110 protein-coding genes, 2 tRNA genes, 3 rRNA genes, 3 pseudogenes and 1 riboswitch (2 of these 119 running past the window's edge) are annotated in these 115,343 nt (G+C 39.9%); of the genes and pseudogenes, 69 read left to right on the top strand and 49 right to left on the bottom strand.

The genetic code is table 11. From position 1 onward, the window contains the following. The 8 genes from guaA to AOLE_RS18710 form a co-directional block, all read left to right on the top strand. Nucleotides 1–856, top strand: the 3' portion of a protein-coding gene (gene guaA / locus AOLE_RS18745; RefSeq protein ID WP_004795322.1) for a glutamine-hydrolyzing GMP synthase. 713 nt of this gene lie to the left of the window's left edge; 856 of the gene's 1,569 nt are visible here — the last part of the coding sequence; its start codon lies beyond the left edge, outside the window; it ends in the stop codon at nt 854–856. 174 nt (nt 857–1,030) lie between these two features. Next, nucleotides 1,031–1,375 (top strand): SMI1/KNR4 family protein, encoded by a 345-nt coding sequence (locus tag AOLE_RS18740; RefSeq protein ID WP_013199195.1) that lies wholly within the window; start codon nt 1,031–1,033, stop codon nt 1,373–1,375. Nucleotides 1,376–1,601: 226 nt separating this feature from the next. Further along, nucleotides 1,602–2,129 carry a PadR family transcriptional regulator gene (locus AOLE_RS18735; RefSeq protein WP_013199194.1) on the top strand — a complete coding sequence of 176 codons (528 nt, stop codon included), beginning with the start codon at nt 1,602–1,604 and terminating at the stop codon, nt 2,127–2,129. A gap of 13 nt (nt 2,130–2,142) precedes the next feature. Then, complete coding sequence (locus AOLE_RS20580) at nt 2,143–2,532, top strand: Fur family transcriptional regulator (RefSeq protein ID WP_013199193.1); 390 nt, start codon at nt 2,143–2,145, stop codon at nt 2,530–2,532. A 21-nt stretch (nt 2,533–2,553) separates the two neighbouring features. Continuing rightward, complete coding sequence (locus AOLE_RS20575; RefSeq protein WP_013199192.1) at nt 2,554–2,859, top strand: DUF3861 domain-containing protein; 306 nt, start codon at nt 2,554–2,556, stop codon at nt 2,857–2,859. 160 nt (nt 2,860–3,019) lie between these two features. Next, nucleotides 3,020–3,967: a pirin family protein gene (locus AOLE_RS18720; protein WP_013199191.1), complete on the top strand. Its 948-nt coding sequence runs from the start codon at nt 3,020–3,022 to the stop codon at nt 3,965–3,967. Then, on the top strand, nt 3,964–4,371 hold the full coding sequence (locus AOLE_RS18715) for an OsmC family protein (RefSeq protein WP_004795314.1): 408 nt from the start codon (nt 3,964–3,966) through the stop codon (nt 4,369–4,371). Before AOLE_RS18720 ends, AOLE_RS18715 begins: the two co-directional genes overlap by 4 nt. Nucleotides 4,372–4,483: 112 nt before the next feature. Further along, nucleotides 4,484–5,152, top strand: a complete 669-nt coding sequence (locus AOLE_RS18710; protein ID WP_035332057.1) for a glutathione S-transferase family protein — start codon at nt 4,484–4,486, stop codon at nt 5,150–5,152. Nucleotides 5,153–5,192: 40 nt separating this feature from the next. Here AOLE_RS18710 and AOLE_RS18705 read toward each other — a convergent pair whose 3' ends face one another. Then, entirely contained in the window at nt 5,193–5,807 is a 615-nt protein-coding gene (locus AOLE_RS18705; protein WP_013199189.1) for an SPOR domain-containing protein, read from the bottom strand. 153 nt (nt 5,808–5,960) lie between these two features. Continuing rightward, nucleotides 5,961–7,751: an arginine--tRNA ligase gene (gene argS / locus AOLE_RS18700; RefSeq protein WP_013199188.1), complete on the bottom strand. Its 1,791-nt coding sequence runs from the start codon at nt 7,749–7,751 to the stop codon at nt 5,961–5,963. Between the two features lie 496 nt (nt 7,752–8,247). Between argS and AOLE_RS18695 the strand changes: the two genes are divergently transcribed. Then, nucleotides 8,248–9,945, top strand: a complete 1,698-nt coding sequence (locus AOLE_RS18695; protein WP_013199187.1) for an NAD-dependent malic enzyme — start codon at nt 8,248–8,250, stop codon at nt 9,943–9,945. A gap of 45 nt (nt 9,946–9,990) precedes the next feature. On the opposite strand, the gene AOLE_RS18690 is transcribed toward AOLE_RS18695, so the two are convergent. Continuing rightward, nucleotides 9,991–10,911, bottom strand: a complete 921-nt coding sequence (locus tag AOLE_RS18690; RefSeq protein WP_005309143.1) for a Dyp-type peroxidase — start codon at nt 10,909–10,911, stop codon at nt 9,991–9,993. A gap of 159 nt (nt 10,912–11,070) precedes the next feature. Here AOLE_RS18690 and AOLE_RS18685 point away from each other — a divergent pair, with 159 nt between their 5' ends. Next, nucleotides 11,071–11,697 carry a LysE family transporter gene (locus AOLE_RS18685; protein WP_023274342.1) on the top strand — a complete coding sequence of 209 codons (627 nt, stop codon included), beginning with the start codon at nt 11,071–11,073 and terminating at the stop codon, nt 11,695–11,697. 1 nt (nt 11,698) lies between these two features. Here AOLE_RS18685 and znuB read toward each other — a convergent pair whose 3' ends face one another. Genes znuB through AOLE_RS18670 form a run of 3 tightly spaced genes read right to left on the bottom strand, consistent with a single transcriptional unit; the run spans nt 11,699 to nt 13,770 of the window. Continuing rightward, entirely contained in the window at nt 11,699–12,508 is an 810-nt protein-coding gene (gene znuB / locus AOLE_RS18680; RefSeq protein WP_023274341.1) for a zinc ABC transporter permease subunit ZnuB, read from the bottom strand. Between the two features lie 3 nt (nt 12,509–12,511). Then, entirely contained in the window at nt 12,512–13,300 is a 789-nt protein-coding gene (znuC, locus tag AOLE_RS18675) for a zinc ABC transporter ATP-binding protein ZnuC (RefSeq protein WP_035332027.1), read from the bottom strand. Beyond that, nucleotides 13,273–13,770, bottom strand: a complete 498-nt coding sequence (locus tag AOLE_RS18670) for a transcriptional repressor (protein ID WP_005309148.1) — start codon at nt 13,768–13,770, stop codon at nt 13,273–13,275. Before AOLE_RS18670 ends, znuC begins: the two co-directional genes overlap by 28 nt. Nucleotides 13,771–13,897: 127 nt before the next feature. Between AOLE_RS18670 and AOLE_RS18665 the strand changes: the two genes are divergently transcribed. From AOLE_RS18665 to AOLE_RS18620, 10 genes are all read left to right on the top strand, one after another. Next, complete coding sequence (locus AOLE_RS18665; protein WP_004795300.1) at nt 13,898–14,737, top strand: metal ABC transporter solute-binding protein, Zn/Mn family; 840 nt, start codon at nt 13,898–13,900, stop codon at nt 14,735–14,737. Between the two features lie 170 nt (nt 14,738–14,907). Further along, nucleotides 14,908–15,306 (top strand): ATP synthase subunit I, encoded by a 399-nt coding sequence (locus AOLE_RS18660; RefSeq protein WP_013199183.1) that lies wholly within the window; start codon nt 14,908–14,910, stop codon nt 15,304–15,306. 104 nt (nt 15,307–15,410) lie between these two features. After that, the gene (atpB, locus tag AOLE_RS18655; protein WP_004795298.1) at nt 15,411–16,286 is read left to right on the top strand and encodes a F0F1 ATP synthase subunit A; all 876 of its coding nucleotides are present in this window, start codon (nt 15,411–15,413) and stop codon (nt 16,284–16,286) included. Between the two features lie 84 nt (nt 16,287–16,370). Next, entirely contained in the window at nt 16,371–16,616 is a 246-nt protein-coding gene (atpE, locus tag AOLE_RS18650) for a F0F1 ATP synthase subunit C (RefSeq protein ID WP_000424060.1), read from the top strand. Between the two features lie 38 nt (nt 16,617–16,654). Further along, complete coding sequence (locus AOLE_RS18645) at nt 16,655–17,125, top strand: F0F1 ATP synthase subunit B (RefSeq protein WP_004795296.1); 471 nt, start codon at nt 16,655–16,657, stop codon at nt 17,123–17,125. A gap of 12 nt (nt 17,126–17,137) precedes the next feature. Further along, on the top strand, nt 17,138–17,674 hold the full coding sequence (locus tag AOLE_RS18640) for a F0F1 ATP synthase subunit delta (protein WP_013199181.1): 537 nt from the start codon (nt 17,138–17,140) through the stop codon (nt 17,672–17,674). Nucleotides 17,675–17,720: 46 nt separating this feature from the next. Then, on the top strand, nt 17,721–19,265 hold the full coding sequence (atpA, locus tag AOLE_RS18635; RefSeq protein ID WP_004795293.1) for a F0F1 ATP synthase subunit alpha: 1,545 nt from the start codon (nt 17,721–17,723) through the stop codon (nt 19,263–19,265). A gap of 77 nt (nt 19,266–19,342) precedes the next feature. After that, nucleotides 19,343–20,212: a F0F1 ATP synthase subunit gamma gene (gene atpG, locus AOLE_RS18630; protein WP_002114131.1), complete on the top strand. Its 870-nt coding sequence runs from the start codon at nt 19,343–19,345 to the stop codon at nt 20,210–20,212. A 30-nt stretch (nt 20,213–20,242) separates the two neighbouring features. Further along, on the top strand, nt 20,243–21,637 hold the full coding sequence (gene atpD, locus AOLE_RS18625) for a F0F1 ATP synthase subunit beta (protein ID WP_004930535.1): 1,395 nt from the start codon (nt 20,243–20,245) through the stop codon (nt 21,635–21,637). A gap of 17 nt (nt 21,638–21,654) precedes the next feature. Beyond that, nucleotides 21,655–22,074 carry a F0F1 ATP synthase subunit epsilon gene (locus AOLE_RS18620; protein WP_004795288.1) on the top strand — a complete coding sequence of 140 codons (420 nt, stop codon included), beginning with the start codon at nt 21,655–21,657 and terminating at the stop codon, nt 22,072–22,074. A gap of 58 nt (nt 22,075–22,132) precedes the next feature. Here the strand turns inward: AOLE_RS18620 and AOLE_RS18615 are convergent, their stop codons facing one another. The 4 genes from AOLE_RS18615 to AOLE_RS18600 all read right to left on the bottom strand — a co-directional run bounded on the left by AOLE_RS18615 (nt 22,133) and on the right by AOLE_RS18600 (nt 25,539). Then, the gene (locus AOLE_RS18615; protein ID WP_013199180.1) at nt 22,133–22,729 is read right to left on the bottom strand and encodes a hypothetical protein; all 597 of its coding nucleotides are present in this window, start codon (nt 22,727–22,729) and stop codon (nt 22,133–22,135) included. A gap of 143 nt (nt 22,730–22,872) precedes the next feature. Then, a complete protein-coding gene (locus AOLE_RS18610) occupies nt 22,873–23,418 on the bottom strand; it encodes a glutathione peroxidase (protein WP_004795283.1) in 546 nt (181 codons plus the stop codon). Between the two features lie 120 nt (nt 23,419–23,538). Then, nucleotides 23,539–24,303 (bottom strand): AraC family transcriptional regulator, encoded by a 765-nt coding sequence (locus AOLE_RS18605; RefSeq protein ID WP_013199179.1) that lies wholly within the window; start codon nt 24,301–24,303, stop codon nt 23,539–23,541. 21 nt (nt 24,304–24,324) lie between these two features. Next, nucleotides 24,325–25,539, bottom strand: a complete 1,215-nt coding sequence (locus AOLE_RS18600) for an MFS transporter (RefSeq protein ID WP_005309158.1) — start codon at nt 25,537–25,539, stop codon at nt 24,325–24,327. Nucleotides 25,540–25,674: 135 nt separating this feature from the next. On the opposite strand from AOLE_RS18600, the gene AOLE_RS18595 reads away from it, so the two are divergent. After that, complete coding sequence (locus AOLE_RS18595) at nt 25,675–26,328, top strand: TetR/AcrR family transcriptional regulator (protein WP_081399224.1); 654 nt, start codon at nt 25,675–25,677, stop codon at nt 26,326–26,328. A gap of 111 nt (nt 26,329–26,439) precedes the next feature. Continuing rightward, a complete protein-coding gene (locus tag AOLE_RS18590; RefSeq protein WP_081399223.1) occupies nt 26,440–27,360 on the top strand; it encodes a DMT family transporter in 921 nt (306 codons plus the stop codon). 391 nt (nt 27,361–27,751) lie between these two features. On the opposite strand, the gene AOLE_RS18585 is transcribed toward AOLE_RS18590, so the two are convergent. Genes AOLE_RS18585 through AOLE_RS18575 form a run of 3 tightly spaced genes read right to left on the bottom strand, consistent with a single transcriptional unit; the run spans nt 27,752 to nt 30,679 of the window. Then, nucleotides 27,752–28,321 carry an L-threonylcarbamoyladenylate synthase gene (locus AOLE_RS18585; RefSeq protein WP_013199176.1) on the bottom strand — a complete coding sequence of 190 codons (570 nt, stop codon included), beginning with the start codon at nt 28,319–28,321 and terminating at the stop codon, nt 27,752–27,754. Nucleotides 28,322–28,370: 49 nt separating this feature from the next. After that, nucleotides 28,371–29,504, bottom strand: a complete 1,134-nt coding sequence (dprA, locus tag AOLE_RS18580; RefSeq protein ID WP_013199175.1) for a DNA-processing protein DprA — start codon at nt 29,502–29,504, stop codon at nt 28,371–28,373. Nucleotides 29,505–29,524: 20 nt separating this feature from the next. Continuing rightward, nucleotides 29,525–30,679 carry a LysM peptidoglycan-binding domain-containing protein gene (locus tag AOLE_RS18575; RefSeq protein ID WP_013199174.1) on the bottom strand — a complete coding sequence of 385 codons (1,155 nt, stop codon included), beginning with the start codon at nt 30,677–30,679 and terminating at the stop codon, nt 29,525–29,527. Nucleotides 30,680–30,801: 122 nt separating this feature from the next. Here AOLE_RS18575 and def point away from each other — a divergent pair, with 122 nt between their 5' ends. The 4 genes from def (at nt 30,802) to AOLE_RS18555 (ending at nt 34,249) form a co-directional block, all read left to right on the top strand. Continuing rightward, complete coding sequence (def, locus tag AOLE_RS18570; RefSeq protein WP_004795267.1) at nt 30,802–31,332, top strand: peptide deformylase; 531 nt, start codon at nt 30,802–30,804, stop codon at nt 31,330–31,332. Between the two features lie 43 nt (nt 31,333–31,375). After that, nucleotides 31,376–31,801, top strand: coding sequence for a DUF2946 family protein (locus tag AOLE_RS18565; protein ID WP_013199173.1), 426 nt, complete (start codon nt 31,376–31,378; stop codon nt 31,799–31,801). Nucleotides 31,802–31,873: 72 nt separating this feature from the next. Further along, nucleotides 31,874–33,988 (top strand): TonB-dependent copper receptor, encoded by a 2,115-nt coding sequence (locus AOLE_RS18560; RefSeq protein WP_013199172.1) that lies wholly within the window; start codon nt 31,874–31,876, stop codon nt 33,986–33,988. A gap of 54 nt (nt 33,989–34,042) precedes the next feature. Beyond that, nucleotides 34,043–34,249, top strand: coding sequence for a hypothetical protein (locus AOLE_RS18555; RefSeq protein WP_013199171.1), 207 nt, complete (start codon nt 34,043–34,045; stop codon nt 34,247–34,249). A gap of 67 nt (nt 34,250–34,316) precedes the next feature. Here AOLE_RS18555 and AOLE_RS18550 read toward each other — a convergent pair whose 3' ends face one another. Further along, entirely contained in the window at nt 34,317–35,531 is a 1,215-nt protein-coding gene (locus tag AOLE_RS18550) for an oxygenase MpaB family protein (RefSeq protein WP_013199169.1), read from the bottom strand. A gap of 88 nt (nt 35,532–35,619) precedes the next feature. Between AOLE_RS18550 and AOLE_RS18545 the strand changes: the two genes are divergently transcribed. From AOLE_RS18545 to cysK, 8 genes are all read left to right on the top strand, one after another. Next, nucleotides 35,620–36,216: a TetR/AcrR family transcriptional regulator gene (locus AOLE_RS18545; protein ID WP_013199168.1), complete on the top strand. Its 597-nt coding sequence runs from the start codon at nt 35,620–35,622 to the stop codon at nt 36,214–36,216. A gap of 493 nt (nt 36,217–36,709) precedes the next feature. Beyond that, nucleotides 36,710–38,247: ribosomal RNA gene (locus tag AOLE_RS18540) — 16S ribosomal RNA — on the top strand. Nucleotides 38,248–38,306: 59 nt separating this feature from the next. Beyond that, nucleotides 38,307–38,383, top strand: a tRNA-Ile gene (locus AOLE_RS18535). A gap of 55 nt (nt 38,384–38,438) precedes the next feature. After that, nucleotides 38,439–38,514 (top strand) — tRNA-Ala (locus tag AOLE_RS18530). A 352-nt stretch (nt 38,515–38,866) separates the two neighbouring features. Further along, a 23S ribosomal RNA gene (locus AOLE_RS18525) occupies nt 38,867–41,759 on the top strand. Nucleotides 41,760–41,938: 179 nt separating this feature from the next. Beyond that, a 5S ribosomal RNA gene (gene rrf / locus AOLE_RS18520) occupies nt 41,939–42,053 on the top strand. The 16S, 23S and 5S rRNA genes sit together here with 2 tRNA genes alongside, the layout of an rRNA operon. Before the next feature lie 144 nt (nt 42,054–42,197). Then, entirely contained in the window at nt 42,198–42,740 is a 543-nt protein-coding gene (locus tag AOLE_RS18515) for a GNAT family N-acetyltransferase (RefSeq protein ID WP_013199167.1), read from the top strand. A gap of 275 nt (nt 42,741–43,015) precedes the next feature. Continuing rightward, nucleotides 43,016–44,014, top strand: a complete 999-nt coding sequence (gene cysK / locus AOLE_RS18510) for a cysteine synthase A (protein ID WP_013199166.1) — start codon at nt 43,016–43,018, stop codon at nt 44,012–44,014. A 52-nt stretch (nt 44,015–44,066) separates the two neighbouring features. Here the strand turns inward: cysK and AOLE_RS18505 are convergent, their stop codons facing one another. From AOLE_RS18505 to AOLE_RS18490, 4 genes are all read right to left on the bottom strand, one after another. Beyond that, entirely contained in the window at nt 44,067–44,675 is a 609-nt protein-coding gene (locus AOLE_RS18505; RefSeq protein ID WP_081399222.1) for a lytic transglycosylase domain-containing protein, read from the bottom strand. A 291-nt stretch (nt 44,676–44,966) separates the two neighbouring features. Continuing rightward, nucleotides 44,967–45,179 (bottom strand): DUF2798 domain-containing protein, encoded by a 213-nt coding sequence (locus AOLE_RS18500; protein ID WP_013199165.1) that lies wholly within the window; start codon nt 45,177–45,179, stop codon nt 44,967–44,969. 4 nt (nt 45,180–45,183) lie between these two features. Next, nucleotides 45,184–45,750 carry a flavodoxin family protein gene (locus AOLE_RS18495; protein WP_013199164.1) on the bottom strand — a complete coding sequence of 189 codons (567 nt, stop codon included), beginning with the start codon at nt 45,748–45,750 and terminating at the stop codon, nt 45,184–45,186. An 18-nt stretch (nt 45,751–45,768) separates the two neighbouring features. Continuing rightward, nucleotides 45,769–46,254 (bottom strand): DUF2938 domain-containing protein, encoded by a 486-nt coding sequence (locus tag AOLE_RS18490; protein ID WP_013199163.1) that lies wholly within the window; start codon nt 46,252–46,254, stop codon nt 45,769–45,771. An 81-nt stretch (nt 46,255–46,335) separates the two neighbouring features. Between AOLE_RS18490 and AOLE_RS18485 the strand changes: the two genes are divergently transcribed. From AOLE_RS18485 to AOLE_RS18470, 4 genes are all read left to right on the top strand, one after another. After that, nucleotides 46,336–46,740: a helix-turn-helix domain-containing protein gene (locus AOLE_RS18485; RefSeq protein ID WP_013199162.1), complete on the top strand. Its 405-nt coding sequence runs from the start codon at nt 46,336–46,338 to the stop codon at nt 46,738–46,740. A gap of 147 nt (nt 46,741–46,887) precedes the next feature. Continuing rightward, nucleotides 46,888–48,147: an esterase-like activity of phytase family protein gene (locus tag AOLE_RS18480; protein ID WP_013199161.1), complete on the top strand. Its 1,260-nt coding sequence runs from the start codon at nt 46,888–46,890 to the stop codon at nt 48,145–48,147. Between the two features lie 212 nt (nt 48,148–48,359). After that, nucleotides 48,360–50,741: a YgiQ family radical SAM protein gene (locus tag AOLE_RS18475; RefSeq protein WP_013199160.1), complete on the top strand. Its 2,382-nt coding sequence runs from the start codon at nt 48,360–48,362 to the stop codon at nt 50,739–50,741. A 314-nt stretch (nt 50,742–51,055) separates the two neighbouring features. Continuing rightward, nucleotides 51,056–51,556: a DUF2726 domain-containing protein gene (locus AOLE_RS18470; RefSeq protein ID WP_013199159.1), complete on the top strand. Its 501-nt coding sequence runs from the start codon at nt 51,056–51,058 to the stop codon at nt 51,554–51,556. Between the two features lie 147 nt (nt 51,557–51,703). Here the strand turns inward: AOLE_RS18470 and AOLE_RS18465 are convergent, their stop codons facing one another. Beyond that, nucleotides 51,704–52,057 carry a RidA family protein gene (locus tag AOLE_RS18465; protein ID WP_013199158.1) on the bottom strand — a complete coding sequence of 118 codons (354 nt, stop codon included), beginning with the start codon at nt 52,055–52,057 and terminating at the stop codon, nt 51,704–51,706. A 193-nt stretch (nt 52,058–52,250) separates the two neighbouring features. Here AOLE_RS18465 and AOLE_RS20155 point away from each other — a divergent pair. Further along, nucleotides 52,251–52,367 (top strand): annotated as a pseudogene (locus tag AOLE_RS20155) (hypothetical protein). A gap of 4 nt (nt 52,368–52,371) precedes the next feature. Here AOLE_RS20155 and dinB read toward each other — a convergent pair. The 4 genes from dinB to AOLE_RS18445 all read right to left on the bottom strand — a co-directional run bounded on the left by dinB (nt 52,372) and on the right by AOLE_RS18445 (nt 56,451). Further along, nucleotides 52,372–53,427, bottom strand: a complete 1,056-nt coding sequence (gene dinB, locus AOLE_RS18460; RefSeq protein WP_013199157.1) for a DNA polymerase IV — start codon at nt 53,425–53,427, stop codon at nt 52,372–52,374. Nucleotide 53,428: 1 nt separating this feature from the next. After that, nucleotides 53,429–54,187 (bottom strand): glycoside hydrolase family 25 protein, encoded by a 759-nt coding sequence (locus AOLE_RS18455; RefSeq protein ID WP_013199156.1) that lies wholly within the window; start codon nt 54,185–54,187, stop codon nt 53,429–53,431. Between the two features lie 77 nt (nt 54,188–54,264). Continuing rightward, a complete protein-coding gene (gene mdtD / locus AOLE_RS18450; RefSeq protein ID WP_013199155.1) occupies nt 54,265–55,656 on the bottom strand; it encodes a multidrug transporter subunit MdtD in 1,392 nt (463 codons plus the stop codon). A gap of 171 nt (nt 55,657–55,827) precedes the next feature. Then, entirely contained in the window at nt 55,828–56,451 is a 624-nt protein-coding gene (locus AOLE_RS18445; RefSeq protein ID WP_013199154.1) for an LOG family protein, read from the bottom strand. Nucleotides 56,452–56,777: 326 nt separating this feature from the next. On the opposite strand from AOLE_RS18445, the gene AOLE_RS18440 reads away from it, so the two are divergent. The 6 genes from AOLE_RS18440 (at nt 56,778) to AOLE_RS18415 (ending at nt 65,349) form a co-directional block, all read left to right on the top strand. Continuing rightward, nucleotides 56,778–58,370, top strand: coding sequence for a TerC family protein (locus tag AOLE_RS18440; RefSeq protein WP_013199153.1), 1,593 nt, complete (start codon nt 56,778–56,780; stop codon nt 58,368–58,370). 71 nt (nt 58,371–58,441) lie between these two features. Beyond that, the gene (locus AOLE_RS18435) at nt 58,442–58,909 is read left to right on the top strand and encodes a YchJ family protein (RefSeq protein WP_013199152.1); all 468 of its coding nucleotides are present in this window, start codon (nt 58,442–58,444) and stop codon (nt 58,907–58,909) included. 45 nt (nt 58,910–58,954) lie between these two features. Next, nucleotides 58,955–59,599 carry a trimeric intracellular cation channel family protein gene (locus AOLE_RS18430; RefSeq protein WP_002121256.1) on the top strand — a complete coding sequence of 215 codons (645 nt, stop codon included), beginning with the start codon at nt 58,955–58,957 and terminating at the stop codon, nt 59,597–59,599. An 82-nt stretch (nt 59,600–59,681) separates the two neighbouring features. Beyond that, nucleotides 59,682–61,001: a niacin transporter NiaP gene (gene niaP / locus AOLE_RS18425; protein ID WP_005037373.1), complete on the top strand. Its 1,320-nt coding sequence runs from the start codon at nt 59,682–59,684 to the stop codon at nt 60,999–61,001. A 152-nt stretch (nt 61,002–61,153) separates the two neighbouring features. After that, nucleotides 61,154–63,373, top strand: a complete 2,220-nt coding sequence (gene parC, locus AOLE_RS18420) for a DNA topoisomerase IV subunit A (protein ID WP_013199151.1) — start codon at nt 61,154–61,156, stop codon at nt 63,371–63,373. A gap of 296 nt (nt 63,374–63,669) precedes the next feature. After that, complete coding sequence (locus AOLE_RS18415) at nt 63,670–65,349, top strand: long-chain-fatty-acid--CoA ligase (protein ID WP_004795215.1); 1,680 nt, start codon at nt 63,670–63,672, stop codon at nt 65,347–65,349. Between the two features lie 41 nt (nt 65,350–65,390). Here the strand turns inward: AOLE_RS18415 and AOLE_RS18410 are convergent, their stop codons facing one another. Next, nucleotides 65,391–65,780, bottom strand: coding sequence for a hypothetical protein (locus AOLE_RS18410; protein WP_005301519.1), 390 nt, complete (start codon nt 65,778–65,780; stop codon nt 65,391–65,393). Nucleotides 65,781–65,886: 106 nt separating this feature from the next. Here AOLE_RS18410 and AOLE_RS18405 point away from each other — a divergent pair, with 106 nt between their 5' ends. Together AOLE_RS18405 and ppa are read left to right on the top strand one after the other, a co-directional pair. Beyond that, nucleotides 65,887–66,285 carry an MAPEG family protein gene (locus tag AOLE_RS18405; RefSeq protein ID WP_009392286.1) on the top strand — a complete coding sequence of 133 codons (399 nt, stop codon included), beginning with the start codon at nt 65,887–65,889 and terminating at the stop codon, nt 66,283–66,285. A gap of 127 nt (nt 66,286–66,412) precedes the next feature. After that, nucleotides 66,413–66,937, top strand: a complete 525-nt coding sequence (ppa, locus tag AOLE_RS18400) for an inorganic diphosphatase (RefSeq protein WP_004795210.1) — start codon at nt 66,413–66,415, stop codon at nt 66,935–66,937. A gap of 107 nt (nt 66,938–67,044) precedes the next feature. Here ppa and AOLE_RS18395 read toward each other — a convergent pair whose 3' ends face one another. Beyond that, entirely contained in the window at nt 67,045–68,325 is a 1,281-nt protein-coding gene (locus AOLE_RS18395) for an OprD family outer membrane porin (RefSeq protein ID WP_013199150.1), read from the bottom strand. A 958-nt stretch (nt 68,326–69,283) separates the two neighbouring features. On the opposite strand from AOLE_RS18395, the gene AOLE_RS18390 reads away from it, so the two are divergent. Beyond that, complete coding sequence (locus AOLE_RS18390; protein ID WP_013199148.1) at nt 69,284–70,096, top strand: TorF family putative porin; 813 nt, start codon at nt 69,284–69,286, stop codon at nt 70,094–70,096. Nucleotides 70,097–70,138: 42 nt separating this feature from the next. On the opposite strand, the gene AOLE_RS18385 is transcribed toward AOLE_RS18390, so the two are convergent. Beyond that, nucleotides 70,139–71,017 (bottom strand): dihydrodipicolinate synthase family protein, encoded by an 879-nt coding sequence (locus AOLE_RS18385; RefSeq protein ID WP_013199147.1) that lies wholly within the window; start codon nt 71,015–71,017, stop codon nt 70,139–70,141. Between the two features lie 15 nt (nt 71,018–71,032). Next, nucleotides 71,033–71,809: an aldolase gene (locus AOLE_RS18380; RefSeq protein ID WP_013199146.1), complete on the bottom strand. Its 777-nt coding sequence runs from the start codon at nt 71,807–71,809 to the stop codon at nt 71,033–71,035. 111 nt (nt 71,810–71,920) lie between these two features. On the opposite strand from AOLE_RS18380, the gene pdxR reads away from it, so the two are divergent. Further along, nucleotides 71,921–73,354: a MocR-like pyridoxine biosynthesis transcription factor PdxR gene (gene pdxR, locus AOLE_RS18375; protein WP_013199145.1), complete on the top strand. Its 1,434-nt coding sequence runs from the start codon at nt 71,921–71,923 to the stop codon at nt 73,352–73,354. A 25-nt stretch (nt 73,355–73,379) separates the two neighbouring features. On the opposite strand, the pseudogene AOLE_RS20915 reads toward pdxR, so the two are convergent. From AOLE_RS20915 to AOLE_RS18360, 4 genes and pseudogenes are all read right to left on the bottom strand, one after another. Continuing rightward, a pseudogene (locus AOLE_RS20915) lies at nt 73,380–73,481 on the bottom strand (hypothetical protein); the annotation flags it as partial. A gap of 3 nt (nt 73,482–73,484) precedes the next feature. Beyond that, nucleotides 73,485–74,030 (bottom strand): NADPH-dependent FMN reductase, encoded by a 546-nt coding sequence (locus AOLE_RS18370; protein WP_013199144.1) that lies wholly within the window; start codon nt 74,028–74,030, stop codon nt 73,485–73,487. 104 nt (nt 74,031–74,134) lie between these two features. Then, complete coding sequence (locus AOLE_RS18365; RefSeq protein ID WP_013199143.1) at nt 74,135–75,619, bottom strand: YifB family Mg chelatase-like AAA ATPase; 1,485 nt, start codon at nt 75,617–75,619, stop codon at nt 74,135–74,137. A gap of 65 nt (nt 75,620–75,684) precedes the next feature. Next, nucleotides 75,685–75,912, bottom strand: a complete 228-nt coding sequence (locus AOLE_RS18360) for an accessory factor UbiK family protein (RefSeq protein WP_004795193.1) — start codon at nt 75,910–75,912, stop codon at nt 75,685–75,687. 278 nt (nt 75,913–76,190) lie between these two features. Here AOLE_RS18360 and glnK point away from each other — a divergent pair, with 278 nt between their 5' ends. From glnK to AOLE_RS18330, 6 genes are all read left to right on the top strand, one after another. Then, a complete protein-coding gene (gene glnK / locus AOLE_RS18355; protein WP_000780326.1) occupies nt 76,191–76,529 on the top strand; it encodes a P-II family nitrogen regulator in 339 nt (112 codons plus the stop codon). A 56-nt stretch (nt 76,530–76,585) separates the two neighbouring features. Further along, nucleotides 76,586–77,974 carry an ammonium transporter gene (locus tag AOLE_RS18350; protein WP_013199142.1) on the top strand — a complete coding sequence of 463 codons (1,389 nt, stop codon included), beginning with the start codon at nt 76,586–76,588 and terminating at the stop codon, nt 77,972–77,974. Between the two features lie 164 nt (nt 77,975–78,138). Then, a complete protein-coding gene (gene nrdR, locus AOLE_RS18345; protein ID WP_004795187.1) occupies nt 78,139–78,597 on the top strand; it encodes a transcriptional regulator NrdR in 459 nt (152 codons plus the stop codon). Between the two features lie 15 nt (nt 78,598–78,612). Continuing rightward, nucleotides 78,613–79,698, top strand: a complete 1,086-nt coding sequence (ribD, locus tag AOLE_RS18340; protein ID WP_013199140.1) for a bifunctional diaminohydroxyphosphoribosylaminopyrimidine deaminase/5-amino-6-(5-phosphoribosylamino)uracil reductase RibD — start codon at nt 78,613–78,615, stop codon at nt 79,696–79,698. Then, nucleotides 79,695–80,987, top strand: a complete 1,293-nt coding sequence (locus tag AOLE_RS18335; RefSeq protein WP_005301611.1) for a DNA adenine methylase — start codon at nt 79,695–79,697, stop codon at nt 80,985–80,987. Before ribD ends, AOLE_RS18335 begins: the two co-directional genes overlap by 4 nt. Before the next feature lie 43 nt (nt 80,988–81,030). Next, nucleotides 81,031–81,690 (top strand): riboflavin synthase, encoded by a 660-nt coding sequence (locus AOLE_RS18330; protein WP_013199139.1) that lies wholly within the window; start codon nt 81,031–81,033, stop codon nt 81,688–81,690. A gap of 59 nt (nt 81,691–81,749) precedes the next feature. Here AOLE_RS18330 and AOLE_RS18325 read toward each other — a convergent pair whose 3' ends face one another. From AOLE_RS18325 to AOLE_RS18310, 4 genes are all read right to left on the bottom strand, one after another. Beyond that, on the bottom strand, nt 81,750–81,968 hold the full coding sequence (locus tag AOLE_RS18325) for a hypothetical protein (protein WP_005301614.1): 219 nt from the start codon (nt 81,966–81,968) through the stop codon (nt 81,750–81,752). Nucleotides 81,969–82,098: 130 nt separating this feature from the next. Continuing rightward, nucleotides 82,099–82,737: a cell division protein BlhA gene (blhA, locus tag AOLE_RS18320; protein ID WP_004795179.1), complete on the bottom strand. Its 639-nt coding sequence runs from the start codon at nt 82,735–82,737 to the stop codon at nt 82,099–82,101. 37 nt (nt 82,738–82,774) lie between these two features. Further along, a complete protein-coding gene (locus AOLE_RS18315) occupies nt 82,775–83,182 on the bottom strand; it encodes a DNA polymerase III subunit chi (protein ID WP_013199138.1) in 408 nt (135 codons plus the stop codon). Continuing rightward, nucleotides 83,175–84,623, bottom strand: coding sequence for a leucyl aminopeptidase (locus tag AOLE_RS18310; protein WP_013199137.1), 1,449 nt, complete (start codon nt 84,621–84,623; stop codon nt 83,175–83,177). Before AOLE_RS18310 ends, AOLE_RS18315 begins: the two co-directional genes overlap by 8 nt. A gap of 143 nt (nt 84,624–84,766) precedes the next feature. Here AOLE_RS18310 and lptF point away from each other — a divergent pair, with 143 nt between their 5' ends. The 4 genes from lptF to AOLE_RS18290 all read left to right on the top strand — a co-directional run bounded on the left by lptF (nt 84,767) and on the right by AOLE_RS18290 (nt 89,811). Next, nucleotides 84,767–85,867 carry an LPS export ABC transporter permease LptF gene (gene lptF / locus AOLE_RS18305; protein WP_013199136.1) on the top strand — a complete coding sequence of 367 codons (1,101 nt, stop codon included), beginning with the start codon at nt 84,767–84,769 and terminating at the stop codon, nt 85,865–85,867. Continuing rightward, complete coding sequence (gene lptG / locus AOLE_RS18300; RefSeq protein ID WP_013199135.1) at nt 85,867–86,937, top strand: LPS export ABC transporter permease LptG; 1,071 nt, start codon at nt 85,867–85,869, stop codon at nt 86,935–86,937. Before lptF ends, lptG begins: the two co-directional genes overlap by 1 nt. Nucleotides 86,938–87,063: 126 nt before the next feature. Continuing rightward, complete coding sequence (gpmI, locus tag AOLE_RS18295; protein ID WP_013199134.1) at nt 87,064–88,611, top strand: 2,3-bisphosphoglycerate-independent phosphoglycerate mutase; 1,548 nt, start codon at nt 87,064–87,066, stop codon at nt 88,609–88,611. Between the two features lie 15 nt (nt 88,612–88,626). Next, entirely contained in the window at nt 88,627–89,811 is a 1,185-nt protein-coding gene (locus tag AOLE_RS18290; protein WP_013199133.1) for a S41 family peptidase, read from the top strand. Nucleotides 89,812–89,813: 2 nt separating this feature from the next. Here the strand turns inward: AOLE_RS18290 and AOLE_RS18285 are convergent, their stop codons facing one another. From AOLE_RS18285 to gacA, 3 genes are read right to left on the bottom strand one after another with little or no spacing between them, the layout of a single operon-like run. Beyond that, nucleotides 89,814–91,229: a sigma-54-dependent transcriptional regulator gene (locus AOLE_RS18285; RefSeq protein WP_013199132.1), complete on the bottom strand. Its 1,416-nt coding sequence runs from the start codon at nt 91,227–91,229 to the stop codon at nt 89,814–89,816. A gap of 23 nt (nt 91,230–91,252) precedes the next feature. Further along, on the bottom strand, nt 91,253–92,821 hold the full coding sequence (locus AOLE_RS18280; protein WP_013199131.1) for a sensor histidine kinase: 1,569 nt from the start codon (nt 92,819–92,821) through the stop codon (nt 91,253–91,255). A gap of 10 nt (nt 92,822–92,831) precedes the next feature. Beyond that, entirely contained in the window at nt 92,832–93,467 is a 636-nt protein-coding gene (gene gacA, locus AOLE_RS18275; protein ID WP_003654436.1) for a response regulator transcription factor GacA, read from the bottom strand. A gap of 212 nt (nt 93,468–93,679) precedes the next feature. Between gacA and pbpG the strand changes: the two genes are divergently transcribed. Further along, nucleotides 93,680–94,726 carry a D-alanyl-D-alanine endopeptidase PBP7/8 gene (gene pbpG / locus AOLE_RS18270; RefSeq protein WP_128825344.1) on the top strand — a complete coding sequence of 349 codons (1,047 nt, stop codon included), beginning with the start codon at nt 93,680–93,682 and terminating at the stop codon, nt 94,724–94,726. Nucleotides 94,727–94,833: 107 nt separating this feature from the next. Here pbpG and thrC read toward each other — a convergent pair whose 3' ends face one another. From thrC to xerD, 4 genes are all read right to left on the bottom strand, one after another. Then, entirely contained in the window at nt 94,834–95,973 is a 1,140-nt protein-coding gene (gene thrC / locus AOLE_RS18265) for a threonine synthase (protein ID WP_004795157.1), read from the bottom strand. Nucleotides 95,974–96,027: 54 nt separating this feature from the next. Next, nucleotides 96,028–97,329, bottom strand: coding sequence for a homoserine dehydrogenase (locus AOLE_RS18260; RefSeq protein ID WP_005301642.1), 1,302 nt, complete (start codon nt 97,327–97,329; stop codon nt 96,028–96,030). 243 nt (nt 97,330–97,572) lie between these two features. Next, complete coding sequence (locus tag AOLE_RS18255) at nt 97,573–98,388, bottom strand: DsbC family protein (RefSeq protein ID WP_013199128.1); 816 nt, start codon at nt 98,386–98,388, stop codon at nt 97,573–97,575. A gap of 146 nt (nt 98,389–98,534) precedes the next feature. Next, nucleotides 98,535–99,455 (bottom strand): site-specific tyrosine recombinase XerD, encoded by a 921-nt coding sequence (gene xerD / locus AOLE_RS18250; protein WP_013199127.1) that lies wholly within the window; start codon nt 99,453–99,455, stop codon nt 98,535–98,537. A gap of 143 nt (nt 99,456–99,598) precedes the next feature. Between xerD and AOLE_RS18245 the strand changes: the two genes are divergently transcribed. The 5 genes and pseudogenes from AOLE_RS18245 to ftsW all read left to right on the top strand — a co-directional run bounded on the left by AOLE_RS18245 (nt 99,599) and on the right by ftsW (nt 104,711). After that, entirely contained in the window at nt 99,599–99,862 is a 264-nt protein-coding gene (locus tag AOLE_RS18245; RefSeq protein WP_013199126.1) for a FeoA family protein, read from the top strand. Beyond that, on the top strand, nt 99,859–101,712 hold the full coding sequence (feoB, locus tag AOLE_RS18240) for a ferrous iron transporter B (protein ID WP_005301651.1): 1,854 nt from the start codon (nt 99,859–99,861) through the stop codon (nt 101,710–101,712). The genes AOLE_RS18245 and feoB overlap by 4 nt, the downstream gene beginning before the upstream one ends. Before the next feature lie 20 nt (nt 101,713–101,732). Next, the gene (locus AOLE_RS18235) at nt 101,733–101,984 is read left to right on the top strand and encodes a DUF6587 family protein (RefSeq protein ID WP_013199125.1); all 252 of its coding nucleotides are present in this window, start codon (nt 101,733–101,735) and stop codon (nt 101,982–101,984) included. A gap of 160 nt (nt 101,985–102,144) precedes the next feature. Then, nucleotides 102,145–103,490, top strand: a pseudogene (murD, locus tag AOLE_RS18230) (UDP-N-acetylmuramoyl-L-alanine--D-glutamate ligase). Nucleotides 103,491–103,514: 24 nt separating this feature from the next. Further along, nucleotides 103,515–104,711, top strand: coding sequence for a putative lipid II flippase FtsW (gene ftsW, locus AOLE_RS18225; RefSeq protein WP_004795141.1), 1,197 nt, complete (start codon nt 103,515–103,517; stop codon nt 104,709–104,711). 50 nt (nt 104,712–104,761) lie between these two features. Here ftsW and gluQRS read toward each other — a convergent pair whose 3' ends face one another. The 6 genes from gluQRS to AOLE_RS18195 form a co-directional block, all read right to left on the bottom strand. Continuing rightward, entirely contained in the window at nt 104,762–105,658 is an 897-nt protein-coding gene (gluQRS, locus tag AOLE_RS18220) for a tRNA glutamyl-Q(34) synthetase GluQRS (RefSeq protein WP_013199124.1), read from the bottom strand. Nucleotide 105,659: 1 nt separating this feature from the next. Then, on the bottom strand, nt 105,660–106,196 hold the full coding sequence (gene dksA, locus AOLE_RS18215) for an RNA polymerase-binding protein DksA (protein WP_002121205.1): 537 nt from the start codon (nt 106,194–106,196) through the stop codon (nt 105,660–105,662). Between the two features lie 211 nt (nt 106,197–106,407). After that, on the bottom strand, nt 106,408–107,220 hold the full coding sequence (gene cpdA, locus AOLE_RS18210) for a 3',5'-cyclic-AMP phosphodiesterase (RefSeq protein ID WP_013199123.1): 813 nt from the start codon (nt 107,218–107,220) through the stop codon (nt 106,408–106,410). Next, entirely contained in the window at nt 107,217–107,852 is a 636-nt protein-coding gene (locus AOLE_RS18205; protein WP_013199122.1) for an NUDIX domain-containing protein, read from the bottom strand. Before AOLE_RS18205 ends, cpdA begins: the two co-directional genes overlap by 4 nt. Nucleotides 107,853–107,927: 75 nt before the next feature. Beyond that, nucleotides 107,928–109,805 carry a phosphomethylpyrimidine synthase ThiC gene (gene thiC / locus AOLE_RS18200; RefSeq protein WP_004795134.1) on the bottom strand — a complete coding sequence of 626 codons (1,878 nt, stop codon included), beginning with the start codon at nt 109,803–109,805 and terminating at the stop codon, nt 107,928–107,930. An 88-nt stretch (nt 109,806–109,893) separates the two neighbouring features. Next, nucleotides 109,894–110,028: riboswitch (TPP riboswitch) on the bottom strand. A 34-nt stretch (nt 110,029–110,062) separates the two neighbouring features. Continuing rightward, entirely contained in the window at nt 110,063–111,148 is a 1,086-nt protein-coding gene (locus tag AOLE_RS18195) for a hypothetical protein (RefSeq protein ID WP_013199121.1), read from the bottom strand. Nucleotides 111,149–111,255: 107 nt separating this feature from the next. Between AOLE_RS18195 and AOLE_RS18190 the strand changes: the two genes are divergently transcribed. The 4 genes from AOLE_RS18190 to phoU all read left to right on the top strand — a co-directional run bounded on the left by AOLE_RS18190 (nt 111,256) and on the right by phoU (nt 114,991). Then, nucleotides 111,256–111,837, top strand: a complete 582-nt coding sequence (locus AOLE_RS18190) for a TetR/AcrR family transcriptional regulator (protein ID WP_013199120.1) — start codon at nt 111,256–111,258, stop codon at nt 111,835–111,837. Next, the gene (locus AOLE_RS18185; protein ID WP_013199119.1) at nt 111,830–112,735 is read left to right on the top strand and encodes a DMT family transporter; all 906 of its coding nucleotides are present in this window, start codon (nt 111,830–111,832) and stop codon (nt 112,733–112,735) included. The genes AOLE_RS18190 and AOLE_RS18185 overlap by 8 nt, the downstream gene beginning before the upstream one ends. Before the next feature lie 81 nt (nt 112,736–112,816). Beyond that, nucleotides 112,817–114,163 carry a multidrug efflux outer membrane protein AbuO gene (gene abuO, locus AOLE_RS18180; protein ID WP_023274337.1) on the top strand — a complete coding sequence of 449 codons (1,347 nt, stop codon included), beginning with the start codon at nt 112,817–112,819 and terminating at the stop codon, nt 114,161–114,163. A gap of 105 nt (nt 114,164–114,268) precedes the next feature. Further along, entirely contained in the window at nt 114,269–114,991 is a 723-nt protein-coding gene (gene phoU / locus AOLE_RS18175; RefSeq protein WP_013199117.1) for a phosphate signaling complex protein PhoU, read from the top strand. 305 nt (nt 114,992–115,296) lie between these two features. On the opposite strand, the gene AOLE_RS18170 is transcribed toward phoU, so the two are convergent. Then, nucleotides 115,297–115,343 carry the final stretch of an oxidative damage protection protein gene (locus tag AOLE_RS18170; RefSeq protein WP_004795121.1) on the bottom strand. 223 nt of this gene lie beyond the right edge of the window, so the window shows 47 of its 270 coding nt (coding positions 224–270); its start codon lies beyond the right edge, outside the window — the gene reads right to left on this strand; the stop codon is at nt 115,297–115,299.

The raw sequence follows: 115,343 nt of genomic DNA, 5'->3' as shown, positions 1-115,343 counted from the left end.
TGTAGTTGCTGCGCTTTTACACAAAGCAATTGGCGACCAGCTAACATGCGTATTCGTTGATAACGGTTTACTTCGTTTAAACGAAGGTGACCAAGTAATGCAAATGTTTGCTGAAAACATGGGTATCCGTGTTATTCGTGCAGATGCTGAACAACGTTTCTTAACTGCATTGGCTGGTGAAGTTGATCCAGAGAAAAAACGTAAAATCATTGGTCGTGAGTTTATTGAAGTTTTTGCTGAAGAAGCACGTAAACTTGATGGCGTGAAATTCTTAGCACAAGGTACGATTTACCCAGATGTAATCGAATCTGCTGCAAGCAAACAAGGTAAAGCGCACGTTATTAAATCTCACCATAACGTGGGTGGCTTACCAGACGATTTAGAGTTTGAGTTAGTTGAACCTTTACGTGACTTGTTTAAAGATGAAGTTCGTAAATTAGGTACGACACTTGGCTTACCTCATAGCATGATTTACCGTCATCCATTCCCAGGTCCTGGTTTAGGTGTTCGTATTTTGGGTGAAGTGAAAAAAGAATATGCAGATATTCTTCGTCTTGCTGATGATATCTTTATGCAAGAGCTTCGCGACAGCGGCTGGTATGATAAAACAGCTCAAGCATTTGCCGTATTCCAACCAGTTAAGTCAGTTGGTGTAGTCGGTGATGGTCGTCGTTACGCATGGGTAATCGCACTTCGTGCAGTTGAAACAGTTGACTTTATGACAGCTCGTTTTGCACATTTACCATACGAACTAGTTGATAAAATCTCAACACGTATTATGAATGAAATTAAAGATGTATCACGTGTTGTATATGATGTGTCATCTAAACCACCAGCAACGATTGAGTGGGAATAATTTTCCTCTGTTTGTTGGTAAGGAAAAGGACGCGTTAGCGTCCTTTTTTATTGCTTAACGATTTTAATAAGAGTGAATTTATTAGCTCAAGGAACTGTATATAGAGGGTTGAATATAATATTTTATAATTTGATATGCTGGATTGGTTTTACCTAATTTTAAGGTCCAAAGGTTATGCCACTATTAAATGAAATAAGAGCCAAAATTGAAAGAGATTTCCATAGACAACTACCAGATATATATTTTGAATTATTAAAATTTTCAAATGGTTTTTTATTTGAAAGTGGCGTAGTTATTTATTCTTCTGATGAGGTTTTTGAAAGAAATCAAACTTTTGAAGTGCAAAAGTATGCTGGAGATTATTTAGCCATAGGTGATGATAGTGGTGGAATATCAATTCTTATACCATTTCTAGGGACAGGTGTTTTTACCGTAGATCAAGGCAGTATGGATCCTAATGACATGAGTAAAATTAGTGATTCCTTAATGAACTGGTTTAAAGCTGGATGCCAAATTTAGCTTTTGGCAAATGAATTTTAAATAAGATAAATAAACCAAAACTGGTTTGACGAAAATAGTTTTTAAGAGTGCTTGAGCACTCTTTTTTATTACTTAACTTTTAAGCCTAAAATTAATTTTAATAATTATCAAAATGATAAATCTATTCTTATTACTTATTCTTGATAAAAGATATATTAAGATATATCTTAATAATTGTAAATTGATCATTTTTAGGTTTTAAAAGATGAAACAACAATCAGAACATCATCATACTGAACACAGTGAGCACCATCGCGGGCATCACCGTTCGGGGCGCCGTGGAAGGCTTTTTGAAGCTGGACGTATGAAACTTTTAGTACTTCATCTCATTCAGCAAAGCCCAAAGCATGGCTATGAAATTATTAAAGAAATAAGTGATTTGGTGGGTGATGGTTATACGCCAAGTGCAGGAACAATTTATCCAACATTAACCAGCCTTGAAGAAATGAATTTAATTAATTTGCTAGACGTAGAGCGTAAGCAATATCAAATCACAGAAGTCGGAGAGGCTTACTTAACTGAACAACATGATAAGTTGAATGAGCTATTAGAAAAACTACGTTTAAGACGAGAAATCCACAGTAATGATGAATTAATCGAAATTCACCGTGCAATGGAAAACTTAAAGACTGCCTTACGTTTGAAGTTGAACTCGGCAGGTTTACAGCAAGAGCAGATTTATCAAATTGCCGAAAAAATTGATCAAGCTGCGGTTGCAATTGGGCGATTATAGGTTGGAAATTGAAATGTTAGACCTACAGCATAAAATCAAAGAAACGGGCCTAAAAGTCACTCATCCAAGACTTGCTGTTTTGTCTTTAATTCAGCAGCAAGCAGAAGATCTGACTGTTAAACAGATTTACAAAAAGTTATATACCCAAAAACAGAAATTAAGTTTAGCCACAGTTTATCGGGTAGTGAATGACTTAGTCGGAGCGGGTTTAATTTCAAATCGTCAGCCACAATGGGATGAAGCTAAATTTAATTTGCCAACAGTCGAGAATGATCAATTATTGCAAATTCGCTGTACAGATTTAACGGTCGCTAAACAAGACGAATTTTTAGCGTCTTTACAGTTAGTGTTTACAGCGTTTCAAGTCGACCTTAAACAGGTTGAAATTATTCAAAGTCATTAATTTAAAATAGAGAATTTATATATGAAACAACATCAATACCATGTCACTGTACAACATCTAAAAAACGCGAAAGGAGAAGCCTCTACCTATACTGAACGTCTTGAGTTCTATGCGGGAAATCATGATGATATCTTTGAAATTGTTGAACGCTTAAAAAAAGCAGATTTTTTTGATGATGAAACTACAAAATCCTTTGGAGTTGGGCTAAAACTTTTTAGCGAAGTCATGTTGGAAAATCGAGACCATCCGCTATTTCAAGAGTTTTTTCCTCAATTTGGGCAATTTATGAAAAACTTAAAACAGCTCGTTAAAACTCAAACATCTTAAGCTGCTCAATGCAGCTTTATTATTTTCTATAATTAAAAAAATTGATTGTCTCATTCATAACACCCTGTGTATTACTAAAAGACTATATTGAATAATGAGTGTATTGTTAAGATCATTAGAACAACTCATTGCAAAAGCATAGGTAAAAGAGAGTAATATCATGAGCAATAATAATGATTACGATATTTCTGATTCAAAGGATTGCGAGAAATTTGCCAATCAGTTCATTCAGGAATTTCCAATTCGCTCTGCTGAAATTGGACAGGGGACAGTCATTAAGCGGGCTTTACCTAGCCGACAAAAACGAATGATTGGAGCATGGTGTTTCTTAGATCATGCAGGCCCAGTCACCTTTCCTGCGGGTGATGGTTTAGATGTTGGCCCTCATCCTCATATTGGTTTGCAAACCTTCACTTGGATGATTGAAGGGACCATGATGCATACCGATAGCTTGGGTTCAAAACAACTTATTCGACCTAAGCAAGTGAACTTAATGACGGCGGGTCATGGCATTTCACATACAGAAGTTGCACCTGATATAGAAACTCAAATGCACGCTGCGCAGCTTTGGATTGCTTTGCCAGATCAAAAGCGCAATATGGATCCGAAATTTGAACATTACCCAGAGCTACCTGTTGTTGAAAAAGACGGTCTAGAATTTACTGTTCTTGTAGGTGAATATTTGGCAACGACTTCTCCAGTAGTGGTTCATACACCGTTAGTGGGTGTCGACTTAATTGCTACCGAAGATACTAAAACCCGTATTCCATTAAATCCTAATTATGAATATGGCTTTATGGCATTAGAAGGTGTTGCCCATGTAAATGGTCATGAGTTAACTGCTGACAACATGGTTGTTTTGGATACTGGACTGAGTGAAATTGAGATTGAAGTAAAAAAAGGCAATCGTATTCTTTTGATTGGTGGTGAACCGTTTGAAACGCCAATTTTACTCTGGTGGAATTTTGTTGCACGTACAATGGATGATTTAAAAGAAGCGCGTGAGCAATGGATTAACCATGATGTACGTTTTGGTGAAATTCCAGATTATGTTGGTGCACGTTTAGAAGCCCCTGTTCTTCCAGATCAAATGAGAGCATCAAAATGACAGCAGTAATCGCAAGCAGTAAAGCAAAGCCCCTTGCTGAACAATGGAAGGGCGAAATCACCAGTGGTCGTCATCAATATTTTTGTGATGAGCCTGAAAAACTTGAAGGGCAAGACCAAGGCCCAGCACCCTATGATTTGCTCACCGGAAGTTTAGCTGCATGTACGCTTATTACTTTAAGAATGTATGCGAAGCATAAGGGTTATGATTTGGGTGAGTTCTCGGTTGAAATTGATTTTCATACCAATAGAGAGCATGAAGAACATATTGAACGTCGTATTGTTTTTAAAGACTTACCAGATGAAGAACTTCAGCAAAAAATCTTAACGGTATGTAGTAAAACGCCAGTGACTAAAACTTTGTTACGTAGTTTAGACATTCATACTGTGCTTGTTACAGTGTAAAAATGCTATTTTGTGGAGGTGGATGATTTTATATCCATTCCACAAATGGAATAAAACAGCATGTTCACATGCTGTTTTTTATGTAAAAAGAAAAATAAAAGCAGGCAATAACATGATTAGTGTACACCACCTGGAATGTTCGCGATCGTTTCGAATTTTATGGGCTTTAGAAGAGTTAAGCTTAGATTATGATATTCATTATTATCAACGCTTACCTAACTATTCCGCTCCAGAAACATTGAAATGTATTCATCCTTTAGGTAAAGCTCCAATTTTGACTGATGATGAGCAAGTCATCGCAGAATCTGCTGTGATTTTGGAATATCTACAGCAGCGTTATGATCAGAAGCAGCAATTTAAACCTACACAGCCCCAAGATTTACAGCAGTATATTTACTGGATGCACTATGCTGAAGGTTCACTTATGCCACTATTAGTCATGACTTTAGTCATGAATAGTGTAAACAAGCATGTGCCATGGTTAATTCAACCAGTAGCAAAAAGAATCACGGAAGGCGTGAAGGCAAATTTTGTTCGTCCACGTATGAAAGATCATATTAGTTTTTTAGAAAACTATTTGGCAGAGCATGAATATTTCGCAGGCGATTTTTCATTTGCTGATATTCAAATGAGTTTCCCACTGGAAGCTTTGCAATCACGTTTGCAAGGGAAATATCCTAATATTCAGGCTTTTTTACATCGTATTCAGCAAAGACCCGCATTTCAGAAAGCGAAACAAAAGGGAATGGGTACTAATGAAAGGAATTGTGCTGATATTTAAAAGAAAAGGAACAATTATTTGTTCCTTTTTTATTTGCCCTTTACTTGCGTTTGATCACGATAGAATCAATGCCACTGTGTTGTAAGGTTTGTTGAGCGGCCAATGCAGCATCTTGGGAGTCATAAGGACCTGAAATAACGCGGTACCATATTTGCCCATTTTCACTACTTTTGACTACATCTGCAGATAAGCCATTCAAAATAATTTCTGCACGGCGAGCGTCAGCCTGATCGGGATCGTTATAGCTGCGAACTTGTAAAATATAGGTAGGCTGCTGAGGAGCAGTGGCTGATGGATTAGCATCAATTCCTGCACTTTCTGAAGCTGCTGGTTGAGCTGCACTTGGTGCCTCAACAATCATGGCTGTACCTTGATTTTTGCTTTCAGGAATTGCCTGTTCCGGAATAGGGGTTACTTGTTGTTGAGGTAATAGATCGTAGAAACGATAGTCTTTATTGGTATCTTCTTCTTGATAGTGTTCAGAGGTAATCTGATTTTTTGCGGGAACAGGTTGCCAAGGTTTCCAAAGCATAAGCACTACAGCGATACATAAGACCGCCAAAATAGCGACAAGTGTCCCTAACCATTTAGGAATTAGGGGCTTTTTAGGCTTGTTAGGTCTTTCAGATACACCGCGTTGCGTTTTGCCAAACACGTGGATTATTCCTCTGTATTTTGATTGTTTTAATTCGAGTTTGAGTCTCGTATTACGATGCTGAAACAGTGGTTCGTATCAGCTATTTTAACTCTACAAACCACTGCTTACTATATTGCATGACCTTTATTTTAGTGCCATGCAATATAATTTTTACATAGATTCTGGTGCAGATACACCAAGCAATTCTAAACCATTGCGCAACACTTGTTGTACATTGATTGAAAGTAATAAACGTGCTTGTGTAAGCTCGGCATCGTCGCTTAATACTTTATGTTCATTGTACCAACCGTGGAATAAGGCAGCTAACTCTTTCAAATAGTTACCCAACTGATGTGGTTCATACGCATTTGCAGCTCGCAACACTGCATCTGGATAAGCTGCTAATTTAGCAAGAATTTCAGTTTCAGCATCAAGAGACAAGCGTGCCGCATGCGGGCGAGCAGTGTTTACATCGAATGGTAAGTTTGTGCTTGCTGCTTTTTCTAACATGCGGCAAATACGTGCATGCGCATATTGGATGTAATACACAGCATTGTCTTTACTTTGTGACACAGCAAGGTCAAGGTCAAAGTCGATGTGTTGTTCGCTCTTACGCATTACATAGTAAAAACGAGCCGCATCATTGCCCACTTCTTTACGCAAGTCACGTAAAGTCACGAACTGACCTGAACGAGATGACATTTGAACCATCTCGCCACCACGCCATAGACTTACGAACTGAACTAAAAGTACAGTTAATTTTTTAGAGTCGTAACCCATCGCATCAATTGCCGCTTTTACACGAGAAATATAACCGTGGTGGTCAGAACCCCAAATGTCGATTAGGTCTGTATAACCACGTTGTAATTTATTCAAGTGATATGCAATGTCTGATGCAAAGTATGTAGTTTGGCCATTACGACGTTTAACAACACGGTCTTTTTCATCACCAAATTCAGTTGATTTAAACCAGATGTTGCCATCTTTTTCATAAAGGAAGCCACGTTGATCAAGTGTTTCTAACGCTTCATCAATTTTTGCACTAAGAGACGCTTCGCTAAACCATTGATTGAAAGTTACACCGAAGTCAGCAAGGTCATCTTTAATGTCATCTAAAATGGCATGAAGAGCAGCTTGGTGGAATACACGGTAGCCTTCACCTAACAATTGTTGTGAATTGGCAATAAGGCCATCAATATGTTTTTCTTTGTCCCCAGATAAAACGACTTTATTGCCGTCGCTATCTAGTTCTTCTGCATATTGTACGTCTTCTGGCACATCTTTGTAGACATCAGCCACTTCACGAAGGTAGGCATCGCCATCTTTATCAATAATAGTCTGTGCGATTTCTTTAACGTAATCGCCTTGATAAGCATTTTTTGGAAATACAAGGTTTTGACCAAGTAATTCTAAATAGCGTAAATAAGTAGAAGTCGCCAAAATATCCATTTGACGGCCAGCATCATTTACATAGTATTCACGGTCAACTTTAGCACCTGTTGCTTCAAGTAACGTAGCAACAGTCATACCATATGCAGCACCACGACCATGTCCTACATGTAGACTAGACGTTGGATTTGCAGAAACAAATTCAACTTGGATCTTTTTCGCCGCATTCGCTTGGCTGCGACCAAAGATTTCTTTTTGTGCTTGAATTTGATCAAGAATAGCAAAGCGCTGGTCTGCATTTAAAAAGAAGTTAATAAAACCAGGTCCTGCGATTTCAGCTTTGCTGATATCTGTAACTTCTGGTAATGCAGCTAGAACTTTCTCAGCTAAATCACGTGGTTTCATACCAGCAGCTTTCGAGCCGATCATGGCAATATTAGAAGCAAAGTCGCCATGGCTTCGGTCTTTGGTGCGTGTTAAGTTGCTTGTGTTTTTCCAGTCGGAAGGAAGCACCCCTTCTTGTTGAAGAGTTTGCACTGCATGGTCGAGAGCTGCTTGTATTGCCGTATTCATATCAATCGAAAATAGATGTCGCAGAAAAACGTCAAATATAGCAAATTTCCTAGGAGTTAGGGGAGTGGATTTAATATTCGAATAATTCTTTTTGTGCCACTTACTGAGTATTATTTTTTAAATGAATATTGCAGGGTGGACTGTCTCATTATTCTAAAAACAAATAAATACAAGCCTTCTGTGGTTTTTTAATCAGTAAATGACACTAAAAACCCACCATTATTTCTTAGGGAAATATATGGTAGTATTAAAATATATGGTTTAGGCCGCTAAAATTAAAATAATAAAAGATTTTTTAAAAACATAAAATAATTAAGTTGCTGATATTTATTGTTTAATTTTATACATGTTCTAACTAAATAGTCTTCAATTTTAACATCACAGTTTAAAATATCTATTTTGAACGAATTAGGCTTAAGCTTATACGCACAAAGAGTTTTAGAGACCATACAAAAACGTGTTTTTCTCTACTCTAAGCTGGAAAATGAGATAGGCAATGATATCAGGACACCCAAGTAAACATCCCCTTTATATCCCATATGCAGGTTTTACACTTTTAGAGTTACCACTTCTAAACAAAGGTTCTGCTTTCACTGAAGAAGAAAGAAGTAACTTTAACTTACACGGTTTACTCCCCCATATTATTGAAACTATTGAAGAGCAGAGCCAGCGCTCTTATCAACAATATTGCGCTTTTACTGATGATATTAACCGACATATCTATCTGCGTAATATCCAAGATACTAATGAAACCTTGTTCTATCATCTAATCGAAAATCATCTTGAAGAAATGATGCCGATTATTTACACCCCAACAGTAGGTGAGGCATGTCAGCGTTTCTCTGATATCTATCGTCGTCATCGTGGTGTTTTCATTTCATATCCAGATCGTGATGTGATTGATGATATTTTGCAGAACGTAAATAAAAATAATGTAAAAGTCATCGTGATTACTGATGGTGAACGTATCTTAGGTCTTGGTGACCAAGGTATTGGCGGAATGGGGATTCCTATTGGAAAACTTTCGCTTTACACAGCTTGTGGTGGGATTAGTCCAGCTTATACATTACCAATCACAATTGATGTTGGAACGAACAATCCACAACTGTTAAATGATCCGATCTATATGGGTTGGCGTCAGCCGCGTATTAGCGGCGATGAATATTACGCATTTGTAGATATGGTGATTGATGCTGTGAAGCGTCGTTGGCCAAAAGCATTAATTCAGTTTGAAGATTTTGCACAAAAAAATGCGATGCCACTTTTAGAAAAATATCGCGATAAAATTTGCTGTTTTAACGATGATATTCAAGGAACAGCAGCAGTATCGGTTGGCAGTTTAATTGCTGCGAGTCGTGCAGCGGGTAAGCAATTAAAAGATCAAAAAATTGCTTTCTTAGGTGCAGGTTCGGCGGGTTGTGGTATCGCGGAGCAAATTGTTGCTCAAATGGTTGCTGAAGGTCTAACCGATGCAGAAGCGCGTGCTCGCGTTTATATGGTAGACCGTTTTGGTTTGATCACTGAGAATCAGCCAAACTTGCTCGACTTCCAACGTAAGTTAGCACAAAAAGCTGAGGTAGTTGATCAGTGGGGCAATATTGAAGAAGTGATTTCACTACTTGATGTTGTTAAAAATGCTAAGCCTACAGTGTTAATTGGTGTTTCTGGTCAGCCTGGTTTGTTCACCGAAGAAATCATTAAGACCTTAGCGGCAAATTGCGAACGCCCAATTGTCATGCCATTGTCAAACCCAACTTCACGTGTTGAAGCGGTACCTGCTGATATTGTGGAGTGGACTGAAGGCAAAGCATTAATTGCAACAGGTAGTCCGTTTGCTCCAGTGAACCATCATGGCAAACTTTATAATATTTCTCAGTGTAATAACTCATACATTTTCCCAGGCATTGGCTTAGGTGTGGTGGCATCGGGTGCTAAACGTGTTACTGAAAATATGTTAATGGCGTCAAGTAGTGCTTTAGCAAATTGTTCTCCATTGCTTAAAGATCCACAGGCTGATTTGTTGCCACCGTTGGGTGAAATTCAACAAGTGTCTAGAGTTATTGCATTCGAAGTTGCGAAAGCCGCTATGGCTGATGGTGTAGCTGTAACGATTAGTGATGATTTACTTAAGCAGAAAATTGATCAATCATTCTGGAAACCTGAATACCGCAAATATAAGCGTATTCCTTTCTAAGAATGAGAATATAAAAAGAGGAGCTTTATGCTCCTCTTTTTATTTTTAGTCTTCTAGAATTTCTTCTAATAATTCTTCACTTGGTGCAAAGTAATAAGCGCCATCAAGTGGGGTCACGAAGTGCAATAAACGGTCATGAATACCATCTCCGCTTGTACCGAACATACGCTTTAACATGGCATCAATAATACTCAGGTCTTTAGTGTAGGCGATGAAAAATAAGCCCTGATCACCTCGGCCATCGCCATAAGGTAGGCTATGGCGCAAGATTTCCATTTCTTCACCCTCATCATCCTCAACAACAGTGCGGGCAACATGGGCATTTTCTGGCTTAACATCATCATCTAATTCAATAGATTCAAGTTTGGTGCGGCCCATAACATTTTCTTGCGCATCAACTTTCAATTTTTTCCATTTTTCTAAGTCGTGTGCATAGCGCTGCGCGAAAATGAAACTACCATCGGCAAATACTCCAGCCTCTTCGGGTAGAAGAGCTGTTTCTGCACGATCATCTGGGAACTGAGGGTTTTCAGTACCGTCTATAAAACCTGTAATATCTCGACCATCGAAATAACGGAAGCAAACACGCTCATCAAGAACTTCGACTTTATCTTTAATACCTTCAAAAAATGCTTGGCTTAATGCAAAACAAATATCAGAGCGCATGCTGGCAATATGAATGAGTACATCTGCTGGCACAGATGGCATGTTGAATGCACCTTGTTCTGGCTCAAGCTGTTTAAATCCTACAGGAGTTTGCGAATAGAGCTGTTTCCATAGTTCAGGACCAAAAGCGACTGCTGTTTTAATTTGAGCATCAGAATGCTGAGTAATTAGACGGTCTCGTGCTTCAAATAAAGCTCCAATTTGTTTTTTTAATTCATCAATTGATAAGTCTTTTAAACGAAGAACAATGAAGCGAGCATGATCTGATGGCAATGGCAAAATGACAGATTGAGCAGTCATTGGAAGGTATCTCCTCAATTATAATTTAGTATGAGCTTTAATTATTGTGCCTGATGCGAAGAGCCGTTAGTAGTCTATTTGTTGATTTTATTGTTTGAATTCTGACTAAGATAGCTTTATAAAACAGTATAATTCCACTTTTATAGTCTATTTTTTGCTATGTCTCTGCAAGTTTGGTTCGCTTATATGTTGGCCTGTTGGGTTATTAGTATCTCACCGGGTGCGGGAGCAATTGCTTCAATGTCGAGTGGTCTAAACTATGGTTTTAGGCATGGCTATTGGAATGCAATAGGTTTGCAAATCGCTTTGCTACTTCAAATTATGGTGGTTGCAGCAGGTGTGGGGGTTTTATTTGCAACGACACCCTTGGCTTTTCAGTTTGTTAAATGGTTCGGTGTAATTTATTTGTTATATCTTGCTTACTTACAGTGGACAGCACCTATAAAAGATATAGAAATCCAACAAGAAAAAAGAGATAAATCTGTATTTGCGCTATTGCTAAATGGCTTTGTGGTCAATATTAGCAATCCCAAAGCGATTGTATTTCTATTGGCTGTTTTACCCCAGTTTCTAGATTTGGGTAAGCCTCAATGGATACAGTACCTGATTATGGCTGTAACAATGATTACGATTGATTTGATTGTAATGGCTGGATATACAGGGCTAGCATCAAAGGTTCTAAGATTACTTCGCTCTCCTAAACAGCAAAAATATTTGAATCGGGGTTTTGCTGTGATGTTTAGTTGTGCAGCTTTATTATTGAGTACAGTTCATCAGGCGTCCTAATTTAGGCCGCCTGTGTTTGATTTTTTAGCTTTTGAGTTATAAAAATAACAGCGAAAGTTAAGGCCATGCATAAAACAATACTCAAGCCTGTAGATATATTGAGTGCTGCGCTTGACCATAATCCCACACTTACCCCAAGCTGGGCTAATACAAATGCCCAAACGACCATTTGCTTTGGTGAGTTTGCTAGTAGGCGAGCGCTTAAAGCTGGTATTACGAGTAATGCACCCATAAGCAAAGAACCTACCGCACGTAAGGCTAATACAGTAAATAAAGCCAATAGCAGCATAAAAATAAGACGTTGCCAGTTCGCGTTTACCCCTTCACTAATTGCAATGTCTGGATCAATTGCAAACTGTATTTGTGGTTGCCAAAAGCGGTAAAGAATTGCGAGCGATAGTGCAATGATTAAAGTGAAAACAGGTAAGTCGGGCCAATCAATGCTGAGCAAGTCACCAAATAAATAACTTAAAAGCTCAGGTCTTAAACTTGGAACATGTTGAATAAATAATAAACCACTACAAAGTAATGTCGCTGAACATAAGGCTAAGAGCGCATCATTGGGTAAGCGATTGTCATGTAGGGCCCATAAAATTGCGACCAGTAAAACCGCAGTGCCTGCAACACCAAGCCAAAGAGGAAGGCTTAAAGCACCTGCGATAGCAACTCCAAGTAGTGTTCCGTGTGCCATAGTGTCAGCAAAAAAAGACATGCGTCTCCAAAGCATTAGACAACCAAGAGGTGCGGTTAAAAACACCAGCAAAGTTCCCATCATCCATGCGGGCAACAATAATTGTAACCATTCCATCATGGCTTAAGCTTCCGGTTCTGGGTGGATGTGAGGACGGTCATTATGAGGGCAGGGGTGTGCTGCATCACCGTGAGCGCAATGATCATGATGATGTTGATAGAAAACCCGTTGAGTTCCAAAGATAGCCTGATATTCAGGATGTTGTTGAATATTCTCGGGTAACCCACTACAGCAAATATGTTTATTCAAACAAACTACGCGGTGTGTTCCTTCCATCACCCATTGTAAGTCATGAGAAACAATTAAGATTGCACAACCATATCGTTCTGGCAGACTACGGACATAATCATAAAGTTCAGCTTCTGACTGAATGTCTAAACCTTGCATCGGTTCGTCAAGAACTAAAATATCTGGCTGACGAAGTAGGGCTCGCGCTAGTAATACGCGTTGGCGCTCACCCCCAGAAAGTTGTTGTACTTTTGATTGTTGTAACTTTGAGATACCTGTGTCTTGAATAATTTCCTGACGAAGGGCAGGGCTGCACTTTTCTAAATCAAGTAAATCCTGCACACGCAAAGGTAGACTGTGTGAAGGATTAAATTTTTGTGGCACATACGCCATTTTCAGTTTTTTATAATTAACAATACGTCCGCTACTCGGTTGGAGAATACCAAGTAGAACTTTAATCAGTGTTGATTTACCAGCACCATTTGGTCCGATTAAAGACACAATTTCATTTTGATGTAGAGCAAAATCAACTTTTTTTAAAATTTCCCGATCATCACGATGAACAGAAACCTGCTCAAGCTGAATTAATACAGGATTTAACGAGTTGTGCGGCACTGTTGGCATTTCCCCGAAATTTCAATAATGCTGTGTTGAGCCACGAACTCATCTGACGCTGCAAGTTGGTCAAGCTGGTGAGTTAAACCTTGAGAAGAGGCTTCTTTAACCATGTGACATTCGGTACAGATTAGGAATGCTGCTTGATGGCCTTCGCGAGGGTGGCAACAGGGAATATAGGCATTAATAGAAGTTAGGCGATGGATCAAACCTTTTTCTAATAAAAAATCTAAAGTTCTATATACAGTTGGAGGAGCAGCCGGACGATCAGTTTGACTTTTTATACGTGCGAGTAAGTCATAGGCGCCCATTGGACCCGAAGCATTTAAAATGAGTTCCAAAACTTCTTTGCGCAAAGGCGTAAGTCGTGCGCCAGTCGCAGAACATAAATTTTCTGCTTCAGCTAAACGGTTTGCGACATTATGGTGATCATGCACACCATGCAAAGAATCATGATGTTCATGCGAGCAGGAACTCATAGAAATAACCTCGAATTTTTAACGGAATATTAGCATGAAGCGATGCTTCATTCGATTAATCTTAGGTATTTTTGTAACTTTGTTATATTATAACATGCTTCGAGCTAATTTAAATTGATGGTCTGTCATGTTCCGTTTTTTTGTTTTCAGTATGTTCTCTCTTTTGAGTACGTTAGGGTGGAGTCAGGGTTTGGTGGTTTCTACACACCCGATCTATCTGATTGCAAAAGAAGTCACTCAAGGTGTTGAAGAACCACAACTCTTATTAAAGGGACAAACTGGGCATGACGTACAATTAACCCCAGCACACCGTAAAGCAATTAATGATGCATCTTTGGTAATCTGGTTGGGTAAGGCTCATGAAGCACCTCTAAATAAATTGTTAGGTAATAATAAGAAAGCGATTGCCTTATTAGATAGTGGCATAGTTTCTGTTTTACCTCTGCGTAGTACCCGCGGTGCGGCTTTACCTAATACAGTAGATACCCATGTGTGGTTAGAACCAAACAACGCGGTTCGAATCGGTTTCTTTATCGCAGCCTTACGTTCCCAGCAGCATCCTGAAAATAAGGCTAAATATTGGAATAATGCCAATATCTTTGCTCGCAAAATGTTTCAGGCAGCACAAGCTTACGACAGTACAAGTAATGGTAAGCCGTATTGGTCGTATCATGATGCCTATCAATATTTAGAACGCTCTTTAAATTTAAAGTTCGCAGGCGCTTTGACAGATGATCCTCATGTTGCACCAACAGCAGCTCAAATTAAGTATCTTAATGATAATCGACCAAAAGATCAGATGTGTTTGTTAGCGGAAAGTTTTACCACTAAAAGTCAGTATCAAAAATTAGGTAACATTACTTTTCAACCCGTAGACGAGAGCATGAATAACGAGGATGATTTCGTCACTGCATGGAAGAAACTGGCTATAAAAACAGATAAATGTGTATTAAGTACGCAAAAGTAAGATAAAAAATAAACAAAGGCTGACTGTAGCGTCAGCACCACCTGTCATGAAAAACCCCGACTAAAGTCGGGAAAAGATTGCATGTTCAGGGGTGTAACTCTATAATGCCTGCGATTAAAAGCGATCATCAGCTAAACTTGTCAAGCATTTATGCTGTGAGTGGATAAATAATGAGCCAAACTAGTCGCTTGATTGACCGACGATTAGCAAAAGCTTTGGTCTTCTTACAAGCATGTATGATCCCTGTTTCCGCCCTAGTGGCGTGGAGCATAAAAGACATGACAGCAGCATTAAGTGCGGCACTTGGTGCACTGGTTTGCTGGCTTGCTATGAGTTATTTCTCGTGGCAATCCTTCAGGACAGCAGGTGCGAGAGCATCAAAACAAGTGCTGTCTAACATGTATAGGGGCATGTTAGGCAAATTTGCAATCATGATCGTTGGATTTATTTTGATTTTGAGCAATGTTAAACCTTTATCACCGTTAGCATTGCTGTTTGGTTTTATTCTCGTTCAGGCAATGTCGTGGGTCGCTCCGTTTTGGGTGTCACGTCTACAAAAACGGGTGTAGAAACAAGAAGAATTGAAGATTTTTTGGAGGGTAGCGAGATATCGACAGTGCGCCGATGTTCGTTTCCCTTCTTTTTAGTAATTGACATTGACCAGGTGTGATTTATGGCTGCTGAAGAACATGCCCTCACTTCGACAGAGTATATCAAGCATCACTTGACCAATATGACCTATGGCAAAATGCCAGACGGTACATGGAAATTGGCTGAGACTGCTGAAGAAGCTCATTCGATGGGGTTCACTGCAATTCACTTGGATTCAATGGGTTGGTCAATTGGCCTTGGTGTTATTTTCTGTTTGATGTTCTGGATCGTTGCGAAAGCTGCTAATGCAGGTGTTCCAACTAAATTCCAGTCTGCAATTGAAATGATCATCGAGTTTGTTGACTCAAGTGTCCGTGATACTTTTCATGGCAAATCACGTTTAATCGCTCCGCTTGCACTCACTATTTTCGTGTGGATTTTCCTCATGAACTTAATGGACTTGATCCCAGTTGACTGGATTCCTCAAGTTGCAGCGTTTGTAGGTGCAAACGTATTTGGTATGGACCCTCACCACGTTTACTTCAAGATCGTTCCATCTACAGATCCAAACATTACTTTAGGTATGTCTTTATCTGTATTTGTACTTATCTTGTTCTACAGCATCCGCGAAAAGGGTGTTAGTGGTTTCGTTGGTGAATTGGCACTTAACCCATTTAACCCAAGTAATCCAGTTGCAAAAGCGTTGCTTATTCCAGTGAACTTGATTTTGGAATTGGTAACATTCCTTGCTCGTCCGATTTCATTAGCTCTCCGACTATTCGGTAACATGTATGCCGGTGAGTTGATCTTTATCCTAATTGCTTTATTGCCGTTCTGGATTCAATGGGCGTTGTCTGTGCCTTGGGCGATCTTCCACATTCTTGTAATCACGTTGCAGGCATTCATCTTTATGATGCTTACCATCGTTTACTTGAGCATGGCAAGCGAAAAACATTAATGGTATTGCCTAACTATCAAACGATGGTTGGGCTGAATTTTTTTAATTTAATTTGGTAATAACCTAACCTCTGAGGAATTTTTCATGGAACTCACTTTAGGTCTAGTTGCAATTGCATCTGCTATCTTGATCGCTTTCGGTGCTTTAGGTACTGCGATTGGTTTTGGTCTTTTGGGTGGTCGCTTTTTAGAAGCTGTTGCTCGTCAACCAGAATTGGCTCCACAACTTCAAACTCGTATGTTCTTAATCGCGGGTCTTCTTGATGCTGTGCCTATGATCGGTGTTGGTATTGGCTTGTTCTTCATCTTCGCTAATCCATTTGTAGGTTAATCATCTTAATTCCTAAATCCACTATTTGAGGAATTGCAATGAATATCAACCTCACATTGATTGGTCAAGCGATTGCGTTTGCATTCTTTGTTGCATTCTGCATGAAGTTTGTTTGGCCACCACTAATCAATGCGATTAGTGAGCGTCAGCGTAAAATTGCTGATGGCTTAAATGCAGCAGAAAAAGCGAAAGCTGATCTTGCCGATGCACAATCGCAAGTAAAGCAAGAGCTTGATGCAGCTAAAGCACAAGCGGCTCAATTGATCGAACAAGCGAACCGTCGTGCAGCACAATTGATCGAAGAAGCTCGTACTCAAGCTGCGGCTGAAGGTGAGCGTATTCGTCAACAGGCTAAAGAAGCTGTTGATCAAGATATCAATTCTGCTCGCGAAGAATTACGTCAACAAGTAGCTGCTTTGGCAGTAACTGGCGCAGAAAAAATCCTGAACCAGCAAGTTGACGCAGAAGCTCATAATGCCATGCTGTCTCAGCTGGCTGCTAAACTTTAAGAGAGGCGAATCATGGCTGAACTCTTGACGTTGGCACGTCCGTATGCCAAAGCAGCATTTGCTTATGCTTCTGAGCAAGGTGCAACAGACAATTGGTCGAATGTGTTACAAGTGCTCAGTGCTGCGGTGCAAGACGAAGCATTTTCCGCTTATTTAAATCGCCCTGAACTTACTCCTGTGGAGCAAGTGAAGCTTTTTGCTAAAGTTTTAGGTGAAGGTCAATCTCAAGCAGTGTCTAACTTTTTGACACTTCTTGCAGATAACGATCGTTTAATGTTGTTACCTGAAATTGAAGCAGAATATGAACAGCTTAAATCACAGAATAACAACAATGTGGATGTCGTGATTGAATCGGCTTTCCCATTAACTGCTGAACAAGAGCAATTGTTGAAATCTGCTTTAGAAAAGCGTTTCAACAGTACTGTAACTGTTTCAGTTGAAGTTAAACCTGAGCTTATTGCAGGTGTTGTAATTCGTGCAGGCGATCAAGTGATAGATGATTCTGCGCTTAACAAGCTTGAAAAAATGCGTACTCGTCTTCTTGCATAATGCAAATGATGAAGACTGAACTAATAAAAGATTGAGGAATAGCGCAATGCAACAACTGAATCCATCCGAGATCAGTGCGCTCATTAAACAGCGTATCAGCGATCTGGACACCAGCGCGACCGCTAAAAACGAAGGTACCATTGTTATGGTATCCGACGGTATCGTGCGCATTCACGGTCTTGCTGATGCAATGTACGGTGAAATGATCGAATTTGACGGCGGCTTATTTGGTATGGCACTGAACCTAGAACAGGATTCAGTGGGTGCCGTTGTCTTAGGTAACTACTTAAGCCTTCAAGAAGGTCAAAAAGCTCGTTGTACAGGTCGTGTACTTGAGGTTCCAGTTGGTCCGGAACTTCTTGGCCGTGTTGTCGACGCTTTGGGTAACCCAATTGATGGTAAAGGCCCAATTGATGCAAAATTAACTGATGCTGTTGAAAAAGTAGCACCAGGCGTAATTTGGCGTCAATCTGTAGACGAACCTGTTCAAACTGGTTACAAATCAGTTGATACCATGATTCCTGTGGGTCGTGGTCAGCGTGAGTTGATTATTGGTGACCGTCAAACTGGTAAAACAGCGATGGCGATCGATGCGATTATCGCTCAGAAAAATTCTGGCATTAAGTGCGTATACGTTGCGATTGGTCAAAAACAATCAACAATTGCAAACGTTGTACGTAAGCTAGAAGAAACTGGCGCTATGGCGTATACAACTGTTGTCGCTGCTGCGGCTGCTGATCCTGCTGCAATGCAGTACTTAGCTCCGTACTCTGGCTGTACAATGGGTGAATACTTCCGTGACCGCGGTGAAGACGCTCTTATTATTTATGATGATTTGTCTAAGCAAGCAGTTGCTTACCGTCAAATTTCATTACTTTTACGTCGTCCACCAGGTCGTGAAGCGTATCCGGGTGACGTATTCTATCTTCACTCACGTCTTCTTGAACGTGCTTCTCGTGTATCTGCTGACTACGTTGAGAAATTCACTAATGGCGCAGTAACTGGTAAAACTGGTTCTTTAACTGCATTGCCAATTATTGAAACTCAAGCAGGTGACGTATCTGCATTCGTACCAACGAACGTAATTTCGATTACTGACGGTCAGATCTTCTTAGAAACATCATTATTCAACGCAGGTATTCGTCCTGCTGTGAACGCGGGTATCTCTGTATCTCGTGTTGGTGGTTCTGCTCAAACTAAGATCATCAAAAAATTGTCTGGTGGTATCCGTACTGCTTTAGCACAATACCGTGAATTGGCTGCGTTTGCTCAGTTCGCTTCTGACCTTGATGAAGCAACTCGTAAGCAACTTGAACATGGTCAACGTGTAACTGAGTTAATGAAGCAAAAGCAATATGCTCCTTACTCAATTGCTGACCAAGCTGTTTCTGTTTATGCATCTAACGAAGGCTATATGGCTGACGTAGAAGTTAAGAAAATCGTAGACTTTGATGCTGCGTTAATTTCTTACTTCCGCGCTGAATATGCTCCGTTGATGAAACAAATCGATGAAACTGGTGATTACAACAAAGACATCGAAGCAGCAATCAAAGCAGGTATTGAAAGCTTTAAAGCGACTCAAACTTACTAAGTTCAGTTTTAGTTAAGTTTGGTTCACGGATCAACCTTCGGAAGCTCGAAAGAGCTTTCGAATACTAGGTTAAGCGTATGGCAAATTTAAAAGAAATTCGCGCCAAAGTAGCTAGTATCAAGAGCACGCAAAAGATTACTCGCGCGATGCAAATGGTAGCTGCTTCTAAAATGCGTCGTGCGCAAGAGCGCATGGCTCAGGGCCGTCCGTATGCCGATAATATGCGCCGTGTAATTGCTCACTTGGTCCAAGCAAACCCTGAATACAAACACCGTTATATGGTTGATCGCCCAGTTAAGCGCGTTGGCTATATCGTAGTGTCTTCAGATCGTGGTTTGGCAGGTGGCTTGAACATTAACTTGTTCAAGAAAGTTGTGCAGCATGTCAAAGCACAACAACAGCAGTCAATTGAAGTTGAATTTGCTTTAATTGGTCAAAAAGCGGTTTCGTTTTTTAAGAATTACGGCGGTAAAGTGCTTGGTGCAACTACCCAACTTGGCGATGCGCCGAGTTTGGAACAGTTAACTGGCTCAGTACAAGTTATGCTTGATGCATTTGATAAGGGCGAATTAGATCGTATCTACCTCGTGTCAAATGGCTTCGTTAATGCAATGACTCAGCAGCCTAAAGTAGAACAACTTGTTCCTTTAGCACCAGCAGAAGAAGGCGATGATCTCAACCGTACTTATGGTTGGGACTATATCTACGAACCAGAAGCAGAAGAATTGTTAAATGGTTTGTTGGTTCGCTATATCGAGTCTATGGTTTATCAAGGTGTGATTGAAAACGTTGCATGTGAGCAGTCAGCTCGTATGGTCGCGATGAAAGCAGCGACAGACAACGCAGGACAACTGATTAAAGACCTACAACTCATTTACAACAAGCTGCGTCAAGCCGCGATTACTCAGGAAATTTCCGAGATCGTTGGCGGTGCCGCTGCCGTTTAACATTATTAAGTTTGAATTGAGGAGACAGCAATGAGTAGCGGTCGTATCATTCAGATCATCGGCGCGGTTATCGACGTCGAGTTTGAGCGCAATAGCGTTCCTAAGATCTATGACGCTCTCCAAGTTGACGGTACTGAAACTACATTAGAAGTTCAGCAACAGCTTGGCGATGGTGTTGTTCGTACCATCGCAATGGGTTCTACAGAAGGTCTTAAACGTGGCCTTAACGTAACCAGCACAAATGCACCGATTTCTGTTCCAGTAGGTCCAGCTACGCTTGGTCGTATCATGGACGTTTTGGGTCGCCCAATTGATGAAGCAGGTCCTGTTGCGACTGAAGAGCGTTTGCCGATTCACCGTCAAGCACCTTCTTATGCTGAACAAGCAGCTTCTACTGATCTTTTAGAAACTGGTATTAAAGTAATTGACTTACTTTGCCCGTTTGCAAAAGGTGGTAAAGTTGGTTTATTCGGTGGTGCGGGTGTTGGTAAAACCGTTAACATGATGGAGTTGATCAACAACATCGCGAAAGCTCACTCAGGTTTATCTGTGTTTGCTGGTGTTGGTGAGCGTACTCGTGAAGGTAACGACTTCTATCACGAAATGAAAGATTCTAACGTTCTTGACAAAGTAGCAATGGTCTACGGTCAGATGAACGAGCCACCAGGTAACCGTTTACGCGTAGCGTTAACTGGTTTGACTATGGCTGAATACTTCCGTGATCAAAAAGACGAAAATGGTAAAGGTCGTGACGTATTATTATTCGTCGACAACATCTACCGTTATACACTTGCAGGTACTGAAGTATCAGCATTGTTAGGTCGTATGCCATCTGCAGTAGGTTACCAACCTACACTTGCAGAAGAAATGGGTGTTCTTCAAGAGCGTATTACATCTACTAAATCTGGTTCGATCACATCGATCCAAGCAGTATATGTACCTGCCGATGACTTAACAGATCCATCGCCTGCAACTACATTTGCTCACTTAGATGCAACAGTAGTATTGAGCCGTGACATCGCATCTTCTGGTATCTATCCAGCGATTGATCCACTTGACTCAACTTCACGTCAGTTAGACCCATTAGTTGTTGGTCAAGAGCATTATGAAATTGCTCGTTCTGTACAGAACGTATTGCAACGTTATAAAGAGCTTAAAGACATTATCGCAATTTTGGGTATGGATGAGTTAGCTGAAGAAGATAAATTGGTTGTTTACCGTGCGCGTAAAATCCAACGTTTCTTCTCTCAACCATTCCACGTAGCTGAAGTGTTTACTGGTGCTCCTGGTAAATTAGTACCACTTAAAGAAACGATTCGTGGCTTTAAAGGTCTATTAGCTGGTGAATACGATCACATCCCAGAACAAGCGTTCTATATGGTTGGTGGTATTGACGAAGTGATTGCTAAAGCTGAGAAACTCTAATTTAAGGAGATCATCTCATGGCGACTATGCAATGTGATGTCGTAAGTGTTAAAGAGTCTATTTACTCTGGCGCAGTGACGATGTTAATCGCGAAAGGTGCTGGTGGTGAGCTTGGTATTTTACCAGGACACGCTCCACTCGTAACCTTGCTTCAACCGGGCCCGATTCGTGTTCAGTTGGAAAATGGTACAGAAGAAATCGTCTATGTATCTGGCGGTGTTTTAGAAGTTCAACCTCATGTTGTAACGGTTCTTGCAGATACTGCAATCCGTGCAGACAATTTGGATGAAGCTGCAATTTTAGAAGCACGTAAAAATGCTGAACAATTGCTTGCGAACCAAAAGAGTGATTTGGACTCAGCTGCTGCTTTGGCATCTCTATCAGAGATCTCAGGCCAGCTTGAAACAATCCGTAAAATCAAAAACCGCGCTCAATAAGACGCGGTTCGAGATTGAAAAAGCCACCGTAAGGTGGCTTTTTTTATAAGTTAATTTTTTAAGATTCAGTTTTTGAGTCTGATTTTTCATCTCCAGCCATAATCATGGCGGCTAACTTAACCATATCCATTTGAATAGTATTTAGCTGTTTTTCAATTTGGTCAAAATTGATTTGATCTAATTTCCCATTTAATAACGGCATACTAAGAGCTTGTTGATTGGCATGTAATAAACTTTGGCGAATATTCTCAATTTCCTGACTTTTGATATCTAAGGTGAGAAGAGCTTGATTTAAACCTTGTAATTGCTGTTTTAAAGTTGAAATAGTTGTTTTTAATTCACTTTGATTCTTATCTTGAATTGCTTGTTCAACGTCAAGTTGAGTGTCTTTAAGCTGTTCAACATAATCTCCAGCTTTAAGCTGTAAATTAGCAGCATCTCGGACCATATAAAAAATATTGCCGCTTTTGAGTTCAGTTTTGCTAGGAGCAATATCTGATTCTTGTCGTTCAATAGCTTGATCCGATGCCTGTTCACTTATTTCAGTATTTTCTTGTTCAGTAGCATGATCTCGTGCTTGATCACACCCGAGTAAAAGCATGCCTGAGGCAAAAATTACAAAAGGAAGAAATGCACCCTGTAAAACTTTTTTCATAACTACAAACAACATCAAATAAAGCAAATAGGTACTATAGGCATAAAATATGGAGAAAGATTGTATTTTTGCAAACAAACAACACTTTGAGCAGATAATAAAAAAGAGCGTAGAAAACGCTCTTTTTCACGTTTTTAAAACCGTTATTTTGCTAACTCTGCTTCAACTGCTTTAACAATTTGTTCATCATCCGCAGTTAGGTTTGGAGCAAAACGAGCCACTACTTCGCCATTTTTATTAATTAAGAATTTTTCGAAGTTCCATAAAACTTCTGGAGCTGGATTAGTTGGAATACCTAAGCCTTCTAAGCGCTCACGGAAAGGTCCTTCACCAGTACGTTCTGGTTGAGCTGATGTCAAAGTTGCATACAGTGGATGCTTATCTTCACCTGCAACAGATACTTTAGAAAATAAAGGGAAGTGAACATCGTAATTTAATGAACAGAATTGTTGAATTTCTTCATCAGAACCTGGTTCTTGTTCCTTAAAGTTGTTTGCAGGGAAACCTAAAATTTCAAGACCTTGATCTTTTTTTGCTTGATAAAGCTTTTCTAGACCTTCGTATTGTGGAGTTAAACCACATTTAGAAGCAGTATTTACAATAAGTAAAACCTTACCTTTGTATTGTTCGAGGTCAACCGTTTCGCCTGAAATGGCTTTTACTGGAATGTGATATACAGATTGTGTCATGAGTCTTTCCTGAAGATTGTAATTGATATCAAGTAACGCATTTGTTTTAACTGCTATTGATGGTCAGTGCAATAATATTCGTGTTCAAAAAAGAAAAAGTTTTTAGAGATAAACTAAATTCTAGTTATTTCTCATTTGGATAGGCGTTTGCCCTGTATAACGTTTAAAAAACTCGATAAAACTTGAGCTATGTTGATAACCTAAATCGTAAGCTAAACGCTTAATGGAGGTCCCTTGGCGGATCTGATGAATGGCATAAACAATTTTGGCTCGGTTACGCCATTCCGATAACGAAAGCTGAAGCTCTTGTTGACTCAAACGTAATAAGTGGCGATCGCTGACCGAGAAATTTTGTAGCAACTGCTGTAAAGAGTGATCAAAAAGTAATGGGTCTGAGAGTTTTTCTAGAATAGGCAATAAAACAGGATGACGCGTTTGCGGTAAATAATGTGAATATGCAGGAGCTTGTTTAAGTTGATCGAATAAAACTTGTAAAAGATGCTCTAAATATTCAGCTTTTTCGGTTTGTTTTTGCTGTTCGAGAATTTGTAAAACTAAGGTTCGAAAGAAAGGTTGAATACTAAAGCATTTACAGACGTCACCTAAAATAGAACAGAGGCTAGGGTGTAGTCGAATACAGATATAGTGAATTTCATGGTCAATATGAGTAGATTGATGAACAGTTTGAGGTGGAATCCAAAGCCCATAGCTTGGAGGAGATAAGTAGATTTGTTCCTCTACTTGCATTTCCAAAATACCATTCAAACTGAAATTAAAATCTCCCCAGAGGGATGCATGAGGACGAACAATATCTTCTTTTTGGTATAGAAATTCATGAACCTCTATACTGTTCAATAAAGAAAATTGTTGGCCCTCATTTTTCATTTATTTACTCTGAATAATATTTTAATTTTCACAAGTTGCTTTAGGATTATTTAAACCTTTTGCTAAGGTAAATGTACTCAGTAATGCTAGTGCAACAAAGCTTAATACACCATAAATTAAAGTATTTTCATTGAAATGATCAACTACATATCCACCTAATAATGAACCTGTCGCAATCATCACCTGAAACATACCTACAAAAAGAGGCATACCTTTTTCAACTGCATTTGGTGCATGTACAAACATCCAAATATTTGCTGAGGTAGGGAAAGCACCAAATGCGAAGCCCCATAAAGCTGTTAAGACAATAGCACCAAATTCATGAATGGCAAAAAGTGGGAATCCAAAAAATACAATTGCAAAACAAGCACTAACAAAGGCAAGTGTATATCGGACATTTAAATTGCCGCTATATCCGGCGAATGCATTTCCGAAAATACCTGCAATTCCATAGAGCAATAATAATGAACTAATTGTTGTGCCGTTAAAGCCTGCAATATTTTTGAAGAAAGGTGCTAAATAGCTATAGGCACAAAAATGAGCAAGTCCAATCAGTAAAACAATCAACATACCACTACGTGCTTTAGGAGTACGTAATAATGCTGGTAAGTCTCTTATATGAATTGCTGAGTCTGGAACAAGTTTAGGTAAGAAGATTAATTGTAAGATTAAAACAATTAAACCAATTCCTGCTGTAATCCCAAAAGCGCTGCGCCAACCATAAAACTCACTTAACCATGTTCCAATTGGAACACCTAAAACTGTCGCAAAAGTTACACCAGCCATTACTACAGCTGTTGCTTTCGCAATAGGAAGATGTGAGGGAGCTAATTTCCCACTTAAAGCAATTGCTGTCGCCCAGAATCCACCAATTGAAATACCTAAAATTAAGCGACTGAGTAATAAAATATGGAAATTTTCTGCAAAGGCAGTAATGGTATTCGCAATAACCATAATGGCTGTCAGCAAGATAAGCACATAACGCCGATCAAGTTGTTTCACAGATACAGGTAATAGAGGGGCGGCAATTGCTGCCATAATGCCGGGTACAGTAATAATAAGACCGGCTGTACCTACAGAAATATTTAAATCTGTTGCAACACTATTTAAAACACCAACAGGTAAAAATTCACTTGTTACTAATGCAAACGCTGCAATCGCAACGGCCAAAATGGCAAACCAGCTCCCTTGAGGGGAGGTCGTGGGTCGCGCTTTAGAAATAGAAGATTGGTCCATAGGAAATCCTTACTTGGCTAAATTTAGAGTGAAGAAAGGCAATTTATTAATTAACTAACGATCATTATGAAAATAAAATAGTTGATAAAAAATCGAACGTCAATTAATTTAATAACGATTGTTATAAAAATAGATGTGATCTTTATGACAAATAGGCATGAAACGAATTTAGCTGTTACAGAAGACGCTCTGAAAAAAAAGCGTGGACGTCCTAAATGCTTTGATGAACAACAGGTTTTGCAAAAAGCAATGTTGCTGTTTTGGGAGCATGGTTATGAAGCAACGTCTATTAGTGATTTAACACAAGCTTTGGAAATTACAGCACCGAGCTTGTACAGTACTTTTGGTGACAAAGAAGGGCTGTTTTACAGATGTGTTGATTACTATTTAGCTCATGAAGGATGTCCGATTGATACTATATTTGTAGAAGCAAAAACTGCAAAAATTGCTGTTGAGTTATATCTTTATGACATTGTTAAAAGATTGGTTCAGCCGAATAAGCCAGCAGGTTGTATGGTGGTCGTTGCTGCTATGAATTGCTCTGATGCAACTCAAGATGTACAGCAAAATCTATTAGATAAGCGCATAAAGACAAAAGAAAAATTATTAAAACGCCTTCAGCAAGGTGTAGAGCAGGGGGATTTATCTTCTCATGCTCCTTTACAGGAAATGACTGATTTTTACACCACTGTCATTCAAGGTCTTACTATTCAAGCGAGAGATGGTGCGAGTAGCGAGCAATTACATAAAGTGGTAGGTCATGCGGTGAAAGCTTGGACATTATTTTAGATTCTAGAAAAAGATGATGTCCTAAGTTCAATATCAATGTCGGAAATACGATATTTCAATTTATTAAGACATTCTTCAAAATAAAATCTCTTTTGTAGATGGTGTATTACTATGAGTCAGGTCATGAAATATCACAAATGGGCATTTATTTTTCCCATTTTGGCAGTACTGATTTGGTCTTTAAACATTGTAGTCACCCGCTATGTCTCGGATTATATCTCTCCGGTAAGTATTAGTTTTTATCGGTGGTTAATTGCTTTTATTATTTTAACGCCGTTTATGCTCTTACCTGTTTGGAGACAAAGACGATTATTAATACCATATTTACCTAAGCTGGCTGTGTTAAGTGCATTTGGGATGGTGCTTTATCAAGGACTTGCTTATACAGCTGCCCATTATACCAGTGCAACCAATATGGGCATTGTGAATGCATTTATTCCTATCTTTACAATCTTTGTTTCGCTTGCGATTTTAAAAGATGTGCCTAATCGATTTGCAGTTTTTGGCAGCATTTTATCTTTCGCTGGTTTGCTATATGTTATGTCCCAAGGAAATATTAGCCATTTATTAAGTGGAGGCGGGCATCTTGGTGATGCATTAATGATTATTGCCGTATTCTTCTATGCATTTTATGGGGTTTTCCTTAAAAAATGGCAGCTTCCACTTCCAATCATGACAAGCTTATATGTTCAGATCGGATTTTCTGTAATATTTCATCTGCCTTTAATTTTTTGGTTCGGACTAGATGCTTTAAATGCACAAAATGCGCCAAGTGCTATTTATGCAGGGGTATTTGCTTCACTGATTGCACCGTTAGTTTGGATGTTGGCTGTTCAACAATTGGGTCCCAATAGAACAAGTATTTTTATGAACTTGGTTCCTGTTTTTACAGCAATTATTGCAAGCATTTGGTTATCTGAGCAATGGACCATCTATCACACAATAGGTGGGATTGTTATCTTAATTGGTATCATTATGGCTCAGAAAAAAGTCAGTCCTAAAAAGAGCAACTTAATGCAAGAGCAAAACTAAAGTCTTTAAAAAAACTATGGCATATTTTTAAAAAAACTAATAAAACTATGCCATTTTTTTCTTAGTTAAAGTTTTTCTATATGATTTATAAATAGTTTATAAGAATAGATTGAAATATAAATATTAAAAAAGCCGAGTAAAAATATTAATATAATTTTAATTTATAAGCGAAAATTCGTAAATTCCCTACACTTTTCATGCTTTTTTTAGAGAAATAATATATTTCTCTCATTTGATCTCTTACTACATAATAGCGACCATTACGAAAGACGTGTTTTTTTTGCAAATTATCTTTCGTTGCAGAGATATCCAAACCCTCTGGATGCGGTATATACCCATCCTTTTTTATGCTCAGTTATCCCTATATAACTGAGCTTTTTTTTGTCTGAAATTAGGCGCGAATAATCTCTCCAGTGAGAGCATTAATAATTCTACTTGGTTGCTGACTTTGGCCTAAATCACCATTGAGATAGTTTAATTGTGAACCAAAGTATTGGCAGGCATCTTGTAGTGAATGAGCAGGTTCTTGCCCACTTGGGTTGGCACTCGTCGAGACAATAAAACCATGAAAAGCATTGCATAATGCCACACACAAAGGATGTGTAGTGACTCGAACAGCAACAAGTGGATGTTCACCTTTAATCCATGAAGGAATATGTTCGCCAGCAGGTAATAGCCAAGTTGTAGCTCTTTCAGAAGGTTGATGATTCGTCCAACAATCAATGATTTCTTGTTGGGTTGTTTGAGGTAGAGAAGTTAGTAGGTGCTCAACTTGGCTAATATGACCTGCTAATAAAATCACTCCCTTTTCAATAGGCCTTTGCTTTAACTCAAGAATCTTTTGAAAAGCTTGTTCGTTAAAAGGGTCGCAACCTAACCCCCAAACTGCCTCAGTTGGATATGCCAAAACTTGACCTTGTTGTAAACATTCGGCTGCTTCGGTAACTGAGGTGGTAATCATGGTAATACTCTTCCTTTCAATCAAACAGAATTGCTATTGCGCTCCAGCACTAAGAGCGACAACGTAAATACAGCCCTGATTGTTGCATACATAAACCAAGTAGTTCTAGTTCCATGAGTGAAGAGGTGAGTTCTGCCACAGGTTGAGAGTGGTGTATGACAAGCTGGTCAATATCTTGTCCGACCCAGTCTAAAGACTGATAAAGGTTAATCAAATGCTCAGGAATTTCTGGGGCACAAGAAACCACGACCTCTTCAGTTGAGTTCTGTTGCTGACTTTGCCATTGAGTAGGTAAAGCAAGATCTTCAATAATTTGTTCAGGATGATCGACTAAAATGGCTCCTTCACGAATAAGTTGATGGCAGCCCTGATGAAACTCACTGTAAATATGACCAGGAATGGCAAATACGGTTTTACCTTGCTCGGCAGCTTTGTTTGCAGTAATGAGAGAACCACTTTTTAAAGTAGCTTCCACCACTAACACACCTAAACTCAGACCACTGACAATTCGGTTTCTACGAGGAAAATGTTGCTGTAATGGTGGCGTACCAGGTAAGAACTCAGTAATGATGGCGCCGTTTTGAGCCAAGATCTGTTCTGCAAGTTTTTTATTCTGAGCAGGGTAGGTACTGTCTAAACCGGTCCCTGTCACAGCAATCGTACGTTGATGTGCTGAAGCTCCTTGGTGAGCAGCTTCGTCAATCCCATATGCCAAACCACTACTTACATAAAATCCTTTTTCACTTAAGTAATAGGCAAAATCATAAGCAACCTGACGACCATGCGGGCTTGGTTTTCGACTACCGACAATCGCAATTTGTGGCTGTAACAAAGCCTGAGCTTGTCCTTTTCCAAAAATGATGGGTGGATGGTCTGTATAAGGTAGTAATTGAGTGGGATAGCCAGAGTCTTCGGACGTTAAAATAAAGTCAGTATATTGCTGGATCTGCTCAATTAGTTTTTCAAACTGAGCTTGACCCTGAGCAGTTTGAAATTCATCTACGCGTTTTAAGTGATTAGCATGTAACCCGAGATTGCGCCATTGAGATAACCCAGCAGGTTGGACCGCTTTTTCACAGCTACCAAAATAATTGACAATTTTTTTGAAGCTAACTAAGGAGTGTTGCACCAAATACCACACTTTAAGCGTGTGGTAATGGTGTGAAGAAAGTTGAGTAAGCATTGTAAAGGGTATATCCAGCGTTAATCATCAAAACGAGGTGGCTGAATACTTGAACCAACTTTAATAGGTAGGTCACTTTCTAATACGTAGGCATAGCTAAGCTGATCAAAGGTTCTGAAAACCATCAGACTACCAATCTGTTGTCCTGGTAACTGTATTGGTTCTTTGGTTTTAGGGTCTCGAATAGTCTCACCCTTTTGAGTAATATCAAAAACTTGCCCTACTTGAATCCCTTGTGCTGTACCTCGGTCCAAAGTCACCACACTATTTTTTGCAGCGCTGCCAATTGAACCCATTACACGAATGATCTTGCCAGCATCTGTAACTTGAGTGGCATCTACTGGATAAAATAAAGTAGGTAATGTTGCTTCTTCTTCCGGCATAACCCGATCACCACGGCGTACTTCGGAATTGTAGCTATCAGTTAACTCAAGTGTTGTTATGTCTTTTTCAGAAGAGATCGCAATCCCTGAGGCAACTTGTTGTAGTTCAATACCTAGACTATGCTTTTTACCTTTACTGTCTGTGAAATAATAAGGTTCGCCTTCACGGTAGACTGCATAACGTTGGCCATTAACTAAACCTTGTCCACGCGCATAAATGGTTTGGCCTCTTGCCGCAAGCACGCGTTGATCAGCAGTACCCACAATATAAGGAGTGTGTTCAATTGCGTCGGCTGGCAAAATTGTGCTGTGTTCTAACCACTGTTTGATATGTTCAAGCGGAATAACAGGTACATTGTCGTTAAGCGATTCCACACGAACTTGAGGTTGCAAGTTTGTCATTTGGCCTGTGTAGCGACGAATAATGCCAACGCAACCATCTCCCTCATCCTTACCGATCAATGGTCGACCCGCTAAACTGCATAACAACAATCGGTCACCAGGATAAATCCAGTGTGGATTTTTGACATGCTGATTATTTGCCCAGATTTCTGGCCAGCGCCAAGGTTTACTTAGGAAATGACCGGAAATATCCCACAGCGTATCTCCGCGTTTTACAACGTAGACATGTGGTGCATTACCTTTTAGAGAGGGTGGATTATGGTTTGGACTAGCAGCATGAACCTCTGCTACTGTACCCATTGCAACCCCTGTAAAAAGTGCGAAAGCAAGTAAATGCTTTTTTATCCCCAAAGCATGAAATTCAACCATGCCGTTAAAAACCTTTTTCATTATGATAATTCCTAAAAATTATGCGTGCAGATGCGTTATAATAGGCGGCTAACACACAATTTTTCGATGAAGTATTTCCTTCATTTGGTTTTTCAATCAATGGCATAAGTGAGGACGTCAGTATGGCCTTATTACCTATTTTAAGTTTTCCTGATCCCCGTCTTCGTACCATTGCTAAGCCTGTTGAAGAAGTTACTGATGAAATTCGTCAACTTGCAGCAGATATGCTTGAAACCATGTATGCCGCACCAGGTATTGGTTTAGCAGCTTCACAAGTAGATCGTCATATTCAGTTAATCGTTATAGATTTGTCTGAAGCTAAAGATGAACCCTTGGTTTTTATTAACCCCAAAATCACTCCACTGACAGAAGATAAGCAGCAGTACGAAGAAGGCTGCCTATCGGTGCCACAAATATACGACAAAGTTGAGCGCCCGTCACGTGTGAAAATTGAGGCAATTAACCTTGAAGGTCAAGCATTTGAGATAGAAGCTGATGGACTTCTCGCTGTTTGTATCCAACATGAAATGGATCACTTAAATGGCAAATTATTTGTGGATTATTTGTCGCCACTTAAACGTCAGCGTGCTCGAGAAAAAGTCGAAAAAGTTGTTCGTCAACGTGAGCGTGAAAAAGTTGCAGTAAAACGTTAAAAATTTCTATTCTTGAAACATTAATATAGTGTGGATGTGATTTTTGGTTTTTCGTAGTGGTTTACTGCTTGCATGTGCAGCAGTATTTTTACAGGTTGCGGTATTTCTACAGCCGCTATTACCGAAGCAATATCAAATTGCTCCGGTCTGTGAAACTATTACTCGTGCTTTGCTTAAACCCAAAGCACAAATGGAAACCATGTCACATACCATGCATTCACATCATGAACATCATATTGAACAGGCACAAGCTTCTGCGCAACATGATCATCATGATGCAAATCACCAGTGTCAATATTGTACCGTCTATGCCAATTTGGTTTTACCACCTGAATTTGGTGTAAAAGAAGTTTTAGTCCGCATACAAGTCCGCTTAGTTGCCTATCAACAAGCATTTCGACATGTTTACTTTGCGCTACAGCGACTTTTCCTACTCCCTCAAGGGCGCGCACCGCCTCTATTTGCATAAATAAAAGCAATTTTTTGTTGGGGTCTTAACTGACTTCAATATCACTTTATTTATGTTTTAGAGCGTATAAAAATGCCACATTCTAAATTTTTATTACAACCTCTATGGGTTGCGATGCTTGCTGTCTCTCATTCGGGTCTAGTTTTTGCAGATTCAGTAAAAAATGATGTTGATACCAAAACACTTCATTCATTAGCACCTATTGTTGTTACAGCCCAACAAGGTAACGATGCAAATGGTCTGATTGTACATGCAGATCCAAAGCAGCCTATTCAGCCAGTACCTGCTACAGATGGGGCAGACTATCTACAAAGTATTATGGGTTTCAACTCAATACAAAGCGGTGGAACAAATGGTGATGTGACCTTCCGAGGCATGTTTGGTTCACGTATCAAAATTTTGACAGATGGAACAGAAAACCTAGGTGCATGTCCAAACCGTATGGATGCTCCAACTTCTTATATCTCTCCAGAAAGTTATGATCGTATTTCTGTCATTAAAGGTCCCCAAACTGTTCAATATGCCAATACAGGTTCTGCTGCAACAGTCCTTTTTGAACGTCAGCCTGAGAAACTCACCTCTGAAAAACCTTATCGTGGGCAAGCGAGTGTCTTGCTAGGTTCATATGGACGTATTGACCATAACGTTGAGGCGGCAATTGGCGATGAAAAGAAATATATCCGTTTAAATGCCAACCGTTCAGAGTCTAATAGTTATCAAGATGGTGATGGCAATACCGTGCCTTCAGCATGGAAAAAGTGGAATGCTGATGTAGCACTTGGCTTCACTTCAGATGAAGACACTTGGATCGAGCTCACGGGTGGGAAATCGGATGGTGAATCGCTTTATGCTGGACGTTCAATGGATGGTTCTCAGTTTGCGCGTGAAAGCTTAGGGCTACGTTTTGAAAAGAAAAATATCACTGATGTCATTAAGAAAATTGAAGGGCAGGTGAACTACAGCTATAACGACCATATTATGGATAACTTTAGCTTACGTACTCCGCCATTAGTTGAAATGAATCATGGTGGTATGACCATGTTGATGCCGAACGCGATGGCAATGGAGGTAACGCGCCGTACATTAAACTCACGTTTAGCCATGACTTCTGAATGGAATAAGTGGAGTTTGATTACAGGTGTAGATTCTCAATTCAATAAACATGGCGGCAGCATGTCATCGCCAAATATGCCTTCTATGAATGTTCCATATCGTCAAGATATGCGTTTTCAATCATACGGTGCTTTTGGTGAACTTGGTTATCAATGGAACGATCTCAATAAACTGGTCACAGGTGTGCGTTTAGATCGAGTCACAGTTGAAGATGAACGTGCCGACTCTCAAGCACAAGGTTTTAACACCAAACTTGAAAAGACTTTACCAAGTGCATTTGTACGCTGGGAAAACCAACATCCTGAGCATGACCTAAAAAGCTATATCGGTTTAGGTTATGTAGAGCGTATGCCTGATTATTGGGAGCTTTTCTCGCCTAAACACGGTAATGCTGGCTCAACCAATACTTTTAACGGTGTGAATCCTGAGAAAACTTTACAGTTGGATATGGGCTTCCAGCAGCAACATGGTGCTTTAAATACATGGGCTTCTGCTTATGCAGGCTTAGTAGATGACTACATTTTAATGAGTTACCACCATCATCCAAGTATGGGAATGGATGGGCATGACATGAGTCATGATATTACTGCGGGCGCTAAAAATGTCGATGCAACCATCGCAGGCGCGGAAGCTGGTATTGGATATCAATTTACCGACCATATTCAGGCAGATTTGAGTGCGATGTATGCATGGGGTAAAAACACTACAGATGACAAACCACTACCTCAAATTTCACCTTTAGAAGGTCGCTTAAATATTCGCTATGTAGCTGACAAATATAATTTAGGTCTGTTGTGGCGAGCTGTTGCTGAGCAAAACCGCGTGAGTCTACATCAAGGTAACATCGTGGGGTATGACCTCAAACCAAGTAAAGGTTTTTCAACTCTTTCTTTAAACGGAAGCTACAACCTTCGTAAAGATATTGATGTCTCTGTTGGTGTTGATAACGTATTAGATAAAACCTATACCGAACACTTAAACAAAGCGGGTAGTGCAGGTTTTGGATTTGCGAGTGAAGAGCAATTCAACAATATCGGAAGAAATTACTGGGTTCGTATGAGCATGAAGTTTTAATAAGCTCTAGCGAATGAAATGAACTGAAAGTATTAATTGAATGAGAGAAATGAAATGACAAATAAATTATCGCCTGAACAATCGTGGTGGGGATGGAAGTCACTTATTGTGGCTTGTATCTTGAGCTTATTGTTTATGATCATTTTTTACTTGGCGATCAACAATGAGCCTGACTACATGCCAAGTCAAAAAAATAAGCAAATGGTGGAAACACCTGAGCAAATGAATCACGCTGAAATGCATAGTTCATCATCTCAATAAGCATCTTAATATTTGAAAAAGGAAGTCTGGTTAACAGACTTCCTTTTTTATTTTTAGGTTTTAAAAATTATTGATGCATACTTGCTAAGGTTTTTGCCTTACCTTGATTCTGATAAAGCGTTAAGCCAAGTTTTTGTAAATTACGACCCGATTGAGTTAAAAACCTTTTAACTTTTGGTGAAAATTTTGCGCCGTTATAAAGTACTGAATTACGCAAAATCAGATAATAAGCAAACCATGAAGAAGACTGCTGTGGCAACCCGAGTAGTTTCATTCTTTTCTTACCAATAAAAAATTGGGTAAGTTCTAAATGTTGCCGATAAGCAAGTTTCTGCTGTAAAGAACGCAAATGCAGATATTGTCTCTCAAAAGGCTCTTTAGATAAGCTTGATCCTAATTCAATACTGCTGTGATCGGAACGAGGGTGTGTAAACTGCATCAAGTAAAGTAATCGCCAGCCTTCAGTTTCAGATTGAATAAGCCACTTTTCATCAATTCCCATTAACCAGCCGACATAACGCCAAAAATGTAAAAAACTCTTAGCTTCTTCTTTTGTTGGCCATATACCCAACGCTCTAATACCAAGTAAAACTACACTGCTAAAAGCTAAATTAGTCATGGCTAAATCAAATTGATTTAGAGGAATTCCCCAAATTTCACTATCCCAACGCTCAGATTTTCCTAATTGTCTACGAACAAGTGCATGAATAAAACGAACATAGATTGTTGATGTAAAACCTGCGCTTAAACGGGACAGACCTTTAGGCTCAGTAATATCAACCCACCATTTTGTAGTTTCTGCTAAACGAGTACCCGCTTGTTTCTTTAATGCCCCGGTTAAAATTAGGGGTTGATTAAATCCCGGATATAAATATCCCCCCATTAAAGATAAATCTCTAAGAATAAAACCATTATTTATTCCTAAACGATGAGTAAATTTAATAGCCTCATCAATTTGTTGCTGGTCTAACCATTCAGGCTTTTGTTCAATGTAATTAAAGAAATTTTCTAACTCAGTAGGTAGCGACTCAGATAGATCATCGCGGCCTTGAAATAACATCTTCTCAAAAATTATTCGGTGATCTTTGGGATTTTGCATAACCCAATCAATCAGCTTATCCATTTCAACGTCCCCTTCGCAAAGAGCACGTTGTAAAGATACATATTCCGTATAGTTTGGTTGTACTGGTTTTTCACAGCAGATATTTAAAAACTGAGTAAAGAAATTACTGCCTTGCATATCATTAAAAGAAGCAAGTCGAGTCGGGCTAATCATTTGCATATCGTTACTTACTTATTGATCTGAATAATAAATAGGCTAATATGAATAATTATTCGCATTCAATTCGCATTTAACGAATAAAAAACCGATGAGAAAAGTCCCACAGCAACAGCGTTCAAAAATTATTGTTGACCATATTTTAGAGGCGACACAGCACTGTATTGCCCAATATGGCTTACTACATACTACAACTCCTAAAATTGCAGAGAAATCTGGAGTAAGTGTAGGTTCGATTTACCAATACTTTGAGAATAAAGATCAAATCGTTGAAGAACTATTACGCCGTAAAAGTGAACTATTAGGACATCAACTTAAAGAGCTAGTTATGCAGCAAGGAAATATTCCTTTAGACCTGCTCATCCCCTTGGCGATAGAGCTAGGGTTTAATGCATTAAAAGCCGATCATGGATTTTTTATAGAAGTGCTGAAACATTGGCATGACTATAGCCATTCGCAAGCTGCTCAGATTTTAGAAAAGCATTTTTTTGAAGTTGGGCTATATACATTTAGTAGAAATCCTCGTCAGTGGGACTTCGAACAGGTGAAGCATAAATCCTTTGTAATTATTAATAGTACGCTTTTTACGATGATGCGATATGTGAGTCAGAACAATTTTCTTATATCAGAACAACATCTTAAGCGCGAATTGTCGAGCATGATCTTGGCTTATTTAGGTCAAAAATAAATAATTAAAATAATTATTTATACAAAACAATAGGTTATATTGGTTGTTGATTTAAAAGTGAACGCTCAAGTCATAAGTTTCTAATTTTCGCTTGCAAAGGGCTCTTAATCCTCTATAATGCACATCCATCGGCGGTGATGCAGATAAGAACTTGTTGAAAAACAGTTACTTGGAATTAAGTTGGTTACTTTAAGTGATGAATTTAATGAGAAGTTGGTTTTGAGATTAAGTTTTAAAAATATCGAAATTACCTGTTGACTTTTAAGAGATTAAGAGTAATATAGCCGACCTAGCTTGCTGGTGACGAACCAGGAAGAAGATCATTAAGAGAATTGAAGAACAACTTGTGTGGATTTTTACTGATTGATTAATCGAAATATTATCATTGATTGATTGGTTTAAATTACTCGAAGTTTATTTGAGCGAAATTTAAGTCAGAAAATTGATGAGCCAGAATTGGCACCTTGTCTTTAATAAGGTGCAAAATGATTTTTAACTGAAGAGTTTGATCATGGCTCAGATTGAACGCTGGCGGCAGGCTTAACACATGCAAGTCGAGCGGAGAGAGGTAGCTTGCTACTGATCTTAGCGGCGGACGGGTGAGTAATGCTTAGGAATCTGCCTATTAGTGGGGGACAACATTTCGAAAGGAATGCTAATACCGCATACGTCCTACGGGAGAAAGCAGGGGATCTTCGGACCTTGCGCTAATAGATGAGCCTAAGTCGGATTAGCTAGTTGGTGGGGTAAAGGCCTACCAAGGCGACGATCTGTAGCGGGTCTGAGAGGATGATCCGCCACACTGGGACTGAGACACGGCCCAGACTCCTACGGGAGGCAGCAGTGGGGAATATTGGACAATGGGCGGAAGCCTGATCCAGCCATGCCGCGTGTGTGAAGAAGGCCTTATGGTTGTAAAGCACTTTAAGCGAGGAGGAGGCTACTTTAGTTAATACCTAGAGATAGTGGACGTTACTCGCAGAATAAGCACCGGCTAACTCTGTGCCAGCAGCCGCGGTAATACAGAGGGTGCAAGCGTTAATCGGATTTACTGGGCGTAAAGCGCGCGTAGGCGGCTAATTAAGTCAAATGTGAAATCCCCGAGCTTAACTTGGGAATTGCATTCGATACTGGTTAGCTAGAGTGTGGGAGAGGATGGTAGAATTCCAGGTGTAGCGGTGAAATGCGTAGAGATCTGGAGGAATACCGATGGCGAAGGCAGCCATCTGGCCTAACACTGACGCTGAGGTGCGAAAGCATGGGGAGCAAACAGGATTAGATACCCTGGTAGTCCATGCCGTAAACGATGTCTACTAGCCGTTGGGGCCTTTGAGGCTTTAGTGGCGCAGCTAACGCGATAAGTAGACCGCCTGGGGAGTACGGTCGCAAGACTAAAACTCAAATGAATTGACGGGGGCCCGCACAAGCGGTGGAGCATGTGGTTTAATTCGATGCAACGCGAAGAACCTTACCTGGCCTTGACATAGTAAGAACTTTCCAGAGATGGATTGGTGCCTTCGGGAACTTACATACAGGTGCTGCATGGCTGTCGTCAGCTCGTGTCGTGAGATGTTGGGTTAAGTCCCGCAACGAGCGCAACCCTTTTCCTTATTTGCCAGCGAGTAATGTCGGGAACTTTAAGGATACTGCCAGTGACAAACTGGAGGAAGGCGGGGACGACGTCAAGTCATCATGGCCCTTACGGCCAGGGCTACACACGTGCTACAATGGTCGGTACAAAGGGTTGCTACCTAGCGATAGGATGCTAATCTCAAAAAGCCGATCGTAGTCCGGATTGGAGTCTGCAACTCGACTCCATGAAGTCGGAATCGCTAGTAATCGCGGATCAGAATGCCGCGGTGAATACGTTCCCGGGCCTTGTACACACCGCCCGTCACACCATGGGAGTTTGTTGCACCAGAAGTAGCTAGCCTAACTGCAAAGAGGGCGGTTACCACGGTGTGGCCGATGACTGGGGTGAAGTCGTAACAAGGTAGCCGTAGGGGAACCTGCGGCTGGATCACCTCCTTAACGAAAGATTGACGATTGGTAAGAATCCACAACAAGTTGTTCTTCATAGATGTATCTGAGGGTCTGTAGCTCAGTTGGTTAGAGCACACGCTTGATAAGCGTGGGGTCACAAGTTCAAGTCTTGTCAGACCCACCATGACTTTGACTGGTTGAAGTTATAGATAAAAGATACATGACTGATGATGTAAGCTGGGGACTTAGCTTAGTTGGTAGAGCGCCTGCTTTGCACGCAGGAGGTCAGGAGTTCGACTCTCCTAGTCTCCACCAGAACTTAAGAGAAGTTCGGATTACAGAAATTAGTAAATAGAGATTTAGATCTTAGTTTATTAACTTCTGTGATTTAAGTATCACGGTATTAAGCATGACCTGACGAAGGCGTGTTTATTCATTAACAGATTGGCAAAATTGAGTCTGAAATAAATTGTTCACTCAAGAGTTTAGATTAAGCAATTAATCTAGATGAATTGAGAACTAGCAAATTAACTGAATCAAGCGTTTTGGTATATGAATTTAGATTGAAGCTGTACAGTGTTTAAATACACAGGCAACAGATAGTAGCGATGAAGAATCGCACGGACAACACTCACTTGTAAGTGTTGACGACTGTTTGGGGTTGTATAGTCAAGTAATTAAGTGCATGTGGTGGATGCCTTGGCAGTCAGAGGCGATGAAAGACGTAATAGCCTGCGATAAGCTCCGGGGAGGCGGCAAATATCCTTTGATCCGGAGATTTCTGAATGGGGGAACCCACCTACTTTAAGGTAGGTATTGCAACATGAATACATAGTGTTGCAAGGCGAACGAGGGGAAGTGAAACATCTCAGTACCCTTAGGAAAAGAAATCAATTGAGATTCCCTTAGTAGCGGCGAGCGAACGGGGATCAGCCCATTAAGTTATGTGTGTTTTAGTGGAACGCTCTGGGAAGTGCGAACGTAGAGGGTGATATTCCCGTACACGAAAGGGCACACATAATGATGACGAGTAGGGCGAGGCACGTGAAACCTTGTCTGAATATGGGGGGACCATCCTCCAAGGCTAAATACTCCTGACTGACCGATAGTGAACCAGTACCGTGAGGGAAAGGCGAAAAGAACCCCTGTGAGGGGAGTGAAATAGATCCTGAAACCGCATGCATACAAGCAGTGGGAGCCGACTTGTTCGGTGACTGCGTACCTTTTGTATAATGGGTCAGCGACTTATATTCAGTAGCGAGGTTAACCGTATAGGGGAGCCGTAGAGAAATCGAGTCTTAATAGGGCGTTTAGTTGCTGGGTATAGACCCGAAACCAGGCGATCTATCCATGAGCAGGTTGAAGGTTGGGTAACACTAACTGGAGGACCGAACCCACTGTCGTTGAAAAGCCAGGGGATGACTTGTGGATAGGGGTGAAAGGCTAATCAAGCCTGGTGATAGCTGGTTCTCCCCGAAAGCTATTTAGGTAGCGCCTCGGACGAATACCATAGGGGGTAGAGCACTGTTTCGGCTAGGGGGTCATCCCGACTTACCAAACCGATGCAAACTCCGAATACCTATGAGTACTATCCGGGAGACAGACTGCGGGTGCTAACGTCCGTAGTCAAGAGGAAAACAATCCAGACCGCCAGCTAAGGCCCCAAAATCATAGTTAAGTGGGAAACGATGTGGGAAGGCATAGACAGCTAGGAGGTTGGCTTAGAAGCAGCCACCCTTTAAAGAAAGCGTAATAGCTCACTAGTCGAGTCGGCCTGCGCGGAAGATGTAACGGGGCTAAAACTATGTGCCGAAGCTGCGGATTTGACTTTTAGTCAAGTGGTAGGGGAGCGTTCTGTAAGCCGATGAAGGTGTATTGAGAAGTATGCTGGAGGTATCAGAAGTGCGAATGCTGACGTGAGTAACGACAAAACGGGTGAAAAACCCGTTCGCCGAAAGACCAAGGGTTCCAGTCCAACGTTAATCGGGGCTGGGTGAGTCGACCCCTAAGGCGAGGCCGAAAGGCGTAGTCGATGGGAAATTGGTTAATATTCCAATACTTCTGTGTAATGCGATGAGAGGACGGAGAAGGTTAAGTCAGCCTGGCGTTGGTTGTCCAGGTGGAAGGAAGTAGGCATGCATCTTAGGCAAATCCGGGGTGCTCTATGCTGAGATCTGATAGCAAGCTGTACTTGTACAGCGAAGTGGCTGATACCATGCTTCCAGGAAAAGTCTCTAAGCTTCAGTTACACAGGAATCGTACCCGAAACCGACACAGGTGGTCAGGTCGAGTAGACCAAGGCGCTTGAGAGAACTCTGCTGAAGGAACTAGGCAAAATGGTACCGTAACTTCGGGAGAAGGTACGCTGCTGACGGTGATGACCCTTGCGGTCTGAGCTATTGGCAGCCACAGAAACCAGGCCGCTGCAACTGTTTATTAAAAACATAGCACTCTGCAAACACGAAAGTGGACGTATAGGGTGTGATGCCTGCCCGGTGCTGGAAGGTTAATTGATGGGGTTAGCGTAAGCGAAGCTCTTGATCGAAGCCCCAGTAAACGGCGGCCGTAACTATAACGGTCCTAAGGTAGCGAAATTCCTTGTCGGGTAAGTTCCGACCTGCACGAATGGCATAATGATGGCGGCGCTGTCTCCAGCAGAGGCTCAGTGAAATCGAAATCGCTGTGAAGATGCAGTGTACCCGCGGCTAGACGGAAAGACCCCGTGAACCTTTACTGCAGCTTGACATTGAACTTTGACCTTACTTGTGTAGGATAGGTGGGAGGCTTTGAAGTTGGAACGCTAGTTCCAATGGAGCCGTCCTTGAAATACCACCCTGGTAATGTTGAGGTTCTAACTCTGCCCCGTAATCCGGGGCGAGGACCATGTCTGGTGGGTAGTTTGACTGGGGCGGTCTCCTCCTAAAGAGTAACGGAGGAGTACGAAGGTGCGCTCAGCGTGGTCGGAAATCACGCGTAGAGTATAAAGGCAAAAGCGCGCTTAACTGCGAGACCCACAAGTCGAGCAGGTACGAAAGTAGGTCTTAGTGATCCGGTGGTTCTGTATGGAAGGGCCATCGCTCAACGGATAAAAGGTACTCTGGGGATAACAGGCTGATACCGCCCAAGAGTTCATATCGACGGCGGTGTTTGGCACCTCGATGTCGGCTCATCTCATCCTGGGGCTGAAGCAGGTCCCAAGGGTATGGCTGTTCGCCATTTAAAGAGGTACGCGAGCTGGGTTTAGAACGTCGTGAGACAGTTCGGTCCCTATCTACCGTGGGCGCTGGAAATTTGAGAGGATCTGCTCCTAGTACGAGAGGACCAGAGTGGACGAACCTCTGGTGTACCGGTTGTGACGCCAGTCGCATCGCCGGGTAGCTATGTTCGGAAGGGATAACCGCTGAAAGCATCTAAGCGGGAAGCCTACCTCAAGATAAGATTTCCCTAGGACTTTATGTCCTCTAAAGAGCCGTTCGAGACTAGGACGTTGATAGGTTGGATGTGGAAGCATAGTGATATGTGAAGCTGACCAATACTAATTGCTCGTGAGGCTTGACTATACAACACCCAAGCAGTTGTATATAAAGCATCAATCGATTCATTAATATGCAAAGCAACTTGATTTAGTTATACGCTTAGCTAAAATGAACAAATAAAGTAAGATTCAATCAGCCCATCTGTAAAGATTTGGAAAACGCATCGGCACATTAAGACCAATGCAAGTATCCATACCAGTTGTGCTGGCGACCATAGCAAGAGTGAACCACCTGATCCCTTCCCGAACTCAGAAGTGAAACCTCTTAGCGCTGATGGTAGTGTGGGGTTTCCCATGTGAGAGTAAGTCATCGCCAGCTCATTATTCTAACACCCCGGTCTCGAAAGAAACCGGGGTGTTTACTTATGCAGGAATTAAATGAATTGTTTAATTAAAACTAAAAAACTTCGTATTATTTCGATATTTGCTTATGATTTAAGCAATTAAAATAGAGTTTCTGCCTATGCAGTTTAAAATCATCGCGGCTCATGACCTAAATAAGCAACAACGGCAACAAATTGCTGAGCTGTGTTTTGCTGCTTTTGATGAAGATCCCTGGAGTCAATATACCTTCATGCAAAATTCTGTACATATAATAGGCATATTGGGTGATAATATTGTGTCACATGCTTTATGGACAGATCGAATTTTCACCTTAAGATATGGTATCACTGTAAAAACTGCTTATATAGAATATGTGACTACTGATTTCAATATGCGAGGGAAAGGACTTGCATCTAAATTATTAAGATATTTAACCGATGTTTTAACTACTTTAGGCTATGAACTCGCAGCATTACAGCCTGAAGATGATACATTCTATAAAAAATTAGATTGGATTTCGTGGTGGGGGGATTTATACATCAAACAAGATGCTTTCACTTATCTAACAGATGATTATCAAATTATGCTATTTCCGTTGAGCGCTCAGCTGAAAGAGCGATTAACTCATAATTTAGTGGATGATACTATTTGTGCCGATTGGAGAGAGGGTGAACTTTGGTAACTCGCTATATAAAATTTTGGAAAAACTTTAGCTTTAGTGTGTGATCAGAAGATTAGCGTAGTCTTAATAATGTAAGATATGGATAGGAAAATAAAATAATTTAATCTAATAATTTGATTTTAAAATAATTTTAAATTTTATTTATTAAAAATAAATCTATGACAAGGCATATTGTTCACTTGAGAATTCAGGCATTACTTAGCTTTTCTACTTTCCTGTTTACTCTAGAAGCTTATAATGATTCAGAATCATTCCAAATCTAATAAGGATATAACATGTCTACTGATCAGCAATTTCCAACACCCAATAATTTAGGAATAGCAGTTTATCCAAATAATGCAGAAGCTATTGGCAATACTCCTTTAGTTCGCATCAATCGTTTGATTAAAACTGGTGCAACCGTATTAGCAAAAGTGGAAAGCCGTAACCCTGCATTTTCTGTGAAATGTCGTATCGGAGCGGCACTAATTGCCGATGCAGAAAAGCGTGGTGTGCTAAAAGAAGGCATGCATATTATTGAACCAACCAGTGGTAATACTGGTATTGCATTGGCTTTTGTTGCAGCTGCTAAGGGTTATCCAATTACTTTAACTATGCCTGCAAGTATGAGTCTTGAGCGTAGAAAAGTATTAAAAGCTCTCGGTGCCAATTTGGTTTTAACTGAACCAGCGAAAGGGATGAAAGGTGCAGTTGATGAAGCGGTACGATTAGCAGCTGAACAGCCAGATGTTTATTTCTTACCTCAGCAATTTGAAAACCCAGCGAATCCACAAATCCATGTAGATACAACTGGTCCTGAAATTTGGCAAGCAACAGATGGACAAGTCGATATTCTGGTTGCTGGCGTAGGTACTGGCGGCACAATTACTGGTATTTCTCGTTATTTCGAACAAGTTCAAAATAAACCTTTGTATTCTGTAGCCGTTGAGCCTGCTGAGTCTCCAATTATTACTCAAACTAGAAATGGAGAGGACATTACACCTGCGCCGCATAAAATTCAGGGAATTGGTGCGAATTTTATTCCAAAGAATCTTGATTTAGATCTTGTGGATGAAGTCTTACCAGTGACTAGCGAAGAAGCAATTCAGTGGGCAAGAAACTGTGCAACCCAAGAAGGTATTCTAGTGGGTATTTCAAGTGGCGCAGCTTTGGCTGCGGCGGCAAAAATTGCAGAACGCCCTGAAAATGCCGGTAAAACTATTGTTGTTATTCTGCCAGATAGTGGGGAGCGTTATTTATCTTCTGTTCTGTTTGAAGGTTTATTTGACGAATAAAATTAATTGTATAAAAAAGCCCATCTATTGATGGGCTTTTATTTAAGCTTATTTATAAAGCACTTTTTAAAGCTTTTTGATGACGTTTAACAGATCGAGCATATTTTTTAGCTTTGTGCCGTGTCCAGAAGCTTCGCTCATATCCAGTTGGGCCAACATTATAATAAGCCGTAGCCTTAAACCAACTATCCGCTGACTGATAATAGTGATTTAAGATATAAGCACCACATTGAATATTTGTAGATTCATCATACAAATTACCAGCACAAGTTTGTTGCCAATAGCTGGGAATAATTTGAGTTAAACCTACTGCACCCGTAGGCGAGAGGGCATTAGTATTGTAACTTGATTCTTGTCTTATGACCGCGGCAAGTAAAAGAGGGGGCACATTATATTGGTCAGCACTTTGAATAATAATCGGAGATAACCGATTCGCTGTGCTTTGTGGAACAGAATAAGCTTTTTGTAGACCAGACGAGAGTTTATTTGAACGCCATGAAAATGAACCGCTATTCGGTCCTAAGCTTGTACACCCAGTCATTATTGTCATTAAAGCAATTACGAAAAATTTGAGACTCAAAATGTTTATTTGAGTCGGTTTAAAATAATTGTTAGATAAAGATGAGGTAAGCAAAATACGAAACCGATAATCAAATTTCAAATGAAATCATGGTATTCAGCTGCAACTAATCGATCAATATAAGTTCTGTTGCTCAGCACAAGCAAATAGTGAGAATTTTGTATAATTAAAATGAAAGAACCCCGACTTCCTGTCGAGGTTCTTTCGTATTCAGCTTATGTAGCTAACTCCTTTCAACTACCGCTTCCTGCGTTCTTATTCTTCTTCAATGAGACATCCTGTCTCTCTATGTTTCATATATTATGAAAAAATACTAAAGATGAATATCCGCAAATCGCCGCAAGTTTTGTACGTTTTAACTTACAGATCAACTTACTTAAATACGATGTCGACAAGTTTCTGGGCAATAGGAGCACAAATCAATACACTTGGAAAAGCCAATATCCATGCAATAATCCAAGCCGATACCCACAATGAAAGGAAATGGTGATTTAGTCCCACTACTTTAAAAGTTGAAATGCCTGAAATTATAAAAGACATCATTCCTGATAAAATGAAGAGGAATAAAAGCCTCTGTGCTTTCATGGTCTTATATTCCTTGATAAGCATTTAAGGTTAATGCAAAATTTTCTCCGAATTGTTGAGCAGTTTTAATATCTCCTTCATCAAAACTATCGGCATTACTGCCATGTTCAGCCTGAGCCATTAAGCCTGACCATGAGCCTAGACGATTGGCTGCTTGAGTATAAGGAATACCTTGGTGTTGTTCTGGCATAATCGGGTTGCCGACCCATAACATGCCGTGTTGCATACAAAAGGTAAAAAGTGAAATTAGTGTTGATTGTTTATCACCTGCGGGAAGGGAAGATACAGTAAAACCAGCCGCTAGTTTTCCTTTAAAGCTCTGTTTTTTCCATAATGGCCCCGTCACATCCATGAGTTGTTTTAACTTGGAAGATACACCACCTAAATAAGTGGGGGATCCCCAAATTAAGCCGTCATATTGAATTAGGATTTCTGGGTTTTCGACAAGATGTTCAGCATTGAGTAAATCTACTTTAATATCTTTATGGCTCAAAATACCAGTTTGAATTTGCTGAGCAATAAATTGGGTGTGGCCTTGGCGGCTATGATAAATAATGGCAACAGTTTTCATGAGTATTTTCCTCTTTATTTAAATTTGAAATAGTTTTGCAGTGAGATATAGGCCACAACCAAAAACACTATGGTTCATCAAACTTTTTAGGCGGTTCAAAAAAGGATGAGGTGTTTTTGAAGAAGCAAAACCACTACCCATCGCAGGTTGCATAATAAAAAAAGGAATGAGAACGGTGACTACACCAAACAGAAGTGCTGAATAAAACTGAGAATGGCTAAGCCAATCTGAGCCGACAATAAAGAGAAAACTCAATGAAAAGATTAGTCCGACACTATAGTGAGCAACCCAACCTAAAAAATATTCACCCTTAATTTGAGGGCTTTGAGCTATAGATTGATGGATGAGTTTCCCTTTAAATATCCAACCAGCCCAGCGTCCGAGCAAGCCGAAGTTTAAGGTCGGAATTTTGAATATCTTTAATATTAACAGCCAGATATCCATAATAACTGTTGCGCCAATACCAAGGCATAAAGCCTGAAAGAACGTTGTGGAGAGATTCATTTTGAAACCTTGCTTTTATACGTCTGAAACGTGATAAATTTATTGTGCAAGTTAAAGTTAACTTGAAGTCAAGAGGTTATTATGGATATTGGTGAAGTCGCTAAAAGGGCAAAAGTCACAACAGCAACACTACGTTTTTATGAAGAGAAAGGATTAATTAAATCGATAGGACGGCAAGGTTTACGTCGGCAATATGGGAAACAAGTGCTTGATCAACTGGCACTTATTGCTTTAGGACGTGCTGCGGGTTTTTCTTTAAATGAGATCGCTACAATGTTTGGGCAAGATGGTAAGCCTGATCTTGATCGGCAAAAACTAAAAGATAAAGCTGAACAACTAGAGCAAATGGCAAAGCGATTACATTTTATTAGTCAAGGATTACAACATGCTGCTGTGTGTCCTGCTGAAAATCATATGGAATGCCCAACTTTTCAGAACTTTTTGAATGCAGCAATTGCTGGAGAATATCAGCCAACGAAACTTTAATTCTTTTTGATGAAGTCATTTAGTTTGTGTCTGTATTGAACAGTTGGGTTTGTCATATTTTCGCCATAAAGATTTCATCTTTTTGAAGTAAAAACTTCATATAAGCTTGATTAAATTTGGTTAATTTTTTACCAAATGTATAAAACTATGAGCAAAAAAACTTTAGTCGCATTATTATGCTGTGCCAGTTTAGGATTGACCGCATGTAATGATGATAACGATCAAGATCAAACATCACCTACTGAAAACGTTACCGAACCAACTTTAATTTCTTTTGCCAAATTACCTGTAGAAACCTATGCTGCTGGCCCAGACTCTGGGGCATATGTGAAAGGTGCAAATGGAATTTATCCTCCATTTAAGGGTCAACCTGTACAAGGCTTTTCTGCTGCATTAAAAAATGAAGATGGCAGTTATATGGCAATGGCTGATAATGGTTTTGGGACTCAAGATAATTCAGCAGATTTTTTACTTCGTATTTATAAATTAAAACCTGATTTCAAAACTAAAGCTAAAGGCACGGGTCAAGTAACTGTGCAAAGCTTTATCCAGCTGCATGATCCGAACAAATTAATTCCATTTAATATCGTGAATGGTGATACAGCTGAGCGTTTATTAACGGGGGCAGATTTTGATCCAGAGTCTATGCAACGTACTAATGATGGGACCTACTGGATTGGGGATGAGTTTGGACCTTATTTACTTCATTTTTCAGCGGACGGTGTGCTATTAGATGCACCAATCGCTTTACCAAATCCATTAAATCCGACTCAAGAATTACGTTCACCACAAAATCAGTTTAATAAAGCGCAAATTAATTTTGTAGAGCCTTTGGTTCAGCAAAGTGGTGGTTTTGAAGGAATGGCAATTTCACCGGATGGGCAGTTTCTTTACCCTCTTATAGAAAAGCCAATTAAATCAATTCGAGAAACGGAACGACAATTATTGATTTCTCAATTTGATGTGAAGAAAAAAGCTTACACAGGAAAATATTATTGGTTCCAATTAGACAGTAAAGCAACCAATATTGGTGACTTCCAGCTCTTTAATGATAAAGAAGGAATCATTATTGAACGTGATGCGACCCAGAATAATTTAGGCGGCTATAAAAAATTAATCCGTATTAAATTAAATGAGTCAGGTCAGCTAGTAACCCGTGAAGATTTAGTTGATTTAATTAAAATTGCTAACCCGAATTTGTTGTATGGCACAGCTAGAGCAGGGGATATTGGTACGGGACAGGTTTTTGCCTTCCCATTTGAAACCATTGAAGATGTGATTATTGAAAATGGCACAACGCTTACCGTTTTCAATGATAATAACTTCCCAGGTTCGACAGGACGTAATGCAAAATTGGCTGATGATAATGAGATTATTCAGATTCGTTTGCCAAAAGCTTTGTTCTAAGCTTTATAAATAAAAATTAAAACTGCGGCGGATTTTATTCCGCCGTATTTATTCCAAGAATAAAATATTGAGTAAAGTTTAATCAAATTAATTTCTATATTGTTGTTTTCGCATGTTTTATAAACAGGGAAAATGAATGGAATTCATGTTAAAATGATCGGCTTTCATCTTTAGATGTCTCTCCTCCATCTGCTAGCCGAGATTCGCAAGCCATGTCTACTGCCTACACCATGCAGACTGCGCCAAAAGCGCTGTTTGATTACGACAAATATTGGGCGTCGTGTTTTGAACCCGCACCATTTTTGCCGATGTCACGAGAAGAAATGGACCAACTCGGCTGGGATGCATGTGACTTTATTTTAGTCTGTGGCGATGCTTATATTGACCACCCATCATTTGTATCGGGTGTGATTGGGCGTGTACTTGAAGCACAAGGTTTCCGTGTCGGAATTATTGCGCAGCCAGATTGGACCAATGTTGAAAGCTTCCGCGTTTTAGGTAAGCCAACGATTGCTTGGGGTGTAACCGCAGGTAATATGGATTCGATGATTAACCGTTATACGGCAGATCGTAAAATCCGTTCTGATGATGCTTATTCTCCAAACAATGAACCAAATAAACGTCCTGACCGCGCAGCAACAGTTTATTGCCAGCGCTGTCGTGAAGCTTTCCCAGATGTACCAGTGTTATTAGGTGGTATTGAAGGTAGTTTACGTCGTATTGCGCACTACGATTATTGGTCAGATAAAGTTCGTCGTTCGATTTTGATGGATTCAAAAGCCGATTTACTCATGTATGGTAATGGTGAGCGTGCCATTATTGATGTGATGCATCGTTTGGCCAAAGGTGAAAAAATCCACGAGATTACTGATGTTCGTGGTACAGCATTTATTATTAATAAACATAACAAAGCATCAAAAGCAAAGTTTGTTGAAGTTGCGAGTAATGATGTAGATACGATTGGACGTGTTGATCCAATTATTAACCCATATGTCATGACTGAAGATATTGATGGCTGTGAGGTTGAAAAAGAAAAAGGCAACTCATTAGCTCAGTATCAAGATTTCCAGAAAGAGATTGTTGCAAATCCGATTGTACGTGAAGGTGACAAACTCGATGACGACACTCAAATCGTTCAATTAAAGCTAGCACCGTCAAAAGCAATTAAACACAAATTACCTCCACGCGAGTTAGCGGTGATTCGTTTACCTTCTTTTGAAGAAGTGGCGAATGATCACGTGCTTTACGCGCATGCAAACCGTATTTTGCATCTTGAAACTAATCCGGGTAATGCCCGTGCTTTGGTTCAACGCCATGGTGAACGTGATGTCTGGATCAATCCACCACCAATTCCTCTAACGACTGAGGAAATGGATTATGTTTTTGATCTTCCATATGCACGTTTGCCACATCCTACTTATGGCGATGCTCGTTTCCCAGCATTTGATATGATCAAATTCTCGGTCAACATTATGCGTGGCTGTTTTGGCGGCTGTACATTCTGTTCAATTACAGAACATGAAGGTCGTATTATCCAAAACCGTTCGGAAGATTCGATCTTACGTGAGATTGAAAAAATCCGTGATACTGCACCAAACTTCACCGGCATTATTTCAGATTTAGGTGGTCCAACGGCAAACATGTACCGTTTGCATTGTAAAGACCCTGAAATTGAGAAGAACTGTCGTAAACCTTCTTGTGTATATCCGGGCGTTTGTCAAAACTTGCATACCGATCATGCGCCTTTAGTACAGCTTTATCGTAAAGCACGTGCAATTAAAGGTGTGAAGAAAATTCTGATTGGTTCAGGTTTACGTTATGACCTTGCCGTACTCAACCCTGAATATGTAAAAGAACTAGTACAACATCACGTTGGCGGTTATTTAAAAATTGCTCCTGAACATACCGAAAATGGTCCTTTATCTAAGATGATGAAGCCGGGAATTGGTACTTATGATCGTTTCAAGCAAATGTTTGACCGTTTCAGTAAAGAAGCAGGAAAAGAGCAATATTTAATTCCTTACTTTATTGCAGCACATCCGGGTACATCAGATTATGACATGATGCACCTTGCAATTTGGTTAAAAAAGAATGGTTTCCGTGCCGATCAAGTACAGACGTTCTATCCATCGCCAATGGCAACTGCAACAACCATGTATTATTCGGGCAAAAACCCGCTTGCTAAAGTCGCTCGCTATACTGAAAAAGTTGATATTGTAAAAGGTGAGAAACGCCGTCGTCTGCATAAAGCATTCCTACGCTACCATGATCCAAACAACTGGCCATTACTTCGTGAAGCTTTAAAAGAAATGGGCCGTGCAGATTTAATTGGTAATTCAAAGCAGCACTTGATCCCGACCTATCAGCCACAAGGTACTGCTGAAGGTGAATATAAGTCGGCACGTAAGAAGAACTCTTCTGTAGCGGGTGATTCAGCAAAACGTGGTCAGGGACAATCTCGTTCAGCAGCAGGGCAAAAACGTCCACAAAAAGGACAGGTTCTAACCCAGCACACTGGTTTGCCTCCTCGTGAAACAGGTGAGAAAAGACCATTTGGTGGAAAAAGTAAACCTAAAAGCAAGGTTCGTGGATAGTGATAAAACAGGCTCTTAAATAGAGCCTGTTTTGTTCTTAAAGTATTTATTTAAATCGTATAGTGAGATTTTTGAAGATTAAAAGTACAAAAAACGTAACGAATAATGATAAATAGCAAAAATCTGACGAGCTGCACTTGATTGTTGTAGACTCTATGATTATAAATAATGTGAGGGTGGCTAAATTTAAGCCAAGCTTGATAACTACAAGTGAAATTACTAAGTGAACCTTTTAAAAAACGGCTGTGTCGTTATCAATTAAAACAAAGTGTGATCTAGCAAAATCATTATAAAAAACCTAAAGGATTGGACCCATGTACTATTTAATCACGATCTTATTATTATTTTTGGCTGTTGTAATGGCAGTGAAAAGTCTTTCGCGAAGGCATCAACATGATAGTGCCTTGAAGCGCCGTGCAGTATTAACTAGTCATGAGCAAATGACATTAACCAGACTACAAACAGTTTTACCTAAATTTACCGTGTTGGCACATGTATCCTTTGATGCATTATTAACTACAAAATATGCGCATACACGTCGAAAATATCAAAATATGGCAGCTGATTTTGTTGTACTTGATCAAAATTATCAGGTTGTTGTCATTGTAGTTCTTGGTGAAAATGGTTTACGCCGTGCGCATCAACAATATGAACGTCGTCTATTACAATTGGCTGGCTATCGTGTACTGCATTACAGTGAGGTACCTGATTATCACGATCTGAGAAGGGACTTATTGACTCCAGAAACAGAGATGGCAACTTTACATGCAACGCCGCAACTAGAGAGAATGTCAAATGCGTTTGTGAAGTCTTAAAAATTAGAGATTATAGCAATTGATTAGAGAACTCATTAAAGAAGATCTTAATAACATGCTGACATTAAAAATGTTAAAACTACTAAAAAATTGAGCAATATAACTAGGGATATTGCTCAATTTAGTGTCACTTTATATTTATAAAAATTATGGAAGTACTGCAACAACCGTCATTTCTACAAGCACGTCTGGCGCATAAAGTTTGGATTCTACACAAGTACGTGCTGGTGGATGTCCTTCACTAATCCATGCATCCCAAACAGCATTCATTGCTGCATAATCTTTGTCGATATCTTTTAGAAAAATCATAACAGAAAGAATATGGGTTTTATCTGTTCCAGCTTCTGCCAATAGACGGTCAATATTATCTAAAGTTTGTTGAGTCTGTGATGTAACATCTACGCTTGTATCATCTGCGAGTTGGCCAGCTAAATGTACCAAATTACCTGAAATCGCAACTTCGCAGTAGCGTGAAGTCACGTGTAAACGCTTTACCGTCATAAAAATGCTCTAGAGTGGCTTTATTTAATAGTTTTGATTTTATGAAGAGTTACTGGGTTGGTGCAAGCAAGTAGAAAGGAATTTCAGTAGATTATTGTGATGAAGGGATATCTAAGCCATGTATCAGAAGAGCCCTGTAATATTCGGATTTGGTCGTCACGCCAATCACAGGACGATATGCCGAAAGTAAAGGTTGCTTTGGCATGTTGCAAATACATGGGTAATGAATATGCGTTGATTAGGTTACTCTAAAGTCTCAGTAAAAGGGAGTCTATTTTGTTTAAAAGTTGCTCTTTCGAGTGAAAATTAATCAATCACCAAAGGTTAAGTTGGAAGTCATCCGCTTGGGTCTGTAATTGATAAACTCCTATACCAATTAAGCGAAACTGAAAATGTTCAGGAATCTGCATTTCATTTAATAATAAAAATAAAACTTGGATTAAGTCCTGTAGCGACTGGATCGGTCTTTTAAAGCTTTTACTATGTTGTAAAGTCTGAAAATTCTTGAGTTTAAGCTTAATATTCACACCACGTGCATTGAGCTGTTTTTTCTCTAAGCTTTGCCAGACTTTCTCGGCTAGTCCCTGCCAATAGGGCTGACATTGAACCAAAGTAAAGTCACTATCGAAAGTGGTCTCTTTCGAAATTTGTTGGCGGGCTCTTTCAGCTTGAACAGGTCTATGGTCAATTCCTTGTGCATATAGGTAGAGTTGTTGTCCATATTTACCGAAGTGGTGAACTAAAATAGCCTCTTCAATTTTCTGTAAATCGCCCAAAGTATGTAGTTGAAGTTGCTGTAATTTTTCCTGAGTGACTTTACCGACGCCAGGAATCTTTTTAAGTGGCAGGTCTTGAATAAAACTAGCAACCTGAGAAGGTTTAATTACACATAAGCCATTCGGTTTATTCCAATCTGAAGCAATTTTTGCCAAAAATTTATTAGGAGCTACACCTGCTGATGCAGTCAGTCCAGTTAACCTAAATATATCTTCCCGAATATGCATCGCAACCTCGGTTGCACTCGCAATCTGTTTTAGATTTTCTGTGACATCCAAATAGGCTTCATCTAAAGATAAAGGTTCAATAAGCAGAGTATATTGCTGAAAAATAGAGTGAATTTGAGCAGAGACTGTGCGATATTTTTCAAAATTTGGCTCAATAATAACGACCTGAGGGCATAGTTTTCTTGCCTGACTCATCGACATGGCTGAACGCAAACCAAATTCACGGGCAGGATAAGATGCAGCAGCAATGACAGCTCGCGGATGATGCGAAGAAATAACTACAGGGAGATGCTTTAGATCAGGACGCTCTCGCAATTCGACTGATGCATAAAAGGCATCCATATCGATATGAATGATTTTGCGCATATTATTGTGCTTTCACGATGCCTTGCTGCTGTAAGAATTGGTGCCATTCTTTGACTGAACCCTCATAAACATTTAAGTCTACGGGCTTTGTTATCCCTTCAATTTTACCCTGATTACTATGCTGCCAAAAGAGCCATTTTCTCTTGTCTTTAAGTTCAGGTTTACCTTCATAATCACGAACCCAAAGTGGTGTATTAGGAAAACTACCGATTAACACAATGTGATAAAAAGTTTTAGAAATATAAAATATAGGCTGTTTGCCATAATGCTGTTTTAGGCGATCATGCATGATGCCTATTTCTTTAAGTAATTGTTCTTTGGTATGCGAATTAATACAGTTACCGTCATATTCCAGATCAATGACGGGAGGAAGAGCATCTAATTTTTTAGGTACAGTCGCAATAAAGTTATCAGCTTGTGTCTTTCCATCACGACACAGGCGATAAAAGTGGTAAGCCCCTACATGAAACCCATGTTCACGAGCTTTGAGCCAGTTTTCTTGAAATTTTGAATCTTTGTAATCACCGCCTTCAGTTGCTTTTAAATAAAGGAATTGGAACTTTTCCGGTGATATTTTTTTCCAGTTGATATCTTCTTGATGGTGAGAAACATCAAAGCCTTGAACTGGATAATCTTGAGCAATTGCTTTTTGTTGGTAGAACAGACCAAAGTAAGTGAGAACCCCCATAACACAAGCTAGAATAATCCCGATTAGGGTGTTATAGCGTGGTGCAGAAAAGGTTTTTGCCAGCTTGGTCATGCAAAACTCATTACAGATTTGAAGCCGACATCATAACGTGATTCAAGAGGGAGAAACCACGCTAAAAATGCAACGGCTTATACGGGGGTATTTTTTGGAATTTGCCAGAAAATAAGCGCTGTAATGATATTGATACAGCCGAGGCAAATTAAAGTGACGTGGAATGCAGTGGTCACATGGTCAGCTCCATAATAATCAGTAAAGATATTAATGAGTGTGCCAGCGAGTGCCACGCCAATACTCATTGATAGCATCATGATCATCGATAAAAAGCTATTACCGCTACTTGCATCTTGTTGAGGCAAATCTTTTAAGGTCAATGTGTTCATACCCACAAATTGCAGTGAGTTTAATGTGCCAAATAAGAAAAAGTGTAAGGCTCTAAACCAAGTTGGAGTATCGACTGTCATGATGGCGAAAGAGGCGATACATAGCCCGACCAGCGTTGTGTTAATGAGTAAAAAACGTCGATAGCCAATCTTTTGAATAATCGGTCTGACAATTGGCTTTGAAAATAATGAGCCTAAGACCAAAGGAATCATCATTAAACCTGCTATGAAAGGTTCAAAGCCAAAAGCCACCTGTAGCATGAGCGGTAAAACAAAAGGTAAAGCATTACCACCAAAGCGAGCAAAGAAATTACCTAAAATACCAATCGCATAAATTTTGTTTCTAAAAAGTCGGCTACGGAACAACGCATTTTGATGAGTATGTGAGTGATAGGCATACCAAAGCGTTGCGATTATACCGACGACTAAAAGTGAAATGCTGAACCAGTTTGAATATTCAGGTGAGGCTAAATGTTCGATACCCAAAGACCATCCAATCATGGCCACCACTAATAAGATGAAGCCGCCTAAATCAAATGTTTTGACTGAAGGTTCTTTTAAATTAGGCATGACTTTTAATGTCATTAAGATGCCTAAGATACCCATGGGAATATTGATGAGGAAAATCCAGTGCCAAGTTGCAACTTCAACTAACCAGCCACCTAAAGTTGGACCAGCCAACGGCCCGAGTAAACCTGCAAGACTCATTAAGCTCATTGCAGCTAAGAACTGAGTTCGTGGAATAATCTTTAAAAGTGATAGTCGACCAACAGGAAGCAGTAAGGCTCCACCTACGCCTTGGATGACTCGGAAAAATAAGAGTTCATTGAGACTCTGAGAAAGACCACAACCTAAAGAGGCTAAAGTAAAAATAACGATTGCCGATAAGAAAATATTTCTAACACCAAAGCGGTCTGCTAACCATCCACTTAAAGGAATGCAGGCAGCTACTGATAAAACATAGGCCACTACTACGCTATGCATGCGTAGAGGGTCTTCATTTAAATGGTGAGCCATTGCAGGAATAGCTGTATTTACAATTGTTGTGTCCAAAGCCTGCATAAAAAAGCCAATGGAAACCAAAAGTACGAGTAAGCGATATTCAGGTTGCAAGGCTTGGTGAGTCGGCGTGGCATTCATAACATTTGAAAGTTAACGTTTTGGTCTAGTGTAAAACAAATTGAAAGTAAAAAAAGTAAGACAATGTTGATTACCCCTTTAATAAATCTAAGTGCTTTTGAAGGTAGCGGTGAAAATAGTTAAAACAAAAAAAGCGGCAGAACCGCTTTTTTATGGAGAGTAGGTGAGTAACTAAACAACAAATCTTTTCGGCATTTTTAAATTTTTAATGACGTTATAAATTTGATCGACATCATCACATACAATTAATTTAGCTCGGTGCTGAAGGGGAAGAAAACCTTCTTGAACCGCATGGTCTAGTTGGGCAATCAATGCATTATAAAAGCCATTTACGTTATACAAAATCATGGGTTTTTGGTGTTGGTTAAGTTGGCCCCAAGTGGCTATTTCCAATATTTCTTCGAATGTTCCTAAACCGCCGGGTAATGCAATAAATGCACTTGCACGCTCTGCCATCATGGCTTTGCGCTCGTGCATGGTTTCTACGATATGTAATTCGGTTAAGCCAGCATGGGCTACTTCATAGTCGAGCATAAATTCAGGAATGACACCGACAGCTTCTCCGCCGTTTGCGAGAACGCTTTCAGCAACTTGTCCCATTAAACCAATACTGGCACCACCGTAGACTAAACCGAAACCTTGGTCAGCAATTCCATGAGCGAGTTCAATCGCCTTTTCTCGGTAGATCGGGTTATTTCCCGCACGTGAACCACAATATAATGCAATAAGAGGTTGTTTTGTTTTTACAGCTGTTATTGGTGAATCATTTACTGCCATTGTTAATACGCTATTCATTGTTTTATTTTCACCTTATCACGTTCATATTTCTTGTCTACACTAAGCAAAAAATATGACAACTTTATAAGCAGATTTATAGTAAAGACTAACGTTTTGTATGGGTTTAGTGAATGCCTGTCATGAACAAATAAAAATGATGAATTTATGTTAAATCTTGCCTATACTAAAAATTCGTTTAACAACATATGAACAAATATGGGTAGTGGTTGTAGTCGCTCCGTTTTAATTTCTTGTCCTAAAAAAACATTTTCCCTCTTTTGTATGGGCATGCCTGCTGTGTTGCCAAATAAAGATAAAATCCAATCAGCACAGGAGCAGGATCGATGATCTTTGAATGGATGTCTGATCCATCTGCTTGGGTGGGCTTAGCAACTTTAATCGTTCTTGAAATTGTATTGGGGATCGATAACCTCGTTTTCATCGCTATTTTGGCCGAAAAACTGCCGCCAGAGCAGCGAGCTAAAGCACGTATAATTGGTTTAATACTCGCCTTAGGAATGCGGCTAATACTTTTAGCTTCGATTGCTTGGGTCGTGACACTGACAGAACCACTCTTCCATATTTTTAATCACCCATTCTCTGGGCGTGATTTGATCTTGTTGTTCGGTGGTGTGTTCTTGCTCTTTAAAGGCACCATGGAATTGCATGAGCGCATGGAAGGTAATCAACTTCATAAAGAAGATAACCCTGTTCATGCTGCGTTCTGGATGGTCATTGTCCAGATTGTTGTGCTTGATGCTGTGTTCTCGTTAGATAGTGTGATTACCGCTGTAGGTATGGTGAAAGAGCTGTCAATCATGATGGTTGCAGTTGTAATTGCTGTCGGAATCATGTTGTGGGCATCGAAACCGCTCATGGACTTTGTTAATAAGCATCCAACGGTCGTTATTCTGTGTCTTGGTTTCTTAATGATGATTGGTTTCTCTTTGGTGGTGGAAGGTTTTGGTTTCCATATTCCGAAGGGCTACTTATATGCTGCAATTGGCTTCTCGGTTTTGGTGGAAATTATCAACCAAAGCATGCGTCGCAATCAGGAAAAACTGGTTACAACTACAGACTTACGTTATCGCACTGCCTCAGCTGTCTTACGTATGTTAGGAAGTAAAAGCAGTGGTTCTGGCTCAGATACGCAATCTTCTGATAAAGAAGACGTATTGGCTACACAAGCTTTTGCAGATGAAGTTTTTGACGAAGAAAATGGCGCTTATCATAGTGTGCTTGTGCAAGGTGTTCTTAGTTTATCAGAACGTCCTGTAAAGTCTGTTATGACTCCACGACCTGAACTTGAGTGGATTGATTTAGATGACGAACCAGAAGTTTTAAAAGAACGTTTAATGTCAATGACACACTCTCGTTTGATTGTTGCACGTGGTGAGCTTGATAATATTGAAGGTATTGCACTTACTCATAAAGTTCTAAATGGCTTTATTGAAACAGGTGTGGTCGATTTCCAAAAGCATTTACGTGAACCTGTCATTGTGCATGAAAATGCTCAAGTACTTATGGTGATGGAGCAATTACGTCAAGCACCGTTACAAATGGCAATCGTTTTAAATGAATATGGTTCAATTGAAGGTATTGCAACGCCAATTGATATTTTAGAAGCCATTGCGGGTGAGTTCCCTGATGAAGATGAGCTAGATGCAGCTGCCGAGAGCTTGGCAGATGGTTCATTAATACTTGAAGGTTCAACGGACATTCGCCACGTATCGCTTTTATTAGGTCGTGATTTGGTCGATGAGAGTGAACAGTATTCAACTTTGTCAGGTTACTTGTTATTCCATTTAGGCCGCTTACCAGAAAATGGTGAAGCTGTTGAAGCAGATGGTTATCGCTTTGAAGTGATTACAATGGAAGGTCATAAAATTGAGAAAGTTCATATTGTTTCTATCGAACAAGATGAATCAAAAGATTAAATGACATTTTAAGTCTAGAAACATCATAAAATAGCTCAACTCTGAGCTATTTTTTATTTGAGAAACATAGAATGACGCAACACACTTGTCCATGTGGAAAAGGCAGCTATGCAGAATGTTGTGAGCCTTTACATTTAGGCACAGCAAAAGCCCTGACAGCAGAGCAACTTATGCGTTCGCGTTATAGTGCTTTTGCATTACAGCAAATTGATTATATTGTTCAAACAACCGCTTTAGGTCAGCAAACTGCACTTGATAAAGCTGCCATTGCAGACTGGAGTAAACAAAATCAATGGTTGGGTTTAGATGTCGTTAACGCCAAAGAAAAACTCGATAAAACCCATGCACAGGTTGAATTCAAGGCACATTATCATGATGGACAAAAAGCTCAGGTTCACCATGAGGTTTCACATTTTGTATATCATCAACAACAATGGTTTTTTCTTGATCCAACGGTCGATATGCATGTCACCATGAAACAGCCTTGTATATGTGGCTCTGGAAAAAAATTTAAACAATGCTGTGCACAATTCCTATAACTTTATCTTAAAATACGCGCACCGTTTGGCCTGAGGGAAAGGGCAATGTTACTCACCGTTATTTATATTATTGCGATTACTGCCGAAGCCATGACAGGCGCACTGTCTGCTGGGCGACGGAGTATGGACTGGTTCGGTGTCGTACTGATTGCCTGTGTGACTGCTTTAGGGGGTGGGTCTGTACGCGATGTATTACTTGGTCACTATCCTTTAACTTGGGTAAAACATCCTGAATATCTTGTTCTGACTTGTTGTGCTGCTTTTGTCACAATTATTATTGCAAAATGGATGCGTCACTTACATAACATCTTTTTGGTGCTCGATGCTTTAGGTTTAATCGGGTTTACCATCATTGGTTGCCAAATTGCATTGCAAATGGGACACGGTTTTGTCGTATCAGCTGTAGCTGGTGTATTGACCGGAGTTTCTGGCGGTATTTTACGTGACATTTTATGTAACGATGTCCCATTTGTTTTCCGCCGCGAACTTTATGCGAGTATTTCTTTTGTGGCGGTCATCTGTTACTGGGTATGTCAGGATTTAGGGTTAAGTTTAGAGTTAACCGTCATTTCAACCTTAATTTTCGGTTTTACCCTGCGCCTAATTGCCATCTATTTTGGTTTAGAAATGCCTAAATTTATTTATAAAGATGATGATGCAGAATCGGCTTCTTCAACCGACGAACATTAATCATGCAGAATGCTATGTGAGCATGCTATAACAATTAAATATATTGTCTTGCTCACTTACTTTTTCCAGTAGAGTTTTTCCTATGGACCTGATTTCACGTATACAAAATCTTCCAATTGGCAAATTTCACTACACATTATTGTGGGTGGTTGGGCTAGGTTGGATGTTTGATGCGATGGACACAGGAATCATTGCTTTTATCATGACAACCTTAGTCAAAGACTGGGCGCTAACTCCCGCCGAAAGTGGCTGGATTGTGAGTATTGGCTTTGTAGGAATGGCGATTGGAGCAGTTTGCTCGGGGGCTTTAGCAGACCGTTTTGGCCGTAAGACAATATTTGCGACCACCATGGCAATTTATAGTATTGCGACTGCCTTATGTGCGTTTGCGCCAGATTTAAAGTGGTTATTAATTTTTCGTTTTATTGTTGGCGTTGGTCTTGGTGGACAGTTGCCTGTTGCGGTGACATTGGTGAGTGAATATATACCCGCACATGTACGTGGTCGTTTTATTGTACTCCTTGAAAGTTTTTGGGGTTTAGGCTGGTTAGTTGCTGCATTAATTTCTTATTTTATTATTCCTAAGTTTGGTTGGCATATTGCATTTCTGATGGGCGGCCTCCCTCTAATTTATATTTTAGTGATTTGGAAAAAACTTCCTGAGTCGATACCGTACCTGATTAATCGTGGTCGTATTGAAGAAGCACATGCTTTAGTTCAAAAATTAGAGGCTCAAGCTGGTGTTCAAATTGTTCATCATATTGAAGTCATGCCTGTAGCTATACGACAAAAGGTTTCTTTTAAACAACTTTGGAGTGGTCCTTTTGCACGCCGTAGTTTAATGCTCTGGCTCATTTGGTTTGGGATTGTGTATTCCTACTACGGTATTTTTACTTGGTTACCGAGTTTATTGGTGAAACAAGGCTATGACATTGTTAAATCTTTTGAATATGTTCTTCTTATGATTTTGGCACAGCTACCAGGTTACTTGGCAGCTGCATGGTTTGTAGAACGCTTGGGAAGAAAGATTACACTGGCTTCTTTTATTGGCTTTTGTGCATTGTCTGCATATTTCTTTGGACAAGCTGATAGTGTGAACAGCATTATGTTTTGGGGCTGTCTCATGTCTTTCTTTAATTTAGGAGCATGGGGAGTGTTATATACCTATACGCCAGAGCAATATCCAGCCAATATTCGAGCTTTTGGTTCTGGTTGGGCTTCGGCAATGGGGCGCTTAGGCGGGATTTTGGCGCCGATCGTTGTCACACATATGATGGTGGCTAAGAATGGATTTAGCCACGTTTTTATGATGTTTACAGTTGTTTTGCTTTTGGTTGCTGCTGTAATTTTGATATTGGGTGAAGAAACCCAAGGGAAAAGATTAGAGTCGATCGGGCTTTAGTTTTGCCTAACTTTATAGCAAGTAACTAAAAATATAGAGAGATGAGACATAATTTGACGCTCAGGTGACAGACTCCCTCTTGTGTCTGTAACATAGCCCACTTAGCATAAGACTCATTTAAAATAACGACTGATTTGGAAGATAAGCTGACTATGACCAGCCTTGCGCATCAAGCGACAGAAAACCGCTCTGTAGCCGAATTTACTGAACAGGCTTACTTGAATTATGCCATGTACGTCATTATGGACCGTGCATTGCCGCATATCAGTGATGGCTTAAAGCCTGTACAGCGCCGTATTGTCTATGCCATGAGCGAGCTAGGCTTAAAAAATAGCGGCAAGCCAAAAAAATCAGCGCGTACAGTAGGTGATGTGCTCGGTAAGTATCATCCTCATGGTGACTCGGCATGTTATGAAGCGATGGTATTGATGGCTCAGCCATTTAGTTATCGTTATCCTTTAATTGAAGGACAAGGTAACTGGGGGGCACCAGATGATCCTAAGTCATTTGCTGCGATGCGTTATACCGAAGCAAAACTTTCTGCCTACAGTGAGTTGTTATTAAATGAGTTAGGTCAGGGCACAACTGACTGGCAAGATAACTTTGATGGTTCATTAAAAGAACCTATTACGTTGCCAGCGCGTATTCCTAATATTCTACTCAACGGTACAACCGGTATTGCCGTTGGTATGGCGACAGATATTCCTCCACATAATTTACGTGAAGTGATTAAAGGAACGATTGCCTTAATTCGTAACCCGCAAACTTCAGATGAAAAATTGGCTGAATATATTCCAGGGCCAGATTTACCAACAAAAGCTGAAATTATTACTCCGCCAGAAGAATTACTCAAAATCCAGACCACTGGTCGTGGCAGTTACCGCATGCGAGCGGTTTATACCATCGAAAAAAATGAAATCGTGATTACTGAACTGCCTTATCAAGTATCGGGCTCTAAGGTGATTACTCAAATTGCCGACCAAATGCAGGCCAAAAAGCTGCCATTAGTTGTTGATATTCGTGACGAGTCGGATCATGCAAACCCAACACGCTTAGTGATTGTACTGCGCTCTAACCGTATTGATGCAGAAGCGGTAATGAGCCACTTATTTGCAACCACCGATTTAGAGTCGAGCTACCGTGTTAATTTAAACATGATTGGTGAGGATGGACGTCCTCAAGTTAAATCGATTCGTCGTATCTTGCTTGAATGGATTGAGATCCGTAAAAAAACGGTAACTCGCCGTTTAGAATATCATTTAAACCGAATTGAGAAACGCCTGCATATTTTGGCAGGTCTTTTAATTGCTTATCTTGATATTGATACAGTGATTCGTATTATCCGTGAAGAAGATCAGCCTAAACCTGTATTGATGGAACATTTCAATATTGATGAGATACAGGCAGAAGCAATTTTAGAACTTAAGTTACGTCATTTGGCAAAACTTGAAGAGATGGAAATCCGTCATGAACAAGATGAGCTTGCTGCAAAAGCTGCCATTATTCGTGAGCAATTAGAAAATCCAGAATCTTTAAAAAATCTGATTATTGGTGAATTAAAAGAAGACGCGAAAAAGTTTGGTGACGAACGCCGTTCTCCAATCGTGGTGCGTGCTGAAGCTGTTCAGATTAAAGAACAGGATTTAATGCCAGCTGAAGCAGTAACGGTGGTTTTATCTGAAGCGGGATGGATTCGTGCTGCAAAAGGTGCGGATGTTGATGCAGAGAATTTAAACTATCGTGCGGGTGACCAATATTTAAGCCACGCTGTGGGTAAAACCAATCAACGGATCTATTTCCTTGATGAGACAGGGCGTAGTTATGCCTTGCCTATTAGTAGTTTGCCATCAGCAAGAGGTTTGGGTGAACCATTAAGTTCTAAACTTGCTCCTGCAAGTGGTGTGTCGTTTATTCAGGTTTATCTAGAAGATGAAGAGTCTGAACTTATCGCTGCGAGTACCTCTGGTTATGGGTTTAAAACTCAAACCAAACAGCTAGATACCAATGCCAAGGCAGGTAAGACATTCTTGTCTGTTCCTGAAAAATCAAAAGCTTTACCATTAATATCTGCTCAAAATATGACGCACTTAGCGGTGCTCAGCTCAGCAGGTCGACTCTTGATTATTGATTTGGCAGAACTACCAAATCTAAATAAGGGCAAAGGTAATAAGTTGATACAACTTGATGCGAAAGAGCAAATTTTATCCATGACAACCCTGAACTTAGATGAAATAATTCAGGTGGTTGCAGGTCAGCAACATCTAAAATTAAAAGGTGATGATCTACAAAAATATATGGGTAAACGAGCTTCGAAAGGTCAGCTCTTACCACGTGGATATCAAAAAGCAAATAAACTGTTGATTCAGAGATAAAGCTAGCGTCTGGCAACATAAATACGCTATATATGGCAACATGTTCAAGCAATGAACTGAACTTGTTGGTATTGAATAACGATTAAAAGGACAGCAATTTGGAGTACGTAATTTGTACTCCATGCAAAAAATTTGGCAGGGTTAAATTGTCAAAACTTCTGTCTCATAATCTTGTTCGAAGTGTCATGAATGTGCCAATAAGTTTTAAATATGTTCTGGCACCAAGAAGCTAAAGAATAGCTGGGGCATTGAATAACAGTTATTACTAAGGATTACGAATCGGAGATAATGGCATTATGGAAAAAATTTGGTTTGCAGAATACCAAAAAACAGGGATTCCAGAAACAGTAGCATTGCCTGCGGAAAATACTTCACTTGTTGATATTTTTGAGAGTAATTTCCAAAAATTTGGTTCTCGCGATGCCTTTATCTTTATGGATAAAGCGATGTCATTTAATGAGTTAGAGCTTGCAAGCCGTAAGTTCGCGACCTATTTGCAAAATTTGGGGTTAGCAAAAGGAACTCGTGTGGCAGTGATGATGCCGAATGTATTGCAGTATCCTGTAGTTGCATTAGCTGTGTTACGTGCAGGTTTGGTGTTAGTAAACGTTAACCCACTTTATACTGCGCGTGAACTTGAGCATCAATTAAATGACTCAGGTGCAGAAGTCCTTGTGATTATCGAAAACTTTGCCAGTGTTTACCAAAGCATTTTAGGTAAAACTCCAGTGAAGCATGTTGTAGTTGCATCAGTAGGAGACATGCTCGGTACACTCAAAGGTACTCTGGTGAATTTTGTACTACGTAAAGTACGTAAACAAATTCCAGCTTGGAATATTCCAGGGCACGTTAAATTTAACTCAGCATTAAATAAAGAAAATGCGAGTAATTATAAGCGTCCGACTTTAACTTTAAGTGATACTGCTGTACTTCAATACACTGGTGGTACAACAGGCGTTTCAAAAGGTGCAGAGCTTACTCATCGTAATCTTGTAGCAAACTTACTTCAGTGTGATGGTATTTTCCAAAGTAAATTTGGAGCAAATGATGGCGCTAAAGGCGACCGTATTGTTTGTGCATTACCGCTTTATCATATTTTTGCGTTCATGGTTTGCGCGATGTACGGTATGTATAAAGGTCAGGCAAATATCTTGATTCCGAACCCTCGTGATTTACCAGCTGTTATTAACGAATTACGTAAATATCAACCATCATTCTTCCCAGCGGTAAACACATTGTTTAATGCTTTAGTGAACAATGAAGAATTCAAACAACTTGACCATAGCAATTTAAAAATGGCGATGGGCGGTGGTATGGCCGTTTTACCTTCTACAGCAGAAGCGTGGAAGAAAATTACTGGTACAACCATTATTGAAGGTTATGGCTTGTCAGAAACTTCACCGGTAGCAACTGCAAATCCACCTGCTTCTACTGAATTTAGCGGCACTATTGGTATTCCGTTACCTTTAACTGAAGTTGCTATTTTAGATGATGATGGTAAAGAAGTTGCTTTAGGTGAACAAGGCGAAATCTCGATTCGTGGTCCTCAAGTGATGAAGGGTTACTGGAATCGTCCTGATGAGACAGCTAAAGTCATGACAGCAGATGGTTTCTTCCGTACGGGTGACATCGGCGTGATGGATAGTCGTGGATATACAAAAATTGTAGACCGTAAAAAGGATATGATTTTGGTTTCTGGCTTTAACGTTTACCCAAGTGAAATCGAAGAAGTTATTGCTAAACATCCAAAAGTATTGGAAGTTGCAGCGATTGGTGTTCCAGATGAAAAATCAGGTGAAGTGCCAAAACTCTTTATTGTGAAAAAAGATCAAAGCTTAACGACTGAAGAAGTTTTGAGCTTCGCTAAAGAAAACTTAACAGGCTATAAACGCCCTCGTTATGTTGAGTTTATGGATGAATTACCAAAATCAAATGTAGGCAAAATTTTACGGAAAGACTTACGTAAACCAGCCTAATCAGTTAATAAAAAAAAGCGCCTTAGGGCGCTTTTTTTATTTTAGTTTTTATGGCTTTTTATAAACCAGCGGTCTATATAAGGACGTCCAATTCCGACCATCCCAACAAAAACAAGCATTGTGCCGAGTTGCAGACGTAAGTGAGTTAAATCAAGCTGACCATAACTTAAATAATTATCTGCTAAACAATATATCGTAATCACAATGAGCCAATGCCACAAAGTGAGTCGTTTAATACCGACTGCAATAAAGGTAATTGTTAAAATAACAAAGGTGCCAAGTGTCGATTGCCAATTCAAATTTGCACAAATCACACTAAGTAAAAAAGCCATAATAGGGAGTACGATCTTTAATATGCGATCTATCTGAAGTTGATTCTGTTTTTGCTTATCCAAGACTTCAAACAATTCTTTTTGATCAGGTTGTTGCATACATGGCCCTATTAATCAGTGATGACAAGTGATTGCATAAAATTTCAGGTAAAAACGCAATGTTATGATAGCATGATCAACAGTATTTTCAGTGATGGATGGCACTATGCAGGGCATCAGCGGCATTATCTATATTATTTTAGTGGCATGTTTGCTGCCATACGCATTTACCGTAATTGCAAAGTTTACAGGTGGTTTTCAGCCTGTTGATAATCAAAACCCAAGAGCTTTTTTTGCCAAAACAACTGGTTTGGCTGCTCGTGCAAATGCCGTACAACAAAATAGTTTTGAAAGCTTACCTTTATTCTTAACGGCTATTTTAATGGCTGAATATATGGTCGTTCCAGAATATTTTATTCTGAGATTAGGTTGGGCATATATTATTTTAAGAGTTATTTATGGGATCTGTTATTTAAGTAACTGGGCAACTTTACGTTCGATTGTCTGGTTCTTATCTATATTGTGCCCAATCTTCTTATTAGTGGTCACGATTAAACTGACTTGAGTGTCATTCTGTCATCATTCATATCAACTTTCGCGTGTGCGCATTGTATAATCGGCATCATTTTGATGATATCCACGCTATAATCGAGTGGATTTTACATCTGACTTCATAACGAAAGAGTATTGATATGAGTTACAGCAATATCCCAGCAGGTAAAGATGCCCCAAATGACATCTATGTCATCATTGAAATTCCTGCAAATGCAGCACCAATTAAATATGAAATCGACAAAGATTCTGATGCATTGTTTGTAGACCGTTTCATGGGCACAGCAATGTTCTATCCAGCGAACTATGGTTATGTTCCAAATACTTTGTCTGAAGATGGTGACCCGTTAGACGTACTTGTTGTAACTCCACATCCTGTTGCTGCTGGTTCAGTCATTCGTTGCCGTCCAGTGGGCAAATTAAAAATGGAAGATGATGGTGGTATCGATGCGAAATTAATCGCTGTTCCACACGAGAAATTGTCTCCATTGTATAAAGACGTTAAGGAATATACAGATCTTCCTCCGTTATTAATTAGCCAAATTGAGCATTTCTTCAGTCACTATAAAGATTTAGAACCAGGTAAATGGGTAAAAATCAGTGGTTGGGAAGGTGCTGACGTTGCTAAAGCTGAAGTATTAAAAGCAATTGAAGCTGCTAAATAAGCTTTAATTGATAAGGCTCAGAATGCCTTAATTAATATTCTGAGCTTAATAAAAAACCTACATCTGTTGCCAGACGTAGGTTTTTTTATGCTTGATAAGTTTGTGAATTAGAATAATTTCACAGGAATATCAAGGAAGATACGCCATTCATTAGTGTCAGGCATATAGTCTGCAGTATAAGCGTTATCTGCACGGTAGATCGAATTACGTAAACGTAAGCTTGAACCTTTAGCAAAACCACTTTGAACTGTGTATTTTACTTGGTTGAAGAATTCGCTTTCGCTTGAATCATCTGCACCGTTAGATGTTTTGATATCCCAACCATATACATAAGCTGTAGTCCAGTTTAGACCTGGTAATACACCTAACTTGCCAAAGTCGAGGCTATATTGGATTTGTGCAGATTTTTCATCATTACCAATGAAGTCAGACAAATAAGAGTTTGGCAAATAGACACTTTGACCGCCGTCTTGGTTCGCACCATAGTTATAGCCAATGTTACCACTGTTTTGTTGGTAAGCTAACATCACACTATGTGGACCAGTCGCATAAGTTCCTGAAACTGCCCAAATATTATTGGTTTTGTCTTCACCAGCTGGGCCAGTTGCGTATGACAATGAAGCGTTTTTATCAAATTTAGTATGATAACCACTGAAGTCATAAGTAAGTGAGCTGTCATTAGCAAGGAGTTGCTTGTAGTTCACATTCACATAATGACGATCAAGTTTGTCTTTTACATCAACGCCATAGTAAGAGCCATTGAGTTGATCATCAAACTTATATTTTGCACCCCAAACAATTGCGCTATCTAAACCATTTTGGTCAGTTGCAATTTGGTCAGAATATTGGTTTTTAGTAAATTTACCAGCAACCACTTCTAAGTCTTTAATTTCATGGCTAGTTAACAAAGTACCAGTGAAATATTCAGGCACCAAACGTGCAGTGTTGCTTGCAAGAACAGGCAAATCAAGTACTTGTGTACCGTAACGTACTGTTGTATTCGAGAAGCGAGCTTTTACGCTACCGCCACCACGTGTCCATTGATCGTACGGGTTTTCACGTACACCATTGTAACGAGGAATCATTTGGTTGCCGTTATTGTTATTTGCACCGATTTTGAATGAAAAATCACCAACAGCGCCTACACCGAAACCAACGATACCTTTAGTAAAACCGGAATCTAGTGTAACGATTGCTGTTTGAGCAAATGAACTGTCATCTTCAACGCCATTTTTTTTGTCACGTTGAATATAACCTGTACGGAAGAGAATAGAACCGTTCGCATCTTCAACAAATCCTTTTGCCTCACTTTGCTCGCTTGCCTGAGCTGAGGAAATTATTGCCGCAGAAATGAGAACTGCTAATGTAAGTTTTTGTGCATTTAGCATATTTAAAGAACCTCATAAAAACGATAAATCCTGTGCCTTGTTATTGTTCAGGGCCTAGGATTTGAATCAATTGTATAAGTAATCTATAAAAAAGATATATTTTTGTTGATTTTATTTTATATATGCTATGCAGAAATTGATTAATGTGCTACTGCTTGTTGACTAAATTTACTATTAACCTTTTATACTTAATGTATTGTTTAAAATAAAAAAGTAATTTATTTTTTAGTGTATTTTTACCATTTATTTTATATTCCAAGCTCAAAAAATAGTTGATTCTTCTGTTTGTTTTTTGATCTTTTTTGATGGATATGTTTACTTTTTAATCTTCTGTTGAGTTGATTTTTTCGACGATTTATTTTTAATATTTTTAAAGTGTTACTTTATAACGTTATTTTTAAGAACAATGTGCAAAAATAGATCACTCTAAAAGAGCCATAGAATTTAGTTTAATTGGTCAAATTTAGTGCGATATTCTGCGTAAATTTTGTGCATTACTCTTTTTACTCATATTACTGATTAAAAAAGACCCAAAATAGTTCATAAGTTTAAAAATAGAAAAAATAAAGAAATCTAATTAAATGAAATGCCCATTTACAGATCATTAAAAGTCCAGCTTTAAGAAATTTACGTAATTTTTATATTTCCTAATCAAGGTTAAATAGAAAGTTTACATTGAGTAAATGAATACTTCCCATCTCGGTTACTAGTTTCCGATAAGGGGTATTCATATGTTTATTATTTCTAAATGCACAAGAGTTTTATTTTATTTTATTGTTTTTTATGAATTTATATTTATACAAAACAAGCAGGGGTTTCAGTATAAAACAAGTTTGATCTCAAAATTAATGAAGCGCGTTGATAGCAAACATGGAATTGGCACAGCAATTGCTAAAGCTTAAGTAACACAATGTGTTTTATATACATAAATCGTGCATTCATTATGGGGGAGATCAGAATGATGAAATTTGCACTTAAGGCCTTAGGTCTTGGTATCTTTGCAGCAGGTTCAACCATGGCTATGGCTGAAGATGCACCATCTTTTTATGGTATTACCGCAACAGGGAGTGTCGCAGCAACCACAGACTACCGCTTCCGCGGAGTTACCCAATCATCAAATAATCCAGCCATTCAAGGTGGTTTTACTTTTTCTCATAAGTCGGGTGCTTATGTTGCGCTTTGGGGTTCAAGCGTTGACTTTAATACACCAGGTGTTTCAACTGAAACTGATATCTCATTAGGTTATACCAATACCTTAAAACTGTCAGATAAGCTGGCACCGACTTATGACGTGGGTGTAATTCATTACGGCTATATTGGTTCTGACTCAAAATTTACTAACCCATACAATGGGGATACTGGTTTTGACTTTAACGAATTTTACGGAAAATTAACTTTTGCTGATTCTTTATTTAAAGGTGATGCGCTTAGTGTGGGTGTAAGCTACTCAGATGATTATTGGGGGCACTCTGATGAGTTCTGGTATTTTAACATTGGCTATTCAGCACCAATTGCAGATACAGGATTCACAGGCCTTGCTTCAGTTGGTTATAACAAGCTCAAAAATAAAGACTCTTTACTTGTAGTTGCGGGTGGACCAGGTGAAGACGATAGCTATATCGATTATAAAGTCGGCGTAAACTATAACATTTTGGGTATTGTTGCTGAGCTAGATGTAGTTGGTACAGACATTAGTACTTCTGGTATGACTGATGCTCAGAAAAAACCTTACGACACAGGTTTAGTGTTTAGTTTAACTAAAACATTCTAAGTATATGCTGTAAAAAAGCGGGTTTATTGACCCGCTTTTTTATTAGTTTTCTATTTCAGAAAGTAGCTGTTTTAACTGGTTAAGTTCAATATCTGTAGCTTTAAACAGTGGCTTGCGTGGTGAACCCGCAGCAATACCTTGTAGTTGCAAACCTGCTTTAATTGTTTTTGGTAATCCACCATTTACGATAAAGCGTAGTAGAGGAAGTTGTTGGTAAAATGACTTTTGGGCCTGACTTAAATCACCATTTTTGACGTGCTGAATAAGCTGTTGAGGTAGCTGACCTAACAGATTTGGTGCTGCTGTACACCAACCACTTGCTCCAGCACATAAAGCTTCTAAAGCTAGAGGGTTGCAGCCGTTATAAAACGGAAGTTCTCCTTTTGAGAGTTCTTGAATTTTATGCATGCGCTGAATGTCACCGCTGCTTTCTTTCACCATCGTAATATTTGCAATGTTGTTAAACATGCGCACGATTAATTCTGGAGACATATCAACACCGCTAGTTGCAGGGTTGTTATAAATCATAATCGGTAAAGTCGTCGCTTGTGCAATCGCTTGATAATATTCAAAAATCTCTTGGTCTGTTAGCTTCCAATAAGATACAGGAATCACCATAAGTGCATCTGCACCATAGCCTTCTGCGATTTGCGCTTTTTTGATGGCTTGATCCGTCGTGAGTTCTGAAATTCCAATAATGACAGGTACACGTTTATTAATGCTTTCAATTGAAGTTTTAGCGACTAAACACCACTCATCCCATTCAAGATAAGCACTTTCGCCAGTACTGCCTAAAGGCGCAATTGCATCGCAGCCGTTTTCAATAAGCAAATCCAGCATCTGTTTTAAAACAGGAAGATTAATTGTGTTGTCATCAGAAAAAGGAGTAACAGGGTAGCCAATAATGCCGTTTAGTTTCATGGTCGAAATCTCTTTTTAAATACAGTCAGAATGTTTTTTCAAAGCTTTACGTGCGTAGTAAGCAAAGTTCACTTTGTTACGTTTATCGGTAGATACCCAGTCATGAGCTTCTGTAGCTAAATCGTGTGGGATCGGCTGAATTTGCCCGGCCGACATGGCTAAAAGTTGCAGTTGAGCTGCGCGTTCAATTAAAAGAGCCAAGTTACATGCTTCTTCAATGGTTTTTCCTGTGACCAGTTGACCATGGTGAGATAACAAAACAGCACGGTTTTTACCCAAAGCAGAAGAGATCAAAATACCTTCTTCATTGCCCACAGGAACACCTGGCCAATGGCCTACAAATGAGCAATCTTCGTAGAGTGCGCAGACATCCATTTGAGAAATTATGAGCGGAATTTGAAGCATGGAAAGAGCCGCTACATGAGTCGGATGCGTATGGATAATGCAGTTCACCTCTGGGTGTTCTTTATAAATCCATGTATGAAAACGGTTGGCTGGGTTTGCCATACCTTCTTGATGGATAGGTTCTAAGTCTTGATTCACCTCAAGCAAGTTTGAGGCAGTAATTTCATCAAAACCTAAACCAAAACGTTGGGTAATAAAGGATTCTTTACTTTCACTACGACAAGTAATTTGGCCTGCTAAACCAGCATCATGGCCATGATCAAATAAAATACGACAAGTGAGAGCAAGCTTTTGGCGATCAGTTAAATTTGAGTCGCTTATCCACTTTTGCATGTCTTGCTGTGCGTGTTGCATCAGCTCTTGTTTATTTACAGAAGCAGTCTTCATCTTTTCTCCAGTCCAGTTGACCAAATTAAGTAGGTGAAGGCAGAATAGAAAACAACTGGATGAATAAATACATCCAGTTGTTATAAGTTATATGGTCCAGATGGGGCAAATATGCTAAGACCTTGGCAAGTACATTTTCGTATCGATGAAAGAGAAGAAAAAACAGTTTTTTTAAAGCTTACTAACTTGATTAGTCAGGAAATTTTAAGTGGTCGTTTGGTGCAAGGGACTATGCTGCCGGGGTCTCGTAGCCTATCAAAAGAATTAGGAGTTAATCGGAAAACGGTACAAGCGGTCTATGAAGAATTAGAAGCACAAGGATGGCTTGTGACTCGTCCCAGAAAAGGCACATTTGTGGCAGATGTTTTGCCAGAAAAACAACTCCAAATAGAGTCGATATCTGAGCGAAAAGTGAATGAGAAGCCAACTATTCAAGAAGTTGCTTTATATCCACATAACGATGGTGTGCCAGATCCACGGCTTATTCCCTACGAACTATTTTCACGCGCCTATCGGCATGCACTGATTAAGATTACTCAAAACCAATACATGGGATATGGTGATCCGCAAGGTATGGCTGAGTTAAGACAAGCCTTACAACAAATGTTGTCGATGGAACGTTTTATGAATGTTGCCGCAGGTGAGATTTGTATTGTACGCGGTAGCCAGATGGGGATTTTTCTTGCATCTCGTGCATTACCTAATCGGCAGGGTGTTATCGTTGTTGAAGAGCTTTACTATCCATCTGCTTTTAAAGCGTTTCAATCAAATGGTTTTCAGGTCGTTTGTGTCAAATTAGATGAACAAGGTATTGTCATTGAGGATTTAGAACGTATTTTAAAAGAACATTCGGTTGCTGCCATTTATACAACTCCGCATCATCAATATCCCACAACTGTCACGATGCCAATGAATCGCCGTCTTCAACTCTTAGAGCTTTCAAAAAAATGGGGCTTTTATATTATTGAAGATGACTATGATCATGAATTCCATTATGACAGTCGGCCTATGCCACCCTTAGCGAGTTTGCCTCATTCTGAGTTGGTTATTCATGTGGGTTCATTATCTAAGGTCTTTGCACCCGGTATTCGCTTGGGATACATCGTGGCATCGCCATCAATCATTCAATCGATTACTGAAGATATTTTACTGATTGATCGTCAAGGTAATAATATTACTGAACTTGCCTTAGCAGATTTAATGCAACGGGGTGAAATTAAAAGACACATCCGTAAAATGAAAAAAATATATCAACTACGCCGAGACCATGCGTTAGCTGAGTTTAGAAGAGTTTTTGCAGAGCGTGTTCATATACAACCACCCGCGGGTGGAATGGCGTTATGGGTAAAATTCCAGAAACCATTTACTCAAGATCAGCTTATAAAATTAAAAGAACTCAACATTGATACAGAGCATAAGTTTAAACAAAACGAGTCTTCTAATCGTTGTATTCGTTTTGGCTTTGCAGCTTTATCAGAGAAAGAAATTACTTCTTTAATCGAGAAGTTAAATGAGGTTCTTAATAAAAGAACAGCGGACTCATAATCCTTTGTTCTAATCTTAGTGCTGATTATCTCTGATAAGACAGCGCTGTTGTAAGGAGAGGACTTTGAATCACTTCACTTTGAGCTAAGTCGGCAATGATCTGCACTACTTGTAAAACCCGATGAAAAGTTCACTCTAATTGATCTTGATACTTTTGAATCGCTGAGACAAAGCTAAGTAGGAACGGTGTAATTTGTGACTTATATTCTTCAGTTTGTAGCATCTCAACAATTTGTTCAGGCGATTTGCTAAGAAGAGAGAAGCGTAAAAATAAATCTTCAAAAAAATTGCTACTCACTGTCGAAAGTACTCTTCTTAAAGAAACTAGCATATCGTCGCCGCGGCTAGATGCATGAACTAGAACGATAGGCTTGTCTATGATTTCGGTGCGGGAAACCATCCAGTCAATTGCATTTTTAAGACCGCCTGGAATACAGCGAATATATTCAGGACTTGAGATGATAATGCCATCTGAGGCAGAAACAGATTTGATAAATTCTTCTACTACAGCAGGCGTTTTTTCTCCCTCATCATCCGGAGAAAAGATAGGCAAAGTATTAATTTGATCGAAAACTGAAAATTTAATACTGGACGGTGCTATATCTTTCATTGCTCGTAATAGCGCTGTATTTGTAGATGCCTCTCTTGCACTGCCGGAGATAGCCAAAATTTTCATAGCGTCCTCTTTGCCTTCTTATATAGGCAGTAATAAATTCTTTAATTAACAACTCATATAAATATTAAAAACAGCGGACTCACGATCCGCTGTTTTTTCATTTGTTAACTATTTCCTCGATAGGATAATGCTTCTGTAAGGTGAGGACTTTGAATCATCTCACTTTGAGCTAAATCAGCAATGGTCCGCGCTACTCGTAAAACACGATGATAAGCACGAGCCGATAAATTTAAACGTTGTTGAGCCATTTCAATCATTCGTTGAGAAGTACTATCAAGTACAGCATGTTGTTCTAGCTGCTTCGGTGAAAGCGCCTGATTTAAACAATTTTGTCTTTGAATCTGTTGTTCATAGGCATAAATCACACGTTGTCGAACACTGCTCGAATTTTCAACAGGCGTTGGATCTTGCAGTTCCTGAGCTTTTAAAGGCGGTACATCAATATGTAAATCGATACGGTCAAGTAACGGGCCTGATATACGGTTTTGATAGCGCTTAATACTCTCAGGTGAACATTGGCAACGACTGTCTTGATTAAATGCATAACCACATGGGCAGGGGTTCATCGCTGCAATCAGTTGAAAGTTAGCCGGATAAGTAATTTGCCGAGCTGCTCGTGAAATAATGATTTCTTTTGACTCAAGCGGCTGACGTAAAACTTCTAGCACCTTCCTGTCAAACTCTGGAAGTTCATCTAAAAATAGAACACCTAAGTGAGATAAGGTAATTTCACCCGGTTTAGGGTGAGATCCGCCCCCAACGAGTGCAATTGCTGATGCGGTATGGTGGGGCGCACGAAAAGGACGCTGTCCAAACGTATGCGATGTATTTGAAATCGAATAAATACTCGCAACTTCAAGTGTTTCTTGATTAGAAAGAGGTGGCAAAATTGAAGGAAGGCGTGAAGCGAGTAAAGTCTTACCGGTGCCCGGTGGTCCTTTAAAGAGCAGAGAATGTCCCCCTGCTGCGGCTATTTCTAGGGCGCGACGTGGGCGTAGCTGACCTTTTACATCTGCCAAATCAAATTTATAAGGCATTTGATTTGATGTCGTTGAAGGTTCAATCGAAGATAGAGATTTCGTGCCCAGAAAGTGTTCACAGACTTCTTTTAAATGGCTCACCGGATAACACTCAAGGTCCGGTAAATGGTTAATATCTTGACTATTATCGAGAGGTAAAAGCATTTTATGCTTGGCCTGTTGACAGGCCATGGCCAAAGTTAAAGTACCTGACACTGGTCTTACATGGCCATCCAGCGCTAATTCACCAATTAATTCAAAATCTTCGGCACAGTTTTCGGGAAGCTGACCAGAAGCAATTAAAATGCCTATAGCAATTGGTAAATCCAGACGTGACCCATCTTTGGGCAAATCTGCTGGTGCAAGATTAATGGTCAGCCGTTTAGTTGGAAATTGAAATCCACTATTAATAATGGCTGAGCGAACTCGGTCTTTACTTTCTCTGACCGCCGCTTCTGCTAGTCCGACAATGGTAAGAGAAGGTAAGCCTTGACTTACATGTACCTCAACTTCAATCAGAGGTGCATGTAAACCTAAAAGTCCCCGTGTATAAATTTTAGAAAAAGACATCTTATTGTTCCATTATGGTGCTTCATTTTTAATCGTTGTAAAGTATAAGTGCGCTACGTTGGTGCTTATTTTTTATTCTTTAAAGTTTCTTCTAACAGACTTACTTGTTTTTGTAGCTCTTCTAAACGTTGAGTGGCAGATTGAAGTGCAGTCTTTTGACGGTCAATTTCTTGTTTGGAAACAAGATCCAACTTTTCGACTGCTTCATTTAATAATGCACGTAAATTTTTTTCCAAATCTTTTTTAGGCTCATCAATTTGTTCCAAAATGGCCTGTAGTAATGTTTCTAGCATAAAATATCCAAAGTGTTGTATTACCTTATGGTTTACAGTTTAACACTGCTTGAACTTGGGATATAGGTTTCAATTCTTTTAGTACAAATAGAACATTAAATAAGCACTCAACGATACTTAAAATTCATTTTATTTTTAATAGCTCATCTACATCTTGATCACTAAATAGGTTATAAAGAAAGTTCATGCAATAGATTCATTTCCCTCAACCTTTGAAATATTGGCATGAAAATTGAACATAAAACCTTACTGGTGAAAAGAAGCCGAAGGAAACAAACATGAAGCTTGTAACTGCAATTGTAAAACCGTTTAAATTGGATGATGTGCGTGAAGCGCTCTCTGACATTGGTGTACAAGGGATTACCGTAACTGAAGTTAAAGGTTTTGGTCGTCAAAAAGGACATACAGAACTCTACCGTGGCGCAGAGTATGTGGTTGATTTCTTACCTAAAGTAAAAATCGAAATTGCGATTAGTGATGAAATGGTTGACGCGGTAATTGAATCAATTACTCGTGTAGCAAGCACTGGAAAAATCGGCGATGGTAAGATTTTTGTGACTAACCTGGAACAAGTTATCCGTATCCGTACGGGTGAAACTGGACCAGATGCTGTCTAATTGGCACAAAGCTTGCTGAGTAGAAAATAACTCGCAAATGAGGTTGGGGGACACGAATGAAAAAAATGCTTATGGCGCTGAGTCTATCAGGCGCTCTTTTGGGTGGTACTGCCGTTTGGGCAGAAGATGCTGTAACAACGCCTACATCGGAAGTTGCGGCTACATCAACATCTCCAGCTACTGCAACCACTGCAGAAGCACCAGTTGCTGAAACTCCAGCAGCTCCAACACCAAAACTTGATACAGGCGATACATCTTGGATTTTAGTTTCAACAGCTTTGGTTCTATTAATGACCATTCCTGGTTTGGCACTATTCTACGGTGGTATGGTACGTAAGAAAAATGTATTAAGTACTATGATGTTCAGCCTTTCCGCTGCAATTTTAGTAAGTTTGCTGTGGGTGATTGCAGGGTATTCAATCGCGTTCTCTGGCACAGGTGCATTTTTTGGTGATTTGTCTAAAGCAATGCTCAACGGAGTCGCGTTTGATGCATTGAGCGGGACAATTCCTGAAAGTCTCTTTGTTATTTTCCAAATGACTTTTGCCATTATTACAGTTGCAATCCTTAGTGGTTCTATTGCAGACCGTATGAAATATTCAGCTTTCATGGCATTCATTGCAATTTGGGTACTTGTTGTTTATGCACCAATTACTCACTGGGTTTGGGCAACAGATGGCTGGTTGTTTAAAGCAGGCGCGTTAGATTTTGCTGGTGGTACAGTTGTACACATCAACTCAGGTGTTGCAGGTCTCGTTGCTGCTTATATGCTTGGAAAACGTATTGGCCTTGGCCGTGAATCTATGGCTCCGCATAACTTGACTCTAACTGTTGTTGGTGCAAGCTTACTTTGGGTGGGTTGGTTCGGCTTCAACGGTGGTAGTGCATTAGGCGCGGGTGCTCGTGCAAGTATGGCAATTTTAGTGACCCAAGTTGCTGCTGCCGCTGCTGCATTCTCTTGGTTAGTTGTTGAACGTATGATCCGTGGCAAAGCATCTGTATTAGGTGGTGCTTCTGGTGCGGTAGCTGGTTTGGTTGTGATTACACCAGCAGCAGGTTTTGTCGGTGTAGGCGGTGCTTTAGTCATGGGCCTTATCGGTGGCGTAGTGTGCTTCTGGGGTATTACTGCACTTAAACGCTTACTTAAAGCCGATGATGCTTTGGATGCGTTTGGTTTACATGCTGTAGGTGGTATTGTCGGTGCGATTTTAACTGGCGTATTCTACAGTGACGAAATTATTAAAGCAGCTAACGTTACCTTAGCTCCAACATTCGCTGGCCAATTATGGGTACAAGTTGAAGGCGTATTGGCAACTATGGTTTACAGTGGTATCGCGACTTTCGTTATTCTTAAAGTGATTGATCTTGTGATTGGTATCCGTGTGAACGCTGATGATGAGCGCATGGGTCTGGATTTAAGCCAACATGGCGAACGTATTGAATAATCATCATTAATATATCTGCTGTCTTAAAAGAACAGTCTTGAGCTGTGATCAAAGCGATACTTTGATCTTGCTCAGGACTGTTTTTTTGTCTTATAGAATGCTGGTTCTGTAAGTGTAGAAATTTTGCTACACTAGGTCAAAGTAATCGACCCTATAAATCCGCTATGCATTGTCCATTTTGCAACGCCGCAGATAGTAAAGTCATCGATTCACGTTTAGCCGCCGAAGGCTGTCAGATTCGTCGACGTCGTGAGTGTGTAAGTTGCGGTGAACGTTTTACCACTTTTGAAAGCTATGAAGTGGTAATGCCCCGTGTGATCAAATCGAATGGAAAAAATGAACCTTTCGATGAGGCCAAATTACGTCGTTCGTTAATGCATGCTCTGCAAAAACGTCCGGTCACACAAGAGCAGATCGAAACAGTTCTAAGTGATATTCAGTTGCAGATTCGCCGTTTAGGTGAACGTGACGTAAAATCTAGAACAATTGGCGAAATCGTCATGCAATCGCTATTTGCCCTTGACCATGTCGCTTATGTCCGATTTGCTTCTGTATATCAAGATTTTCAGGATGTTGAGGCGTTTCGCCGTCAAATTGAGCAAATGCAGCAACGTGAACAATAACTATTTGAGATTTTTATGTCTGAGTTGAAACAAGATCAATATTGGATGCAGCAAGCCATTGAACTTGCCAAACGAGGTCTATATTCGACTAAGCCTAATCCAAATGTTGGCTGTGTCATTGTCAAAGATGATCAGTTAATCGGTGAGGGCTTCCATCCTAAAGCAGGTCAACCACACGCAGAGGTTTTTGCCTTACGTCAGGCAGCTGAGCAGGCTCAAGGTGCAACAGCATATGTGACGCTTGAGCCATGTGCACATTATGGGAGAACTCCTCCTTGTGCCGAAGCATTGGTTAAGGCACAGGTTAAAAAGGTGGTTGTGGCATGTCCTGATCCAAACCCACTTGTTGCAGGTAAGGGTGTTCAGATTCTGAAAAATGCCGGAATTGAAGTAGAAGTTGGCATTTGTGAAAATTTGGCAGAAAAATTAAACCAAGGTTTTTTAAAGGCGATGTCTACGGGCATGCCCTATGTACGCTTAAAAGTAGCTTCAAGCCTAGATGGGCGTACTGCAATGGCATCGGGCGAATCGAAATGGATTACCGGTGCAGTTGCCCGTCAGGATGTCCAGCATTGGCGTGCCATTTCAGGAGCGGTGATTACAGGTATTGAAACTGTGATTGCAGATGATTGTCAGCTTAATGTGCGTTCACTCGGTCATATTGATATTGAGACAGTTGCTCAACCAAAACGGGTTGTTTTAGATCGTCAGGGGCGTTTGCCACTTAATGCTAAAATTTTAGAAAACCCTGAAACTGTGCTGGTGATGGGGCCATATCGTCAAGAACTTGCCGATTTAGGCGTGATACAATTAGAAATTCAGCCTTTAAAAATACTGTTACAGACCCTATCTAAGCAACATCAAATTTATGATGTATTGGTGGAAGCCGGTGCGACATTATCTACTGCCTTTTTACAAGAAGGTTTGGTAGATGAGTTGATCAGTTATATTGCCCCAACATTCTTGGGGAAAAGTGCAAGAGCCATGTTCAATGCAGAGTTTGAATATATGGCACAACAACTTCGTTTTACACTTCTTGATGTGACACAACTTGATCAAGATATACGCTTAAGGTTAATCCCTACGCAAGAGAAAGTATGAATTCAGAGCCTTCGGTTTATCACAAACGTCGTCATGCGGCCCGTACGACAGACGAATATCTTTTCCATCAGCTTGTTCCTTATTTAGGTAACAAGCGCCGATTGCTCCATCTAATTTTAGAAGCCCTTGAAATTACAGGGACACTGAATAGCAAGAAAAAGAATCCTCCGATTTTTGCCGACTTTTTTGCCGGCAGTGGTGTCGTATCTCGTTTAGCACGTCAAAATGGTTACCGTGTGATTGCAAATGACTGGGAACCTTATAGCCATGCTTTAAATCATGCGATTTTAGCTTGTACCGATGCACCTGCTTTTAAAGAGCTGGGTGGATATCAGAAGGCAATTGATTATTTAAATCGCTTACCTGAAGTTAAAGGTTGGGTTACGCATAACCTTTGTCCACGTAACGATGATGTATACGATCCAACTCGTGACCGTTTGTTCTTTAAACGCCGTAATGGTATGCGTATTGATGCGATTCGCCAGCAGATTGCAACATGGCAGGCACAAGGTGCAATTAATGATGTAGAGATGAGTGCTTTGCTTGCACCATTACTCTATTCAGCAAGTTTTGTCAGTAACACCAGCGGTGTATTTAAAAGTTTCCACCAAGGGTGGGGCGGACGTACACAAACTGCATTGGAACGAATTGAGTCATTGCTTTGGTTAACACCAAGCCGTTTTTGCGAGATTGGTGATCGTAAGCGTCCTGCTGCTGAAATGTGGTGTGTAGATTCACAGCATCTAGCAAATCAAATGAGTGGTTTTGAAGTCGATGTTGCCTATCTTGATCCACCCTATAACCAGCATGCATACAGCAGTAATTACCATGTTTTGAATGCATTAACTTTATGGGATCAGGTCGATTTACCATCACCAGATACTAAAGGTTATAAGAGTGGAATTGATAGAGCTTGGCGTAAAGAGCGTCCAAGTCCTTATAACTCTTCTAAATATGCAAAAGATGCGTATGAAAAGTTACTTTCAACCATCAATGCCCGCTATATTCTGACCAGTTATTCAACTGATGGTAATATCGAGCCTAAAGATTTGCTTATGGCTAATCTGGAGCGCGGTAAAGTGACCTTGTTAACACAAGATGTTCCGCGCTATCGAGTAAGTAAACAGCGACAGTCTGAACGTGCACGCGTGCTTGAGTTTATTGTGATTACTGATACTCATGCTAAGTCTGGACCACCATTACGTCAGTTATTAGGCCAGCTTTACCACTTCGCCGAGCTAGGTGGTGTAGATACTTCAGGTAATAGTACACAGCTCGCACTTTGGTAAGCGCTGCAATTTAAGCAGTGTAAAAAGATTTGGAGATTGAGCCATGTTTACAGGCATTATTGAAAGTTTAGGAAAAGTCGAAAGCCTGCAAAGCGTAGGTGGTGATGTGCGTTTACGTATTCAGACTGATCTGGATATGTCAGATGTACATTTGGGTGACTCAATTGCGACCAATGGAATCTGTCTCACCGTGATTGAATGGGGCGATAATTGGTACGCAGCGGATGTTTCTCGTGAAAGCTTGAATCGTACGACTTTAGGTAACTGGAAAGTTGGGCAACGTGTCAATGTTGAAAAGGCAATGTTACCGACAACACGCTTTGGTGGACACATTGTCAGTGGCCATGTTGATGGTGTGGGTGAAATTACTGTAGTACGTGAAGATGCTCGCTCAATCTATTATGACGTTACAGCACCGACAGAACTTGCTAAATATTTAGCCGAAAAAGGTTCTGTGACCGTAGATGGGATTAGCTTAACGATTAACCACTTACGTGGAAATATTTTAAGCTTAAACTTAATTCCGCATACAGCAGAGCGTACTAACATTGGAACATGGCAAGTTGGTAGCAAAGTAAACCTTGAAGTCGATGTTTTGGCGCGTTATATCGAGCGTTTATTGCTAGGTGACAAAGCAGCTGAACAAAAAACAGAGTCAAATATTAGTATGGCTTTTTTAGCTGAGAATGGTTTTTTAAAATAAAAAGCTAAATCGTTAAAATAAAAAAACCGGACACTTGTTCCGGTTTTTATTTTGAAAACTTATTGCTTGGTTAGCGTAACCGAGTTTGTGCCGACCCATGGTTTATTATGTTGGGTGCGTGTAATTGAAAATTCGCCTTTTTCTGACTCTCGTGTGAGTAAGATAGATAAAGAGTTAAAGTCGTTATGACTCATATAAAGTTCTTGTGCTGAAAATGTCCATTGTTCACCCTGATTAAGCTGCTCAAGTTGCATTGAAATCTGATGCGGAATGTCCATTTTTACCCTCATTAATTTTCATAAATAACCATGCGGTATTCTAATAATTATTTGAACTAAAAGAATATTGTGCATGACTATTCTGTGACAATTAAATGTCATTTTTATGACAAAGAGAGTCTTAAAAACTTTACTTTTCTATTTTTTCATCAGAAAACTTAGAATTCTTTAAAATGTATTCAATTTCTTCTTGAGCTGCCGAATTTAGTTTAGCTCGGAAAGCTGTTACAGACTGTTCAATTAAGCTCTCAGCTTCAAGTTCTAAACGAATACGTAAACTTTCAAGCTCAGATAAGATTTGATCATCGGTAATACTAAGTTTTACGCCAGCAGAATAATTGACTGCTGGTGTTTCAGGGTTTTTCTGATAACGCGCAGTTTGCTCTGCAACCTCTTGTTCTAAATGACTACGTAATGTGTGTAATGTTTCAGTCTGTTCATTAAATTTTCGAACTTCGTCTGCTTGCAACTCCGCAGCATAAGCAGCTTCTGATGCACGTTTGTCAGCAAGCGATTTTTCTAAAGCGAGTTGACGACGAATACGTGCTTGCTCAATGAGCTCTGCTTTAAGATCTGCGTAGGCTTGTTCAATTTTTTGCTGTGATTCTAACTGTGCTTTTTCATCATTTAAAACCCAAAGCTGAATAGGCGTTTGAGGCTCTAGTAAGTCACAAATACGTGCCAGATCCTGTTGATAGGTATGACGGACAGCTTCAGGCGCATTTAACCATCTTTTTTTAAAATCTTGCCCGACATTTAATGCCACCATGTTTCTCCTTGATCAACAGTATTTACATTTTAGCGCGTTATAATTTAAAGGTCCGCGGTTCTATACCCAAACGGCGATACATTTTAAATTTTTCTCGACCAATTTGCTTGGCTGTTTCATTATTTTCAACAATTTCTATAATGTGGCTAAAATGATCAACTTGTTCAAGTGCATGATTGTTAAAATTAAATACTAACAGGCCTTGTTCAAGTGGTTGTTTAGCCGAAATACATACAGCAGCATCAGTCTGGTCAACGCCATGCGCAATGAAACTGACAGGGTCGAATTCCCATAATCTTTCATCAAGCATCTGTTGTAGCTGCATATCTGGGCAATACCACCAGATTTTAGGATGCTTCTGTAATATTTTTCGACATAAACGGCAAGCACTATCGACTTGCCGTTCTTCGCTGGTTTCAAACAGATAAAAACTAACTTTAGCCATTCGTATTTACACGATTCGCTAAAAATTGCATGAGTAATGGTACTGGACGACCTGTTGCACCTTTAGCTGGACCAGATAACCATGCTGTTCCTGCTACATCTAAATGAGCCCAACGATATTCACGTGTAAAGCGCTCAAGGAAACATGCAGCTGTAATCGCGCCGCCATATGGACCACCGATGTTTGCAATATCCGCAAATGGTGAATCAAGTAATTCTTGATAATCATCAATCACTGGCATACGCCATACACGGTCAAATGATTGTTCGCCAGCTTGTTGGAGCTCTGCTGCCAAAGCATCATCTGGTGAGAATAACCCACTGAGTACTTTGCCTAAAGCGACTACACATGCACCAGTTAATGTTGCGATATCAACCACTACTGCTGGATTAAAGCGTTTAATATAGGTCAATGTGTCACACAGTACTAAACGGCCTTCAGCATCTGTATTTAAAATTTCAACAGTTTGACCGCTCATGGTTGTCACAATGTCACCTGGACGAGTTGCTTTACCAGAAGGCATATTTTCTGCTGCTGCAATTGCACCAACTACATGAATAGGAAGTTTTGCTTCGCATAGGGCACGAATGGTACCAAGTACAGATGCTGCACCGCACATATCGAATTTCATTTCATCCATGCCAAGGCCTGGTTTTAATGAAATACCACCTGTATCAAAAGTTACGCCTTTACCCACTAGAACAACCGGAGCTTGATCAATCTGTGCTTGATATTCGAGCGTTACAATACGGCCCGGACGTTCAGATCCTTTGCTAACTGCAAGAAAAGCATACATGCCTAAATCAGCCATTTGTTGCTCATTTAAAACAGTTACTTTAAGTAAGTCAGGGAATTCTGCGGCTAAAGCTAGAGCTTGTTCTGCCAAATATTCTGGGAAACAAATATTCCCCGGACGGTTGCCAAGATCACGTGCATAAGACTGACCAGACTGTACAGCATGTACTAAAGCCAGTTGTTTTTCATCTAGGCTAGTCGTTGAACTAATTAAATCAACCTGTTGTAACACAAATTCATTTTTTTTCGATTTAAACTCATCATAACCATAAGCTGCTTGAGTTAAGCTTAAAGCAAATAAATAATGGTGCTCGACAGGTAAAGCAGCAATATCAATTGCGATATGCTTAAATTTATTTTGTGTCGATTTGATAATCGTTTGGGCAAGTTTAGCGAGCTTGACTGCCTGAAGTTCAGCTGTTTTTCCTAAGCCAAGTAATTGGCTGTGAGGCTGATTTGAAATCTGACCAAATAAAGGCAGAGTTTCATTGAAGTTGCCTTTAAATTGGGTAGCGTTCAGAACGCTTTCTAGGTTATTGATTTGATATGTGTTGACGTTGCTTTGTAGATGTTCTGAATCAACTAAAACCCACAAAGATTCATTAGATGTCTGTTCGGGAAAAGTTGTATAAGTTGTAAATTTCATGGCTGTCGTGATTGCCTATAGAAAGTTATGATGAATTAAAACATTGAAACACTTTCAAGCATAGCGTTGCAATGTGCGGTTTTATATTTTTAACATTCGGGTAAACTAGCAGTCGTCCCGATTAGCCTTTTGGAAGTATTACTTTGATTATTCGGCGTTATCTCGTCAAGCAAGTTGTCTCTACCTCATTGGTGGTCATTTCTTTATTGACCTTAATCATGATGGGTGGTCGTCTGATCAAATACTTTGGTGTGGCGGCGCAGGGGCGTTTAGATGCCAGTATCTTGTTTAGCATCATTGGATATCGTTTACCTGAATTTCTAACCCTCATTTTACCACTGGGTTTTTTCATTGGTTTAATGTTGGTGTTTGGTCGTTTATATGTTGACCATGAAATGGCAGTACTGAACGGTAGTGGTGTGAGCCGTCATCAATTAGCACGATTACTCATTCCAATGACGCTTGTTTATATGGTTTGTCAGTCTGTGCTTATGCTTTGGATGACGCCGTGGGGACTGCGTGAGTTTGAAAAATTAACCACCACCCAAGCGGTTCGGACAGGCTTCGATTTGGTTCGCCCAAGAGAATTTATTTCTTCTGGACCCTATACGATTTATGCAGGTTCATTGTCAGAAGACCGAAAGAATTTGAAGGACATTTTCTTTTATCAACGTGCGACCAAAGAAGATAAGCCAGATGTCATGATCTTGGCAAAAGAAGCGACTCGTGTAGAAGTTGCAAATGATACAGCCAATGTCGTTGATCTGGTGCAAGGCCGTCGTTATGAAATATTTCCGGGACAACCAAAATATACGCAAGCAGAGTTTCAGTCTTATCGTTTACGTTTAGAAAATGATAAAGATGTTAAGTTTGAAAGTGGCGATGTAGAAGCATTATCAACGACTAAACTCTTTTCAAAAACAAATGATCCAGTCATAAGAAGTGAGTTGGGATGGCGTTTGTTTGGACCATTCACCATTATTATTGCTTTAATGCTTTCTGTGGCATTGTCTGAGGTGAGTCCACGACAAGGTCGTTATTACCGTCTTATTCCGGCGATTTTTATTTTTTCCAGTCTGATCGTATTAATGATTGCAATCAAGACTCGTATTAGTAAAGAAGAACTCGATATTTGGGCTTATCCTGCCGTGTTGGTGGTTTATGGCGTTGCAGCAGCCTTATTTTCACGTAAACAAAAGTTGGCACCAAAAATCAAGAAACAGATCAAGCGAGTGAAATTATAATGTTAGCACGTCGAATAGTCGCCAAATATGTGACGAAAACCACTGCGCTTGCAATGTTTGGCACCACAGTTGTTTTGTCGATTTTACAGATCTTATTTACGTATCTGGGTGAGTTGGGTGAGCTCAAACCAGACTATAACGCATGGCAAGCTCTCATCTATGTGTTATGGGGTGCTCCTCGTTATCTATATGAAATTTTGCCTATTTCTGCCTTGATTGGTGCTGTAATTGGTTTAGGGTCACTAGCAACTAGCAGTGAACTTATTGTTATGCGCTCTGCTGGTATTAGCTTATGGCGTATTGTTGGTTGGGTGATGCGCTCAGCTTTACTGCTTATTATTTTGTCTTTTGCCTTAAGTGAATGGGTTATTCCATATACCAATGAAAAAGCAGCAAGTGTTAAAAGTCACCGCTCTGTAGCTGCTTTAGGCGAAGTTAAAGGTTATTGGTCACGTGAAGGGCAGCGATTTATCTATATCGACTATGCTAACTCTCAAGGCAATTTAAAAGATATTCAAGTGGTCGATTTTGACCAGAACTATTACTTGCAATCATTAATCAATGCTCAGCAAGGCCAGTTCGTAAAAGATGGTCAATGGGCTTTGAAGAAAGCCCAACAAATGGATATTTTGGCGGCAGGAAATGCCATCAAAACCGACCATGACGAACAATCGCTTTCTTTAGCATTACAGCCTAAATATGTGCACATGGTGACTTTAGATCCTGAAGATTTATCACCAAGCCAGCTCATCAGTTTCATGCGCTATATGGATGAATATAGTCAGGTTCCAAAGACCTATCAATTGGCTTTCTGGCAAAAAGTTGCCTCGCCATTTTCGTTGATTGCTCTGGTTCTCGTGGCATGTTCATTTATTTTTGGGCCATTACGCCAACAATCGATGGGTTTCCGTTTGGTGATCGCATTGTTTATTGGTTTGAGTTTCTATTATTTGCAGGATTTCTTGGGTTATGCCAGCTTGGTTTATGCCCCGTCTCCTGCATGGTTCGTACTCGTACCTATCTTGTTAATGTTTGGCGCAGGAAGTTATTTGCTTTACCGCGCTCGCTAGTAATAATTGAAATTTATGGTTTTCATCAATCGTAGATATTGGTGAAAGCCATAGGAAAAAATAGAGTCTTGACCGAAAATTCGGTAAGATATCGTGACGAAATTGTAGACAAAAGAGAAATAGATTATGACGGATGCAACTGCTGGCAAGATCCCTCACGTTCTGGTCATTATGGATGGTGTTGGTCACCGTGAAGCGACTGAAGATAATGCCTTCCTTGCAGCAAAAACACCGAATTTGGCAGCAATGACCGCAAAGCATCCAAATAGTCTAATTTCTGGTTCTGGCGAAGATGTTGGTTTACCTGATGGACAAATGGGTAACTCTGAAGTTGGCCATATGAACCTTGGTGCAGGCCGTGTGTTATATCAAGACTTTACCCGTATTACTAAAGATATTCGTACTGGCGACTTTTTTAAACATGAAGTGTTGATCGACGCTGTTGAAAAGGCCAAAGCTGCTAATGGTGCTGTTCATATTATGGGCTTGCTCTCAGAAGGTGGCGTCCATTCACATGAAGATCATATTGTGGCGATGTGTGAGCTTGCATTAAAACGCGGTGCAAAAGTTTATTTACATGCTTTCCTAGATGGTCGTGATACCCCTCCACGTAGTGCTCAACCATCTTTAGAAAAATTAGATGCATTATTTGCTCAATATCCAGGTCAGGGCCGTATTGCAACCATGATTGGCCGCTACTTTGCAATGGACCGCGACAACCGTTGGGATCGCGTTGAACAAGCTTATCGCTTGTTAACTGAAGGTGAGGCACTTCGTATTGCACAAACAGCAGTGGAAGGATTAGAGTTAGCTTACGCAGCCAATGAAAACGATGAGTTTGTAAAAGCGACTCGCATTGGTGATATTGCTAAAGTACAAGATGGCGATAGCGTTGTATTTATGAATTTCCGTGCTGACCGAGCTCGTGAAATTACTCGCGCATTTGTAGAGAAAGATTTTGCTGGCTTTGAGCGTAAAGTTGTACCAAATCTTTCTAAATTTGTGATGCTTACGCGTTATCAGGCTAGCATTGATGCGCCAGTTGCATACATGCCAGAAGCTCTCAAAAATTCATTGGGGGAATATTTATCTTCTCTTGGAAAAACTCAGTTGCGTATTGCTGAAACTGAAAAATATGCTCATGTAACGTTCTTCTTTAGTGGTGGGCGTGAAGATGAATATCCAGGTGAGAAACGTATTTTAATTCCATCTCCAAACGTTGCGACATATGATCTTAAGCCTGAAATGAGTGCTTATGAAGTAACTGATGAATTAGTTAAAGCCATTAATTCTGGTGAGTACGATTTATTGGTTGTGAACTATGCCAATGGTGATATGGTAGGCCATACAGGTATTTTTGATGCGGCAGTTAAAGCAGTTGAAGCGGTTGATACTTGTTTAGGTCGTGTCTATGAGGCAGTTATGGCGAAAAAAGGCCACATGCTTATTACTGCTGACCATGGTAACGTTGAACAGATGCAAGACTACGAGAGTGGTCAAGTTCATACTCAACATACAACGGAACTTGTACCGTTTATCTATGTTGGCCCAACACAAGCAACAATTGCAGAAGGTGGTGTGCTTGCCGATGTAGCACCAACGATTCTCAATTTAATGCAGATTCCTGTTCCTGCCGAAATGCAAGGACGTAACCTGATTACATTATCTGCATAAACCAAAGGTGATTGGATGCTGCAACACATTAAATATAAAAAACTTATTGTAAGTATGTTGCTGTGTTGCAGCCAATTTTCTTTTGCGGCGCCAGTTGTAAAAGAGAAATTGTCACCTTTGCATTCTGATTCGGAAGAACCAGAACATAGTTATGCAGAGGTGCCGATCGAGTCGATTCAACAGTTTGTACAAATCTATGGAATCGTTCGAGATAACTATGTCGACGTGAAGTCTGACGATGCCTTATTTCAACAAGCCATTAAAGGGTTAGTGAGTGGGCTAGATCGTTATTCACGTTATTTGTCAGCAGAAGAATATCGTCAACTCATTCAATATACCGAAGGTGACCTTGCCTCGGTTGATTTTGCTTTAAGCCCTGAATTACATCTCCATAAATGGATGATTCGTGATCTTAAAACAGGTTCAGACTCATACAAATTAGGGTTGAGAAATGGTCAGACGATTCTCAAGATTGATAATCAAGACTTAAAGAATTTAAACCAAGATCAGGTACTTGGTCTGCTTTACGGTTCTATTGGAAGTACGCTTCAAGTACAAGCAGAAGAGTTAAGTGGAAATATTAACTTAGTTCGTAATAAAAAAATAGAAACCGATATCGAACCTGTAATGCTACATAATCAGGTTTTAGTACTCAAAATTAGAGTATTCCAGCAAGATACGGCAAATGAAATTAAACGGTTAATTGAAGAAAATAGTTCACCACGTTTAAAAGCCGTTTTAATCGATTTGCGAAATAATCCAGGTGGATTGTTATCAGCAGCAGTCGAGTCAGCAGATTTATTTTTAAATAACGGAATTATTGTTTCAACTAAAAGCCGTTCGGAAGGTAATCAACAATTTCAGGCTTTGCCCGGCAATGAATTTCAGAATATAAAATTAGGTATATTAATTAATCATCGCTCTGCATCGGCAGCCGAAGTTTTTACTGCGGCCATGAAAGAACACCAGCGTGCATGGGTCATGGGTGAAAAAAGTTATGGAAAAGGCGTAGTGCAAAAGCTATTTCCTTTGCCAAGTGGTGCGGCACTACAAATGACAGTCTCACATTACTACACGCCAAACGGCAATATGATTGAAGGGCAAGGTATTCAGCCTAATCAGACCTATCCTTTGCCCCCAGAAATGAAAGAAGACGTCTATTTAGATCGCGTTGCAGACTTATTCCTAAAGAAAAAGTAGTTTTATACTTCTTCTCCCAATTCGGTATCTAAGCCAAACTTTTTCAGTCGATAGCGTAAAGAACGAAAGGTCATTCCTAGCTTTTTAGCTGCTAATGTTCGGTTCCAATGTGTCATGTCCAATGCGTTCAATAGAAGATCTTTTTCAATATTTTCTAAGTAGCGTTCTAAACCTTCCAGTGGTAATTTTGGCCGAGTTTGAGCTATCGCAGTTGACGTGTCACTCACTGGTTGAGTGGTGATTTGAGAGTTGCTACTGCTTCTAAGAAGAGGTGCTAGATGTGTTAAATCAATAAATTCATCATCACTTAAGGTAATAGCTCGTTCAATCATATTTCTTAATTCACGAACATTACCTGGGAAATCTTGCTGCAATAAATAAGTTTCACCAGTTGTAGTTAGTTGTTTGCTTGGAATTTCCCACTCCATACAAACTTTTTGAATAAAATGATTGGCTAATAACAAAATATCTCCACCACGCTCACGTAGTGGCGGCAACATGATATCCATCACATGAATACGGAAAAATAAGTCCTGACGGAATTTACCTTGTCGGACTAACAAATCTAAATCTTGATGGCTGGCGCTGATTACTCGAAAATCAACATCAATTTCCTGATCTGAACCTACGGGACGAATTTTTTTCTCTTGCACTGCCCGAAGCAATTTAACCTGCATGTTTAATGGCAATTCAGCAATTTCATCTAAAAATAAACTGCCGCCATGAGCCGACAAAATAAGGCCTTGTTTGTCTTGGGTCGCTCCAGTGAAACTGCCTTTTTTATGTCCAAAAAGTTCACTTTCCATGAGCTCGGTTGGGATGGCTCCACAGTTAATCGCAATAAACGGGCCTTCGCTGCGATTACTCAAGCGGTGAATAAGATTAGCAACAACCTCTTTACCTGTACCAGACTCGCCTGTAACAAACACAGGAGCTTGAGAGCGAGCTATTTTTTTAATAGCTGTCCGTAAGTTTTGTATTGGAGGAGAGCGACCAATTAATAGGTCATTTTCCAAAGTTGTTTCACCAAACTCATGCTCTGGTTTTGGCTGATTTAGCGCTTTTTTTAATAACTGATCTAAATGAATTTGGTTAATAGGTTTACTTACAAAGTCAAAAGCTCCTGCCTTTAACGCTGCAATTGCAATATCCATATTGCCGTATGCAGTTAAAACTGCAATTGGTGTGTGTGGGTAAGTTTGAGAAACGTGTTTAACCAATTCTAAACCGCTACCATCGGGTAGGTTTAAATCGGTTAAGCAAGCATCATAATGAAACTGAGTAAAGAGTTGTTTGGCCTGTTCAACCCGATAAGCAAGATGTGTTTTAATCCCCATTCGTGCAAGAGTCATTTGCATTAAAAGGCACAAATCTTCTTCATCGTCTACAAGCAAAACCAGTGGTTGCTGTTCTGCCATTTCCCCAAAAACCTAATAAAAAATCAATATATTATTGGGCATTCCATTCGGAAGCATGCCCCTTGTTTTTGCTCTACATAAGTGAGCTTTGCATGGTTTGCCTCACAAAAACTATGAGACAAATATAATCCTAAACCAGTTCCATTAATTTCGGTACTAAAAAATGGTTTAAATAATTGAGATATATCACGTTTTGAAACCCCTTCGCCGTAATCGATCACATCAATATAAATTTTATTTGTTTGTGAATGAATGTTGATCAGAACATGGGGTGAATCGGGTGCATTATGTCGTAAAGCATTTCTGACAAGGTTAATGAGCACCTGCCTAAGTTGTTTCTCATCAAATAATAATTTTAAGGATGAATCGGAAATTTTAAGCTGTATAGAATGTTTAACATCTAAAAGATCTTCGTCTAATAACGTCTTTATGAAATTGTTTAATTCAATTTGGATTGGGTAAGTTCTTTCGCTGCTGGCCAGTCCTAATGTGTCTTGAACAATACTATCGATGCGCTTTGTTTGCTTACCAATCATACGACGTAAAGTATTTTGCTGTTCTAAATCACTATCTTTAAGTAATTCATTTGCCTGAACAATGGCTGCTAGGGGATTACGGATTTCATGTGCAATGCTGGCTGAAAGTTGCCCTAAGGCAGCAAGTTTGAGTTGTTGAGCTTGCTGATTAATCTGCTGTGCATCTTGTAAGATGAGTAGCGTCAATGCTTGTTGCGGCACCACAAGATGTTGCACTTTAATATTAATAGAATATGCCGATAGTCGAGATTCAAAAATAAATCGATCGCCTTCTTGCAGGTTATCAAACTTAAGAATTTCAAATAAATCGGGGTGCCATTTCGCTAAAGGGTATTTTTCACTGGCAAATTGAGGGGGAATCCCTAACAGAGAGCAGGCAGCTGGATTGCTTAAAGCAATGTCGTAGTTTTCATCTAGAACCAAATAGCCTTCTTCAATTTGTTCCAAAATATAGCGGTTAATATTTTGTAGTTGATAGAGTTCTATGGATTGGTGGAAAGTCAGTGCTTCAAGTAGTTTAAAGCGCTGTACTGCAATTTGCCCGATGCCATGCACCACAAAAAATAAGAAGGCTAATAAAGCACTATTACCAATCGTATTTAGATTATTGTAGTCAAATAAACTACCAACAAAACGTTGGTAAATCACGGCAATGACAGCAAGTAATGTAATGAGTAAAGACATTCTTGCGCTGAGTAAAATTGCCGAGGTAAATATAGCAATAACATACAGCAAGCTGAGTTGTAGATTTGGTTCGCCTACAGAAAATGTAAGTAAACTCAGGCAGATAACATCAACTACAAAAAATAAAATAAGCTGCTTGGTTGCCTGAGTTGCAACAAACTTAAAACACAAAAGCTGAAGAAGGCTTAATATGGAATAGCCGAGCAGGGTATAAGAATATAAAGCGGGTTGTTGTAGACTATTGTCGATTTGAGCATCGGTTAAAACCAAAATAATATTGAGGCTAACCGCAATAATAAGACGATATAAACCATACCACGTGCCCAAACGAAAAATCGTATGGGACAACGATGAGTTTAAGGGAAATTGCATATAAGTTTAATTATGGCTTGATCAAACCATAACGGATCGCAAGATGAGTGAGTTTAACATCGCTATCGATAGCGAGTTTTTCAAAAATACGGTAGCGGTAAGTATTAACCGTTTTTACACTTACAAAAAGTTTGTCCGCAATTTCCTGAGCGCTAATACAATTTACAACCATCATTGCAACTTGCATTTCTCGTTCGGATAAAGCATCAAAAGGCGATTGTTGCGTGTCAGATAGATAGGAACTCGCCAACTGCTCAGCAATATCGGCACTGAAGTATTTGCCGCCTTGCATGACTTTGTTGATTGCCCGAACCATTTCTGTAATTGGAGCACCTTTAGTGATATAGCCTTTAGCTCCTGCTTTAAGCAGAAGAGAAGGGTACGGTTCTTCTGATAAACCACTTACAGCAATAACTTTTGTGTCTGGTGCGGTTTGTAGTAAACGACGTGTCGTTTCTACGCCCCCGATGCCTGGCATGTTGACATCAAGCAACACAACTTGAGGATGTTTCTGACGAACAATAGCAATTGCTTCTTCACCCGATTCGGCTTGTCCAATGACCTCTACATCGGCATGATCTTCTAACATACGGCAAATGCCTGTACGTACAAGTTCATGGTCATCCACAACTAAAACTGTAATCAAGAAGACCTCCTTTCTTTCAAAAAACAAGTTTTTTGTTACATAAAGCAAAATTAGCTTGCAATGGAATGACAAAATTAGCAATCCTATTCTTATATAGTGAGCGAATAGTTGTGCACAATTGTGTCGGTAAAAGCGTTATACCTTATACCTCAAATGTAAGGCATAATTATAGTAAGCGCAAATGTGTATCACCCTGAGTCGAGTATTGTGCCGTGAAAAATTCTAAAAAGTCTTTAATACATGTGCTAAGCATGTCTATTTTGCTTAGTTTGAGTTCAACAAGCTTTGCAGAACTCGTCAATAACCCGTCCTCAGGGAGTAGTGGTACTGCAAGCTTAAATTGGTCTTCAGCTGATGCTAGCCAATTTTTGAATGAGGAAGATGATGAGCCAACTCCACAAGGTTCAACGTCTGTAACCACGACATTGCGTGGTGGTAGCGCACCGAAAGTTATAGCATCTGCTCCTAAGCTTGCTCCAATTCGTGATACGAGTGGTTACAATGCTCAGCCGAGTGTAAGTGCTCGAGCTGCGTTAGTGATGGATGCGCAAACGGGTGAGGTGCTGTTTAGTAAAAATACCAATGCTTCTGTGCCAATTGCGTCTATTACCAAGTTAATGACAGCAGTGGTAACAGCAGATGCTCGTTTAAACATGTCAGAAGAAATTATGCTTGAGCAAATTGATTTTGCTGGGGCAAACGGTAAAAATTCAAGTTCAACACTGCGTGTTGGCGACAAAATGAACCGTGCAGAAGTATTGTTGTTTGCTTTGATGAAGTCTGAAAATCCCGCAGCGGCAGCTTTAGCGCGTACTTATCCGGGCGGTCGTCCTGCATTCGTAGCAGCGATGAACGCTAAAGCACGTGCTTTAGGTATGAATGCAACCCATTATTATGAGTCAACTGGTTTAGATCCACGCAATGTATCTTCTGCGCGTGACTTAGGAATTTTAGCGAGTACAGCTTCTCAATATGGTTTGATTCGCCAATTCTCAACTACACCAACTTATGACTTTAACTTGGGTTATCGTGTGTTGAAATCTAATAATACGAATGCTCTAGTGCGTAATGGTGGTTGGAATATTAACTTGTCTAAAACAGGTTATATCAATGAAGCAGGTCGCTGTGTTGTCATGCATACGACTGTAAACTCGCGTCCAGCAGTGATTGTATTACTTGGCGAGCCAAGTACGCAGGCACGTAATAATGATGCAACTAACCTATTAGGTTGGTTAAGTAATTTACCAAAACGTATTTAATTTAAATATTCTAAAAACGTTTCTATTAAGAAGCGTTTTTTTTACGGCTATAAAAAAGACATAAAAAAACGGCTGTGTTGAACAGCCGTTTTTTGAAAACTCAGATTTTACATATTAGATAAAATCGAATCTTTTACTTGGCTCATTGTCGCATCAATTGACAACATCACTGCATCAGCACATTGTTTGATTGCAGTATCAGGATCTTTCAAGCCATTACCAGTTACTGTACATACAATGACAGAACCTTCAGCAATCTTACCTGCTTTAATATCGCGAATCGCACCGCCAATAGAAGCAGCAGATGCTGGCTCAACAAATACGCCTTCATACATAGAAAGTAAGCGTTGAGCTTCTAAAATTTCGCTGTCTTGAAGTTCATCGAACCAGCCTTTAGAGTCACGTACTACAGCTTTTGCATGGTTCCAGCTTTGTGGATTACCAATACGGATTGCAGTTGCAACTGTTTCAGGGCTTTCAACTGGAGCACCACGTAAGAATGGAGCTGCGCCAGAAGCTTGGTAACCAACCATTGTTGGTAAACCTTCAGGTTTTGGACCAGTGAATTGATCAGTAGCTGCATCATAAATCACTTGTTCAAACTGATCAGCAGGTTGGTTTGCTACAGCTTCGGTATAACCCATCCAGTGAGCAGTGATGTTACCTGCATTACCAACAGGTAAGCAGTGATAATCAGGTGCGCGGCCTAAAGCTTCAACGATTTCATAAGCAATGGTTTTTTGACCTTGCAAACGGTAAGGGTTGATTGAGTTTACAATCGTTACAGGTGCTTGATCAGCAACTTCTTTTACAAGACGCATACCATCATCGAAGTTACCACGAATTTGCATAGTGATTGCACCATACATCATCGCTTGCGCCATTTTACCCATTGCAATTTTGCCTTCTGGAATCAAAACAAATGCTTTGATACCTGCGCGTGCAGCATAAGCAGCAGCAGCAGCAGAAGTGTTACCCGTAGATGCACAGATAATCGCTTTAGAGCCTTCTTCAACCGCTTTGGTTACAGCCATGGTCATACCACGGTCTTTAAATGAACCAGTTGGGTTTAAGCCCTCATATTTCACATAAATTTCAACATCTTTGCCAATAATACGTGGAATATTCTCAAGTTTAATGAGTGGGGTGTTGCCTTCACCCAAAGAGATAGCACGAGTAGTTGCCGAAACTGGCAAACGGTCACGATAACGATCTACAAGACCAGTATAACGATTGGCATTAGACATGATGGTGTTCCAATTAGAGGTGAAGCGGGAGAGGGAATCTTTCCCTCAACCTGATTAACTATCGAGCGATTCTAAACGAATTCTTACGATTTCGCCACGAATTGCAGGTAATGCTTGGATTTGTGCAAGAGCCTCATCCATTTTAGATTCAACGATTGGATCGGTCAGAATCACGATTGGAATAAGGTCTTTTAAACGGGATTGTTGCATGATGGCATCAATACTAATTCCAGCACGGCTTAAGATGGTAGTAACATCTGCAAGTACGCCAGTTTGATCTTCTGCATTTAAGCGGATGTAATAACCAGTGGTCATTTCTTCACGGCTTAAAATTGGCACATTTGTTAATGCTTCAAAAGCCAACTGAGGAATTGTTCCTGCACCGTCTTCGGTATAAGAGATGTCACGAACAATATCAATTACATCGGCAACAACAGCAGAAGCTGTTGGACCAGCACCCGCACCAGCACCGTAATAGAGCGTTGGGCCTACAGCATGCGCTTGAACTAAAACAGCATTTTTAACGCCGTTTACATTCGCAATAAGCTGTTCATCTGGAATGAGCGTTGGGTGAACACGTAGTTCAATACCCTTTTCAGCGCGACGTGCAATTCCTAGGTGTTTAATGCGGAAACCAAGTTCTTCTGCATATTTCACATCTTGTGCAGTGATTTTACTAATACCTTCGGTATAGACCTTATCAAACTGAAGAGGAATACCAAACGCACAAGACGCTAAAATTGTAAGCTTGTGCGCAGCATCAATACCTTCAACGTCAAAAGTTGGATCTGCTTCTGCATAACCAAGCTCTTGAGCTTCTTTTAATACATCATCAAATGCACGACCTTTTTCACGCATTTCAGTCAGAATAAAGTTACCTGTACCATTAATGATGCCTGCCAACCATTCAATATGGTTTGCAGCAAGACCTTCGCGGATGACTTTAATAATTGGAATACCGCCAGCAACTGCTGCTTCATAAGCAATTTGTACAGCATTGTCTTCTGCTGCTTTAAATAGTTCATTGCCATGTTCAGCGAGTAACGCTTTGTTTGCAGTCACGACTTGTTTGCCGTGTTTGATCGCTTCCATGATTACTTCGTAAGCAGGGTGGATCCCACCCATAACTTCTACAACTACATCAACGTCTGGTTGACGAACGATGTCAAGTAAATCGGCGCTTTGTTTAATCCCTTCCAATTCTAGATCTGGACGAGGGCGGCGTGTTCCAACGTGGGTAATTTGAATTTCTCGACCGGTGCGACGTTTAATTTCAGCGGCATTTTCTTGTAGTAGTTTAAGGGCTCCTCCACCTACGGTTCCTAGACCGAGTATTGCCAGGCGAACTGGTTTCACGTCACACTCCATTCATCATTTAATCATTTAGTTGAAGCTAGATCATAGCTAAAAAAAACGCCAGACTCTAGCGCTTTTAGTGCCTGTTCAATGAATTAGAGTGCGATGTTTGGAAAAGAAGAGTAGATCAGTCTTTAAACACAGAGAGTTAAAGCATTATTTATTGAAAAAACAAAGCGCTGCAATGAGAGCAGCGCTTTTTGTAAGAGATAGATGATTAATCATTCATCAACTTTAAATGGATTATTTATCCAGACGTTTAATTAATTCATCTGGTGTTAGATATCCACCTAAGTACTCGCCATCAACACTATAAATAGCAGGTGTACCATTTACACCCATGTTTAAGCCAAGTTGATATTGTTCACGAACAGGGTTTTTACATTGAGCAGGCGGAATATTGACACCTTGTACTGCTTGGCTAAAGGCAGCTTTACGATCTGCACTACACCATACAGCTTCCATGGTCGGCATAAATTGCTCACCACGTGGCCAAGCGATATAGCGTACTTCAATACCCTTTTCATTAATTTCAGGTATGTGCTCATGTAGTTTATGGCAATAAGGACAGCTTGCATCGGTAAACACATAAATCACATGTTTAGCTTTACCGCCTTTCGCTGGGTAAACAATCAAATCTTCATTTTTTAACGCAGCAAGATGCTTTTTATTTTCTGAAGCTTGAAGATTATCTCCAATATTATGAAGCTCTTTGCCTCCTAATCGGATTACATCACCCTGAATTAAATATTTTCCATCACTGGTTGTATAAATCGATGTCATCCCTTCGAGATTTACCCAATACAAATTAGGAACTTCTGTCGGCTTGATATCTAAAATTTTGGCATTGATATTTGCATTCTTAAATTGTTTCTGCAAAGTTTCAATTAAACGCTGCTTATCATTACGTTCGATAATGGTTGAAGCTTCCCCAGTAGCAGGTGCAGTCGCTGTGAGCGCATCTTCTTTTTGTGGTTTGTTTTCTTTAGAACAAGCACTGAACAAAAGGCTAGATGCCAGAGTGCAGGCAAGAAAAATTTGAGAGCGGGTAAAAGACATAGATAACCCTTATTTCATCAGTATTTATAGTCAGAAGCTGCTAAGCATAACAAAAAATCTAATGTGTATTGTTAAAACTTTCTTAACCTTTGTGAACGAAATCAAACGATTGATATGAAATAATTGTCTGGAACTTTAAATCTTTATCATCCTCTAGGGTGATGTTTTTCATGTAATTGTTGCATTCGTACTTGTGCAACATGTGTATAGATTTGTGTTGTAGATAAATCGCTATGACCCAGTAACATTTGTACTACGCGTAAATCAGCGCCATGATTGAGTAAGTGTGTTGCAAAGGCGTGACGTAAGGTGTGAGGTGAGAGTTCAGCTTGAATATTGGCTTGAAGCGCATAGCGTTTAATGGCATACCAAAAGTTCTGCCGACTCATAATTCCGCCATGTTGGGTCAAAAAAAGATAGTCAGTCGAGCTTTTGTAGAGCTGAGGCCGAGCATTATGCAAATAGCGTTCTACCCATTCACAAGCGAATTGTCCTAATGGAACTAAACGTTCTTTATTGCCTTTACCTGTAACACGTAAATAGCCTTGCTTTAAATTAATGAGCTCTAATCGCAAGTTAAGTAGTTCTGAAACACGTAAACCGCAGGCGTAAAGTACTTCAAACATTGCTCGATCACGTAAGCCAAGTGCTGTATTGATATCGGGTGCTTGGATCAGTGCTTCAACATCTTCTTCAGATAAATCTTTGGGTAAGGCCCGTCCAATTTTTGGAGAATGGTGAGTTGCTACAGGATTATCGCTTCGTAATTTCTGTTCACGTAAAAATTTGTAAAACTGGCGTAGAGCAGATAAGCAGCGAGCAATCGAGCGGGGACTTTTCCCTGCTTTTGTCAGTTCAATTAGAACATCAGCAATATCATCACTTGTCCACTGTGGAAGAGCTGTTTTTTGATGAAGTTCACTGCATTGAATGAGGTCGGATAAATAAGCATTTCGTGTATGAGGACTTACTGTCTGTGCAACTAAATAGTCTCGAAAACCTTGTAAAAAGCTTAAATGTTCAGGAATTTGAACTGGGCTTGGAATACGCGGTTTTTTATTCAACATACACTAGATCCTCTAAACCTCTGTACTTTAAAAGAAACTTTAAGGTTTGTCGATTAAACTGAATAAGAAGTGAAATTTAACCTTATTTGGTAATTATTCTCATTTATATGTATACTAGAAAAAAAGGTTTAGGATCGGATGCGGTGCGTTTATCAGCTTTAAAAGTGAAGCAAGCGGCGACCATCACCAAAGTGAATCGGATAGAAGTAGAGTCCGAGCAGCAAGATTTGGTCGCAATTCGTTTGGAAAGTCTGGGCTTTGTACCAGGCACACGAGTGGAAGTGATTACCAAGGGTATTTTTGGTGGTGATCCGATCTTGATCCAAATTGGCTTTACTCGTTTCGCTTTACGTAAAGCAGAAGCGGAAAAAATTGAAATTCTAGTAGAAGAAGGAGTACCCGCATGAGTGATGCGTTACGTATTGCCCTTGTGGGAAACCCTAACTGTGGTAAAACCTCTCTTTTCAACCATTTAACTGGAACTCGACAAAAAGTTGCAAACTATGCGGGCGTAACTGTTGAGCGTAAAGTAGGTCATTTTCAGTTACCGTCAGGCCGAGCAGTGCGCGTACTCGATTTACCGGGTACATATAGTCTAAATGCAACTAGTCCTGATGAAGTTATTACCCGTGACGTTTGTTTGGGTAAGATTGCAGAAGAAGGGCAGCAAGATGCGTTTTTATGTGTGGTTGATGCCACTAACTTAAAATTGCATTTAGGACTGGTGCTCGAAATGATCGGGCTAGGCCGCCCGATTTTACTTGTACTGAATATGATGGATGAAGCGCGTCGTCGTGGCATCCAAATTAATACTCAAAAGTTATCTCAACGTTTGGGTGTGCCCGTTGTTGAAACAGTTGCTGTTCGTAATGCGGGTATTGAAAATTTATTACATGCCCTTGATCAAGAAAAATACAGTGTGCCACAAACCGAATTGAGTGGTTTAACTGGAACTCATCATCAAAAAATCGATATGATTTTTAAAGATGTTGTTCATTATGTTGAGCAGGGTGATAAGCGTACTGATTTTCTAGATCGAATTTTCTTGCATCCAGTTTTAGGCCTGCTCAGCCTTGCGCTCATGATGTTTATTGTGTTCCAAGCAGTTTTTGCGTGGGCAGCCCCATTCATGGATGGCATTGAAGGTTTCTTCGGCTGGTTGGGTGAAGTAATCGGAAGTGTGATTACACAGCCCCTACTACATAGTTTGGTCGTTGATGGAATTATCGCGGGTGCTGGTGGTGTTGTGGTGTTCTTGCCACAAATTCTGATCTTGTTCTTCTTCATTTTAGTATTAGAAGAATCTGGCTATTTACCGCGTGCAGCATTTTTGCTTGATAAGTTAATGTTTCAAGCTGGTTTAAGTGGACGAGCTTTCATCCCTTTACTTTCAAGCTTTGCCTGTGCAGTACCGGGAATCATGGCAACGCGTAGTATTAGCGACCCTCGTGATCGCTTTACGACCATTATGGTTGCGCCATTAATGACTTGTTCGGCACGTTTGCCAGTATATGCCTTGCTGATTGCTGCATTTATTCCAGAGAAAATGGTCTGGGGTATTTTCAACCTACAAGGTCTGGTGCTATTCGGTCTCTATATGGCTGGTATTGTGAGTGCACTTTGTGTTTCATTTTTAATGAAATTCTTCCAAAAAGATAAGTCTCAACATGCCTTATTGCTAGAGCTGCCGAGTTATCGTTTCCCTGATTTAAAAAGTGTGGGAATCGGTTTGCTCGACCGTGCAAAGATCTTTTTAAAACGCGTCGGCGGAATCATTTTTGCGCTCTCTATTTTGCTCTGGTTTTTGTGTACTTTCCCACAACCACCAGAAGGGGCGACATTACCAGCTATAGATTATAGTTTTGCCGGTATGCTCGGACACCTTATTCAACCTTTATTTGCTCCAATTGGTTTTAACTGGCAAATCTGTATTGCTTTAATTCCAGCTATGGCTGCACGTGAAGTTGTGGTTGCAGCATTAGGTACGGTTTATGCCTTGTCTGCAACGAGTGACGATGCTGTAGCTCAAGGTTTGTCACATCTGATTAGTGCAGATGGCACAGGTTGGTCTTTGGCAACAGGATTGTCGCTTTTAGTGTGGTTCATTTATGCCCCACATTGTTTGGCTACGTTGGCAACAGTACGACGTGAAACAGGTTCATGGAAACATGTTGCTGCCATGACTGCATATCTGTTCGGTTTGGCTTATTTGGCATCGTTTGTTACCTATCAAATTGCTTCCCACTATTGGGGTTAAAGCAAGAAAGGAGGTTGTATATGATTCAATATCTGATTATTGCGGTTGTAGTGAGTTGGAGTGCGGTTGTTGTTTTTAAGAAAGTATTTCCAAAAACAGCAAATTCAGTCTTTTCTTCACTCTCTGTATTTTGTGAAAAGCAGGGTTGGACAACCTTGGCAAAATGGCTTAAACCAAAAATGACCTTTGGCTGTGCTGGTGGCTGTGGTTGTTCAAGCGAAGATAAACCAACCAATACAGTTCAAGAAATTAAGCCGATTAAATGGCAATAAACTTAGTATTTCCTGTTTCGTTTAAAAAGCCATCATATTGATGGCTTTTTTACGCACTGACACAAAAAAAGATGAATAAAGTTCAAACTGAAAAAGCATTCAAAACAGCAAAGTGCTAACATTTTTGCCATTCTGTCGATTGATAAATTGTGGGGCAAAAATGTTAATACAACGTGGTGGATTAAAAGTTGTCGCAGGCTTAGGAATATCAGGTGTTTCTGCTGTTAATTTCCTGCATGAACAAGGCTACCAAGTTGCAGTAACGGACTCTCGTCCAACCCCTCCTGGTCATGACCAGATTCCAGCTGGTGTTAAAACCAGTTTTGGTCAACTCGACCAAGAATTATTATTACAAGCAGAAGAAATTATTTTAAGCCCAGGCCTTGCACCGCAATTACCAGAAATTCAGGCAGCTATTGCTCAAGGGATTTCAGTGGTAGGTGACATTCAACTATTACGCCGTGCGACTGAAGTGCCTATTGTGGCTATTACGGGTTCTAATGCCAAAAGTACAGTAACGACTTTAATTGGTTTAATGGCTAAAGATGCAGGTAAAAAAGTTGCTGTGGGCGGAAACCTAGGACGCCCAGCTCTAGACTTGCTAAAAGACCAACCAGAGTTGCTTGTACTTGAGCTATCAAGTTTTCAGTTGGAAACCACATCACATTTAAATGCTGAGGTTGCTGTGGTTCTTAACATGAGTGAAGATCACCTAGATCGTCATGGCGATATGTGGGGTTATCACCAAGCAAAACATCGTATTTTCCAAGGGGTTAAAAAAGTTATATTTAACCGTGATGATGCTTTAAGTCGCCCTCTTGTTCCAGATACAACACCAATGCAAAGCTTTGGTCTAAATGCACCAGACCTAAATCAATATGGTGTTTTAAGAGATGGTGATGGCACGCTTTGGCTTGCACGTGGTTTGAAGCGTTTAATTAAAAGCTCAGATTTATATATTCAAGGCATGCACAACGTAGCTAATGCTTTAGCTTGTTTGGCATTAGGTGAAGCAATTGGTTTGCCAATGGAATCTATGCTTGAAACCTTAAAACAATTTAAAGGATTAGAGCACCGCTGTGAGTATGTGAGAACAGTACATGATGTACGTTATTATAATGACTCTAAAGGGACTAACGTTGGTGCTACACTTGCAGCAATTGATGGTTTAGGGGCTGCAATTGAGGTTAAAAAGGTAAGGTTGCCTTGATTTTAGGTGGGCAGGGTAAAGGTCAAGATTTTGCTCCATTACGTTCTTCTATCGAAAAATATGCCAAAGTTGTGGTATTGATTGGTGAAGATGCTCCAGTTATTGAACAGGCTATTCAAGGCGCAACCAAAATTTTGCATGCAGCAACGCTTAAAGAAGCTGTAGAGCTGTGTCAACGTGAAACACAAGCTGAAGATGTGGTGTTGTTATCACCAGCCTGTGCAAGTTTTGATATGTTTAAAAGTTATAATGACCGTGGTCAGCAGTTTGTTGCCTGTGTCAATTCGTTGGTTTAAAGAAAACATGATTAGGAATGTTGTATGGCAGGCTTAGCTCAGACCACAATCCAGAAAATCAATCATTGGTATGAACGGATATTGCCTAAATGGCCAGCGGAAGTGACGCCACGTAATGTCCTGATTTTCTGTGTCGTTGCATTGTTGTGTATCGGTTCAGTGATGGTGGCGTCTGCTTCGATGCCCTATGCTGAATATATGCATGAAAACCCGTTTCACTATGTGATTCGTCATGGTATTTCGATTGTTGCTGCGGCTGTGGTGGCATATTTGACCTATCGGATATCACTCAATACGTGGTTTAAAAATACTTTCCCGCTGTGGCTGTTGACCATGGTTCTGCTGCTTGCTGCTTTGGTGGTAGGTTCAGAAGTGAACGGTTCTACACGTTGGATTAAGATCGGTGGCTTTACTTTACAGCCAACCGAGGTTGCCAAAGTCATGATGGCAATCTTTACTGCAGACTACGTTGTGCGCCGTGCCAAAGAGGTTCGTACTCATTGGAAAGGCTTATTACGTTTAAGTGGGGTCATGGCAATTACGGTTGGTTTGATTATTGCTGAGCCTGACTTGGGTGCTACGATCGTAATTGTATTGATGATGGTCGGGGTATTCTTTTTAGCTGGTGCACCGCCGACACAGTTCTTAATTATGTTAGGTGCGATTGTAACTGGTATTGTGTTCTTGATCTTATTTGAGCCGTATCGTTTCCAGCGTTTGATTTCATTTACTGACCCATGGGCAGATCCATTAGGGGTGGGGTATCAGTTATCAAATGCATTAATGGCCTTTGGCCGTGGTGAGTGGTTTGGTACAGGCTTAGGACATAGTGTCCAAAAGTTATCTTATTTACCTGAAGCGCATACTGACTTTATGTTGGCGGTGTTAGGTGAAGAGTTTGGTTTCTTTGGTATTTCGATTGTCATTGGTTTGTCTTTCTTGATGTTGGCATGCTGTATCAAAATTGGTCATCGTGCATTGAAACATCATTACCTTCGCGCAGGCTATTTGGCTTACGGTATCAGTATTATTTTCTTGCTGCAGATTTTGGTAAATGCGGGTATGAACATGGGCTTAATGCCAACCAAAGGTTTAACTCTGCCATTTATTAGTTATGGTGGTACATCTTTAATGATGTGTGCTGCGATGATTAGCTTGATCTTAAAGATTGATGCATCAACTCAAGAAGTGAACCCTGAAAGAGAAGAATCAAACTTCTAAAGCATTTCAGTTGTTATAAAAAGCCCGATATCAAATCGGGCTTTTTTTATTTATAAATATGTTCCGCTGAGCTCTTGTCCATGTGGAATTAAATCAACATTCCACTGTGCTATAGCCTGCTTTAGCATAAATTTAGGCTGGTCTAAATCAACGCTAGGTTGTCCCAATGCTTGTATGGCTTGTTGCAGCAATTGAGGTGCTTTAGATAAATCGAGTGCTTGAGCAAGATTTTGTTTAGAGAGCTTCTGCCCTTGATCATTCATGGCGAGAGGAAGATGCATATAGCTCAGTTTAGGATAACCTAGTAGTTCACCAAGCCAGATCTGACGTTCAGTGTTATCTAATAGATCTGAGCCTCGAACGACATGGGTAATGCCTTGCAGATAATCATCCACGACGACAGCAAGTTGATAGTTAATAATCCCGTCACGGCGTTTAAGAACAAAATCCCCAAGGTCGTGTTGCAGATTAGAACAATGAAGTCCTTGCAGTCGGTCATCAAAACAGATTTGTTGATCTTTAACTTTTACCCGAATTGCTTGGTCTTGAAAATCAAGATTGAGATTACGGCATGTTCCCGCATAGATGGCATTTGAACCCAGCATTTTGCGTGTACATTGACAAGCATAGATTAGACTCTCTTTTTTAAGTTGATCTAATACACTCTCGTAAATGTCTAAACGGTTTTTTTGAAAGATGATTTCTGCATCGGGTTCGAACTGGAAGGCTTCCAGCGAGGTGAGGATATGCTCTTCACTGCCCGGATAAATACGAGGGATATCTGTGTCTTCGATACGAACCAGCCATTTGCCTTGGTGAGCTTTAGCATCACAATAACTGGCGACAGCGGTAATGAGTGATCCAAAATGCAAAGGGCCGGTTGGCGAGGGCGCAAACCGACCTGAGTATGAAAAGCTAGGCTTTTCTTGAGTAGCTACAGCGGTCATATTAACCGTTATTTTGCTTCTCTTTAATTTCTGCCAAAGTTTTGCAGTCAATACATAACGTTGCAGTTGGACGTGCTTCTAAACGACGTAAACCGATTTCGATACCACATGTTTCACAGAAACCGTAGTCTTCGTTTTTAATTGCTTCCATAGATTGTTCGATTTTACGAATCAACTTACGTTCACGGTCACGTGTACGCAATTCAATTGCAAACTCTTCTTCTTGGGTGGCACGGTCATTTACATCTGGCAATGCAGTTGATTCGTCTTGCATCGTATTCAACGTACGATCAACTTCAGACATTAATTCAGCTTTCCATGCTTGCAGAATTTGTCGGAAATGCTCGAGCTGTCCTTCAGACATGTACTCTTCATTTTTCTTAGGTTGATAAGGTGCAATACCAAATAAACTTGCAGTTGTGCCTATGTCAGAAGTTTTAGGTTTCACTTTACGTGCACGTTTTGCAGAAGCTTTGTCACCTTCCACTACAACTTCTGTATGTTCATCCAAAACTTGGTTGTGGTTGTCATTCGCCATAATAGGGCATTCCTCATCATACACGTATTATCTATACGCAAAAAATATGGTGATATGCAAGTGTTTTTATAGAAAACCATCGATGGGATTTTCCCATCGGGTCGTCATCATATAGATTTTTCCTGCAAGATGATAGTCATTCCGTCCCGTAAATATTTTCAAAACGTGTTTACCCTAGTCATAATTGCATATAAGCATATATAAAATAGAGCTAATAGCCTGAAATATTGGTATTTATAAGGCCCTGAAAATTTTCAAGACGGAAGACTTCTGTTTCAAAACTACCATCGTTTTTTAGACGAATGTAACGGTAGCCGGGAGCATTTTGGTCTAGGGCAAACTCATTACTAAACGGTTTAAACTGAACGCTTGTTGAGGGGGTCGAGAAAAATTCGATCCCTTGCCAAGTGTTTAGTGAGTCTTGGTGAACGTGCCCGCAGATTAAAGCTTTTACATTTTTAAATGGAGCTAATGTAGTAAGCAAAGCATTAGAGTTTTGTAACTTGTGATGATCAATCCATTTAGATTTCATTGCAAAAGGATGATGATGGCAAGCCAATAAAACAGGGTTATCTGAAAATTCTTCGAGTAATGCCGCTAAATTTTGTAGTTGTTCTGGCGACAGGTGCCCATTAATCTGACCTTTTACTGCACTATTTAATAAAATAACGCGCCAGTTTCCTAGACAAATGACCACAGGTTCCTGATGATTTTCTTTATGTAATGGAAAATGATCAACGTTATCATGATTGCCCAGTGTCTGAAAAAATGGCAGACCTAACGTTTGCATATATTGAATATAACGTTTGTAGGTAATGGGCGTTGGTGCTTGAGCCAAATCTCCAGTGTGGATGATGGCATCAGCTTCAGGATGTTTTTTCAGGATCTGTTGAATAATGGCATGAAAACTTTCTTCAGGATTCATCCCCACAAATTCTAAGTGTGGATACTCCAATAAGTGGGTATCGGTAATTTGTATAATGACATGGTCTTTTTGTGAAAGTGTTGAGACTTGAAAAGTCACCGTCCTACCTCGTCGGATTTTATTATCGTTGTGATGTGTTGAGATAGCCATTGTAACGCCATAATGACAGGGGCATTTCTCAAACGTCCTTGACTCAATAATGTTGATATTTCGCTGTAGTCAAACAGGTGCAAAAGAATATTTTCACCTTCATCAGGCATGCCAAAAACCCCGCCTTTTGATGGTAAGTTTGTTTCAGCAGCATATAAGTGAAATAGTTCTGAACACGCCCCAGCAGATGGATAAAAGCTAAATAGATGATGTAAATAATTAACTGTGCATCCTGACTCTTCAAGTGTTTCACGGCGAATACAGCTCTCCGGCGTTTCATCTCCATCTAATACACCAGCAATTACTTCCAATTGCCACGGCGAATCGGGATCATTAATTGCACCTACACGAAATTGTTCAATCAGCGCAAACTGTTGTCTTTGATCGTTGTAGAGTAGAACGCCAGCCGCTTCAGGCCGATGAATGAGTTCACGTTGTAATACATGAGTATATTCAGTTTGATTAAATAGACGATGTCGAAGGCTGACTTTTTCAACTTGAATAAAACCACGGAATAGAGATTCACGTGATGTTACTTCGACATCTTTAGATGTATAACTTGGACGTTCAACAATACTCATGATTCGATCAGGACGAAATCTATTTATTTCATCCTAACCGAGAATCATGGCTAGGCAAGTGTTTTTTTTGAATATTTACACTTTGTGATACAGTTTTTGACCTTGCTCTTGATAAACCTCTTTCATCGCTTTGAGGCCTTCTTCAACCTCTGAATTGCTATTAGTGAGGTTGTTGGCATAGTCACGAACATTTTGGGTGATTTTCATTGAACAGAATTTTGGTCCACACATTGAACAGAAGTGAGCGGATTTATGAGCCTCTTTGGGTAAGGTTTCATCATGCATGCTACGTGCTGTGTCAGGGTCTAGACTTAAGTTGAACTGATCATCCCAACGGAATTCAAAACGTGCTTTTGACAAGGCATTATCGCGAACTTGAGCACCCGGATGTCCTTTAGCAAGGTCAGCAGCATGTGCCGCAAGCTTGTAGGTAATAATTCCGTCTTTAACATCTTTTTTGTTTGGTAAACCTAAGTGTTCTTTTGGTGTCACATAACAAAGCATCGCTGTGCCGTACCAACCAATCATGGCTGCACCAATTGCAGATGTAATGTGGTCATAACCCGGAGCGATATCAGTCGTTAAAGGCCCAAGCGTATAGAATGGTGCTTCTTTACACACTTCTAGCTGAAGGTCCATGTTTTCTTTGATCATGTGCATTGGTACATGACCAGGGCCTTCAATCATGACTTGAACATCATGTTCCCATGCACGGTGTGTAAGTTCACCTAGTGTTTTAAGTTCGCTGAACTGTGCTTCGTCATTTGCATCTTGAATACAACCCGGACGTAAGCCATCACCTAAGCTAAATGAAACGTCATAAGCTTTCATGATTTCACAGATTTCATCGAAATGAGTGTATAAGAAGTTTTCTTCATGATGCGCTAGACACCACTGCGCCATGATTGAACCACCACGAGACACTATACCTGTTAAACGGTTTGCTGTAAGTGGAACATAACGAAGCAATACACCTGCGTGAATTGTGAAGTAGTCAACGCCTTGTTCGGCTTGTTCAATCAGTGTGTCTTTGAAGATTTCCCATGTTAGGTCTTCTGCAACACCATCAACTTTTTCAAGTGCTTGATAAATTGGTACGGTACCGATTGGAACAGGTGAGTTACGAATAATCCATTCACGTGTTTCATGAATGTTTTTACCTGTCGATAAGTCCATAATGGTGTCGGCACCCCAACGGGTTGCCCACGTCATTTTTGCAACTTCTTCATCAATTGAAGAACCAAGCGCTGAGTTACCAATGTTGGCATTAATTTTAACCAAGAAATTACGGCCAATAATCATTGGCTCAAGTTCTGGATGGTTAATGTTGGCAGGAATGATCGCACGACCTTCAGCAACTTCTTGACGAACAAATTCAGGTGTAATTTCTTTTAAGTTTTTTGCACCGAAATTTTGTCCAGCATGTTGACGCATATCAACACCTTCACGCTGGCGCTGATTCTCACGAATTGCAATATATTCCATTTCAGGCGTGATAATACCTTGCTTGGCATAGTGCATTTGAGTGACATTTTTGCCAGCTTTAGCGCGGCGTGGGTTTTGAATATGAGCAAAACGAATGTCAGCGGTACGAATGTCTTTTAAACGTTCTTGACCAAAAGTTGAAGTTAAACCAGAAAGTACGTCAGTATCGTTACGTTCTTCAATCCAGTTTTGGCGAACTGAAGGTAAACCTTTGTCTAAATCAATTTGAACATTTGGATCTGTATAAACACCTGAAGTGTCATAGACCATAACAGGGGGATTATGTTCACCGCCCAGACCAGTTGGAGTATCTGTTAAAGAAATTTCTCGCATCGGAACCTGAATATCAGGACGAGAGCCTTCAATATAAACTTTTTTAGAAGCGGGTAAGATACGGGTTAAATCTTTTGCATCTTGTTCATGTTGTGCTGAAATTTCAGCAGAAGAGAGATTCGTTAACTGGTTCATTACATGATCCTTATGAATAACATCAACGAATCAAGCACGACCAAAAACGATGGCGGATTTATCTTTGCTAGATAAATTTAAGGCTTAAGTTTTCAGATGGCTTGATTCCTACGCAGGTCTTAACCTGATCAGGTTCAACGGTACTCATGTTCAAACTTGTGTTGCGATAACACGAAATTTACACAATCTCAGCGAGTTATTACTCGCGCTCCGTCAAGCGATTTACAGACTAACATGTTTTAGGTTGGGTGGCATTGTCAATTTGTATCTATACAAACCGCATCCATATGGCAGTCACGATACACTTCAGTGTTCCATGGGGAGTCTAATTTTAATAGCTGCTCAAGTTGTTCATGAGTCATCTGATAATTTGATTTTTTATCACCATTCTTATCAGTTAAATCTATTTTAAATTGCTTATTACGCTCCTCTACAGGCGTGGCAATAAACTTAAGAAATAGTTGAGCAGGTTTCGCTAAACTCGATTGACTTTGTGTAGATAGAAACTGAATTTGTTGAAGCGCATCTTTATCAAACCATGTGTTTGGTGCATATTCATCTGACACAGGCGTGTTATCGAGACCAAAGAAAATAAAATAGCGATATTCGTTAAAGAGTAGTTTTGCATCACTAATAAAATGGCTTTTTGGATACTTTTGAATAAATTTTTCCCAAAATAATGCACGTTCAGTGAGCTCTTTCCAAGAAATAGCCAACGCACCATCGTTATAAAAAATATTTTGATTGTCTTTCGCCATACGAGTTAAAAACTCTTTTTGGTCAGCAGGTAAGGCTTTAGAAAAAACATCAACTAAATAGTTTGGCTTACGTCGATAGGTGAACATGCCTTCGCCTTGATAGAGAAGTTCAATATAGGCTTGGCCTTCATGTTGAAGTAAATATTGATCACGTGGGCTCAGTTGGTCGAAGAGTTTTTTCTGAGTTTGGATGACCTTTTTAAGGTCTTGTTGTTTATGTTCTAAAACAGCATAGCCAAAAGCTTCAAACGCTCTGCCTGTTTTTTCAGTGTAGTCTTGTTTAATAAAACGTTGATACATGGCTGTTGATGCATCAATCAGCTTAAGCTGTTCATCATTTTTTAAAGACGGAACACAGGTTTTAAGCTTTTCATTAATTTGATTTAAGTCTTCTATTTTGCTGTTTTGATTAATCGTGTGCATAGCTACCATAATTTGTAAGCAGCTACTGTCTTGTTTTTGAGTGGCCTTTTGCTCAGTTGATTTTTGATCTTTAGATACAGTCTGATCTTGCTCTGATGTTTTATTACATCCAGCTAAAAGTAGTGCGCTGCACATACTCATCATTAGAACTTTTTTCATCATTGTATTTTTATCAAAGTGAATATTGCTCAAATTATAACTCGGAAAAAGATTGCATCATTGTTAGAAATCTTTATTATTAGGTAGGTCGGTCTACTTAAATTAAAGCTATGAATGATAAAACAGCAAGACAGAAAATTCTCGATGCCGCTTCAACTTTGTTTTATAACGATGGCATTACTGCAACTGGAATTAACTCAGTTACGGCTAAAGCAGATGTTGCTAAAATGTCGCTTTATAATAATTTTTCTTCAAAAGGTGAGCTTGTCGATGCCTACATTGCTGCGCGCCATCAAGAGTGGCTCGATCTCTATCAAAAGCGTTTAAAAAAAATAAAAACAGCTAAAGAAGCCATTTTGGCCGTATTTGATGCCTATCAAGACCATGCGGAATTTGCCTATGAAAAAGGCTTTCGAGGATGTGGGCTTTTAAATGCTGCCGCAGAGTTTCCTGCGAATAGTGTAGGGCGAAGTTCGGTAAGACAGCATAAAGAAGAAGTCGAGGCTATTGTTGCTGAACATTTAAAAAAATTGATACCAGACTCAAAGCGGATTAGTTATGTGGCTACGCAGCTTTCTTTTCTTTTAGAAGGTTCTATGGCAAGAGCTGGCTTAGAAGGAAACAGTCGTCAACTCCTGTTAGCAAAACAAATGGCAGAAGATATTTTAAATAGAGAATGTCCACATGATTAGCCTCATTAAAAATAGTAGTTATGGAGGCACAATCGCGATTTTAGTTGCCTCTGTTTTGTGGGGAACAACAGGTACTGCGGCCGCATTTGCTCCGACACTTGGTCCACTTGCTATTGGCGCCGTAGCGATGGGTGGAGGAGGTCTTTTACAAGCTTTGGTTGCATCACGAGCGATAAGGGAAAACCGACAATTTATAAGAGAAAATCTTTTAATACTGCTTTTAGGTGTAGCGGCGGTTGGTATTTATCCTTTGGCTTTTTATTCCTCAATGCATTATGCAGGCATTACGATTGGCACCGTGGTTTCAATTGGTTCGGCTCCACTGATTGCAGCCATTTTAGAGCGATTCTTTGATCGCAAAGCTTTGTCTGCCATCTGGTTTCTAAGTTTTATTTGCGGTGTGCTTGGCGTAACAATGTTGTCGATGGGTGAAAGTCATGCAGTTCTAGGCGGTACAAATCAATGGAATAAATACTTCGGTATTTTTCTTGGGCTTGTCGCAGCTACAACTTATTCACTTTATTCATGGGCTGCAAAAAGATTAATAGATCGGGGTGTTGCCTCTAAAGCTGCAATGGGCATGATTATGGGGGGTGGGGCAGTTATTTTGCTTCCTACTTTGCTGGTTACAGGTGGTGGGTTATTACAAAGCTCAACCAATTTACTTGTAGCTGGCTATATGATGCTAATTCCTATGTTTTTGGGTTATTTACTTTTCGGTTTTGGACTAAAAACAGTAAATGCCAGCAAAGCGACCACCTTAACTTTATTTGAACCTTTAGTTGCTGCGATTTTTGCCATTGTGTTGGTGGGTGAGCATGTTTCATGGTTGGGTTGGATAGGCATGCTTTTGATTTTTATTTGTATTTTAATATTGTCAAAAACTGAGAACGCTTAAAAAAACTAAAACTTTTAATGGCTTGAGTTTGATTCGAATTTTTCTTAGTCTTAAAGGCAAGTTTTATCGTTGATTTGAACAATGAAAATAAAATTAATGGTCGCTGTTGGCCTTTGGAGTTTTGCATCTTCGAGTTTTGCTCTAGATTTGGTTGAGACTTATGGGCGCGCAAAACAAAATGATCCGACATGGCAAGCCAATCAACAACAATTTGAAGCAGATCAACTTAATTTAGGCTTGGCAACGGGAGCGTTATTACCCACCGTTACACTGTCTGGAAACATTACTCGTAATCGACAAACTGTAAAGCGTTCAAACTTTCCGGGTGTTGATCAAGAAGGGCTTTCTGATGCTTTGGTAAGTAATACCTCAACGACTCGGCAAGCGACCTTAACAGCACGTCAGCCATTATTTCGAATGGATGCTTGGGAGGGTTATAAACAAGTTAAAACTTCGGTTGCCTTAAGTGAAATTACCTTAAGACTGCAAAAACAAGATCATGTTTTAAATGTAGCAGAAGCCTATTTTAATGTACTGCGTCAGCAGGCACTGAGTGTTGCATACCTACAAGAAGAAAAAGCTTTGCTTGAGCAGCTTAATATGATGAATGCCAAACTCAAAGAAGGTTTGGTGGCGCGTAGTGATGTGAGTGAAGCAAATGCTCAATATCAAAATGCCAGAGCCAATCGTATTTCAACCAATGTTCAATTACTTTTAGCCCAAGAACAGCTGTCTGAATATATTGGTTCTTATCAAGATAAACTTGCTGTATTACGAAGTGACTTTAGTTTTCAAAAGCCTTATCCAGCAGAGCTTAATGATTGGATTTCTTTGGCCCAGCAAAAAAATCTAAAGATCCAGCAAGCCCGTTTACAGCAACAATATAGTGAAGATCAGCGCCGTGTAGAAAAGGCCGCGCTTTATCCTCAAATAGATGCTGTGGCGAGCTATGGTTATACCAAACAAACACCAGAGACACTCATTTCGACTGACGGAAAATTTGATCAGGTCGGTGTAGAAATGAACTGGAATTTATTTAATGGTGGACGGACCCGAACATCAATTAAAAAAGCCACTGTAGAAGCCAGTAAAGCGCAGGCACAACTTGATGCAGCCATTCGCCGTGCCAATGTCGATGTGAAAAGTGCGTTTATGCAGGTAGATACAGATCAAGCCAAACTTGAAGCAAGAAAGGCTGCAATGGATTCCTCTTCTTTAGTTTCTCAAGCTTCAAAAGCGAGTTATAACGAAGGCTTGAAAAGTATGGTTGATGTTTTATTGGCGCAGCGTAATGCTTTTTCTGCAAAACAGGATTATCTTAATGCTCAATATGACTATTTATTGAATGTGCTTCGTTTAAAAGCTGCGGTAGGCCAGCTCGGTGAAAAAGATCTGGTTGAGCTTAATAGCTGGTTAACTTATCAGTAATAAATTGCTTTTATCTGAAATTTAATTTTGTCATAAAAACTTAATGATTGCTGTGTTTTAATGCTCAATCATTTTATTCCTGCGCCATCATGTTGGAGGCTTCCCTTGAGTCCAAGTAATCCGGTGTTAACCCATCATATTTCTTCTCAATTTAATGAAGATTTGCAAGATGTAAACACAAAGTTTATGACCATGGGTGGCTTGGTCGAACAACAGGTCGCAAATGCAATTCATTCTTTGCTTGATACAGACGCAAATTTAGCGATTGATGTTCAATTTAAAGATAATGCAGTCAATCAATATGAACGTGATATTGATGAAGGCTTGACGCTAATTTTGGCGCGTCGTCATCCAGCAGCGATTGACTTGCGTATGGTTATTGCCATGAGTAAAGCCAATACAGACCTTGAGCGTATTGGTGACGAAGCAGCAAAAATTGCCCGTATTGCACAGAACCTTTGTGAAGAGGGTGGTTCGCCTCGTGGCTACATGGAAACACGTCATATTGGTAACCAAGTTCGTGTCATGATTCATGATGCACTTGATGCTTTTGCACGTTTAGATGCAGATCAAGCTTTACGTGTACTTTTAGCCGATGCTGACATTGATCGTGAATATCAGTCAGCAACCCGCACATTAATGACCTATATGATTGAAGATCCACGCCACATTGCCCGTGTTATTAATGTCATGTGGGTTCTACGTTCTTTAGAGCGTATTGGTGATCATGCACGTAACATTGCTGAGCAAGTCATTTATATGGCAAAAGGCTTTGATGCTCGTCATACCAAAATTGAAGAAATTGAAGCTAAAGTCCACGAAAAGTAATTTTGAGCTGAAATATTTAAAGGCCTTGTTTAAAACAAGGCTTTTTTATTTTTAAAATAATAGATAAAAAAATGTCCCGAACTTTGGGGGGAAGTTCAGGACAGAAAATCAAGTGCATAAACACGACAGGGATCGTGTTCTTCTTGCTATGAATTGATATTAAGTTCTTTACTTTTTGATGTCATGTAGAGTCCTGTTCGCTCTATGTAAGGCTTTTTATGCTTGTGTAAGTTTCACGTAAAAAAAGGCGGGTCTATGTGTATAGGACCCGCCTTTTTAATGATGAAGAAGCTAAAATAAACCGATTATTCTGGTTTCCAGCCTTCAGCTTTTTCTACGCTTTCATCATTGT

This window comes from Acinetobacter oleivorans DR1 (genome assembly GCF_000196795.1).
GTDB classification, from domain to species: Bacteria; Pseudomonadota; Gammaproteobacteria; order Pseudomonadales; family Moraxellaceae; genus Acinetobacter; species Acinetobacter oleivorans.
The sequence above is the reverse complement of the archived record's forward strand: the minus strand, read 5'-3'. Positions and strand labels throughout refer to the sequence as shown.

Coding starts and splice junctions, on each gene's coding strand:
- AOLE_RS18740 (WP_013199195.1), top strand. CDS start 1,031: ATGCCACTATTAAATGAAATAAGAGCCAAAATTGAAAGAGATTTCCAT.
- AOLE_RS18735 (WP_013199194.1), top strand. CDS start 1,602: ATGAAACAACAATCAGAACATCATCATACTGAACACAGTGAGCACCAT.
- AOLE_RS20580 (WP_013199193.1), top strand. CDS start 2,143: ATGTTAGACCTACAGCATAAAATCAAAGAAACGGGCCTAAAAGTCACT.
- AOLE_RS20575 (WP_013199192.1), top strand. CDS start 2,554: ATGAAACAACATCAATACCATGTCACTGTACAACATCTAAAAAACGCG.
- AOLE_RS18720 (WP_013199191.1), top strand. CDS start 3,020: ATGAGCAATAATAATGATTACGATATTTCTGATTCAAAGGATTGCGAG.
- AOLE_RS18715 (WP_004795314.1), top strand. CDS start 3,964: ATGACAGCAGTAATCGCAAGCAGTAAAGCAAAGCCCCTTGCTGAACAA.
- AOLE_RS18710 (WP_035332057.1), top strand. CDS start 4,484: ATGATTAGTGTACACCACCTGGAATGTTCGCGATCGTTTCGAATTTTA.
- argS (WP_013199188.1), bottom strand. CDS start 7,751: ATGAATACGGCAATACAAGCAGCTCTCGACCATGCAGTGCAAACTCTT.
- AOLE_RS18695 (WP_013199187.1), top strand. CDS start 8,248: ATGATATCAGGACACCCAAGTAAACATCCCCTTTATATCCCATATGCA.
- AOLE_RS18690 (WP_005309143.1), bottom strand. CDS start 10,911: ATGACTGCTCAATCTGTCATTTTGCCATTGCCATCAGATCATGCTCGC.
- AOLE_RS18685 (WP_023274342.1), top strand. CDS start 11,071: ATGTCTCTGCAAGTTTGGTTCGCTTATATGTTGGCCTGTTGGGTTATT.
- znuB (WP_023274341.1), bottom strand. CDS start 12,508: ATGATGGAATGGTTACAATTATTGTTGCCCGCATGGATGATGGGAACT.
- znuC (WP_035332027.1), bottom strand. CDS start 13,300: ATGCCAACAGTGCCGCACAACTCGTTAAATCCTGTATTAATTCAGCTT.
- AOLE_RS18670 (WP_005309148.1), bottom strand. CDS start 13,770: ATGAGTTCCTGCTCGCATGAACATCATGATTCTTTGCATGGTGTGCAT.
- AOLE_RS18665 (WP_004795300.1), top strand. CDS start 13,898: ATGTTCCGTTTTTTTGTTTTCAGTATGTTCTCTCTTTTGAGTACGTTA.
- AOLE_RS18660 (WP_013199183.1), top strand. CDS start 14,908: ATGAGCCAAACTAGTCGCTTGATTGACCGACGATTAGCAAAAGCTTTG.
- atpB (WP_004795298.1), top strand. CDS start 15,411: ATGGCTGCTGAAGAACATGCCCTCACTTCGACAGAGTATATCAAGCAT.
- atpE (WP_000424060.1), top strand. CDS start 16,371: ATGGAACTCACTTTAGGTCTAGTTGCAATTGCATCTGCTATCTTGATC.
- AOLE_RS18645 (WP_004795296.1), top strand. CDS start 16,655: ATGAATATCAACCTCACATTGATTGGTCAAGCGATTGCGTTTGCATTC.
- AOLE_RS18640 (WP_013199181.1), top strand. CDS start 17,138: ATGGCTGAACTCTTGACGTTGGCACGTCCGTATGCCAAAGCAGCATTT.
- atpA (WP_004795293.1), top strand. CDS start 17,721: ATGCAACAACTGAATCCATCCGAGATCAGTGCGCTCATTAAACAGCGT.
- atpG (WP_002114131.1), top strand. CDS start 19,343: ATGGCAAATTTAAAAGAAATTCGCGCCAAAGTAGCTAGTATCAAGAGC.
- atpD (WP_004930535.1), top strand. CDS start 20,243: ATGAGTAGCGGTCGTATCATTCAGATCATCGGCGCGGTTATCGACGTC.
- AOLE_RS18620 (WP_004795288.1), top strand. CDS start 21,655: ATGGCGACTATGCAATGTGATGTCGTAAGTGTTAAAGAGTCTATTTAC.
- AOLE_RS18615 (WP_013199180.1), bottom strand. CDS start 22,729: ATGAAAAAAGTTTTACAGGGTGCATTTCTTCCTTTTGTAATTTTTGCC.
- AOLE_RS18610 (WP_004795283.1), bottom strand. CDS start 23,418: ATGACACAATCTGTATATCACATTCCAGTAAAAGCCATTTCAGGCGAA.
- AOLE_RS18605 (WP_013199179.1), bottom strand. CDS start 24,303: ATGAAAAATGAGGGCCAACAATTTTCTTTATTGAACAGTATAGAGGTT.
- AOLE_RS18600 (WP_005309158.1), bottom strand. CDS start 25,539: ATGGACCAATCTTCTATTTCTAAAGCGCGACCCACGACCTCCCCTCAA.
- AOLE_RS18590 (WP_081399223.1), top strand. CDS start 26,440: ATGAGTCAGGTCATGAAATATCACAAATGGGCATTTATTTTTCCCATT.
- AOLE_RS18585 (WP_013199176.1), bottom strand. CDS start 28,321: ATGATTACCACCTCAGTTACCGAAGCAGCCGAATGTTTACAACAAGGT.
- dprA (WP_013199175.1), bottom strand. CDS start 29,504: ATGCTTACTCAACTTTCTTCACACCATTACCACACGCTTAAAGTGTGG.
- AOLE_RS18575 (WP_013199174.1), bottom strand. CDS start 30,679: ATGAAAAAGGTTTTTAACGGCATGGTTGAATTTCATGCTTTGGGGATA.
- def (WP_004795267.1), top strand. CDS start 30,802: ATGGCCTTATTACCTATTTTAAGTTTTCCTGATCCCCGTCTTCGTACC.
- AOLE_RS18560 (WP_013199172.1), top strand. CDS start 31,874: ATGCCACATTCTAAATTTTTATTACAACCTCTATGGGTTGCGATGCTT.
- AOLE_RS18555 (WP_013199171.1), top strand. CDS start 34,043: ATGACAAATAAATTATCGCCTGAACAATCGTGGTGGGGATGGAAGTCA.
- AOLE_RS18550 (WP_013199169.1), bottom strand. CDS start 35,531: ATGCAAATGATTAGCCCGACTCGACTTGCTTCTTTTAATGATATGCAA.
- AOLE_RS18545 (WP_013199168.1), top strand. CDS start 35,620: ATGAGAAAAGTCCCACAGCAACAGCGTTCAAAAATTATTGTTGACCAT.
- AOLE_RS18515 (WP_013199167.1), top strand. CDS start 42,198: ATGCAGTTTAAAATCATCGCGGCTCATGACCTAAATAAGCAACAACGG.
- cysK (WP_013199166.1), top strand. CDS start 43,016: ATGTCTACTGATCAGCAATTTCCAACACCCAATAATTTAGGAATAGCA.
- AOLE_RS18500 (WP_013199165.1), bottom strand. CDS start 45,179: ATGAAAGCACAGAGGCTTTTATTCCTCTTCATTTTATCAGGAATGATG.
- AOLE_RS18495 (WP_013199164.1), bottom strand. CDS start 45,750: ATGAAAACTGTTGCCATTATTTATCATAGCCGCCAAGGCCACACCCAA.
- AOLE_RS18490 (WP_013199163.1), bottom strand. CDS start 46,254: ATGAATCTCTCCACAACGTTCTTTCAGGCTTTATGCCTTGGTATTGGC.
- AOLE_RS18485 (WP_013199162.1), top strand. CDS start 46,336: ATGGATATTGGTGAAGTCGCTAAAAGGGCAAAAGTCACAACAGCAACA.
- AOLE_RS18480 (WP_013199161.1), top strand. CDS start 46,888: ATGAGCAAAAAAACTTTAGTCGCATTATTATGCTGTGCCAGTTTAGGA.
- AOLE_RS18475 (WP_013199160.1), top strand. CDS start 48,360: ATGTCTACTGCCTACACCATGCAGACTGCGCCAAAAGCGCTGTTTGAT.
- AOLE_RS18470 (WP_013199159.1), top strand. CDS start 51,056: ATGTACTATTTAATCACGATCTTATTATTATTTTTGGCTGTTGTAATG.
- AOLE_RS18465 (WP_013199158.1), bottom strand. CDS start 52,057: ATGACGGTAAAGCGTTTACACGTGACTTCACGCTACTGCGAAGTTGCG.
- dinB (WP_013199157.1), bottom strand. CDS start 53,427: ATGCGCAAAATCATTCATATCGATATGGATGCCTTTTATGCATCAGTC.
- AOLE_RS18455 (WP_013199156.1), bottom strand. CDS start 54,187: ATGACCAAGCTGGCAAAAACCTTTTCTGCACCACGCTATAACACCCTA.
- mdtD (WP_013199155.1), bottom strand. CDS start 55,656: ATGAATGCCACGCCGACTCACCAAGCCTTGCAACCTGAATATCGCTTA.
- AOLE_RS18445 (WP_013199154.1), bottom strand. CDS start 56,451: ATGAATAGCGTATTAACAATGGCAGTAAATGATTCACCAATAACAGCT.
- AOLE_RS18440 (WP_013199153.1), top strand. CDS start 56,778: ATGATCTTTGAATGGATGTCTGATCCATCTGCTTGGGTGGGCTTAGCA.
- AOLE_RS18435 (WP_013199152.1), top strand. CDS start 58,442: ATGACGCAACACACTTGTCCATGTGGAAAAGGCAGCTATGCAGAATGT.
- AOLE_RS18430 (WP_002121256.1), top strand. CDS start 58,955: ATGTTACTCACCGTTATTTATATTATTGCGATTACTGCCGAAGCCATG.
- niaP (WP_005037373.1), top strand. CDS start 59,682: ATGGACCTGATTTCACGTATACAAAATCTTCCAATTGGCAAATTTCAC.
- parC (WP_013199151.1), top strand. CDS start 61,154: ATGACCAGCCTTGCGCATCAAGCGACAGAAAACCGCTCTGTAGCCGAA.
- AOLE_RS18415 (WP_004795215.1), top strand. CDS start 63,670: ATGGAAAAAATTTGGTTTGCAGAATACCAAAAAACAGGGATTCCAGAA.
- AOLE_RS18410 (WP_005301519.1), bottom strand. CDS start 65,780: ATGCAACAACCTGATCAAAAAGAATTGTTTGAAGTCTTGGATAAGCAA.
- AOLE_RS18405 (WP_009392286.1), top strand. CDS start 65,887: ATGCAGGGCATCAGCGGCATTATCTATATTATTTTAGTGGCATGTTTG.
- ppa (WP_004795210.1), top strand. CDS start 66,413: ATGAGTTACAGCAATATCCCAGCAGGTAAAGATGCCCCAAATGACATC.
- AOLE_RS18395 (WP_013199150.1), bottom strand. CDS start 68,325: ATGCTAAATGCACAAAAACTTACATTAGCAGTTCTCATTTCTGCGGCA.
- AOLE_RS18390 (WP_013199148.1), top strand. CDS start 69,284: ATGATGAAATTTGCACTTAAGGCCTTAGGTCTTGGTATCTTTGCAGCA.
- AOLE_RS18385 (WP_013199147.1), bottom strand. CDS start 71,017: ATGAAACTAAACGGCATTATTGGCTACCCTGTTACTCCTTTTTCTGAT.
- AOLE_RS18380 (WP_013199146.1), bottom strand. CDS start 71,809: ATGAAGACTGCTTCTGTAAATAAACAAGAGCTGATGCAACACGCACAG.
- pdxR (WP_013199145.1), top strand. CDS start 71,921: ATGCTAAGACCTTGGCAAGTACATTTTCGTATCGATGAAAGAGAAGAA.
- AOLE_RS18370 (WP_013199144.1), bottom strand. CDS start 74,030: ATGAAAATTTTGGCTATCTCCGGCAGTGCAAGAGAGGCATCTACAAAT.
- AOLE_RS18365 (WP_013199143.1), bottom strand. CDS start 75,619: ATGTCTTTTTCTAAAATTTATACACGGGGACTTTTAGGTTTACATGCA.
- AOLE_RS18360 (WP_004795193.1), bottom strand. CDS start 75,912: ATGCTAGAAACATTACTACAGGCCATTTTGGAACAAATTGATGAGCCT.
- glnK (WP_000780326.1), top strand. CDS start 76,191: ATGAAGCTTGTAACTGCAATTGTAAAACCGTTTAAATTGGATGATGTG.
- AOLE_RS18350 (WP_013199142.1), top strand. CDS start 76,586: ATGAAAAAAATGCTTATGGCGCTGAGTCTATCAGGCGCTCTTTTGGGT.
- nrdR (WP_004795187.1), top strand. CDS start 78,139: ATGCATTGTCCATTTTGCAACGCCGCAGATAGTAAAGTCATCGATTCA.
- ribD (WP_013199140.1), top strand. CDS start 78,613: ATGTCTGAGTTGAAACAAGATCAATATTGGATGCAGCAAGCCATTGAA.
- AOLE_RS18335 (WP_005301611.1), top strand. CDS start 79,695: ATGAATTCAGAGCCTTCGGTTTATCACAAACGTCGTCATGCGGCCCGT.
- AOLE_RS18330 (WP_013199139.1), top strand. CDS start 81,031: ATGTTTACAGGCATTATTGAAAGTTTAGGAAAAGTCGAAAGCCTGCAA.
- AOLE_RS18325 (WP_005301614.1), bottom strand. CDS start 81,968: ATGGACATTCCGCATCAGATTTCAATGCAACTTGAGCAGCTTAATCAG.
- blhA (WP_004795179.1), bottom strand. CDS start 82,737: ATGGTGGCATTAAATGTCGGGCAAGATTTTAAAAAAAGATGGTTAAAT.
- AOLE_RS18315 (WP_013199138.1), bottom strand. CDS start 83,182: ATGGCTAAAGTTAGTTTTTATCTGTTTGAAACCAGCGAAGAACGGCAA.
- AOLE_RS18310 (WP_013199137.1), bottom strand. CDS start 84,623: ATGAAATTTACAACTTATACAACTTTTCCCGAACAGACATCTAATGAA.
- lptG (WP_013199135.1), top strand. CDS start 85,867: ATGTTAGCACGTCGAATAGTCGCCAAATATGTGACGAAAACCACTGCG.
- gpmI (WP_013199134.1), top strand. CDS start 87,064: ATGACGGATGCAACTGCTGGCAAGATCCCTCACGTTCTGGTCATTATG.
- AOLE_RS18290 (WP_013199133.1), top strand. CDS start 88,627: ATGCTGCAACACATTAAATATAAAAAACTTATTGTAAGTATGTTGCTG.
- AOLE_RS18285 (WP_013199132.1), bottom strand. CDS start 91,229: ATGGCAGAACAGCAACCACTGGTTTTGCTTGTAGACGATGAAGAAGAT.
- AOLE_RS18280 (WP_013199131.1), bottom strand. CDS start 92,821: ATGCAATTTCCCTTAAACTCATCGTTGTCCCATACGATTTTTCGTTTG.
- thrC (WP_004795157.1), bottom strand. CDS start 95,973: ATGTCTAATGCCAATCGTTATACTGGTCTTGTAGATCGTTATCGTGAC.
- AOLE_RS18255 (WP_013199128.1), bottom strand. CDS start 98,388: ATGTCTTTTACCCGCTCTCAAATTTTTCTTGCCTGCACTCTGGCATCT.
- xerD (WP_013199127.1), bottom strand. CDS start 99,455: ATGTTGAATAAAAAACCGCGTATTCCAAGCCCAGTTCAAATTCCTGAA.
- feoB (WP_005301651.1), top strand. CDS start 99,859: ATGAGTGATGCGTTACGTATTGCCCTTGTGGGAAACCCTAACTGTGGT.
- AOLE_RS18235 (WP_013199125.1), top strand. CDS start 101,733: ATGATTCAATATCTGATTATTGCGGTTGTAGTGAGTTGGAGTGCGGTT.
- ftsW (WP_004795141.1), top strand. CDS start 103,515: ATGGCAGGCTTAGCTCAGACCACAATCCAGAAAATCAATCATTGGTAT.
- gluQRS (WP_013199124.1), bottom strand. CDS start 105,658: ATGACCGCTGTAGCTACTCAAGAAAAGCCTAGCTTTTCATACTCAGGT.
- dksA (WP_002121205.1), bottom strand. CDS start 106,196: ATGGCGAATGACAACCACAACCAAGTTTTGGATGAACATACAGAAGTT.
- AOLE_RS18205 (WP_013199122.1), bottom strand. CDS start 107,852: ATGAGTATTGTTGAACGTCCAAGTTATACATCTAAAGATGTCGAAGTA.
- thiC (WP_004795134.1), bottom strand. CDS start 109,805: ATGAACCAGTTAACGAATCTCTCTTCTGCTGAAATTTCAGCACAACAT.
- AOLE_RS18195 (WP_013199121.1), bottom strand. CDS start 111,148: ATGATGAAAAAAGTTCTAATGATGAGTATGTGCAGCGCACTACTTTTA.
- AOLE_RS18190 (WP_013199120.1), top strand. CDS start 111,256: ATGAATGATAAAACAGCAAGACAGAAAATTCTCGATGCCGCTTCAACT.
- AOLE_RS18185 (WP_013199119.1), top strand. CDS start 111,830: ATGATTAGCCTCATTAAAAATAGTAGTTATGGAGGCACAATCGCGATT.
- abuO (WP_023274337.1), top strand. CDS start 112,817: ATGAAAATAAAATTAATGGTCGCTGTTGGCCTTTGGAGTTTTGCATCT.